At 45.7% G+C, this 115343-nt stretch carries 111 protein-coding genes (2 of these 111 cut by a window edge); 110 read left to right on the plus strand and 1 reads right to left on the minus strand.

Translation table 11 applies throughout. The features are described 5' to 3' along the window. The 7 genes from ylqF to ACE3K2_RS07060 form a co-directional block, all read left to right on the plus strand. On the plus strand, window positions 1-42 hold the end of the coding sequence (gene ylqF, locus ACE3K2_RS07030) for a ribosome biogenesis GTPase YlqF (protein WP_036670353.1). 822 nt of this gene lie to the left of the window's left edge; only the last 42 of its 864 coding nucleotides appear in the window; its start codon lies beyond the left edge, outside the window; it ends in the stop codon at window positions 40-42. Window positions 43-505: 463 nt separating this feature from the next. Then, entirely contained in the window at window positions 506-1207 is a 702-nt protein-coding gene (locus ACE3K2_RS07035; protein WP_421888497.1) for a ribonuclease HII, read from the plus strand. 30 nt (window positions 1208-1237) lie between these two features. Further along, window positions 1238-3304, plus strand: a complete 2067-nt coding sequence (locus ACE3K2_RS07040; protein WP_421888499.1) for a DNA ligase — start codon at window positions 1238-1240, stop codon at window positions 3302-3304. Then, window positions 3301-3612, plus strand: coding sequence for an EscU/YscU/HrcU family type III secretion system export apparatus switch protein (locus tag ACE3K2_RS07045; RefSeq protein WP_124114058.1), 312 nt, complete (start codon window positions 3301-3303; stop codon window positions 3610-3612). The genes ACE3K2_RS07040 and ACE3K2_RS07045 overlap by 4 nt, the downstream gene beginning before the upstream one ends. Continuing rightward, complete coding sequence (locus ACE3K2_RS07050) at window positions 3606-4004, plus strand: YraN family protein (protein ID WP_421888501.1); 399 nt, start codon at window positions 3606-3608, stop codon at window positions 4002-4004. Before ACE3K2_RS07045 ends, ACE3K2_RS07050 begins: the two co-directional genes overlap by 7 nt. 537 nt (window positions 4005-4541) lie before the next feature. After that, window positions 4542-5717, plus strand: coding sequence for a carboxypeptidase-like regulatory domain-containing protein (locus ACE3K2_RS07055; RefSeq protein ID WP_421888503.1), 1176 nt, complete (start codon window positions 4542-4544; stop codon window positions 5715-5717). A 297-nt stretch (window positions 5718-6014) separates the two neighbouring features. Then, window positions 6015-6566, plus strand: coding sequence for a nitroreductase family protein (locus ACE3K2_RS07060; RefSeq protein ID WP_421888505.1), 552 nt, complete (start codon window positions 6015-6017; stop codon window positions 6564-6566). A gap of 232 nt (window positions 6567-6798) precedes the next feature. On the opposite strand, the gene ACE3K2_RS07065 is transcribed toward ACE3K2_RS07060, so the two are convergent. Then, a complete protein-coding gene (locus tag ACE3K2_RS07065) occupies window positions 6799-8409 on the minus strand; it encodes a YifB family Mg chelatase-like AAA ATPase (protein ID WP_421888507.1) in 1611 nt (536 codons plus the stop codon). A 479-nt stretch (window positions 8410-8888) separates the two neighbouring features. On the opposite strand from ACE3K2_RS07065, the gene ACE3K2_RS07070 reads away from it, so the two are divergent. From ACE3K2_RS07070 to ACE3K2_RS07580, 103 genes are all read left to right on the plus strand, one after another. Next, entirely contained in the window at window positions 8889-9344 is a 456-nt protein-coding gene (locus tag ACE3K2_RS07070; protein ID WP_421888509.1) for a MarR family winged helix-turn-helix transcriptional regulator, read from the plus strand. A 242-nt stretch (window positions 9345-9586) separates the two neighbouring features. Further along, window positions 9587-10747, plus strand: coding sequence for an ADP-forming succinate--CoA ligase subunit beta (sucC, locus tag ACE3K2_RS07075; protein WP_062833782.1), 1161 nt, complete (start codon window positions 9587-9589; stop codon window positions 10745-10747). A 63-nt stretch (window positions 10748-10810) separates the two neighbouring features. Further along, complete coding sequence (gene sucD / locus ACE3K2_RS07080; protein WP_036609382.1) at window positions 10811-11740, plus strand: succinate--CoA ligase subunit alpha; 930 nt, start codon at window positions 10811-10813, stop codon at window positions 11738-11740. Between the two features lie 245 nt (window positions 11741-11985). Next, the gene (dprA, locus tag ACE3K2_RS07085; protein WP_421888512.1) at window positions 11986-13116 is read left to right on the plus strand and encodes a DNA-processing protein DprA; all 1131 of its coding nucleotides are present in this window, start codon (window positions 11986-11988) and stop codon (window positions 13114-13116) included. Between the two features lie 114 nt (window positions 13117-13230). Beyond that, entirely contained in the window at window positions 13231-15330 is a 2100-nt protein-coding gene (topA, locus tag ACE3K2_RS07090) for a type I DNA topoisomerase (protein ID WP_421888514.1), read from the plus strand. A gap of 51 nt (window positions 15331-15381) precedes the next feature. Then, a complete protein-coding gene (gene trmFO, locus ACE3K2_RS07095; RefSeq protein WP_370511405.1) occupies window positions 15382-16725 on the plus strand; it encodes an FADH(2)-oxidizing methylenetetrahydrofolate--tRNA-(uracil(54)-C(5))-methyltransferase TrmFO in 1344 nt (447 codons plus the stop codon). A gap of 26 nt (window positions 16726-16751) precedes the next feature. Continuing rightward, window positions 16752-17294: an ATP-dependent protease subunit HslV gene (gene hslV, locus ACE3K2_RS07100; RefSeq protein ID WP_339302990.1), complete on the plus strand. Its 543-nt coding sequence runs from the start codon at window positions 16752-16754 to the stop codon at window positions 17292-17294. 116 nt (window positions 17295-17410) lie between these two features. Further along, window positions 17411-18811, plus strand: a complete 1401-nt coding sequence (gene hslU / locus ACE3K2_RS07105) for an ATP-dependent protease ATPase subunit HslU (protein WP_421888516.1) — start codon at window positions 17411-17413, stop codon at window positions 18809-18811. Window positions 18812-19784: 973 nt separating this feature from the next. Beyond that, entirely contained in the window at window positions 19785-20192 is a 408-nt protein-coding gene (gene flgB / locus ACE3K2_RS07110; RefSeq protein WP_421888518.1) for a flagellar basal body rod protein FlgB, read from the plus strand. 6 nt (window positions 20193-20198) lie between these two features. Next, window positions 20199-20648, plus strand: a complete 450-nt coding sequence (flgC, locus tag ACE3K2_RS07115) for a flagellar basal body rod protein FlgC (RefSeq protein WP_253433759.1) — start codon at window positions 20199-20201, stop codon at window positions 20646-20648. 58 nt (window positions 20649-20706) lie between these two features. Next, complete coding sequence (gene fliE / locus ACE3K2_RS07120) at window positions 20707-21018, plus strand: flagellar hook-basal body complex protein FliE (protein ID WP_421888520.1); 312 nt, start codon at window positions 20707-20709, stop codon at window positions 21016-21018. 137 nt (window positions 21019-21155) lie between these two features. Next, entirely contained in the window at window positions 21156-22739 is a 1584-nt protein-coding gene (gene fliF, locus ACE3K2_RS07125; RefSeq protein WP_421888522.1) for a flagellar basal-body MS-ring/collar protein FliF, read from the plus strand. 11 nt (window positions 22740-22750) lie between these two features. After that, window positions 22751-23767 (plus strand): flagellar motor switch protein FliG, encoded by a 1017-nt coding sequence (gene fliG / locus ACE3K2_RS07130; RefSeq protein WP_047842476.1) that lies wholly within the window; start codon window positions 22751-22753, stop codon window positions 23765-23767. Further along, window positions 23760-24623, plus strand: a complete 864-nt coding sequence (locus ACE3K2_RS07135; RefSeq protein ID WP_421888525.1) for a FliH/SctL family protein — start codon at window positions 23760-23762, stop codon at window positions 24621-24623. Before fliG ends, ACE3K2_RS07135 begins: the two co-directional genes overlap by 8 nt. Then, on the plus strand, window positions 24610-25929 hold the full coding sequence (fliI, locus tag ACE3K2_RS07140) for a flagellar protein export ATPase FliI (RefSeq protein WP_036609365.1): 1320 nt from the start codon (window positions 24610-24612) through the stop codon (window positions 25927-25929). The genes ACE3K2_RS07135 and fliI overlap by 14 nt, the downstream gene beginning before the upstream one ends. 11 nt (window positions 25930-25940) lie before the next feature. Beyond that, window positions 25941-26393 (plus strand): flagellar export protein FliJ, encoded by a 453-nt coding sequence (gene fliJ, locus ACE3K2_RS07145; protein WP_421888527.1) that lies wholly within the window; start codon window positions 25941-25943, stop codon window positions 26391-26393. A gap of 43 nt (window positions 26394-26436) precedes the next feature. Then, window positions 26437-27378 (plus strand): MotE family protein, encoded by a 942-nt coding sequence (locus ACE3K2_RS07150; protein WP_421888529.1) that lies wholly within the window; start codon window positions 26437-26439, stop codon window positions 27376-27378. 40 nt (window positions 27379-27418) lie between these two features. Further along, entirely contained in the window at window positions 27419-28810 is a 1392-nt protein-coding gene (locus ACE3K2_RS07155; protein ID WP_421888531.1) for a flagellar hook-length control protein FliK, read from the plus strand. Between the two features lie 19 nt (window positions 28811-28829). Continuing rightward, complete coding sequence (locus ACE3K2_RS07160) at window positions 28830-29387, plus strand: flagellar hook capping FlgD N-terminal domain-containing protein (RefSeq protein WP_421888533.1); 558 nt, start codon at window positions 28830-28832, stop codon at window positions 29385-29387. A gap of 50 nt (window positions 29388-29437) precedes the next feature. Beyond that, window positions 29438-29767, plus strand: coding sequence for a TIGR02530 family flagellar biosynthesis protein (locus ACE3K2_RS07165; RefSeq protein WP_421891047.1), 330 nt, complete (start codon window positions 29438-29440; stop codon window positions 29765-29767). Between the two features lie 81 nt (window positions 29768-29848). Further along, on the plus strand, window positions 29849-30664 hold the full coding sequence (gene flgG, locus ACE3K2_RS07170; RefSeq protein ID WP_421888535.1) for a flagellar basal body rod protein FlgG: 816 nt from the start codon (window positions 29849-29851) through the stop codon (window positions 30662-30664). Between the two features lie 68 nt (window positions 30665-30732). Next, window positions 30733-30954, plus strand: coding sequence for a flagellar FlbD family protein (locus ACE3K2_RS07175; protein ID WP_017689179.1), 222 nt, complete (start codon window positions 30733-30735; stop codon window positions 30952-30954). Next, window positions 30954-31409: a flagellar basal body-associated FliL family protein gene (locus ACE3K2_RS07180; protein ID WP_421888537.1), complete on the plus strand. Its 456-nt coding sequence runs from the start codon at window positions 30954-30956 to the stop codon at window positions 31407-31409. The genes ACE3K2_RS07175 and ACE3K2_RS07180 overlap by 1 nt, the downstream gene beginning before the upstream one ends. 40 nt (window positions 31410-31449) lie before the next feature. Beyond that, window positions 31450-32448 (plus strand): flagellar motor switch protein FliM, encoded by a 999-nt coding sequence (fliM, locus tag ACE3K2_RS07185; protein WP_421888539.1) that lies wholly within the window; start codon window positions 31450-31452, stop codon window positions 32446-32448. Further along, entirely contained in the window at window positions 32438-33712 is a 1275-nt protein-coding gene (fliY, locus tag ACE3K2_RS07190; RefSeq protein ID WP_091031895.1) for a flagellar motor switch phosphatase FliY, read from the plus strand. Before fliM ends, fliY begins: the two co-directional genes overlap by 11 nt. A 28-nt stretch (window positions 33713-33740) precedes the next feature. Beyond that, on the plus strand, window positions 33741-34106 hold the full coding sequence (locus ACE3K2_RS07195; RefSeq protein WP_017689175.1) for a response regulator: 366 nt from the start codon (window positions 33741-33743) through the stop codon (window positions 34104-34106). Window positions 34107-34117: 11 nt separating this feature from the next. Then, the gene (locus tag ACE3K2_RS07200) at window positions 34118-34654 is read left to right on the plus strand and encodes a flagellar biosynthetic protein FliO (protein ID WP_421891050.1); all 537 of its coding nucleotides are present in this window, start codon (window positions 34118-34120) and stop codon (window positions 34652-34654) included. Next, complete coding sequence (fliP, locus tag ACE3K2_RS07205) at window positions 34651-35406, plus strand: flagellar type III secretion system pore protein FliP (RefSeq protein WP_133384323.1); 756 nt, start codon at window positions 34651-34653, stop codon at window positions 35404-35406. Before ACE3K2_RS07200 ends, fliP begins: the two co-directional genes overlap by 4 nt. A 25-nt stretch (window positions 35407-35431) precedes the next feature. Continuing rightward, window positions 35432-35701, plus strand: a complete 270-nt coding sequence (gene fliQ, locus ACE3K2_RS07210) for a flagellar biosynthesis protein FliQ (RefSeq protein WP_047842485.1) — start codon at window positions 35432-35434, stop codon at window positions 35699-35701. A gap of 10 nt (window positions 35702-35711) precedes the next feature. Then, window positions 35712-36500 carry a flagellar biosynthetic protein FliR gene (gene fliR, locus ACE3K2_RS07215; RefSeq protein WP_421888542.1) on the plus strand — a complete coding sequence of 263 codons (789 nt, stop codon included), beginning with the start codon at window positions 35712-35714 and terminating at the stop codon, window positions 36498-36500. 23 nt (window positions 36501-36523) lie between these two features. After that, on the plus strand, window positions 36524-37606 hold the full coding sequence (gene flhB / locus ACE3K2_RS07220; protein WP_421888544.1) for a flagellar biosynthesis protein FlhB: 1083 nt from the start codon (window positions 36524-36526) through the stop codon (window positions 37604-37606). A gap of 25 nt (window positions 37607-37631) precedes the next feature. Then, the gene (gene flhA, locus ACE3K2_RS07225) at window positions 37632-39665 is read left to right on the plus strand and encodes a flagellar biosynthesis protein FlhA (protein WP_133384326.1); all 2034 of its coding nucleotides are present in this window, start codon (window positions 37632-37634) and stop codon (window positions 39663-39665) included. Then, window positions 39662-41014, plus strand: a complete 1353-nt coding sequence (gene flhF, locus ACE3K2_RS07230) for a flagellar biosynthesis protein FlhF (protein WP_421888546.1) — start codon at window positions 39662-39664, stop codon at window positions 41012-41014. Before flhA ends, flhF begins: the two co-directional genes overlap by 4 nt. Beyond that, complete coding sequence (locus ACE3K2_RS07235; RefSeq protein WP_421888548.1) at window positions 41011-41898, plus strand: MinD/ParA family protein; 888 nt, start codon at window positions 41011-41013, stop codon at window positions 41896-41898. The genes flhF and ACE3K2_RS07235 overlap by 4 nt, the downstream gene beginning before the upstream one ends. A gap of 33 nt (window positions 41899-41931) precedes the next feature. Beyond that, window positions 41932-43377, plus strand: a complete 1446-nt coding sequence (locus tag ACE3K2_RS07240; protein ID WP_421888550.1) for a protein-glutamate methylesterase/protein-glutamine glutaminase — start codon at window positions 41932-41934, stop codon at window positions 43375-43377. 32 nt (window positions 43378-43409) lie between these two features. After that, window positions 43410-45482, plus strand: coding sequence for a chemotaxis protein CheW (locus ACE3K2_RS07245; protein ID WP_421888552.1), 2073 nt, complete (start codon window positions 43410-43412; stop codon window positions 45480-45482). A gap of 41 nt (window positions 45483-45523) precedes the next feature. Beyond that, window positions 45524-45985 (plus strand): chemotaxis protein CheW, encoded by a 462-nt coding sequence (locus tag ACE3K2_RS07250; RefSeq protein WP_145318865.1) that lies wholly within the window; start codon window positions 45524-45526, stop codon window positions 45983-45985. A 10-nt stretch (window positions 45986-45995) separates the two neighbouring features. After that, window positions 45996-46616 carry a chemotaxis protein CheC gene (locus ACE3K2_RS07255; RefSeq protein WP_338594906.1) on the plus strand — a complete coding sequence of 207 codons (621 nt, stop codon included), beginning with the start codon at window positions 45996-45998 and terminating at the stop codon, window positions 46614-46616. Beyond that, entirely contained in the window at window positions 46609-47106 is a 498-nt protein-coding gene (locus tag ACE3K2_RS07260) for a chemotaxis protein CheD (RefSeq protein ID WP_017689162.1), read from the plus strand. Before ACE3K2_RS07255 ends, ACE3K2_RS07260 begins: the two co-directional genes overlap by 8 nt. Window positions 47107-47110: 4 nt before the next feature. Then, window positions 47111-47554, plus strand: coding sequence for a hypothetical protein (locus ACE3K2_RS07265; RefSeq protein ID WP_421888555.1), 444 nt, complete (start codon window positions 47111-47113; stop codon window positions 47552-47554). A 15-nt stretch (window positions 47555-47569) separates the two neighbouring features. Further along, window positions 47570-48358, plus strand: coding sequence for a FliA/WhiG family RNA polymerase sigma factor (locus tag ACE3K2_RS07270; RefSeq protein WP_017689160.1), 789 nt, complete (start codon window positions 47570-47572; stop codon window positions 48356-48358). A gap of 62 nt (window positions 48359-48420) precedes the next feature. Continuing rightward, window positions 48421-49830 (plus strand): DUF342 domain-containing protein, encoded by a 1410-nt coding sequence (locus tag ACE3K2_RS07275; RefSeq protein ID WP_421888557.1) that lies wholly within the window; start codon window positions 48421-48423, stop codon window positions 49828-49830. Window positions 49831-49882: 52 nt separating this feature from the next. Then, window positions 49883-50197: a hypothetical protein gene (locus ACE3K2_RS07280; protein ID WP_421888559.1), complete on the plus strand. Its 315-nt coding sequence runs from the start codon at window positions 49883-49885 to the stop codon at window positions 50195-50197. 65 nt (window positions 50198-50262) lie between these two features. Further along, window positions 50263-50847, plus strand: coding sequence for a hypothetical protein (locus tag ACE3K2_RS07285; protein WP_421888561.1), 585 nt, complete (start codon window positions 50263-50265; stop codon window positions 50845-50847). A gap of 3 nt (window positions 50848-50850) precedes the next feature. After that, entirely contained in the window at window positions 50851-51477 is a 627-nt protein-coding gene (locus ACE3K2_RS07290; RefSeq protein WP_421888563.1) for a hypothetical protein, read from the plus strand. A gap of 295 nt (window positions 51478-51772) precedes the next feature. Further along, window positions 51773-52471 carry a 30S ribosomal protein S2 gene (gene rpsB / locus ACE3K2_RS07295; protein WP_017689155.1) on the plus strand — a complete coding sequence of 233 codons (699 nt, stop codon included), beginning with the start codon at window positions 51773-51775 and terminating at the stop codon, window positions 52469-52471. Between the two features lie 115 nt (window positions 52472-52586). Beyond that, window positions 52587-53237 (plus strand): translation elongation factor Ts, encoded by a 651-nt coding sequence (gene tsf / locus ACE3K2_RS07300; RefSeq protein ID WP_124114084.1) that lies wholly within the window; start codon window positions 52587-52589, stop codon window positions 53235-53237. 232 nt (window positions 53238-53469) lie between these two features. Beyond that, window positions 53470-54198 (plus strand): UMP kinase, encoded by a 729-nt coding sequence (gene pyrH / locus ACE3K2_RS07305; protein ID WP_017689153.1) that lies wholly within the window; start codon window positions 53470-53472, stop codon window positions 54196-54198. Further along, on the plus strand, window positions 54198-54752 hold the full coding sequence (gene frr / locus ACE3K2_RS07310; RefSeq protein WP_421888566.1) for a ribosome recycling factor: 555 nt from the start codon (window positions 54198-54200) through the stop codon (window positions 54750-54752). The genes pyrH and frr overlap by 1 nt, the downstream gene beginning before the upstream one ends. Before the next feature lie 89 nt (window positions 54753-54841). Beyond that, window positions 54842-55609, plus strand: a complete 768-nt coding sequence (locus ACE3K2_RS07315; RefSeq protein WP_017689151.1) for an isoprenyl transferase — start codon at window positions 54842-54844, stop codon at window positions 55607-55609. Between the two features lie 16 nt (window positions 55610-55625). Continuing rightward, window positions 55626-56420 (plus strand): phosphatidate cytidylyltransferase, encoded by a 795-nt coding sequence (locus ACE3K2_RS07320; RefSeq protein ID WP_421888568.1) that lies wholly within the window; start codon window positions 55626-55628, stop codon window positions 56418-56420. A 70-nt stretch (window positions 56421-56490) separates the two neighbouring features. Next, a complete protein-coding gene (locus tag ACE3K2_RS07325; protein ID WP_421888570.1) occupies window positions 56491-57630 on the plus strand; it encodes a 1-deoxy-D-xylulose-5-phosphate reductoisomerase in 1140 nt (379 codons plus the stop codon). A gap of 113 nt (window positions 57631-57743) precedes the next feature. Beyond that, entirely contained in the window at window positions 57744-59015 is a 1272-nt protein-coding gene (gene rseP, locus ACE3K2_RS07330) for an RIP metalloprotease RseP (protein ID WP_421888572.1), read from the plus strand. A 68-nt stretch (window positions 59016-59083) separates the two neighbouring features. After that, complete coding sequence (proS, locus tag ACE3K2_RS07335) at window positions 59084-60538, plus strand: proline--tRNA ligase (protein ID WP_339241630.1); 1455 nt, start codon at window positions 59084-59086, stop codon at window positions 60536-60538. Between the two features lie 382 nt (window positions 60539-60920). Beyond that, window positions 60921-65240 (plus strand): PolC-type DNA polymerase III, encoded by a 4320-nt coding sequence (locus ACE3K2_RS07340; RefSeq protein ID WP_421888574.1) that lies wholly within the window; start codon window positions 60921-60923, stop codon window positions 65238-65240. 257 nt (window positions 65241-65497) lie between these two features. Then, the gene (rimP, locus tag ACE3K2_RS07345; protein WP_091017262.1) at window positions 65498-65959 is read left to right on the plus strand and encodes a ribosome maturation factor RimP; all 462 of its coding nucleotides are present in this window, start codon (window positions 65498-65500) and stop codon (window positions 65957-65959) included. A 123-nt stretch (window positions 65960-66082) separates the two neighbouring features. Then, window positions 66083-67180 (plus strand): transcription termination factor NusA, encoded by a 1098-nt coding sequence (nusA, locus tag ACE3K2_RS07350; RefSeq protein ID WP_062833827.1) that lies wholly within the window; start codon window positions 66083-66085, stop codon window positions 67178-67180. A 25-nt stretch (window positions 67181-67205) separates the two neighbouring features. Next, on the plus strand, window positions 67206-67511 hold the full coding sequence (gene rnpM / locus ACE3K2_RS07355) for an RNase P modulator RnpM (RefSeq protein WP_249911082.1): 306 nt from the start codon (window positions 67206-67208) through the stop codon (window positions 67509-67511). Further along, on the plus strand, window positions 67504-67833 hold the full coding sequence (locus ACE3K2_RS07360; protein WP_017689142.1) for a L7Ae/L30e/S12e/Gadd45 family ribosomal protein: 330 nt from the start codon (window positions 67504-67506) through the stop codon (window positions 67831-67833). The genes rnpM and ACE3K2_RS07360 overlap by 8 nt, the downstream gene beginning before the upstream one ends. Further along, window positions 67826-70411 carry a translation initiation factor IF-2 gene (gene infB / locus ACE3K2_RS07365; RefSeq protein ID WP_421888577.1) on the plus strand — a complete coding sequence of 862 codons (2586 nt, stop codon included), beginning with the start codon at window positions 67826-67828 and terminating at the stop codon, window positions 70409-70411. Before ACE3K2_RS07360 ends, infB begins: the two co-directional genes overlap by 8 nt. A gap of 25 nt (window positions 70412-70436) precedes the next feature. Next, complete coding sequence (rbfA, locus tag ACE3K2_RS07370; protein ID WP_062833829.1) at window positions 70437-70796, plus strand: 30S ribosome-binding factor RbfA; 360 nt, start codon at window positions 70437-70439, stop codon at window positions 70794-70796. A 19-nt stretch (window positions 70797-70815) separates the two neighbouring features. Further along, complete coding sequence (locus tag ACE3K2_RS07375) at window positions 70816-71793, plus strand: DHH family phosphoesterase (RefSeq protein WP_421888579.1); 978 nt, start codon at window positions 70816-70818, stop codon at window positions 71791-71793. Further along, a complete protein-coding gene (truB, locus tag ACE3K2_RS07380) occupies window positions 71787-72710 on the plus strand; it encodes a tRNA pseudouridine(55) synthase TruB (RefSeq protein WP_421888581.1) in 924 nt (307 codons plus the stop codon). The genes ACE3K2_RS07375 and truB overlap by 7 nt, the downstream gene beginning before the upstream one ends. 70 nt (window positions 72711-72780) lie before the next feature. Then, window positions 72781-73719, plus strand: coding sequence for a bifunctional riboflavin kinase/FAD synthetase (locus ACE3K2_RS07385; protein WP_062835982.1), 939 nt, complete (start codon window positions 72781-72783; stop codon window positions 73717-73719). 159 nt (window positions 73720-73878) lie between these two features. Next, a complete protein-coding gene (gene rpsO, locus ACE3K2_RS07390) occupies window positions 73879-74148 on the plus strand; it encodes a 30S ribosomal protein S15 (RefSeq protein WP_056700672.1) in 270 nt (89 codons plus the stop codon). A gap of 259 nt (window positions 74149-74407) precedes the next feature. Then, a complete protein-coding gene (gene pnp / locus ACE3K2_RS07395; RefSeq protein ID WP_421888584.1) occupies window positions 74408-76510 on the plus strand; it encodes a polyribonucleotide nucleotidyltransferase in 2103 nt (700 codons plus the stop codon). A 175-nt stretch (window positions 76511-76685) separates the two neighbouring features. Next, window positions 76686-77681, plus strand: a complete 996-nt coding sequence (locus ACE3K2_RS07400; RefSeq protein ID WP_421888586.1) for a polysaccharide deacetylase family protein — start codon at window positions 76686-76688, stop codon at window positions 77679-77681. 99 nt (window positions 77682-77780) lie between these two features. Further along, window positions 77781-79064 carry a pitrilysin family protein gene (locus tag ACE3K2_RS07405; protein ID WP_340401526.1) on the plus strand — a complete coding sequence of 428 codons (1284 nt, stop codon included), beginning with the start codon at window positions 77781-77783 and terminating at the stop codon, window positions 79062-79064. Further along, the gene (gene dut / locus ACE3K2_RS07410; RefSeq protein WP_421888588.1) at window positions 79024-79470 is read left to right on the plus strand and encodes a dUTP diphosphatase; all 447 of its coding nucleotides are present in this window, start codon (window positions 79024-79026) and stop codon (window positions 79468-79470) included. Before ACE3K2_RS07405 ends, dut begins: the two co-directional genes overlap by 41 nt. Window positions 79471-79627: 157 nt before the next feature. Beyond that, window positions 79628-80527 (plus strand): dipicolinate synthase subunit DpsA, encoded by a 900-nt coding sequence (gene dpsA / locus ACE3K2_RS07415; protein ID WP_421888590.1) that lies wholly within the window; start codon window positions 79628-79630, stop codon window positions 80525-80527. Further along, window positions 80524-81120, plus strand: a complete 597-nt coding sequence (locus ACE3K2_RS07420; RefSeq protein WP_110893066.1) for a dipicolinate synthase subunit B — start codon at window positions 80524-80526, stop codon at window positions 81118-81120. The genes dpsA and ACE3K2_RS07420 overlap by 4 nt, the downstream gene beginning before the upstream one ends. 373 nt (window positions 81121-81493) lie before the next feature. Next, window positions 81494-82711 carry an aspartate kinase gene (dapG, locus tag ACE3K2_RS07425; RefSeq protein WP_253433880.1) on the plus strand — a complete coding sequence of 406 codons (1218 nt, stop codon included), beginning with the start codon at window positions 81494-81496 and terminating at the stop codon, window positions 82709-82711. 47 nt (window positions 82712-82758) lie between these two features. Continuing rightward, window positions 82759-83637, plus strand: a complete 879-nt coding sequence (dapA, locus tag ACE3K2_RS07430) for a 4-hydroxy-tetrahydrodipicolinate synthase (protein ID WP_421888592.1) — start codon at window positions 82759-82761, stop codon at window positions 83635-83637. A 477-nt stretch (window positions 83638-84114) separates the two neighbouring features. Next, window positions 84115-85794, plus strand: a complete 1680-nt coding sequence (locus ACE3K2_RS07435; RefSeq protein ID WP_062833839.1) for a ribonuclease J — start codon at window positions 84115-84117, stop codon at window positions 85792-85794. 220 nt (window positions 85795-86014) lie between these two features. Beyond that, window positions 86015-86788, plus strand: coding sequence for a ClpP family protease (locus ACE3K2_RS07440; protein ID WP_421888594.1), 774 nt, complete (start codon window positions 86015-86017; stop codon window positions 86786-86788). Further along, complete coding sequence (locus ACE3K2_RS07445) at window positions 86785-87015, plus strand: YlzJ-like family protein (RefSeq protein WP_339286440.1); 231 nt, start codon at window positions 86785-86787, stop codon at window positions 87013-87015. The genes ACE3K2_RS07440 and ACE3K2_RS07445 overlap by 4 nt, the downstream gene beginning before the upstream one ends. Window positions 87016-87105: 90 nt before the next feature. Beyond that, window positions 87106-89844 (plus strand): DNA translocase FtsK, encoded by a 2739-nt coding sequence (locus ACE3K2_RS07450; RefSeq protein ID WP_421888596.1) that lies wholly within the window; start codon window positions 87106-87108, stop codon window positions 89842-89844. Window positions 89845-90032: 188 nt separating this feature from the next. Beyond that, window positions 90033-90860, plus strand: a complete 828-nt coding sequence (gene sleB / locus ACE3K2_RS07455) for a spore cortex-lytic enzyme (protein WP_421888598.1) — start codon at window positions 90033-90035, stop codon at window positions 90858-90860. Between the two features lie 126 nt (window positions 90861-90986). Then, window positions 90987-92267: an EF-P 5-aminopentanol modification-associated protein YfmF gene (yfmF, locus tag ACE3K2_RS07460; protein WP_421888600.1), complete on the plus strand. Its 1281-nt coding sequence runs from the start codon at window positions 90987-90989 to the stop codon at window positions 92265-92267. Between the two features lie 3 nt (window positions 92268-92270). Then, window positions 92271-93551, plus strand: a complete 1281-nt coding sequence (yfmH, locus tag ACE3K2_RS07465; RefSeq protein ID WP_421888602.1) for an EF-P 5-aminopentanol modification-associated protein YfmH — start codon at window positions 92271-92273, stop codon at window positions 93549-93551. Window position 93552: 1 nt separating this feature from the next. Next, the gene (gene ymfI, locus ACE3K2_RS07470) at window positions 93553-94323 is read left to right on the plus strand and encodes an elongation factor P 5-aminopentanone reductase (RefSeq protein WP_026081137.1); all 771 of its coding nucleotides are present in this window, start codon (window positions 93553-93555) and stop codon (window positions 94321-94323) included. Window positions 94324-94487: 164 nt separating this feature from the next. Then, window positions 94488-94751 (plus strand): DUF3243 domain-containing protein, encoded by a 264-nt coding sequence (locus ACE3K2_RS07475; RefSeq protein WP_017689119.1) that lies wholly within the window; start codon window positions 94488-94490, stop codon window positions 94749-94751. Window positions 94752-94948: 197 nt separating this feature from the next. Next, the gene (locus ACE3K2_RS07480) at window positions 94949-95716 is read left to right on the plus strand and encodes a DUF3388 domain-containing protein (RefSeq protein ID WP_024630282.1); all 768 of its coding nucleotides are present in this window, start codon (window positions 94949-94951) and stop codon (window positions 95714-95716) included. 66 nt (window positions 95717-95782) lie between these two features. Beyond that, window positions 95783-96823, plus strand: a complete 1041-nt coding sequence (locus ACE3K2_RS07485) for a helix-turn-helix domain-containing protein (RefSeq protein WP_421888605.1) — start codon at window positions 95783-95785, stop codon at window positions 96821-96823. Between the two features lie 73 nt (window positions 96824-96896). Continuing rightward, window positions 96897-97061 (plus strand): hypothetical protein, encoded by a 165-nt coding sequence (locus tag ACE3K2_RS07490; protein ID WP_167350848.1) that lies wholly within the window; start codon window positions 96897-96899, stop codon window positions 97059-97061. 154 nt (window positions 97062-97215) lie between these two features. Next, window positions 97216-97707, plus strand: a complete 492-nt coding sequence (locus ACE3K2_RS07495; RefSeq protein ID WP_017689115.1) for a YajQ family cyclic di-GMP-binding protein — start codon at window positions 97216-97218, stop codon at window positions 97705-97707. 320 nt (window positions 97708-98027) lie between these two features. Then, complete coding sequence (gene pgsA, locus ACE3K2_RS07500) at window positions 98028-98615, plus strand: CDP-diacylglycerol--glycerol-3-phosphate 3-phosphatidyltransferase (protein WP_421888607.1); 588 nt, start codon at window positions 98028-98030, stop codon at window positions 98613-98615. 108 nt (window positions 98616-98723) lie between these two features. Continuing rightward, on the plus strand, window positions 98724-99980 hold the full coding sequence (locus tag ACE3K2_RS07505) for a competence/damage-inducible protein A (RefSeq protein WP_421888609.1): 1257 nt from the start codon (window positions 98724-98726) through the stop codon (window positions 99978-99980). Window positions 99981-100223: 243 nt separating this feature from the next. Further along, window positions 100224-101288 carry a recombinase RecA gene (gene recA, locus ACE3K2_RS07510; RefSeq protein WP_062833851.1) on the plus strand — a complete coding sequence of 355 codons (1065 nt, stop codon included), beginning with the start codon at window positions 100224-100226 and terminating at the stop codon, window positions 101286-101288. Between the two features lie 280 nt (window positions 101289-101568). Further along, the gene (locus tag ACE3K2_RS07515) at window positions 101569-102306 is read left to right on the plus strand and encodes a regulatory protein RecX (protein WP_421888611.1); all 738 of its coding nucleotides are present in this window, start codon (window positions 101569-101571) and stop codon (window positions 102304-102306) included. Window positions 102307-102616: 310 nt separating this feature from the next. Continuing rightward, window positions 102617-104158, plus strand: coding sequence for a ribonuclease Y (rny, locus tag ACE3K2_RS07520; protein ID WP_036670418.1), 1542 nt, complete (start codon window positions 102617-102619; stop codon window positions 104156-104158). Window positions 104159-104322: 164 nt separating this feature from the next. Next, on the plus strand, window positions 104323-105117 hold the full coding sequence (locus ACE3K2_RS07525) for a TIGR00282 family metallophosphoesterase (protein ID WP_421888613.1): 795 nt from the start codon (window positions 104323-104325) through the stop codon (window positions 105115-105117). Window positions 105118-105234: 117 nt separating this feature from the next. Then, window positions 105235-105495, plus strand: a complete 261-nt coding sequence (locus ACE3K2_RS07530; RefSeq protein ID WP_007430104.1) for a stage V sporulation protein S — start codon at window positions 105235-105237, stop codon at window positions 105493-105495. Between the two features lie 85 nt (window positions 105496-105580). Then, window positions 105581-106576, plus strand: coding sequence for a dipeptidase (locus ACE3K2_RS07535; RefSeq protein ID WP_421888618.1), 996 nt, complete (start codon window positions 105581-105583; stop codon window positions 106574-106576). A 194-nt stretch (window positions 106577-106770) separates the two neighbouring features. Beyond that, window positions 106771-107343, plus strand: a complete 573-nt coding sequence (gene pduL / locus ACE3K2_RS07540; protein ID WP_184180352.1) for a phosphate propanoyltransferase — start codon at window positions 106771-106773, stop codon at window positions 107341-107343. 312 nt (window positions 107344-107655) lie between these two features. Further along, entirely contained in the window at window positions 107656-109212 is a 1557-nt protein-coding gene (gene miaB, locus ACE3K2_RS07545) for a tRNA (N6-isopentenyl adenosine(37)-C2)-methylthiotransferase MiaB (protein ID WP_421888620.1), read from the plus strand. A gap of 300 nt (window positions 109213-109512) precedes the next feature. Then, the gene (locus tag ACE3K2_RS07550; protein ID WP_197997748.1) at window positions 109513-109926 is read left to right on the plus strand and encodes a RicAFT regulatory complex protein RicA family protein; all 414 of its coding nucleotides are present in this window, start codon (window positions 109513-109515) and stop codon (window positions 109924-109926) included. A 325-nt stretch (window positions 109927-110251) separates the two neighbouring features. Next, complete coding sequence (locus ACE3K2_RS07555; RefSeq protein ID WP_421888622.1) at window positions 110252-110656, plus strand: PaaI family thioesterase; 405 nt, start codon at window positions 110252-110254, stop codon at window positions 110654-110656. Window positions 110657-110734: 78 nt separating this feature from the next. Beyond that, on the plus strand, window positions 110735-111538 hold the full coding sequence (locus ACE3K2_RS07560) for an NUDIX hydrolase (RefSeq protein WP_062833857.1): 804 nt from the start codon (window positions 110735-110737) through the stop codon (window positions 111536-111538). Between the two features lie 67 nt (window positions 111539-111605). Beyond that, a complete protein-coding gene (locus ACE3K2_RS07565) occupies window positions 111606-112163 on the plus strand; it encodes a cysteine hydrolase family protein (protein ID WP_421888624.1) in 558 nt (185 codons plus the stop codon). Between the two features lie 198 nt (window positions 112164-112361). Then, the gene (locus ACE3K2_RS07570; protein WP_421888626.1) at window positions 112362-113816 is read left to right on the plus strand and encodes a nicotinate phosphoribosyltransferase; all 1455 of its coding nucleotides are present in this window, start codon (window positions 112362-112364) and stop codon (window positions 113814-113816) included. 332 nt (window positions 113817-114148) lie between these two features. After that, entirely contained in the window at window positions 114149-114802 is a 654-nt protein-coding gene (locus ACE3K2_RS07575) for a hypothetical protein (protein WP_421888628.1), read from the plus strand. A 110-nt stretch (window positions 114803-114912) separates the two neighbouring features. Continuing rightward, on the plus strand, window positions 114913-115343 hold the start of the coding sequence (locus ACE3K2_RS07580; RefSeq protein WP_421888630.1) for an oxidoreductase. The gene runs 589 nt beyond the window's last position; 431 of the gene's 1020 nt are visible here — the first part of the coding sequence; the start codon lies at window positions 114913-114915; the stop codon falls past the right edge of the window.

Here is a 115343-nt window from a genome sequence, read left to right on the forward strand (position 1 = left end):
GCGGGTAAAATGGGACGTTTCTCGATGGAAGCCCCCTATTAAAAAAAATGGACTTTACATGATGAAGATCATTATCTTTATCTGTTTATTTCATATATCCAAGTGCCGAAAGAAGCGGCCGTTACCGGATTACCGGGAACGGTCTTTTTTTGTGTATAAAACGGGGGATTGGAGTTGGATTCACGTTCAAAACGATTAAAAATGGAAGAGGATTGAAGAACAGTACGCTTAATGGAATTGACTGAACTATATATCAGGTGATTCTAAATCGTGCTATGATGAATGGTGGTGCAATTTAGATTAGACGAGGTCTGGTATATTCAATTTAAACCATCAAATACCGATAAATGAAGACATCACTATCTTTATTATTGTAAACCTCAAGGAAAAGTTTTGCTGGGTGAGACAGGTTGTACAGAACAAAGACAGAGAATCTACGTCTATATTATACAAAGTTGTAAGTGATACGCATGCTGAAAAAGCGTGGGTAGAGGAGATGAGCGTTATGGTTGAAAATAATGAAGAGATCGGGTTGAATCTACTGGATACCCCGATTGGACCAAAGAAGAAAAAAGAAGCCAGTGAACCGCGGGACCTGCTGCTCTATGAGCGGGAGTATTGGGAGAGTGGATTTGAACGTATTGCTGGTATTGATGAGGTAGGACGGGGCTGTTTGTTTGGGGATGTTGTCGCAGCTGCGGTTATTTTACCGAAGGATCTCGTCTTGGAAGGTGTGAATGACTCCAAGAAATTAACGGAGAAAAAACGTGATGCACTATATGACGTCATTATGGAAAAGGCCCTGGCGGTAGGTATCGGATACGCGGATGCAGAGACGATTGATCGGCTTAATATAAAACAGGCTGCGAGACTTGCGATGAAACGGGCTGTTGAAGCCTTGGGAGAAACTCCTGATTATATGCTGGTGGATGCTGAGAAGGTGGATGTAAATGTACCTCAACTGTCCATCATTAAAGGTGACGCTAATAGTCAATCGATCGCAGCGGCATCTATTATTGCCAAGGTAACGCGAGATCGGCTGTGTAAGGAAGAATGGGATACGTTATATCCGGAATATGGTTTGTCAATACATAAAGGATATGCAACAAAAGTTCATCGGGAGCAAATTATGGCATTGGGGGCAACCCCGATGCATCGGCGCAGTTTTCTGGGCAATCTGCTTGGAGAACAGCATTCGTTGTTTTAACACAGGTTTGAAGGAAGGAGGGGGAGAAATTTGAATATCGGTTCCATGATAAAGGGGTTAATGGGAGATAGTAAGCCCGGCAATGCCAAGCCGCTTGAATTAAAGGAAGGTCAGGTGGTTCGTGGCTCCGTCGTTAGTGTATCCGATGATGGGGGAGAAGCAGTTCTGCAGATTCAAGGTGTGCAGGTGCGCGCCAAGTTGGAGACTCCGCTCCGTCCGGGTGAGACCACGTTGCTTCAAGTGCAGCCTCCAGGTGAAAATGGCATAACGGTAATGAAACCAATGTCGGGAACACTTGCTGAGCTGCCACAAGCTTCGCTGAACAACCTGCTTAAGGATGTAGGACTGCCGGATACAAAAGGGAACCGGGAACTGTTACTTGCCATGCAGCGTAGCGGTTTGCCACTCACGAAGGATAATGTGGCTATGGTCCAGAATATGATGACTGCCAAACCTGCACAGGTCCCTGTGGAAGAATGGGTGCAGGCGACAGGAATTGCTTTTCAGCGTGGTCTTCCAGTTACGGCGGAAACAGTAAAAGGATTACACCAGACGGTGTTTGGCCCCCCTCTGCACCAGTTGTTAAGCGGGTTGGCTGATCAGTTGGAAACGATGTTGACTCAAACAACAGGTAAACCGGTACTGACAGGAGAACAATCTGCTACGTTGAAACCAGCAGTCATGGCTGCTGTACCTGTATCGCCAAATGCAGCTCAGATGGATGAAGGATTGACTGCATCAGGCAATGGTCGCCTGGTGGGCGGGACTGGAACCGGAGCACCAGCTTTGCCAACGCAGCAAGGACAAGCGGCGTTGGCGGGAGCCATATCCATGACGGATGATGGGGCAGAAGATGCAGGTACTATGGGGAAAGGAAACATGCAGGTTGGTGGAGGCGCAGGAAATGCTGAAGCTGCGACGAAGACAGTTGCCAGCAACGTTGAAACGGCTGGCAAAGGTGGTGCGAGTATTCCGTCAGGAACCGGAATACCTGGAGAGAGCCCGCGTGGTGCTGACGCGGGTGGTACAGGTGGGAGCCGCCCGGGTACACCAGGGGCGGCAGCTGAATCTGTGGCTGGCCGTGCAAATGCAAGCCAGCCTGAAGCAGGCGCGGCCGGTCGGGCTGACGGCCGCGCTGAAACGCCTGCTGCTGCAGGGACGCAGTCCGCAGCAGGCCAGGCGGCGCCAGCAGCGCCTACGGCAGCACAGCTGGCGCCCAAGCTGCTGGCGCTGCTGGACGCCCTGCGCAGCGCGTCCATTGCCGCACCGGCACAGCCTGGTGCGGCAGCACAGGCCGCCCCTGCATCGCAGGGCGGCCAGGCGGCTGCGGCTGCCGGAGGCGTGCCGCAGCCGTTGCCAGCCGGCGCTGATGCGCCGCCGGCTGGCGGTAGTGCCGCAGCACCTGCGGGAGCTGCGGCAGTGCACGCGCCTGTCACCCACGAGGGGGACCCGTGGGTGGGGCGCGTGCTGAAGCTGCTCGGTGCGGAGCACGAGCAGCAGGCCGTTCACGGCGCGGCAGCGCAGCCGCGCGTGGGGGATGCGGCGAGTCCGGCAAATGCGGACACGCTGAAGGGCTTGCTGCTGCAGCTTGCCAGCAGCGATGGTGCACCGGCGGCGCTTAAGGATGCCGCTGGACAGGCGGTGCAATATCTGACAGGTCAGCAGTTGTTGCTGACGACAGATCGCAGTGCTACCTTTGCACAGATGCACTGGTTTATTCCGATCACCGGACCGGACGGGGAAGAAACGGCGTCTGTTCAGATTCAGTCACGTCGTGGACCACGTGGAGAGCTGGATGCGTCCAACTGCCGTCTATGGTTTGATCTGGATATGAAAAGTCTTGGGCCAACTCTGGTAGATGTACATGTAGTGAATAACATTGTCAGTCTGCGTGTATTAAATGATCGTGAAGGAATGGGACCGCTCCTGGAAAGCGGAAGAGAGGTAATTCATCAGGCATTGGACAAGCTGGGTTATCAACTGCTTACCTTCAAGGCGGAACCATGGCCTGTAGGTCAGGAACCAGGTGCGGAACGAAAAACGAGGGCCTCGGACTATAGTCCTGAACGATACAAAGGGGTGGACTTGAAGGTATGAAAGACGAGTCGTCACAACCGGATCTGCTCTCCAAAAAGGCGGTTGCCCTAAAATATGTTCCTGGAGAGAGCGAAGCACCTGTTGTTGTAGCCAAGGGGCGCGGCAAAGTGGCAGAAGCCATTCTGGATAAAGCCAGAGAAAACGGTGTGGCTGTTCAGGAGGATGCAGCACTTGTGGAGGTGCTCTCTAAGTTGGATCTGGATGAACAGATTCCAGCTGAACTGTATCAACTGGTCGCGGAAGTGCTAACGTATGTCTACCGTGCAGATCGACTGGCCTCAGGACGAGAGGAAAATGAGTCATGGTAGAACGTAAATTGGGCCAGGGGAAGGATCTGAAGCTCACACGGCAGCAGAAGGGTCGATTAGGTGAAGAGGTTGCCTGTCAATGGTTGCGAGAGAATGATTATCGGATCATTAGACAGAACTGGCGTTGCCGTAGCGGGGAGATTGACATCATTGCTTCCTCCGAGGACCTGATCGTTTTTGTAGAAGTAAGGAGCAGAAGTGGAGCCGCTCAGTACGGTACACCTCAGGAATCGGTTGATATGCGTAAAATGCAGCAGGTGCGCTCCACCGCATCCGTTTATTTGCAAATGACGGGAGAGACGGAACGCCAGATCCGTTTTGATGTAATTGCTGTAATGCTTGATCAAGCGGGAGAGACTGTCTCTGTGAATCATATTGTTAATGCTTTTTAAGAATTACACGAAAAATCATTGCAGTGTTTAAAGATACGATAAGTATCGTTTTGATATGGAAACATAGGTTATTTCAAAGACAAGTTTAATTATGTCCTATCTTTACATTTGATTGAGTTTTGAAATTAGTCATTAAACTAAAGCCGTAGTTCCTCATCATACAGGGACTGCGGCTTTTTTTGATTTAACTATGAAATGATAAAACAGAGGAAACAAGCATCAATAATAAAATCATTGTATTTCAGAAATTTATAGATACAAAATGTATCATTTGTAATAAAATAAAAAAGTTGAAATTTAAAGAGAGGTTGGTGGGATGTATGAAAAAGCTTCAGAATACTTCGAACATCACAGGAAAACGAGCATGGGAGTGTCCTCGGATGGAAGTGTTGGATATCAGTGACACCATGAACGGTGGGCAAGGGATTTGGCAGTATGTTTGGGACGGAGAATTCTGGAAGCTTGAGCTTTTAGTTAGTTAAGAGAGGTTAAGAGAAACGTTAGATCCATAAATATATAGCGAGGTGTAGTGAGAAGATGCATACTAGTATCAAATGGATGATTCGACTAAGTGTACTACCTTTATGTTTCATTTTGTTCGGAATCATGTACCCTGGCGTTTCTTATGCAGCCGATCCGTCTACACAGGCAAAGGTATCAGGCAAAGTTACGGATCCTGAAGGATATCCGATCCAGGATGCAACAATTAAGTATTCCCTTAGATACCAAGGGGAAGAGACTAAAAAAAGCGTGAAGACAGATGGTACTGGAAGTTATTCCATCCTTGAGTATGTTCAGGATTATACGGAGATTAGTTTTATCATTGAAGCAGAGGGCTATGTGACAGACAGGCACCGTAATACCTACTACTTATCAGAAGGGGAACATATTCTGGTTAATTTCGAACTATATGAACCTTCCACGATTGTAGGGTCTGTAACCGATCATACAGGTAAGCCGGTTCCGGATGCTCTTGTCAAAGTAACGGGTGCCCTGGATCGTCCGGTGAAGACAGACCAGCAAGGCAGGTATACCGTTACGGGCATTGATTACGACTATAATCCAAACATTGCAATCTGGATCGATTCTGCCGATTATTTGCTGTATGAACAGGATCGTTTGAATGTTCAGCCTGGAAAAACCTTAATCGTAGATGTTGTTTTGACAGAAGCAGCACACGTCCGGGGGAAAGTTGTAGATGAGGCAGGCAATCCAGTCAGTGGAGCTAAAGTGAATGCCGGAGTCTCGGCAACTACGGATGCTCAAGGCAACTATTTTATTAAGCGTGTGCCAACAGGCGCCAGAATAATAACGGGGGAAGCATCAGGATACTTAAAATCCAGCCTGAACGTTACTCTCGTACAAGGAGATCATAATACGTTTAATATCGTACTTAAGAAAGATGCAGATGTTACACCTCCAGTAACCAAGTACAGATTAGTTCCGATCACAGATATCGTAAACGGGAAGACATATATCAAAGGATTTACATTCAGACTCCAGGCAACGGACGAAGTCAAAGGTTCGGGTGTAAAAACAACACAATATCGAATCAATGGGGGAGAATGGAAGAACTATGAAGGACCCGTCAAGTTTTATGCTCCCGAGGTCAAGGTGGTAGAGTACTTCAGTACAGATGTTGCAGGAAATCAGGAGAAGTACAACAAAATGGATTTTGTTAAAGGGACATTTGAAGGTGCTGGTGCATACTGATTCAATCATTAACGTGATCGTAATATCGTAATGATGCAAGATTACGAGTTCAAATGGACGGCTCCGACTTGATGATCGCCATTAGTGGATCAGGATTCGGCGTCGTTTTTATCATTCTCAGCGCATGTATTTTTGGTAGTTGTGGCGCCATCCCTTTGAATCTCCTGAGCAGAAGGGTGTATAATCAAGGATGTAATCTGGCGTTTTAATCTTTTAATTTGTTATAAACGAATTGTTCAAGACCGTAAGCCATTGTTACGGTTCCGAATCATAATTATAAAAAGGGAGGTACGGCCGATGAGTAAAGCTACGAAAACAACAAATGAAGTCAGAGAGGCGATTCAAAATCGTCGCACAGTGAAAAAATTTAAAAAAGAAGCTGTTCCTACACAGCAAATCATAGAGTTGCTGGACACCGCAGTCTGGGCTCCTAACCATAAACTGCGTGAACCTTGGAGATTTTTATTGTTTACCGGGAATGGGCGGAAGAAACTGGCTGAGGCTATTGACGCAGAAATGGGAGAAGACAATAAATTCTCAGCCAATATTATGCAAGTCCCAGCCGTTATGCTTGTTGTTTTGGAGGAAGATCCAAGACAGAATATTTGGGACGAAGACTTCGCTGCAGTAAGTGCGTTGGTTCAGAACTTTATGCTTGCAGCCTGGAGTGAAGATATTGGTACGTTCTGGGTGACCAAGCCATTTTTGTACGCTCCCAAATTCCGCAAACCGCTTGGAATAGAGGCGGGTGAGAAGATTATAGGCATGGTTTATATGGGATATCCTGATGTTATTCCTTCTGCCAAAGAACGTACACCTGCGAAGGACAAACTGACTCTTTTTGAATAATGGATGATTGTAATACGCAGCTTCACATGCCCTATCAGTTTCAAATAAATTGACGTACAAGTACCTTTCTTTACAAAAGAGAGGCCTTGTACGTTTTTTCGTCATGTGGACATATCCGTATATTAAAACCTGCACAATACATCCGTCTTGACCGCGCTCTTCAGTCTACAGGTTGATGATGACCCTGTCGTTATCTTTTGGTATGTAAACCTGTTCTTCCTTCATATGCTTCTCAAAATAAATTAAGATCCAACTGACGATACTGTATGGCTTCAGCCACGTGTGCTGTCACAATCTCACCCTCATGGTCCAGATCGGCAATGGTCTGTGCCATTTTGATAATTCGATCATGTGCACGCATGCTCAGGTTTAATGTTTGCAGCGTTTGCTCTAACAGTTGCTCTGCCTCTTGAGGGAGATGGATCGTTTTTCGTAAAAGCGTGCCCGAAAGCTGGCTATTCCAACGAACCGAACTTTGGGCATAACGTGTAGCCTGAATTTGATGCGCATGAATGACTTTTGCCTGCATTTCTTCAGAGGAAGGGGAAACAGCAGACTTGCGCCACTCGCCTGGTAGAGGAACCTCAACCTGAAGATCAATGCGGTCCAGCAATGGTCCTGAAATTTTGGCGCGGTACGCGGCAACACGTGCTGGACTACATATGCAGCGCTGCTCTTCCGAATGAGCGGATAAATAACCGCAGGGACAGGGATTCATGGAACATGCAAGCATGAACTGGGCCGGAAAGGTGAATGCAGCACGAGCCCGGCTAATTGTCACTGTGCGATCCTCTAACGGCTGTCTTAATACCTCCAGCACTTGGCGCTGGAATTCAGGTAATTCATCCAGAAACAATATGCCCCGGTGGGCAAGGCTCACTTCACCCGGTTTTGGGATACCGCCGCCTCCAATCAGACCGGAGGTGGATATCGTGTGGTGAGGGGAGCGAAAAGGTCTGTCTGCAATGAGGCCATGAGGCGCTTCTTTTAACTTGCCTGCGGCACTTAATACTTTGGTTACTTCTAACGCTTCATCTTCTGACAAAGGCGGAAGGATGGTAGGCAAACGTTTGATTAACATCGTTTTGCCCGTGCCTGGCGGTCCAACGAGCAGTATATTATGCATGCCTGCTGCAGCAATCATAAGCGCGCGTTTTACATGATGCTGCCCCAGAACATCACTATAGTCATCTGCCAATAATGGTGTTTGACTCGACTTTTTATCCGCCATCTTGTGAGTATTATCTGTTACAGGAGCAACGAGGTGAGCATAATTTTTCAACACGACTGGTCCTGCATTCGAATGATTTGGTATTCCCACTGAACTGGCGGATTGATCTGGGTTTTCCGGAGTTATATCCTGCAAATGACGAATGCCAAACACCTGGATACCTCGAATCAATGACGCTTCCTCCACGTTATCCAAAGGCAGGAGCATGGACGTAAAGCCTTGTCGTTTGGCCAGATCCACCATGGATAAAATGCCAGGCACGGACCTGACCGAGCCGTCCAATGCCAGTTCGCCAACCACGAGTGTCCGTTCCTGGGGAGGAAGGACAAGCTGGCCGCTTGTCATAAGTAAACCCATAGCAATGGCTAGATCAAAGGAAGATCCCTCCTTGCGCAAATCAGCGGGGGCCAGATTGATTGTGATCCGCTGTAACGGATACTGATATCCGCAGTTTTTAATCGCTGCCCGAACACGTTCAACGGCCTCCCGAATGGCTGAATCCGGTAAGCCGATGATGGATGTCTGTGGCAGACCATTGGATAAATCGGTTTCCACTTCGATCAGAACACCATCAATTCCGTACAAACACGCACTGTGCAATTTCCCGTACATGACAAAGAAACACCTCACTCGATTCTTGACTCCGCATAACACGGGCCAGTCTACGAATTAAGGTGCTTCCTCAGCTTCTACTAAGCATTTTATATAAAAGGAATCATGGAGTCAACCTGTCCATATCATTGCTGTAGTCATTATTCCTGATCCCTGAATTTTAATTCTGGAAGGAAATCATTAAATAGCCTTGGTGAAAATGGTCTACACATAAACTTTCATTATGATTATCAATTGGGCTCGAGAAAACATGAATCTATTCCATGGCCCTTATGTATTATTTTTAATGAATTATGAGAGTGCACTTGCTGGTCCTCGATATCTATTATATTTTACACAATCTAATTTAACATAATTAAATTGAATAGTAAAATCATTTGTGCTCAATTATTCTGTTTTTTTTCTAATTTGTGATAAGATAGATTTATAGTTCCTTTTTATAAGGAATAGAATGCACAATAGGCAGGTGAGAAAGACATATGCAGACTGACAGTTTGAAGCTGGATAACCAATTATGCTTTGCCATATATGCTTGTTCACGTGAGATTACGAAGATGTACCAGCCTTATTTAGAGGTACTTGGCGTAACATACTCCCAGTATTTGGTGTTGATGGTATTGTGGGAGCGTGAAGAATGTACGGTTAAAGAGATCGGGGAGGCGCTCTATCTCGATTCGGGAACATTGACACCACTTCTCAAACGGTTGCAGTCAGCAGGACTTATTAATCGCGAACGCTCGGCTCAGGATGAACGAAAAGTATTAATTACATTAACCGACTCCGGCCGTGAGTTGCGAAACAAGGCATTGTCCATACCTGCAGCCATTCAGGGAGACGCGTGTTTGAACAGTACAGAGTTTGAATCTTTGCTGGGTCAGTTCAAAGGGTTGCTGGAAAAAGTTCACGAAACCAACACTAACGCAGCCAAAAAATAAAGTGTAGTTTTATATCAGGAAACCTTAGCTTATAGCTAAGGTTTTTTCCATATATACCCAAGCATTCACAATATGGGATCATACCCATATCAAAATACTGTCTATTAACCATTAATTTTTTAAGGAAAGCGTTTTAAAAACGTGTTACAATGAATTGGGTTTAAGTGAAAATAGTCAACATTTGTCTTTTGTTAGTCTACCAACCCGCCTTGTTGCAGTCATGTTGATAGGAGGATTCGAGAATGAATATCCATGAATATCAAGGAAAAGAAGTACTGAAACAGTATGGAGTTACCGTTCCAAACGGAAAGGTTGCTTATACAGTCGATGAAGCGGTTGCGGCCGCAGAGGCACTGGGCAGTCCGGTGACTGTTGTTAAAGCGCAAATTCACGCAGGTGGCCGGGGTAAAGCCGGCGGCGTAAAAGTGGCGAAGAGTACGGATGAAGTTCGTGCCTATGCTTCCGAAATTCTGGGTAAAGTATTGGTAACACACCAGACTGGACCAGAAGGCAAAGAAGTGAAACGTCTTCTGATTGAAGAAGGATGCGATATCCGCAAAGAGTATTATGTGGGTGTTGTTGTGGACCGTGCCACAGGCCGTGTAGTAATGATGGCTTCCGAAGAAGGCGGTACCGAGATTGAAGAAGTAGCTGAAGCTACACCTGAGAAAATTTTCAAAGAAATTATTGACCCTGCTATTGGATTGCAAGTGTTCCAGGCTCGTAAACTGGCTTACAGTATTCAAATCCCGAATGAACTGGTGAACAAAGCCGTGAAGTTCATGCTTGCACTGTACACTGCATTTGTCGAAAAAGATTGCTCTATTGCCGAGATCAATCCTCTCGTTGTTACCGGAGATGGAAACGTTATCGCTCTAGATGCGAAATTGAACTTTGACTCCAACGCCCTGTTCCGTCACAAAGACATTTTGGAACTCCGTGATCTGGACGAAGAGGATGAAAAAGAAATCGAAGCTTCCAAATACGACCTCAGCTACATAGCACTTGATGGCAACATCGGCTGTATGGTCAATGGTGCGGGACTTGCGATGGCAACGATGGATATTATCAAATACTACGGTGGAGACCCCGCCAACTTCCTTGACGTTGGGGGCGGTGCTACAACGGAGAAGGTGACCGAGGCATTCAAGATTATCTTGTCCGATGCCAAAGTAGCTGGGATCTTTGTTAACATTTTCGGTGGCATCATGCGCTGTGATGTTATCGCCAATGGTGTTGTTGAAGCCGCGAAGCAGCTTGGCCTGACCAAACCGCTGGTTGTTCGTCTTGAAGGAACTAACGTGGAGCTTGGCAAACGTATTCTGGGTGAATCTGGCCTGAATATTGTTCCCGCTGATTCCATGGCCGATGGTGCACAGAAAATTGTTGCCCTCGTAAAATAAGTTCATTCCTTAGTACCGGAGCTGTCCGGGAATTGAAAAATAACCGTAAGGATGTGAAGCAACGTGAGTATTTTGATCGATAAAAATACAAAAGTCATTACGCAAGGCATTACGGGTTCAACGGGAATGTTCCACACGAAGGGCGCATTGGACTACGGAACCCAGATGGTAGGCGGAGTTACACCGGGTAAAGGCGGAACGAATGTGGATATCACGTTGGAAGACGGCACAGTAGCCAGTCTGCCGGTGTTCAACACGGTGCAGGAAGCGAAGGAAGCCACAGGCGCAACAGCGAGCGTCATTTACGTTCCTCCGGCATTTGCAGCAGATTCCATTATGGAAGCTGTTGACGCAGAGCTGGACCTCGTCATCTGTATTACAGAAGGTATTCCGGTTCTTGATATGATCAAGGTTGACCGCTTCATGGAAGGTAAAAATACTGTCCTGATCGGACCGAACTGTCCAGGTGTCATTACACCGGGCGAATGTAAAATCGGTATCATGCCTGGTTATATCCACATGGCAGGACATGTTGGCGTTGTTTCCCGTAGTGGAACACTTACCTATGAAGCCGTTCATCAACTGACGACGCGTGGTATTGGACAATCTTCTGCTGTAGGAATCGGGGGAGACCCTGTAAAAGGTTCTGAGTTCATTGATATCCTCAAACGATTCAATGAAGATCCACAGACTCATGCAGTCATCATGATTGGTGAGATTGGGGGTACAGCTGAAGAGGATGCCGCAGATTGGGTTCGTGAAAACATGACCAAACCGGTTGTTGGATTTATCGGTGGCGTAACAGCGCCTCCAGGCAAACGGATGGGCCATGCTGGCGCTATTATCTCTGGCGGTAAAGGTACAGCCAAAGAGAAAATTGCGAAGCTGGAATCTTGTGGTATCAAAGTAGCGCCAACACCTGCTGAGATGGGCTCCACTTTGGTGAGTGTACTTGAAGAGCGCGGTATTTTGAATTTGTGCACGACACATTAATTCTTTTTCGTTATAATAGAAGAAACGGCTCGGAAATGAACCATTTCTGCTAGACCGACTATTATGTATACGGAAAAGGTAAGCAACCTTTTGTCCTTGAACAGGGCGAAGGGTTGCTTTTTTGCGTTTTTTTACGGGGGAAAAGGGGAGAAGTTACTTCTCATCTTCGTAAACGCTTGCAATCCGTGACTACATAACACACAATATGAGGGAAGATTCTCTTCCCGCTCTGGGAGGTTTATGGTATGGAAGAACGATGGATCTTGTTTGGGTTGCATGAGATGGAAGGTGTAGGCAAGAAAACAATCTCGAAACTAGTTCAAGGACAACATCAATTGTCGGATCTCTTGAATTATGAGGAAGGTGACTGGACTGCGGCAGGTTTGCGCAAAGATCAGGCTGCCCGTCTGGCTAGTCGATTTAACCATAACTGGATTGAGTCTAAAAGAGAACACGTTTACAATCAGGGGATAGAGGTTATTACTTATCTGGATCAGAATTATCCCATATTAATGAAGGAAACCGTTCAGCCACCTTGGGTAATGTACGGTCGGGGAGATATTAGTTTGTTACACGCCCCTTCAATTGCGATGGTGGGTACTCGTATGCCGACCGTGTATGGACGCAAAGTTGGTGAGAAGCTGGCAGAACAATTATGCACTGCGGGACTGACGATTGTAAGTGGGCTTGCCCGCGGTATTGATAGTGTATGTCATGAATCCGTATTACGTGCCAAAGGAAAAACGATTGCCGTATTCGGAACAGGGATTGATCATATATACCCGCCCGAAAATACAAGCCTCGCCGAGCGAATCGCGGAGACGGGTCTGCTTTTGTCGGAATATCCTCCAGGTACGAGAGCACGCCAGGGGTTATTTCCGGAACGGAATCGAATCATTGCCGGCCTGACGCTGGGAACATTGGTTGTTGAGGCCGACATTCGCAGTGGTTCACTCATCACAGCAGATGCTGCGCTTGAATCAGGCAGGGACGTATTCGCAGTGCCTGGACCCATTACATCACCGAAGAGTCGGGGGGCACACAATCTAATCCGTCAAGGAGCCAAATTGGTCACTTGTGCAGCAGATATATTGGAAGAGTATCGTTTGGGCTTGCCAAATGCAGATCAACTTCCTTACAATAGAGGACGTTCGACCGAAACAACCGAGCCTTCTGGGCAAGGGATATTCGCTGAGGTTAAGCTCTCTCCAGATGAACAACGTGTGATTTATCTGTTGGAACAGGAGGAGCAATCACTGGATCAACTGGTTGAACAGCTAGGTTGGGATTTTGGACATTTGCATTCAGTTCTGTTATCTTTAATCATAAAAAAGCAGATTAGCCAATTACCAGGCACCAAATATGCGAGGGTCTGACGATGCTGCAACCTATGTAGCGTGTGGAAATATATAATTAGCTGAAGTTAAACTATGCATAAGCATACAGAAACAGTTACATGACAGTTTCATGACTGAGAGGAGGATGAACCTATGGCGGATGCACTCGTAATCGTGGAGTCGCCCTCAAAGGCGAAGACGATAGGCAAATATTTAGGCAGCAAGTTCATCGTGAAAGCTTCGATGGGACATGTTCGCGATTTGCCAAAGAGTCAGATCGGCGTTGAGGTGGAGAATGATTTTAATCCGAAATATATTACGATCCGCGGCAAAGGTTCAATTTTGAAAGAACTGAAGGATGCACGAAAGAAAGTGAAAAAAGTGTATCTCGCAGCTGACCCGGATCGCGAAGGCGAGGCTATTGCATGGCATTTGGCCCATGCTCTTGAATTGGACGAAACGGCAGATTGCCGGGTAGTATTTAATGAAATTACTAAACAGGCGGTCAAAGATGCGTTCAAAACGCCGCGGAAAATCAATATGGATCTGGTTAACGCGCAGCAGGCAAGACGTATTCTGGATCGGCTTGTTGGATATAAAATCAGTCCATTATTATGGAAAAAAGTTAAAAAAGGTTTGTCTGCCGGCCGGGTTCAGTCCGTAGCTGTGAAAATCATTCTAGATCGTGAAAATGAAATTGATGATTTTGAGCCGGAAGAATATTGGAGCATTACCGCCAAACTGACAGCAGATGGCAATCCGTTTGAAGCCAAGTTTCATAAATTGAACGGGGCCAAAACAGAGCTGGCTAGTGAAGCGGAAGTGCAAGCGATCTTGAAACAGATCGAAGGTGCAGACTTTACGATTAAGGAAGTGAAAGAGAAAGAACGGAGCCGTAACCCTTCCGCCCCTTTTACGACGAGTTCTTTGCAACAGGAAGCGGCTCGTAAATTGAATTTCAGAGCTTCCAAGACGATGTCGGTTGCCCAACAACTATATGAAGGTGTAGACCTTGGAAAAGAAGGCACAGTAGGTCTCATCACGTATATGCGTACGGACTCCACACGAATTGCGGCATCTGCACAAGAAGAAGCCAAAGAATATATCGTTGGGAAGTATGGGGAAGCATTTGCACCAGAAACACCACGAAATTATTCCAAAAAAGCAGCGAATGCTCAGGATGCGCATGAAGCGATACGCCCAACTTCCATTCTGCGTGATCCCGATTCAATCAAGTCATTCATGAGTCGCGATCAGTTCCGGTTGTATAAACTGGTGTGGGAACGTTTTGTAGCAAGTCAGATGTCTTCAGCTATCCTGGATACACTCTCTGTAGATATTGCTGCGGGGGACACGATTTTCCGTGCAGCAGGTTCTAAAGTGCGTTTCCAAGGTTTCATGAAGGTATATGTTGAAGGAAACGACGATGGCACAACCGATGAAGATCGTCTGCTGCCTCCGTTGAAAAGTGGAGATGTGCTTGAGAAACAGGAGATAGAGCCAAAACAGCATTTTACACAACCGCCACCGCGATATACGGAGGCAAGGTTGGTTAAGACGCTTGAGGAGTTGGGTATAGGGCGTCCGAGTACATATGCGCCAACGCTGGAGACCATTCAGAAGCGCGGATATGTTGCGATAGAGGAAAAGAAATTCATGCCGACCGAACTGGGTGAACTGGTCATTGAACAGATGGAAGAGTTCTTCCCGGAAATTCTGAATGTTGAATTTACCGCAAACATGGAAGGTGATCTGGACCATGTGGAAGAAGGTTCGGAGGATTGGGTCAAAGTACTCGCAGAATTCTACGAATCTTTTGAGAAACGGCTTGAGTTTGCGGAAGAAGAAATGAAAGAAATCGAGATTGAAGATGAAGTATCGGATGAGATCTGTGAGAAGTGCGGCAAACCGCTAGTTTATAAACTCGGACGTTTTGGCAAGTTTCTCGCGTGCTCTGGCTTCCCTGATTGCCGGAATACCAAACCGATTATCAAGGACATCGGCGTAACTTGTCCGAAATGTAAGGAAGGTCATGTTGTTGAGCGTCGTAGCAAAAAGGGACGCATTTTTTACGGTTGTGACAAGTATCCTGAATGTGATTTTGTCTCATGGGATAGACCTTCAGCCAAACCATGTCCAAGTTGCGGATCGTTAATGATTGAAAAGCGGAACAAAAAGGGAGCACGATTGCAGTGTACTTCATGTGATCATCAGGAGCCGGTGGATGAACCGGATGACGAATCAGCAGATTAGTATATATGTGAATCAATTATAGTGAATTATGAAATTGCTTTATGGGGGTAAATGATTTTGACGAATGAACAACAAGTAACCGTTATTGGTGCCGGGCTGGCAGGAACAGAAGCGGCCTGGCAGATTGCAAGTCGCGGCGTACGCGTAAAATTATACGAGATGAGACCTGTTGTGAAAACGCCAGCTCATCATACAGATAAATTTGCAGAGCTGGTATGTAGCAACTCGCTCCGTGCGAATGGATTGACAAATGCAGTGGGTGTGTTAAAAGAAGAAATGAGAATGCTCAATTCTCTTGTATTGTCAGCAGCAGACAAACATGCAGTTCCCGCAGGCGGGGCGCTTGCTGTGGACCGGGATGGATTTTCAGGTGAGATTACATCCACGTTGCACCAGCATCCGCTCATCGAAGTGGTGAATGAGGAACTAACGTCTCTGCCGGAAGATGGCATCGTTGTTGTTGCAACCGGGCCGCTGACATCACCCGCATTGTCTGAGCAAATCAAGGCACTAATGGGAGAAGAGTATTTCTACTTCTATGATGCAGCTGCTCCGATTATCGAAAAAGATTCCATTGATATGAACAAAGTATATCTGGCTTCCCGGTATGATAAGGGTGAAGCGGCATATCTGAACTGTCCGATGACAGAAGAAGAGTTTGATGTCTTCTATGAAGCTCTTATTACTGCTGAAGTCGCTCAATTGAAAGAGTTTGAGAAAGAAATCTACTTTGAAGGTTGTATGCCAATCGAAGTGATGATGAAACGCGGAAAACAGACGGCTCTGTTTGGTCCCATGAAACCGGTAGGTCTGGTTAACCCGCATACAGGAGAGCTGCCACATGCAGTTGTTCAGCTTAGACAGGACAATGCAGCGGGAACCCTGTATAACCTGGTGGGCTTCCAGACGCATCTGAAATGGGGAGAACAAAAACGTGTCTTTTCCCTTATCCCGGGACTTGAAAATGCTGAGTTTGTCCGTTATGGTGTAATGCACCGTAATACATTTATTAATTCTCCTAAACTTCTTCTTCCGACGTATCAGTTTAAAGAGCGTCCAAACCTGTTCTTTGCAGGTCAGATGACGGGTGTGGAAGGATATGTGGAATCTGCTGCATCTGGGCTTATTGCCGGCATGAATGCAGCCAAAGCAGCGCTTGGGCAGGAACTGGTGGTATTGCCGGTAGAAACAACACTTGGCAGTATGGCTCAGTATATTACAACTGCTGACTTCAAGCACTTCCAACCAATGAACGCAAACTTTGGTTTGTTGCCGAAGCTTGAAACAAAAATCCGTAACAAAAAAGAAAAAAATGAAGCTCTTGCACAGCGTGCACTGGATGGCATCACTAGTTTTGCTGCGGCAGAAGGTCTAACTGTTCCAGAACGCGTATAAATTATTCGTGGGAGGAGGCTGATATCATGGATATGTCATTTCATGCTACAACGATCTGTGCTGTTCGTCATAATGGTAAGGCAGCAATCGCCGGAGATGGTCAGGTGACCATGGGGCAAAGTGTTGTGATGAAAAATACAGCCAAGAAGGTAAGACGTTTGTACCGTGGACAGGTTGTGGCTGGCTTTGCTGGTTCTGTGGCGGATGCGATCACCTTGTTTGAGAAATTCGAAGGTAAACTGGAGGAGCACCATGGTAACTTACAACGTGCTGCTGTGGAGCTTGCCAAGGATTGGCGTCAGGATCGGATCTTGCGTAAGCTTGAGGCACTGTTGATTGTGATGGACACATCGGGTATGTTGCTCATTTCAGGCGGCGGAGAGATTATTGAACCGGATGATGACGTTATTGCTATCGGATCAGGTGGGAACTTTGCCTTATCTGCTGCGCGTGCGTTAAAACGTCATGCTGTGAATCTGGAGGCGAAAGACATTGCACGTGAATCACTTCAGATTGCCTCGGAGCTATGTGTATATACCAACAGTAATATTATTGTAGAAGAGTTATAAGCCAAAGAAATCTCCCGTAGTGGAGCATGATTCTGTAATCTGCTCCAGGACGTCTAGGGGATTCTTTGTCCTTGTTAGGTAAAATTAATTCAACATACTGGTAGGAGGGAAGCAATATGAATACTCAAGCGCTAACACCGAGACAGATTGTTGCAGAGCTTGACAAGTATATTGTAGGTCAAAAGAAAGCGAAAAAATCGGTAGCTGTAGCCCTTCGTAATCGTTATCGGCGTAGCCTTTTGCCTGAGCATACTCAGGACGACATTGTACCTAAAAATATCCTGATGATTGGACCTACCGGTGTGGGTAAAACGGAAATCGCCCGTCGCCTCGCTAAACTGGTAGGTGCACCATTTGTGAAAGTCGAAGCTACCAAGTTCACTGAAGTAGGTTATGTCGGTCGTGACGTTGAATCGATGGTGCGAGATCTGATTGAGACATCACTGCGGATGGTGAAGCTGGAGCGGACTGAAAAAGTGAAGGACAAAGCTGAAGAAGCTGCCAATGAACGAATTGTACATATTTTGGCGCCTTCACAGTCCAAGTCCAAGAATCAGCGCAATCCTTTCGAGATGATCTTTGGTAATAATGGGAACAATGCTCAGGAACAGGATGATCCGGAACCCGATACAGGAGTTGCGGAGCGTCGACGCAAGATCAAGTTTGATCTGTTATCTGGCAAGTTGGAGGATGACATCATTGAAATTGATGTCGAAGACACTGCACCTAACATGATGGATATGTTTGCTGGTCAAGGCAATGATCAGATGGGCATGAACATGCAGGAGATGTTTGGCAGCCTGTTGCCTCGTCGTACGAAAAAACGTAAGCTTGCTATTAAAGAAGCACGCAAAGTGTTGACCCAGGAAGAAGCAGGGAAATTGATTGACATGGATGATGTTACCCAGGAATCTATTCGCCGGGCGGAGCAGACAGGTATCATATTCATTGATGAAATTGACAAGGTTGCCAGTCAAGGACGCGGTAGCGGACCCGATGTATCCCGAGAAGGCGTTCAACGGGACATTCTGCCTATTGTCGAAGGTTCTACGGTGATGACGAAATATGGCCCTGTCAAAACGGACTATATTTTGTTTATGGCAGCAGGTGCATTCCACGTCGCCAAGCCCTCAGATCTGATTCCCGAGCTTCAAGGACGCTTCCCAATTCGTGTGGAACTAAGCAGTCTGACACTGGAGGAGTTTGTATCCATTCTGACTGAACCGCAAAATGCACTGACCAAGCAGTATGTTGATCTGCTGCGCACCGAGAATATTGAGATTGAGTTCTCGGATGAGGCCATTCGCGAGATTGCCAAATTGGCCGAATCCGTGAATCAAAATACAGAGAATATAGGTGCTCGTCGTTTGCATACGATTCTTGAAAAGCTTTTGGAGGATTTATCCTTTGAGGCACCTGAGCTTACACTGGAACGTATGGTGATTACTCCGGAGTATGTCCGGGAGAAATTGAATGATATTGCGATGGATCGTGATTTGAGTCAGTATATCCTGTAACATGGTTCTAAGAATGGAATTGTTAAAATGATGTTATAACTAAACGGTATGCACGAGAGTAGAGAACATGTGAGTCAACAAAGGTTAACAATCCTTTAGCGAAGCACAAGGACTCATACTGGAGGCATATCGTTTATTTTTGTTTCCATCTAATGGATTCCGATGATACAACCGATAAAAGATGTGTGGAGGGTAAACGAATCGACAAACCTAGGACTTGTGCCGCATGTAGAAGGAGTTAAAACCTATCGGAGTAGTAGTTGTGTCTTGTTTTAATATCCAGTGATTACCATTAAAAGAATTTTCCTTATTCCAAGTCTGGTTATCGGTTTAGTCGATAGATTGGTAAATCTTGCGTAAATGCGCAAAAAGATAAATTATAGAAAAGTGTTAAGTCACTAATTATTTTCTTGAAATTAAAATGTACAGACCCCACTCAATTGTTAAGAAAGTGTTGTGTGGAAAAGGCAAGTTTTCTTAATCCTTGAAAGGTAGCTTGTCAATTGATTAATATACAGCTTTGTATGCATACCTACCATATGGTCCATAAACCCTTAGTATAACGGCAAAAAATTCTAATATTATCAACGATGAAATATTCGGAAATATACATAATTACGGGCTTTATACACTCATGTTTAGACTCGGAAGTTTTTTTTATTTTTAAAAATGTTAAGAACAATAAAGGAGAGTATTAACAGAGTTTTGTTTTGGGCCTGAACATTTACGAAAAAATTCATAATTTGCAGAAAATACACAAAAAGCCCTGTCTTTCAGAAAAGATAGGGCTTTTTTCTTATTGTAATATATCCCAAACTCGAAGAAACTTATGTTATACGACAACATCAGAGTTAATTCTACTTAAGTCCTAGAAAACCGTGTAAAGACGAATGTTTTTGTCGAAAAAACATAAGTGTTTTCAAGGGAAAAGATTCAATCATTTTCCATAACTTCTAAAGAGAGGAGGGGGATTGTGAATCTTTTAAACGATATCAGCTTTAGAAGATTGCAAGGTGCACTCGATGCGTCCAATATCAGACAAGGAACGCTTGCTGACAACATCGCGAATGCCGATACCCCGTATTTCAAGCGCTCGGACGTTTCTTTTGAAGAAATGTTGCAAGGGCAAATGAATGGAGATATGCCTGTTCTTAAAGGTAAAGTAACTGATGCAAGGCATTTTGTCATAGGTCCTTCCTCTTCCATACCAACGCCAGTAGTTAATATGGACCAGTCAACGTCCATGAATAACAACCAGAATAATGTCGATATCGACAGAGAAATGAGTCTTCTGGCGGAGAATCAGTTGCGTTATAACGCTTATATTCAGCAAGTGAACGAACAAATCAAAATGATGCGTGTTGGCGTGGAAGGGAGATAACTTAAATTGAACATTAGTAATAGCTTTAGTATTAGTAGCTCAGCACTTACAGCCCAACGGTTGCGGATGGACGTTATATCTTCCAACATTGCCAACGCAGAGACAACGCGCGCGAGCGTATCCAATGGTGAAGCGGTTCCTTACAAACGTAAAATGGTCGTACTAGAGCCGAATAAAACATCATTCGGTACGATGCTTCAAAATCAGATGAGAGGTAGCGGCTCAGGAGACGGTGTCAGAGTAACCGAGATTCGCGAGGATCAGTCACCATTGAAGCCTGTGTATGACCCTACTCATCCAGATGCCAACGCAGAAGGATATGTATTTATGCCTAATGTGGATATCGCGAAAGAAATGGTCGACATGATCTCTGCCTCGCGTTCCTATGAAGCAAACGTAACAGCATTGAATTCAACCAAAGCGATGATCTCCAAAGCTTTGGAGATTGGAAGATAATTTGCTTTGAAATAAAAATAAGAAATATATAAACCAGGGATGAAGGGGAGGGACATTAATGATTCAGAACAACATGTTTAGCACACAGGGTATACAACCGCTACAGATGAAGAGCGCAACCGAAAGCAAGCCTTCTACACCAGCCGAAACCATTCAGAGCTTCGGTACATACTTACAGAATGCATTAGGGTCCGTCGCAGCACAGGAGACTCAATCGCATGAAATGTCCAATCAGTTTTTGGTCGGCAAAGCGAATGTGGATCAGGTGTTGATTGCTTCAGAACAGGCCTTGTTAAGCCTGCAACTCACAACTCAAGTCCGAAACAAAGTGGTCGAAGCATATCAGGAAGTTATGCGAACGCAATTATAAAATAACCTATTTGCGCTTCGATGATAGCGCTGATCATTACAACAAAGCAGCTGCGATGCTGCTCCTGATCGTCAACCTATGGACCGGCTGGGGTTGAGTAAGGACAGACTAAGCAAAGTTTCGGATGGGGTGACAGAGTGAATGAGAGAATCGCCCAGTACAGGGATAAGGCATCCCAGTATTGGAATAGTTTTAGCAAAAAGCAAAAAGTATTATTTATATCCACCTTCCTGTTTCTGATTTTGGCTGCAGTTGTGCTCACGATGCAATTGTCCAAGACCGAATATGAAGTTGCTTTTACAGATTTGAATGCAAGTGATTCAGCGGGCGTTATCAGTTATCTCGATTCATCCAGTATTCCATACAAATTAAGTTCAGATGGCAAGACCATATCCGTACCGAGTACAAGTGTTGCAATTGCAAAGGTGAATGTCGGATCACAAGGAATTATTCAGAATGGTTCATTAGGGTATAAGTCATTCGAGGAGTCATCATCCCCGATCGGGATGACGGATAAAGAGTTTGATGTAAAGTACAACAACGCTATAAACGGAGAAGTTGAACAGTTACTTCAGCGGATGCAAGGGATACAGGATGCTAAAGTACTCGTTAATATGCCGAAAGATAACATTTTTGCTGGTTTAGAAGAACAAGACAAAGCATCAGCATCGGTAGCTCTCCAGTTTAAACCGGGTTATCACCCAAATCAGGCAGCGGTAGATGGCTACTTTAACTTGGTTAAGACTGCAATTCCTAACCTGCCTATTGAGAACATCACAATTACGAACACGGATGAAGCAGAATTGATTCCAACTGCCCGAGGTGGCAGTGGCGGGTTGTCTTCCGAAGTTCAAGAAAACATGGCATTACAGAAAAAGTTTGAAAACGATGTCCGCAATAACGTAAAACAATTTCTTTCCCAGATTGTGGGCGAAGACAAAGTTAATGTTTTGGTAGCATCCAAGCTTAATTTTGACAAAGAAACACGTAAGGAAAATCTCGTCACACCTGTTGATGTAGAGAATATGAAAGGCATCGAGATTAGTGTGCAGGAGATTCAAAAGAGCTACACCGGGGCGAGCAACCCAACAGGTGGTGTTGCTGGCACAGGACAAGAGGAAGTTCCAGGTTACCCATCATCTGATGCAACAGGTAACTCCACCTCAGAAGAATCATCAAGCACTATTAACTACGATGTTAATCGAATTGCCAAGGATATTATCTCCAGTCCGTATACTGTAAAAGATTTAACCATTAACGTTGCAGTTGAACCACCGGATGGACAAACAGAATTGCAGGGACCGGTTCAAGATGCGATTGAAAACATTCTGGTTAACATTGTTCGCGCTTCATTGGCAGACTCGGGTACTGTAATAAGTGACGCTGATCTTACAAAAAAAGTTTCAGTCATGTCACAAGGGTTCCAGGCTGCATCGACAGCAAATACAGGCTTCCAGTTGTCCCCAACCATGATGTGGGGCGGAGGCGCACTCATAGCGGCATTGATCGCAGCGGTTGTTATTTTGTTAGTACGCCGTCGCCGCAAACAAAACGAAGTCGAGGAAGAAGAGATTCCTCTTCCAATAGCAACAGAGTTCCCGTCCATTACGCTGGACAGTGTAACGAACGAAAGTCAGGTGCGCAAACAATTGGAGAGTTTGGCCAAGAAAAAGCCAGACGAATTCGTCAATCTGCTGCGTACATGGCTGGCTGACGAATAGAGGTGAACGCATTGGCGAAGGCAAGCAGTCAAGGTTTGACTGGAAGACAAAAAGCAGCAATTTTGTTGATTACATTAGGTCCGGAAGTATCGGCTCAGATCTTCAAACATCTGCGTGATGAGGAGATTGAGCAACTTACGTTGGAGATTGCCAACGTTCGCAAGGTTGATTCTTCCGAAAAGGACATGATCATGGCCGAGTTTCACCAGATCTGTCTGGCGCAGGAATATATCTCTCAGGGCGGTATCAATTATGCGAGAGAAATCTTGGAGAAAGCTCTGGGCTCTTCAAAAGCACTTGAAGTCATTAACCGTTTGACAGCTACGCTGCAAGTCAGACCGTTTGACTTTGCACGCAAAGCGGATCCAAATCAGATCTTGAACTTTATTCAGAATGAAAGTCCGCAAACGATCGCACTGGTTCTGTCTTATCTTCAGTTCGAACAGGCTGCAGCGATTCTGTCATCCTTGCCACAAGAGAAGCAGGCAGATGTCGCTCGTCGGGTGGCGGTTATGGATAGTACTTCGCCAGAAGTTATCTCTCAAGTGGAACGGGTTCTGGAACAGAAGTTATCTTCTACTGTAACGCAGGATTACACCAATGCGGGTGGTATTGAATCGATCGTTCAGATTCTGAATGGAGTCGATCGTGGTACAGAGCGTACCATTTTGGACTCACTTGAGATTCAGGATCCAGAGCTTGCAGAAGAAATCAAAAAACGCATGTTTGTATTCGAAGATATCGTCAATGTGGATGATCGTTCAATCCAGCGTATTATTCGGGATATTGATAACGCAGATCTGCAACTTGCACTCAAGGTGGCAAGCGAAGAGGTTCGGGATGCTGTGTTCCGGAACATGTCGAAGCGGATGTCCGAAACATTCAAAGAAGAGATGGAATTCATGGGGCCTGTGCGATTGCGTGATGTTGAGGAAGCTCAGACACGCATTGTAGGAACGATACGCAGATTGGAAGAAGCCGGTGAGATCATTATCGCACGCGGTGGAGGAGATGATATCATTGTCTAATTTGATTAAATCTTTCCAGTATGTACCCGTAGATGACCACAAAAAACTTGAGAATCATCATCATTATGGTGGCGCTGAAGAGTCTGAAACGGAATTATACGGTGAACGTGCTGAAAGTTCTGAAGCAGAAACGCTTCAAGCACGCGTGGACGAAGAAACACAACGTCTTACCGCAGAGATGCTGGAAGATGCCAAGGAGTTTGCAGAAAAGCAAGTACGTGAAGCTTCGGAAGAGGCAGAGCGCATGCTTCAAGAGGCCCGTGAACAGATCGACAGCTGGTGGCAGGAACAACGACAACAGGATGAACATCTGACTGAAGCGCTTCGTTCACAAGGTTTCCAACAGGGTTTTGAAGAAGGCAAAGTACAAGCTGAACTGGATCTCCAGGTGCAGATCGATAAGATGATGATTGAAGCGCAGGAAGTGCTCAAGGAAGCTTATGTAGCTAAAGATCAGATCATTCAGGAAGCCGAACCGTTCCTTGTGGATCTCGCTTGCGGGATCGCTGAGAAAGTCATTGATAAGCAACTTACCATTGAACCTGATCATACATTGGAACTGATTCGTCAAAGTTTGTCACGTAAACGTGAGCAGGGGTTAATCACACTTTGTGTGGCACCTGATCAGTTTGCATTTGTACAGGCAGCTCGTGAAGAATTGTCTCTGTCCATCGACTCTCAGGCAGAATTGCAGATTTTGCCTGATTCAACCGTCAAAGATAAAGGATGTGTCATTCGTTCTTCGTTCGGAAGTGTAGATGCGAGAATTGATACACAGCTTGCTGAGATAAAAAAAGAACTGGTCCGCATAGCACTTGAGGATGAGGAGCGAAGAAATCAACATGAAGGTTCTTAGTTCACAGCGATATATGGAACATTTGCGGCAATTCGATCCTGTTCGTATTAACGGCAAAGTTACGCAGGTCATTGGTCTTATGGTGGAGTCAGAAGGGCCGGATGCAAGTATCGGCGACGTATGTTACATCTATCCTGGTAAGTCGGCCAAGCCTCTTCAAGCCGAAGTTGTTGGGTTTCGAGATAACAAAGTGTTGCTTATGCCACTGGGTGAACTTCAATCCATCGGCCCTGGTTGCGATGTAGTAGGTACGGGTAAACCACTCGGTGTTCAGGTGGGATCCGAATTGCTCGGTAAAGTATTGGACGGACTTGGACAACCGCTGGACGGCTCCCTCCTTCCATCAAGAATGCCGATGTACTCTACCTCCAATACTCCGGTTAATCCAATGGATCGTCCACGTGTACTTGAAACGATGGGTGTTGGTGTAAGAGCTATCGATGGATTGCTGACCGTAGGTAAGGGGCAGCGTGTAGGTATTTTTGCCGGTTCTGGTGTTGGTAAGAGTACATTGATGGGCATGATCGCTCGCAATACAGCAGCGGATGTCAATGTCATCGCACTTGTGGGTGAGCGTGGACGTGAGGTGCGCGACTTTATTGAACGGGATCTGGGGCCGGAAGGACTGGAACGCTCCGTAGTCATTGTTGCCACTTCAGATCAGCCTGCCTTGATTCGGATCAAGGGAGCAGTTATTGCGACGACGATTGCAGAGTATTTCCGGGATCGTGGAATGAACGTGATGCTCATGATGGATTCGGTAACTCGATATGCGATGGCACAAAGGGAAGTTGGTCTGGCCGTAGGTGAACCTCCGGCAATGAGAGGATATACACCATCGGTTTTTGCAAGTTTGCCCAAACTGCTTGAACGAGCGGGTACAGGACCTACGGGATCGATTACAGCCTTTTACACCGTTCTGGTCGATGGGGATGACATGAATGAACCGATCGCGGATGCAGTTAGAGGTATTCTGGATGGACACATTGTGTTAAATCGATCCATTGCGAATAAAGGTCATTTTCCAGCCATTGATGTGCTAGCCAGCATAAGTCGGGTTATGAAGGATATTGCTCCGGAAGAGCAGTTGGAAGCTGTTAATAATATGAAACGTTTGATGGCTGTGTACAAAGAATCAGAAGATTTGATCAATATTGGGGCTTACCAGCGGGGATCAAATGCAGCCATAGATGAATCGATAGACCAGATTGATAGTATATGGAACTTTACCAAGCAGAAAGTTGACGAGAAAGTCACTTTAAGTGAAGTACAGGAACGTTTGATTCTTGAATTTGCAAGGAGATGAATGGGTAAACGATGAAATTTCGATATCATTTCCAGAAAGTTGTTGACCTGAAGAGTAATGAAAAAACACAGGCAGAGTGGATGTTATCCACAGCGATCGGCAAACTTCAGACGGAGGAAGAACATCTGATACAACTTCTTAATGATAGAAGTAATCTGGTCGGCATTATCCAATCTGCTACGGAAAATACAGCGTCTGTGAACAGTCTGCAGGAAATGCAGCGTTATGTACATCACCTTGACGAGTGCATTTCACGCAAAAGCAGTGATGTTAAACATGCTCAGGTCAATGTGCAGCGGAATCAGACATTTCTCAACGGTAAGATGATTGACGAAAAAGTATGGCTTGGAGCGAGAGACAAGGCAAAAATCAAATTTCAGCAGGAGATGCTCCTCCGGGAACAGAACGATCTGGACGAGATGGCTACTGTACGCTTCGCTGCCAAAGCCGGACGCGCGAATTGATGTGAGCCGGAAGCGAAGTTGTCTCGTGAAGGAGGAATGAACGATGGCTGTTAAAGATGATAGCGACATGGAAAAAGAGTCGGGAGGCGGTTGGGAAAAATTTCTCATGATTTCAATCCCGATTGTATTCACCGTAGTATTGCTAGGTGTATTACTTACGCTATTTAATGTAGATATTCGTAATAATTTGTTTGAATTCGCCAACAAGATACCTGTAGTCAAGGAATGGGTACCTGATCCTGTACTGGATCCGGAGAAAGAGAAGCTGGAGAAGAGTGAGCAGCAGGTTGAAAGTGCTGAAGCCACAATCGAAAAGCTGAAGTCCCAGGTAACTGCCAAAGAAACAGAGCTCAAGGCAGCACAGGAAGCAACAACAACCGAAGCGAAGAAGGCCACGGAACTTCAGAAGAAGTTGGATGATGCGGAAAAAGCCGCTGAAACGGCTACAACAGCAACGCCGGAAACAGAATCCGATTATCAAAAGCAAATCAAAGATTTGGCTAAAATGTATGCCGACATGAGCCCAAGCAAAGCTGCACCGATCTTGCAAAATATGACGAATGAGGAAATGGTATTGTTGTTGAATGCCATGCAATCATCTGCTCGGACCAAGGTGCTTGAAAAGATGGACCCAAAAACCGCAGCCGATGTCACCATGATGATGAAGGATGCCAAACCGTCCGGGGATCTGGCACTGGATGCACTGCAATCCAGATTGAAGAAAGAAACCGCAGCAACTTCAACTGCATCCACAACCACAAGCAAAAACCTGGATAAAAACCAGCTTAGTCAAACGTTTGCTTCGATGTCTGCTTCAAGTGGTGCCAAGTTATTATTGGAAACATACAAGTTAAGTCCCGACAAAACATTGACCATTCTTAATTCCGTAGATGATGCAACACGCTCTCAATTGCTTGAGAACATGTCTTCAGAAGACTCGGTTGAAACTGCAAAAATTTTGAACAGATTAATGGGCAACAAGTAGATCTCATTACACAGATATAACGGAGAGGAGGTGAAAATAAATGTCGATTGTATATCAAATGGCATCCACGGCATCTGCCAAAGCAACGGCAACAGGTCAGACCACTGGAGCACAATTGAAAGGTTCAGTTGCAGGTGCTAGTGGTGAATTTCTCCAAACTCTTGCACAATCGTTATCGGGTGGAAACACAGAAGGTGATAGTTCAAGCACTACAGGAAGCCTAACAGCCAATCCGTTGGTCTTTTCCTTTGCTACAAGTGAAGAAGAAGGGGAAGCGACATCAATCACGGATGTACTGAATTCATTGTTCACGGACTTGGATTCGCTTGATGAAGCTTTGGAAAATGATCCAACTCTACTTGCAGGCTTGCAGACTCTGATTCAACAGTTGTATGCACAACTAAATGATGCTTCTGGTACGAACGCAGAAGGTTCCGACGAGTCTTCGGATGGAGCGAAAAGCGCGAGTATAGTACCTGCAATTGAACTGTCGCAGCATCCGGCAGCAGTAAGGTTTGTTCTGCAGGATGTGCTTACACAATTAGTAGCTGCGATGAATGAACCTGAGAGTACTGTTGCGAAGAACGCTCCTGAATTCAAACATCTGCTGCAATCCCTGCAGAGTCAGCTTCAAGAGGCTGGAGTGGATACGAGGAGTAACAAGGGATGGACTGAACTGAAATCCATACTGGATACATTGACCGCAGTTAAGGATCAGGCTGTACAAGTCGCTCCAACGACTTCACTTCAAGCGTCAAAACAAGATTCGGTCGTACCTCAAGTTCTTGTTGCGGCAGTGACGAACTCTGGAAGCCAAGTGAAAGATGAGGCTGAGACAACATCTGCTTCAAAAGCAGGTGGTGAAGTGGAACACTCCACCATTATTACTGCGGGAGAGCTGTCCTTGCGTTCATCAGGTACAACAGCAGGAAAACCGGCTGAACCTGTAATGCAAACCTCACAGTTTGCCAAAGAAATGACACAGTTTGTAGTCAACAAGCTGGATATTGTACAGCAAAAAGGATTTTCCGAGGCGACCATCTCACTTCGGCCTGAGCATCTAGGGAAGTTGGACGTTCAAATTACCTTACAGAATGGGCAATTGGTGGCACGGTTTATGACTGAACATACGATGGCCAAAGACATGCTGGAACAACAAATGACGCAGCTGCGTTCTTCACTTCAAGCCCAGGGAATTCAAGTGGAACGACTTGAGGTTACCCAGAACAGTTCAATCGGATCACAGATGTATCAGGACGGAGGCCGTCAACCGGGAAGTAACTCTCAGCAACAACGCCGTTCGCGTGAGCGTGAGGAACAGTCGGATGATGCTATAGCTACAGCAGGAATTCAGGAAGAATTGCGTAACTGGCGTAGCGAGCAAGTTGAAGGAAATGAATTACAGAGAGATACGTTTAGTGCAAAGGCTTAAACAGAAATGAGGTGAGCAAATGGCTAATGAAATTGTTTCAACAAATAATACTTGGCCGAACTATTCGGCAGCCAATAAAGCAACCACAAGTGCTGCAACAAAGGAATTAGGTAAAGATCAGTTTCTAAAAATTCTGATTACCCAACTGCAAAACCAAGACCCGATGCAGCCAATGGAGGATAAGGAATTTATCGCTCAAATGGCACAGTTCAGCTCAGTGGAACAACTGGTCAATATTTCTTCACAACTTAAAACATTAAACCAGTCACTTGGCGCTGTATCCGGCATGATTGGCATGGAGGTAAGTTGGCTTTCTTCTAATAAAGACGACAACGGAACTCTTCGTCAGGGTATTGTGGATTCCATCATTGTAAGAGATAGTGTTCAATACGCAAAAGTGGGCAACGACGAGATTAAGCTTGATGAGATCATTCAGGTGAATTATCCAAAACAGGCAGAAGAGAGTCAAACTCCGGTACAGAACGCTCAGGACGTAGCCCCTGTAACGAACGAGAGCAAGGAAGTAGAATCATCCACTGAAACGGGTGATAACGAAGATAGCGGGAAAACGGTATGAGTGATCGCATAACGGTTGGACAATTATACACAGGCACAATTACACCGAATATGCTTCAAAGACCCAAAACGGGAGAAGCCTCAGCTGCACCCGAAAAACCTTTTGCACAGGTGCTGGAAGATAATCTTCTGAAATTGAGCAATCATGCTGCCAAACGATTGGAACAGCGTGGTATTGAACTCAAAACCGAGCAAATGGAACAGATTGGTTCTGCGTTGGACAAAGCTGCTGCCAAAGGAGCCAAAGAGTCATTGATTTTAATGCAGGATATGGCTTTTATCGTCAATGTCAAAAATCGTACTGTGGTTACAGCTATGGATAGTGAAAGCATGAAGGACAATGTGTTCACTCAGATTGATAGTGCCGTAATCATTTCTTGACCGGCTGGCCCTTCTCGGGAGCCGGAATGCCGCTGACCGACTGATGCGGTAACCAAATGAAGACTGGGAGGATTTTTAATAATGTTGAAATCAATGTACTCAGGCGTTTCCGGGATGCGGGGTTTTCAAACCAAACTCGACGTAATTGGTAACAATATTGCGAACGTAAACACGGTTGGCTTCAAAGGTAGCCGGGTTATGTTCAAAGATATTATGAGCCAAACTACCGCGGGGGTAACTGCCCCTGGAGATGCATCTGGTGGTGTCAATGCGAAACAAATCGGTCTTGGTGTATCCGTAGGTTCAATTGATACGCTGCATCTGGCAGGTAGCCCAATGACTACAAACAACCCGACAGATATGCGGATTAATGGAGATGGGTTTTTCTTGGTGCGTTTGAGTGAAGATCAGGAAGTACCTTACCTGACTCGTGCGGGGGATTTTCATGTGGATGCTGCACGTAACCTTTTGACATCGGATGGATTGTTTGTTCTGGATAACGGTGGCGGAAATATTACCATTCCAGACGACGTCGTTTCTTTTACGATTGGTCAGGATGGAACGATTAATCAGACCATGGCAGACGGTACAATTGAAGCTGGAGCACAACTTGGTATTGGAAAAGTGGTCAATCCGGAAGGTTTAGAGAAGATCGGCGGTAACTTGTACCGTATGACAGCAAATGCTAATCCCGATGGTGAGCTTGAAATTTTGACAGCGAATGATGCCGAAAATGGAACTGGCGCTATCATCACAGGACAACTAGAGATGTCAAACGTGGATCTGACCGGTGAATTTACTGAGATGATCGTAGCTCAGCGTGGATTCCAGGCCAACTCCCGGATCATTACAACGTCGGATGAAATACTTCAGGAAGTTGTTAACCTGAAACGTTAATAGCTGATTCATGAATTTTTAAAACGTGGAGGAGCGTGCTCCTCCCACTCTGATCAAGGGGGCTTAGCATGATTTCGGTTACGCGGTTAAATGGTTCTCCCATGTGGTTAAATGCGCTGATGGTTGAAATTGTGGAAGAGACGCCGGATACGTATATTACTCTGGTAACTGGAAAGAGGCTCATTGTGCTTGAAAAAGCCGCTGACGTTATTTCCAAGATTAAAGATTACAACCGTGAAATCGGGGTTCAGGCAGCCACTATTAAAGTGCAGCAAACGGAGGAATCCTGATGAAAAAAATGATGCCCTGGCTTGCAACCATGTTGCTGGCAATAACACTCATTGTGGTGGTTGTGTTTGTATTTATGCAAGGACAGAACAAGAACGACACACATACGGCGGCAGCTGCTGAAGAAAAGAAAATGACTGCGGATGAGATTGTAGAGGTATCGTCAGAGCTTGCACAGATTAAAACGAATCTGGCCGATCCGGATCGTATTATTATGGTTAGTTTTTCTTTCAGCTTATCTGACAAAACAGCCAAAGAAGATTTTGAGAAAATTAAAAGTATTACGGTGAAGCCCATTATTATTCAGGCACTCGCAGACACCAAGGCTGAGGAACTGAGTACGGCCAAGGGTATGAAACAATTCAATGAAAAACTGACAGGTCTAATTAATGAGGCATTGCCTGAGCCGAAATTGAAAAGCACTAGTTTTTCAGACATTGTTATAGCACCAATGTAAATGAACAGAACACGCTGTAGACCTGTAAGGGGGTGAGAACATGGTGGATGTATTATCACAAAATGAGATTGACGCCCTATTAGCAGCCCTTTCTTCTGGTGAAATGGATGCAGAAGAATTGAAGAAGGAAGAAACTCAGAAGAAAATCAGATCGTACGATTTTAAGCGGGCAGTGCGTTTTTCCAAAGACCATATCAGAAGCTTGACTCGTATTCATGAAAACTTTGCACGCTTTCTCACCACTTATTTTTCAGCCCAACTGCGGACGTTCGTTCAAATCAATGTCGTTCAGGTCGAACAGTTGCCTTATGATGAGTTTATCCGTTCTATTCCTAAGATGACGATATTGAACATTTTTGAAGCGGAGCCACTACAGGGACGAATGGTGATGGAAGTCCATCCAAACGTGGGATATGCGATGTTGGATCGCCTGCTTGGTGGAACCGGAAGTGCTCCGACCAAGATTGCATCGATGACGGAGATTGAAACAACCATCATGGAGCGAATATTCAGCCGTGCATTTGAAAGTTTGCAGGAAGCATGGAAGACCGTGTTGGATATTTCCCCGAGGATGGAAGCGCTCGAGACCAATCCTCAATTTATGCAAATTGTATCTCCCAATGAAACGATTGCTCTGATCTCGCTCAGTACCAAAATTGGTGACACGACAGGCATGATCAATCTATGTATACCGCATGTCGTTCTTGAACCTATTATGTCACGGTTGTCAACTCATCAGTGGTTTGTTTCGGAGAAGAAAACGAGAGCCCCGGAAGAATTTGATGCTTTAAGAGAGCGTGTGAACAAAGCCAAGTTACCCATCGTTGCGGAATTGGGAGAATCCAGAATTTCAATTGCAGAATTTCTGGGTCTGTCCGTTGGTGATGTCATTACGTTGAACAAACCGGTTGATGAGGGACTTTCCATTAAAGTGGGTGACAAACTGAAATACATGGGCAGTCCGGGGACAATCAAGGACCGTGTGGCTGTGCAAATAGACAAGATTGTCACCGAAGGAGTTGAAGAATTTGACGAGTAAGGATTATTTATCCCAAGAAGAAATCGATGCTTTGCTCAGGCAATCGGAATCAATCAACAGCTCGGAACCCGCTGAAAAGACGGTTGATGATTTTTTGACCGAGCTGGAGCAGGATGCCTTGGGGGAGATTGGTAACATTACATTTGGTAGCGCGGCAACAGCCTTATCCACGCTATTGGGCCTCAAAGTAGATATTACAACACCTAAAGTTTCTATCATTAGTCGAACGCAGTTTGAAGAAGCTTTTCCTAAGCCGCATGTTGCCGTTCATGTGAATTATGTGGATGGATTTGAAGGCATTAACTCGCTTGTTATCAAGAAGAGAGATGCTCAAGTCATCGCTGATTTGATGCTGGGTGGCGAAGGAAATCCGGTCGATGAAGAACTGAATGAAATCCATATTAGTGCGGTACAGGAAGCAATGAACCAGATGATGGGTTCCTCTGCAACCTCAATGTCCACGATTTTTAATCGTTTTGTGAATATTTCTCCTCCGGGAATCGATATTCTCAATCTGGAGAGTGGAGAGGGTGTAAGTAATCTTCCAGCAGATGAGACGCTTATTCAAGTTTCGTTTCGCTTGTTAATCGGGGATCTGATCGATTCCAATCTGATGCAGTTGCTTCCAGTGCATTTTGCCAAAAACATGGTAGATATGTTGATTGGAGGCGCTCAGGAGTCAACTGCCAGCGCACCAGTGGCATCAACACCTGAACCTGCACCAGCAGCCGTACCCGCAACGCCACCACCAGTTGCGGAGCAACCGCCCGTTCAGCATCAGCAGCCCCCACAGGCTCCTCAACAGCCTGTTCAGGACTATAACGGATATGGACAGGCCCCAATGGGAATGCCGCAAGGAATGCCGCCACAGCAGCCGTATGGTATGCCACCGCAGCAACCTTATGGTGCACCTCAACATTACGGTGGGATGCCAAATAGGAATGTTAACGTACAACCAGTTCAATTCGCCAATTTGCAAAATGGGGCGTATGGCCAGGTAGACGAAAACAATTTGAATTTATTGATGGACATTCCCCTTAAAGTCACCGTAGAATTAGGAAGGACCCAGAAGCAAATTAAAGATATTTTGGAACTGTCACAGGGTTCGATTGTCGAACTGGATAAGTTAGCCGGGGAACCTGTCGATATTTTGGTGAATAACAAACTGATCGCCAAAGGAGAAGTTGTCGTTATTGACGAGAACTTTGGTGTTCGTGTTATAGATATCGTTAGCCAATGGGACCGAATTCAGAAATTACAATAAGCACAATTTAGGGAGGACTTGAATCAAGATGGCAAACCGAATTTTAGTCGTAGACGACGCTGCATTTATGAGAATGATGATCCGGGACATTTTGTCCAAAAATGGATATGAGGTTGTTGGTGAGGCCCAGGATGGTTCACAAGCAATTGAGAAATTTAAAGAGCTTCGTCCGGATCTGATCACAATGGATATTACGATGCCTGAGATGGATGGCATTGCAGCTTTGAAAGAAATCAAGAAGATTGATGCTAACGCTAAAGTGATTATGTGCTCTGCGATGGGTCAACAAGCGATGGTAATCGACGCTATTCAAGCAGGCGCTAAAGACTTTATTGTTAAACCGTTCCAGTCTGATCGGGTTATCGAAGCGATTAGCAAGACACTGGGCGTTTAAGAGACATGATGATGGCTCAGGGTGATTTTCCAGAAACAACTAGCGCGGGAGCCAATTATTATTTACAGCTTGTATGGGTGATTGTTGTCCTGGCCGTCATCCTGGTCCTTATTGTTTATCTGATCCGATTCTTAAACAAACGGAATCAGCAAATGTTTCGGCACGGCACAATTCGTACCCTTGGCGGGGTCGGACTGGGACAAAACAAGTCGCTGCAAATTATAGAAATTGGTGGGAGTGTATATCTGCTTGGTGTAGGTGAAGACATCCAGTTGATAGACAAGGTTTCGGATCAGGAAGAGGCACAAAGAATCATTGATTCCTTTGAACGAGATGCTGCTGCACAACAAGGGAATCTCTCACCTCTCATTGCCAAGCTCACAAAACGTTTCCGTAGAGAAGAACCACCGAGGGAAATGGAACTAGAGGACACAACTTCTTTTCACGAAATGTTTGAATCCAAACTTCGGCAGATGCCTAACCGTAAAGAGAAGATGGAAAAGCTCCTGGATAAAGACAATACTACAGATCGGTCGAGGGATTCATGAAGAAAAAGATTTGGTTAGCGTGTTGTTTATTAGGACTTATCAGTCTGGCATCTGTAACGGTTGCCTTTGCCGAACCCATTCCGAATATTGATATTCAGATTGGAAACGGTGATGGAGGGACACCAAGCACGAGTTCACTGTCCATCATTCTGTTAATTACGGTGCTTAGTATTGCTCCGGCAATGCTTGTACTGATGACCAGTTTTACTCGGATTGTGATTGTGCTAGGTTTTGTACGTACATCTTTGGGTACACAACAGATGCCACCCAATCAGGTGTTGGTTGGCTTGGCACTATTTCTGACACTTTTCATTATGTCGCCGACGTTGTCTTCCATAAATCAGGTAGCGCTTCAACCCTATCTCCAGGGAGAACTTACGCAAACCGAGGCACTTGAAAAAGCAGCGGACCCAATAAAGAAATTTATGTTTAGTCACACGAGAGAAAAAGATCTTCTGCTGTTTATGAAGTACAATCAGACTGAACAACCAAAGACCTACCAGGATATCCCAATTACTGTTATGGTGCCGGCATATGTAATCAGTGAGTTGAAGACAGCATTCCAGATGGGGTTTATGATTTTTATTCCGTTTCTGGTTATAGACATTGTTGTCGCGAGTACACTCATGGCGATGGGAATGATGATGCTTCCGCCGGTCATGATCTCATTACCTTTCAAAATACTGCTCTTTGTCCTTGTGGACGGGTGGTATCTGGTTGTCAAGTCACTGTTACTGAGTTTTAACACTTGATCCGGAAAGTTAAAGGAGGACGGTCATGACTTCGGAATTTATTATCGGTCTGGCCGGGAAAGCGGTATACACGTCATTGCTGGCCAGTGCACCCATGCTTATACTAGCTCTGGTTGTAGGACTTGCAATCAGTATTTTTCAAGCGACAACTCAAATTCAGGAACAAACATTAGCTTTTGTGCCAAAGATTGTTGCTGTACTTCTGGCGGTACTTTTGTTTGGACCTTGGATCTTAAATATCTTGGTCGATTTTACGTTCAATATTCTCGATAATCTATACAGATACATAGGGTAGGCTTTAGCAGATGGAGACATTATTGCAAAGTTTCCCTGTCGCTCTGCTTATGTTTTGTCGAATCACATCATTTTTTGTAACTGCGCCGGTTTTTTCGGCTCGAAATGTGCCTGCCTCAGTTAAAATTGGACTGTCTGCTTTTGTCACATTGACTGTATATATGATATATGGCATAAACCAGACAGTACCCACAGATCTGAGTTATATATTGCTCATCATCAGAGAGATTTTGATTGGTTTGCTTTTGGGATTTGTTGCGTATCTATTGATGACGGCAGTACAGACAGCAGGTGCTTTTATTGATATACAAATTGGTTTTGGTATTGCGAACGTATATGATCCGATGACAGGTGCTTCAGCACCGCTTACAGGTAACTTCAAATATGCATTTGCAGTACTTTTATTCCTCACCATGAATGGACATCATTATCTGCTGGATGCCCTCGTATACAGTTATCGCTGGATCCCGTTGTCAAATGTATTTTTCCTAAGGTTGGCCGATGGAAGTATTGCTGAATTTTTAATTCGGACGCTAGGTGAATCATTTATGCTTGCTTTTCAGATGGCTGCACCGATGGTAGTTGCTTTGTTTTTGACCGATGTAGGATTAGGATTTTTGGCAAAAACGGCTCCTCAATTTAATGTGTTTGCTGTCGGAATGCCGCTTAAAGTGCTCGTTGGACTTGCTATTTTGCTTTTGCTGGTTCCCAGCTTCGCCTTTGTATTTGGTCAATTGTTCGAAGTAATGTTCAGATCCATGGAAAAATTGCTTGGGACCATTGGGCAAAGGCCGGGATGAGTGAAACGGAGGACAAGATTCGAATGAAACTTCAACTCGACCTCCAGTTGTTTTCAGGGGAAAAGACGGAAAAAGCTACCCCGAAAAAGAGACAGGATACACGTAAAAAGGGACAGGTTGTCAAAAGCATGGAGATATCTGGTGCTTCAATTCTCCTGTTCACTTTTTTAATCATGATGGTTTTCAGTGATTTTTACAAGGAGCGTACGGTTCGACTCTTCACGGATATCTTCATCAATCGGTTGAGCATGGAAGTCACTGACGAAAATGTAATGTCGCTCATGATGCGATACGGTATAGAAGTGATGTTATTGCTTGCTCCTGTTCTGCTTGGTGTAGCATTAATTGCTTTGATCGTTAACTACATGCAGGTAGGTTTTTTACTTGTAGGTGAAGGTTTGAAGCCGAAACTGGAGAAGTTGAATCCGATCAAGGGATTTAAAAATATTTTTTCTCTTCGTTCTTTGGTCGAATTTGCTAAATCCATTTTGAAAATGACCATCATCGGCTATCTTGTGTATAGCACCATTACGAGTTATCAGTCCGATATTGCATCGCTCTCTCATTTTTCAATGGATGCCATTTTGCATTTTGCAGCTTCAATTACTTTAAGTCTTGGAGTCAAGATTGCGGTAGCTCTGTTGGTACTTGCGATATTTGATTACATGTACCAGAAGTATGATTATGAGAAGAATATCCGAATGTCTAAGCAAGACATCAAGGACGAGTACAAAAAAATGGAAGGTGATCCGCTGATCAAAGGTAAAATCCGGGAACGCCAACGTCGTATGGCTATGCAGCGTATGATGCAGGAAGTGCCAAATGCGGATGTAATCATCACAAACCCGACTCACTTTGCGGTTGCGTTAAAGTATGAAGGTACCGAGATGGAGGCACCGCAGATTATTGCCAAAGGTCAGGACTATGTCGCCTTGCGTATTAAGGAAATTGCCAAAGAAAACGGTGTTATTACGATGGAAAACAAGCCGTTAGCACGGGCGTTGTTCCAGAGAGCCGAGATTGGTGACGCCATACCGGCCGATTTGTTTCAAGCGGTAGCCGAAGTGCTGGCTTATGTATATAAACTAAAGGGCAGAACGAAATAAAAGGGGATCGGAGGCCGTACATTCATTGAAGATTAAAGATATTGCTGTCCTTGCGGGTATCATTGGCATTGTGTTGATGATGATTCTCCCGATCCCGACCTGGCTGTTGGACTTGTTGCTGGTCGTCAATATTTCAATTGCTCTGATGATACTCCTTGTTGCCATGAACAGCAAAGAAGCGTTGCAGTTTTCTATTTTTCCAGCTTTGCTGCTGATCACTACACTATTCCGATTGGCTCTGAACATTTCGACAACCAAGCTAATTCTTGGTGAAGGGGATGCCGGAGCTGTAGTTGCCACCTTTGGTAGTTGGATTGCCGGAGGGCAAATTGCGATTGGATTTATTGTGTTTTTGATCCTGGTTGTCGTTCAGTTTATCGTTATTACCAAGGGGTCTGAGCGCGTAGCTGAAGTTGCTGCACGATTCACCCTCGATGCGATGCCAGGTAAACAAATGAGTATTGATGCGGATCTGAATGCGGGGCTGATCAACGAGCAGCAAGCTCGTGAGCGTCGTTCCAAAATTGAACGTGAAGCCGATTTCTATGGAGCAATGGATGGAGCAAGTAAATTCGTAAAAGGTGACGCAATTGCAAGTATTATCATCCTCCTGATCAATCTCATTGGTGGATTTATTATCGGGATGACTGTGCATGGGATGGCTTTCGCAGATGCCATGTCAACGTACTCTGTATTGACTATTGGAGATGGATTGGTAAGCCAAATCCCTGCTCTGCTTATTTCCACAGCAGCAGGACTTATCGTTACCAGAGCGTCATCCGAAGGAAACTTGGCAGATGATATTACGGGGCAACTGTTTACATATCCAATACTTATTTATATCGTAGCTTTCGTTATTGCCATGCTCGGGTTCTTCACACCAATTCATGTTATTACTACGCTTCCGTTGGCAGGTGTGTTGGCATATGCCGCGTGGCGTATGCAGAATAATCTGAATATGAAACAAGTAGCGGAAGAACAGTTGGAAGAAGAACAGCAGATTGAAGAGGTTAGAAGTCCTGAAAGTGTAATTAACCTGCTTCAGGTGGACCCTATTGAGTTTGAATTTGGTTATGGTTTAATCCCGCTTGCTGATAATCAGCAGGGTGGAGACTTATTGGATCGGATCATTATGATTCGGAGGCAGTGTGCTCTTGAACTGGGGTTGGTCGTTCCGGTCATACGGATTCGAGATAACATTCAGCTCAGACCCAATGAGTATGTTATCAAAATCAAGGGTAACGTGGTAGGCGGGGGAGAACTGTTGTTGAATCACTACCTTGCTATGAGTCCAGGTTATGATGAGGAGTCTGTGACAGGTATAGAAACGACAGAGCCTGCTTTTGGACTTCCGGCACTATGGATTGATGAAGTTACCAAAGACAGAGCGGAACTTGCAGGATATACAGTCGTTGACCCACCTTCCGTTGTGGCTACACATCTGACGGAATTGATTAAGAAACATGCGCATGAGTTACTTGGAAGACAAGAGACGAAAGCACTTGTGGATAATCTCAGAGAGAACTATTCTGCCTTGGTGGATGAACTGATCCCTTCTCTACTTTCGATTGGTGATGTACAGAAGGTACTTGCCAAGTTGTTGCGTGAGAAAATATCTATTAGGGATATGGTTACTATCTTCGAGACACTGGCTGATTATGGTACGTATACAAAGGACCCTGATGTGCTGACTGAGTACGTCAGACAATCCCTTTCCCGTCAGATTACTCAGCAGTTCTCCCAGAAAGGGGAGACACTTCGAGTGATCACGGTTGGGCCTGGTCTTGAGAAGAAAATTGCTGAAAGTGTGCAACAATCCGATCAAGGCAGTTATCTCGCGCTAGACCCTGTATCTACACAAAGTGTGTATCAGAAGCTGAGTGAACAAGTGAACCGTTTGATTCAATCAGGTCAACAACCTGTTGTATTAACTTCTCCAACCATTCGGATGTATCTGCGTCAGGTTATTGAACGTACTATGCAGGACATTCCTGTGCTTTCCTACAGCGAGTTGGAGCCGAATGTTGAAATTCAAAGTATCGGGGTGGTGAACTTATGAGAGTAAAACAATACGTTGTTGAGACCATGCCCGAAGCTATGCTTCAAATTCGCAAAGACCTGGGAAGTGATGCCGTCATTCTGTCCACCAAAGAGATTAAGGTGGGCGGTGTGATGGGAATGTTTCGCAAAAAACGGATCGAAGTTGTAGCTGCAGTGGATAAGGAAGAAAACAAGCAAACGATAAAGCCAGTACAAAATCAATTCACACCTGTACCTCGTGCATTTGTACCTGAGGCTTATCGGCAAACAGCTCGTTCGTTTGTTGCGGCTTCTGATGAGTCGGCGACAATGAATACAGCTGATCAAAGTGTACAGGAACAATCTGCGACCGTGCCGTCTGTGTTTGAATCTCGTAATATCAGTTCAGACATAGACAGCGGCCCAGGTTCTTCAAGGACGGATCATAAACCGCGACCACAAGGGGCGGATTTTTCGGGTTCAACAACTGGTACAAAGCCAACAGCTTCAGACCTGGATCAGGATAAGTTGATGACTGAATTGCAGGATCTTAAACAGATGGTAACCAGGCTTTCAAAGCAAGGTACTTCTGCGGACCCTGTGCCAGAGGAACTGCATACGATCCGAGAACGTTTGACAGAACAAGATGTCTGGCCTGAAGTATGGGAGTCCTGGTTCGATTCAATTCAAGCAAAATCGTCTGAGGATGGATTGAAGGAACAGGATGTAGAACAAGTGGTGAAGCTTGAGGTCATGCACTTTTTGGAGCAACGTATCGAAGAGGGGATTCTTCCTACCACTCGAATCGTCTATGTAGCTGGACCAACAGGTGTAGGGAAAACTACGACAATTGCAAAATTGGCTGCTGAACAAATGTTCAAAAAACAGCGTAAAGTTGGATTCATTACATCAGATACGTATCGGATCTCGGCGGTAGAACAGCTTAGAACGTATGCATCTATACTGAATGTTCCACTTGAGGTGGTACAATCGCCCGGTGATACACAACGTGCCATTTCTCGATTAGAGCATTGTGACTTGATCTTTATGGATACAGCGGGTAGAAACTACAGAAATGAGTTACTTGTTTCGGAACTGCAAAGTTTGCTTGCTCCTGTAGAGAATAGCGAAACCTTTTTGGTCATGAGCATGACTTCCAAAAGTGCTGATATGGTTCAGATCACGGAACATTTCAGTAAATATGGTCTGGATAAGGTGATTTTCACCAAAATGGACGAGACTGGGAGCTGCGGTCCGCTATTCAACTTGTTACATCGTTTTCCACTCAAGCTCGCATATGTGGCAAATGGACAAAATGTTCCGGACGATTTGTTGAAGCCGGATGCAGATTCGTTGTCTAAACAGTTGCTGGGAGAATGGTCACAATGAAGGATCAGGCAGCTGCACTTCGAAGTATGGTCTCCACGCCATTGGAATTGGAGGGCATTGAGCGAGATAATCGATCCTCGAAAATCATTACTGTGGCCAGTGGTAAGGGAGGTGTTGGTAAATCCAATTTTACACTGAACTTTGCCTTGGCATTGCAGGCTTTGGGGAAAAAGGTACTTGTGTTTGATGCCGATATTGGAATGGCTAATATTGATGTTCTTATGGGTACGTCTTCTTCCTATAATCTTTACCACCTATTGTACCGACAAAAATCTATAAGGGAAATCATACAACTGGGTGCCAGTGGCTTGCCTTACATTGCTGGAGGATCGGGCATGAAAGAGTTGTTCTCATTGTCTGATCGTGATCTGGAGTTCTTCGCCAGTCAAGTGGAGGATATTGCCCAGGAAATGGATTATGTCATCTTTGACACTGGGGCAGGACTCTCCAGAGAGAATATGAAGTTCATCGGTGCTGCCGATGAATGCCTGATTATAACCACACCTGAACCGACTTCAATAACCGATGCTTATGCTTTAGTCAAAGTTATGCACGGCCAGGAAAATGCTACGCCCTTTCGGATGATCGTTAACCGGGTGGAAGACGAACGAGAAGCGGAACGCGTGGCAGAAAAAATAGCTGGAGTGGCAAGGCGGTTTTTGCAGACGGATATTCCGCTGCTTGGGTATATTTCAGAGGACGCCCAGGTGGTCAAGGCGGTTAAAAGGCAAATGCCCTATAGTCTAGCTTATCCTAATGCCAAAGCCTCCAAAGATATAGAGAAACTTGCTCTTCGTTATTTGGCTGTACCTGCAACTCCGGGATCCGGAACCTTGACAGGAATCAGGGGATTTATGAATAAGTGGCTTAAACGGACAACATGATTTCTGGAATAAAGGAAACAGGGGTGACACAACATGGCGGTGTATCAAGTATTGGTTGTCGATGATTCCGCTTTTATGCGTAAGATTGTTACGGATTTGATCCAAGCGGATCCGGAATTCAAGGTAACGGCAACGGCTTCAAATGGTAGAGAAGCTATTCAAAAATCACTAGAATTGAAACCCGATATTATAACAATGGATGTTGAGATGCCCGAAATGAATGGGTTGGACGCATTAAAATCAATTATGAAGGAATCCTTCGTTCCTGTGATTATGCTCTCTGGTATCAATGAACAAGGCATGAAAGAAACCATTATGGCGCTTGAAGCCGGGGCATTTGACTTTATTCGCAAACCATCTATTTCACATGACCAGGATATTGCTCAAGTCGGTAAAGCACTGGTTGAGCGCATGCGTGCTGCGATGAATGAGATCAAACGAAAAGCTGATCGTGATTTATCCTTGAAAAATAGAGACATCTCGCGAGGAACAGTCGCGCCTTCAGCTCAACAGGTACAGAAAGAAATGCCAGGTAGGGATCGAGTAGAGCCTGTGAAAAAAACGATTGAACCTGCCCAGACGAGTCCACGCTCTCTTCGAGAGCAGACTGAAACCTTTCAGGCCAAATCCAAGAAACCAATTGAGTCATTATCACCTCCTTCGAAACCAGGCCGGGTAGAGAGTAAACCTGAGCCTTTGCCGAAGGTAGAGCGTAAATCGGGGACAAATGCAGACAGAGCAGTGAGGTCAGCTAATCCAGTGCAGACTCCGAAGGAAGTTCGGTTACCTAATGCAGCTAAAGTAGCAGCTGACCAAATAGCAGCAGCATCTGCCTCTGCAAAAGCCAAGGATTTAATCAAGCCTAATCCTGTCCCCAAAGGTGCAGGGGGGCCGGAAGGAACATTCAACAAACTTGTGGCAATAGGTTGTTCTACGGGTGGACCGAGGGCACTCAAGACATTGCTCGAGCAGTTGCCTGCTGATTTGCCAGCACCTGTCATTATTGTGCAGCATATGCCGCCCAATTTCACACGTTCACTGGCTCAAAGATTGAATACGTTCAGTCCCCTCCATGTGGTTGAAGCTGAAGAGGGCATGGTCCTGAAAAAAGGGACTGCCTATATAGCGCCCGGCGGATTCCATGTGAAAGTTAACAAAACAGCAGACGGGAAGTTTGTCGTGAAGCTGACTGAAGATCAACCAGTGAATGGGCATAGACCTTCAGTGGATACGATGTTTGAGTCGCTTCTGCCGTTTACATCTTTACAAAGGCATCTTGTTTTGCTGACGGGGATGGGAAGTGATGGAGCACGTATGATGAAGAGATTATACGAAGCTGGAGTTACATCAACCTTTGCCGAGAATGAAGAAACATGTGTTGTATATGGTATGCCGCGTTCTGCTGTAGAGCTGCAATGCGTTCGTCATCTTCTGCCACTGCAGGAGATTGCATCTAAACTTGTTCAAGCAGTGAAATAACGGAGTGTAACTCACGGAGGAGGTGCCTCACAATGGACATGAACCAATATTTATCCATGTTTATTGATGAGTCTAATGATCATCTGCAATCGCTTAACGAAAACATGCTTCAACTTGAAGGCAATCCGGAAGATCTGGGCATAGTTCAGGTTATATTCCGCTCGGCTCATACCTTGAAGGGTATGGCAGCAACAATGGGCTTTGAAGATCTGGCATCACTGACACATAAAATGGAAAATGTGTTGGATCTGGTTCGTAATGAGAAGTTAAAAATGCAGGATTTCATTTTTGACACCATGTTTAAAAGTCTGGATGCTTTGGAAACCATGGTTCAGGATATTACCGAAGGTGGACAAGGTAAGGCAGATGTGTCGTCGATCGTTGCTTCACTTCAAGCCATTGAAAATGGTGAAATGACAAACGGAGGTGCACCTGCTGCGGAAACAAACAAGCCGGCTAACGCTTCAATTTCTTCGGCTGTGGAGCTGGATGAATTCCAATATTCGGTGCTGGATCAGTCGATCGCTGAAGGTCATCGTGTGTTCTACGTGGATGTGCTTGTTAGCGAACATAGCCAGTTAAAAGGTGTACGGGCTTATATGGTGTTTGATATGCTGGAACGTTCAGGTGAAGTCGTTAAGGCTTACCCATCCGTTCAGGATATTGAGCAGGAAAAGTTTGAGCGCAGTTTCTCGTTGTATTACATAACAACTAAAGAGGCGCACGAACTGGAAGAAGGCATCATGAGTATCTCTGAGATTGAAAGTGCAAAGCTCATTCAATTGGATCAGGAGACTCTTCAGCAGATGGCCAATCAGGTAGCAGCTACAGTTGAGGCGCCACTCGCGCCAGCAGTTGTAACTGAGGTTGTTTCGCTGGATAATAATTCTGCACCTCAAGAAGAAGCCAAGACGGCACCAGCTAAAACAGCTGCGCCGAAGCAAGCTGCTGCACCTTCACGTACCATTCGTGTGGATATTGAACGTCTCGATGTATTGATGAACCTGTTCAGTGAATTGTTGATTGACCGTTCACGACTGGAACAACTGGCCAGTGAGACAGGTAACAATGATTTATCCGATACAGTAGCCCATTTAAGCCGGGTTAGCACAGATTTGCAAAATATTGTACTGAAATTGCGGATGGTTCCGGTAGACACCGTATTTAATCGATTCCCACGCATGATCCGTGATCTGGCTAAGACACTTGATAAGAAAATTGATCTGGTTATTACAGGTGCTGAGACAGAATTGGATCGTACGGTAATTGATGAGATTGGTGATCCGCTTGTGCATCTACTGCGTAATGCAGTTGACCATGGTGTGGAATCCATTGCAGAGCGTGTAGCTGCCGGTAAACCAGAGATGGGCACAGTGAACCTGCGCGCCTTCCACAGTGGAAATCACGTGTTTATTGAGATTGAAGATGATGGTAAAGGTATCTATCGCGACAAGCTTTTGAAAACTGCGATCAAACGTGGTGTTGTAACCGAAGAACAAGGTGCCAAGATGAGTGACGATGAAGTGAATCAACTGTTGTTCGCACCTGGCTTTAGTACTGCTGATATTATCTCGGATATTTCTGGTCGGGGCGTTGGCTTGGATGTTGTAAAATCGAAGATCACTTCGCTTGGAGGTAATGTAACCATTCATTCAACTCCAGGCAAAGGTACAAACTTCTCTGTTCAGCTTCCGTTGACCCTGTCCATTATCGCTGCAATGCTTGTACGACTTGGTTCAGAGAAATATGCTGTTCCATTATCCTCCATTGTAGAGACGGCCATTGTACAACGTGAGCAAGTTCGTAATATTCACGGCAATAAAATGATCACGTTCCGTGAGTCACTGATTCCGTACTTGTCCTTGAGCGAAGTTTTCTCCGTACCGGATTTCAAAGATGCCGATGAGCAGGAAACAGAAATTGTCGTGATTCGTAAAGGCGACCGTCTTGCAGCTGTAGCTGTTGAAGAATTTATTGGACAGAGTGAGATTGTTCTCAAATCAATGGGAACTTATCTTCCTGCTATTGAAGGAATCTCTGGAGCAACCATTCTCGGAGATGGACAAGTAGCCCTGATTCTTGATCCTAATGCATTTATTAAATAAGTATAGAGCTAAGTCTTACATTTAATAGGGAGGTTTTTTACATGGAAGAAGAGTTGAAAGTCATCGTCTTTAAATTGGGTTCCGAAGAGTATGGTATTGAGGTAGACAAGGTTCAGACGATTGAGCGTATGATGCCAATTACCCGTGTTCCCAAGACACTTTCCTTTGTAAAAGGAGTTATTAATCTACGTGGTGTTGTTATTCCGGTCATTGATCTACGCGGTCGTTTCTCCCTTCCGGAATCGGAGTACACGGATCAGACTCGTATCGTTATCGTAGGTGTAGACGACATGCAAGTTGGCTTTATCGTAGATTCTGCAAATGACGTTATTGATATCAAAAGCAGTGCGATTGATAGCCCACCAGAAGTGGTTGGCGGCGTCAAAGCGAGATATCTGCGAGGTGTTGCTAAATTGGAGGATTCACGCTTGCTGATTATGCTTAACTTGAACGAAGTATTAAATAAAAGCGAGATAGTACAGCTGGAAAGTGTTGAGGGCTAGTACCGTGGAGATGTTCAACCGATTTGAGGTATTCCAGATGGATGTGCTCAAAGAGGTCGGTAACATTGGAGCAGGCAACGCCGCAACGGCGTTGTCTCAACTCCTCAACAGACCGATTGACATGGGTGTACCTAAAGTACAAATGCTCCCTTTTGAAGAAGTTGCCGAAAAAGTGGGCGGAGATGAACGCATCGTTGTTACCGTATTTCTTCGTGTTGAAGGGGAAGCACCGGGAAATCTTTTCTTTATGATGACACCAGAGGCTGCTAAAATGTTGTTGAATAGACTTGCCGGGTTTGATCTGAAAGAAGGACTCGCTTTTACAGATATGGAGCAATCAGCGCTTTCCGAGATTGGAAATATTTTGGCTGGATCCTATCTTTCTTCTTTGGCAGATTTCACGAAGTTGTCCATGTACCCAACCGTTCCTGGACTTGCCATCGACATGGCGGGTGCCATTCTAAGTTATGGCTTGTTGCAGTTTGGCGAGATGGGTGACGCTGCATTGTTGATTGACACATCTTTCTTTGAAGGTGAAGATCAAGTTGAGGGTCAGTTCTTCCTCATTCCGGATCCACCATCCTTTGCAAAGATATTTGAATCGCTAGGGGTGCCACTGAGCCATGATTGAGGACAAAAGCGTCGTTAAAGTCGGTATGGCGGATTTAAACATCGCTCATCTTCCTGGTGTAATCCGTACGACTGGCTTGGGTTCGTGTGTGGGATTAACAATGTATGACCCACATTTGAAGCTGGCTGGAATGGCGCATGTCATGCTTCCTACTTCAGAGATCGCCCGCGAAGGGAAACTGAACACTGCGAAATATGCGGATACGGCGTTGCCCGAGCTTTTGGAAAAGATGATAAAACTAGGCGCTTCTCACTCACGTATTGTGTCTAAAATGGCCGGAGGCTCTCAGATGTTTGCCTTTGCTGGCGCTGGAGATACAATGCGCATTGGACCACGGAATGCAGATTCTTGTCGAGAGTGGCTTCAAAAACTCAATATCCCTCTTCTTGCAGAAGATACGGGTGGGAATTATGGACGAACGATTGAGATGGATTGTGAAACTGGACTTTTGACTATTCGAAGTGTACAAATGGGTGTAAAGGAATTATAAGACTATGATAGGAAACTACCGCATTAATCTTGGAGCAGGCATCGTTGGGTTTATTCTTACTTTTTTTGTAGCATACAGCAGCAATGTGTTGATGACCAGTTTAATTCGCGGATTGATCGGATTCGTAGCCTGGTTTGTCCTTGCATACGGTTTACGCTGGGGATTGGGATTGCTGCTGAACCCTCAGGCCGAGGGAAATGGATATGTTTATGATTCACCAAGTGCTCAAGATCAAAGAGGTTCACAGGTGGACATTAAAATCGAAGATGATGGACAAGAGCTGAATGATTTGCTCAAGAGTGGACAGAACGCTTCATCTGGGGACGATGTTCCGCCATCTGAGACGAAAGCTCCAACGGGATTCGCCCCTTTGGATCCGCCTAAACTTGTCCGGACCAAGGATCCGGAGGAATTGGCGCAGGCCGTTCGTCACCTGACAGACAAATAAGGAGGGTGAAAGCAATTGAACGAGCGTAAAGCTTCACATTTGAACCATTCTGATCTGTGGGAAAAGTGGAAAGAACATGGTGATCTTGAAGCCAAGAAAACTTTGATTGAAAAGTATCTTCATATTGTAAACTATGTATCCGGTCGACTGGCTGTTGGTTTGCCCAAAAATGTTCCCAAGGATGACTTGGAGAGCAATGGCGTTATGGGGTTAATTGATGCATTGGAGAAATTCGATTATGAACGTGGTCTGCAATTTGAAACTTATGCATCATGGAGGGTCCGCGGAGCCATTCTTGATGGTCTGCGTCAAGGTGACTGGGTTCCGCGTTCTGTTCGAGAGAAGGCCAAGCGAATTGAAGACGCCTATCAACAACTGGAACAAAGTTATCTCAGATCCGTTAGTGATGAGGAAATGAGCGAGTATCTGGACGTGTCTACCAAAGATTTTCAACATATGCTTCAGGAAGTGGCAGTCATGTCACTTTGCTCGCTGGAGGACCCCATTCGTGAAGAAGAGTCTGAGACTCGTCTGTCTTTGATGGTGGATGAGAAAGCCAAAAATCCGGATTATAAAGTCAATGAGTTTTATTTAAAGGAAGCTTTGGTGCAAGGGCTTGACAAGTTGACGGTAAAAGAGAGAACGGTTGTTTCACTCTTGTATTACGAAGATCTTTCTCTTAGTGAAATTGCTGAGGTTATGTCTCTTTCTCCGTCTCGTATATCCCAGTTACATTCCAAGGCAATATTACGATTACGCGGGACGTTGGACAAACAGAAAGATTTGTTGATGCGTAAAGATTAATAGAGAGAAGTAATATCATTGGAGTTTGGGGAGTGGAAAGTCTAAAAGGGGGAAGAACTGGAGTGACACAGCGGACTGCTTTGGAGCAATGTTTAAACATTGTTTTATCGGACGACAAATGTACAGCCTACCTTGAATTTTCCAAAGAGGAAGAAGGCTTTGCCTGCACGATTGATGAACTTGAACAATTTGTGGTGAACAAGGGCATCAAACAAGGTGTATCGCGAGAGGCATTATTACTTTTTGTGAGTAACCCTGAAACCTATTTAAAAGATAAATACAAGATTGCCGAAGGTATCGCTCCTATTCAGGGAACAGATGGATTCATCAAGATTCTGGTTGGGATGGACGATACGAATGAACGACGACCGCTCGAATCGGAAGATGGAACCGTCGATTACAAAGAAGTGACCCGGTTAAACAATGTCCGTAGTGGTCAGATCATTGCAGAGCGAATCGCTCCTTGCGAGGGCATACCGGGCAGGGCAGTAACGGGTGAAGAAATTCCTTATCGTCCGGGAAAAGAAGCTCGGTTTAAAGTTGGGAAAAACGTTGTGATTAACCCGGATGGTTCTGCGATGTATGCTGCCCTGGATGGGCTGGTTACCAAAACCGATGGTAACAAACTCAATGTGTTTCCGGTCTATGAAGTCAATGGTGACGTTGATTACAATAACGGTAATATCGACTTTGTAGGCACGGTTGTTATACGAGGCAATGTACTTACCGGATTTAAAGTAAAAGCAGCAGGTGACATTCGTGTCGTCGGAGGTGTCGAAGGAGCGGAACTGGAAGCAGGCGGCTCAATCGAAATCACCGGTGGTATTATTGGTTATAACAAAGGACTGGTACAAGCAGGCCATAATGTTAAATGTAGCTTTATTCAAGAAGGCAATGTGGATGCTGGTGAAGATGTTCTGGTTTCCCAAAGTATTATGCATTCCAATATTCGTGCTGGCCATGGTGTCATCTGTGCAGGAACCAAAGGTCTTATCGTTGGTGGCTCGATCCAGGCTGGTCAGAACGTCTCAGCACGTATTGTGGGCAACAGCATGTCCACGGTCACTTCCATTGAAGTTGGTGTACTGCCAAAGCTGCGTAATGAACTGAATGATCTGCGCAAGGAAGCCAGAGAACAGATGGACTCCTTGGACAAAACGAAGAAAGCTTTGACATTGTTAGACCAGTTAGCTGCCGCTGGACAATTAAGTCCGGATAAAATGTCGATGCGGATCAAGCTGAATGCTACGCAGAAATCTGCTCTTCGTATAAGTGAAGAAACGAAAATGCGCATCTTTGAAATTGAAAAGGCACTTGAAGATACAAGTAAGGCTCGTGTTGATATTCTGAAGATGATTTATGGAGGCTCTAAAATAGTTATCGGCAGATACACGAAATTTATTAAAGATCCAGTGAGTCGAATTTCATTTTATTATCATGATGGCGATATTACGATGGTTCCTTACGTTTAAGTACAGCATTCAGGCACAGGAAGAAATCCATTCGAAACCGTGAGGTGAGCGTATGAGTTTCAAAGCAGTGGAGTTGCAGATTGCGGTACCACGAACAAGCGAAGCGGGACGTTATCAAAGTGAAGCCCAGCAGCGACCGATTACGGATCAGAATCTTCTGGCAGAGCAAACGTCGAAAGAAGCAAATGAAGCAAGACAACGAAGCGAAGCAATGGACGAAACTTCACAGACTTCGGTGCGTGATGGTCATACCAATGATGGGAATCAGCAGAGTGGTTCCGATGGACAGGAGACGGCTCAGGCTCAAGAAATTGTCAAACCTGCAGAGCACCCGTACAAAGGAAAACACATAGATCTGTCTTTATAATAGATGGTTGTTATGGACATGGAGTCTTGCGCACCGATGGTTGAATCAGAAGGAGAGAACCCAATTTGTCACCATGGATCATTATTGTCATACTAGGGGCCTGCGCCATCGCCTACGCTTATATTATGCCTCGGAAAAACAAGGCGCAAGAGCCCGGGCATCAACTGGTGCAGGAGATGGAATCTACGCTTGAACACTACATGACCGAGATCGAAAATGATAATGATGCTCTTATTCAACGTGTGGCTGAAATGAAGGGAGAAGCAACGGCAGCCGATCAACGTATGCAATTGCAACTCCAGGAATTACAGCAGCGCTTGGATCAGTTGGAACAGAGCAAAAAAATCGAACCTGTCGCATCACCTGTGCCACACCCAGGTAGTGCACCGGTGCAAGCTTCCGAAGGTTTGCAAGCTCAAGCGCTCGTTAAAAGTGTACAAGCAGAAGCGGCCCAGCAGGCGTTAGAAGCAGACATATTGACCAGCAAAGTTGAATCTTTGCCTGGGCGTGAATCGATTAAAGATCGATATGTAGAACTCTTTAATCTACATGCTGAGGGTAAGTCGATGGATGCCATATCCAAGCAGACAGGCATTCAGCGTGGAGAGGTACAGTTAATACTGCAATTGGCAGAACGGGAGGAAAGCTAAGTCATGGACAAGCGATCCTTATGGATTGGTCTGGGGAGCGGTATGATTATTGGTGCAGTTTTGCTTCAACTGGCAACAGTCGGACAAAATGCATTATCGGATAGTAATCTGGACCCCGAGCAGACTGCCAATATGACCAAAGAACAGCTTGAAACGGCCGCGAAAACCTTGGATATGAAGTTGGTTGGTTCTGAAGAGGAACTATACACAGAAGCAGAGTGGGTGACAAAGAAAAAACAGGAGAGCAGTGAGTTGCAGGGGAATACAGCAACACCGCCAGAGACAGCAACCTCTACGGAGATACCTGCAGAGCCTGAGAACCCACAAGAGCCTGCTGCAAGTGAAGTTGAAGGGCAGAAAGAGATAACTGAGCCGAAGACAACAGAACCTGTAACGCCGAGCAATCCAAAAGGCGCAACAGTATCATTCAAAGTACGTTCAGGCAATAGTCTGGCAATCGTTGCAGCAAATCTAAAAACCGCGGGAATCGTAGATGATGCTCAAGCATTCATCAAGGCTGGCAAAGCTGAGCGAATCAATACCAAAATCCAAGTGGGTACTTATGCGCTTGAAAAAGGCGAAAGTTTCAAATCCATTATCGCAAAAATTACGAAAGAACCGTCAAACTGAGCATGCTCGGACAGGGCGGTTTTTGCGTATTAAACGGTGCATTTCCGAAGCTTGATAATAATTAGTATTGAGTTACATATCAGGTTTAAAATGATTCGATACTAGCAAAAATTAAAAAGTAGATTTTAGCTTCAAAGGCTGTTGCATCAGACAGTCAGTTGTGATATATTAGATAACGGTGTTAAAACACACGCATGTGCTAATTTTGTTGAGGGTGCTTTCCTTATGGAGAGTCTTGGCGAAAAATGATGCCGGCGGAGGACACAATAAAAACCATATTAGGAGGTGTGTGAAGATGGCAGTAATCTCCATGAAGCAGCTTCTCGAAGCTGGGGTACACTTCGGTCACCAAACTCGTCGTTGGAACCCAAAAATGGATCGTTATATCTTCACTGAAAGAAACGGAATTTACATCATCGATTTGCAAAAAACGGTGAAAAAAGTCGAAGAGGCTTACAACTTCGTTAAAGGAATCGCAGGAGAGAATGGTAAAATTCTTTTCGTGGGTACTAAGAAACAAGCTCAAGATTCCGTTAAAGAAGAAGCTGAACGTGCTGGTCAATTCTACATTAACCAACGCTGGCTCGGCGGTACCCTGACTAACTTCCAAACTATTCAAAAACGTATTGATCGTTTGAAACAGTTGGAAGCTTGGGAAGAAGACGGTACATTCGCTGTATTGCCTAAAAAAGAAGTAATCTTGCTTCGCAAAGAAAAAGATCGTCTGGAGAAATTCTTGGGCGGTATTAAAAATATGAAAGGCCTGCCAAGCGCCCTGTTCATCATCGATCCACGCAAAGAGCGTATCGCTGTTGCGGAAGCTCGCAAATTGGGTATCCCAATTGTTGGTATCGTTGATACTAACTGCGATCCGGACGAGATCGATTATGTTATCCCAGGTAATGACGACGCGATCCGCGCTGTTAAATTGCTGACAGGTAAAATGGCTGATGCTGTAATCGAAGCTAACCAAGGCGAAGAAACTTCCGCTTAATAGATTCGAACATATGTTATAAACTAAATGAAAAGGGTGGTTGGCAGGTGGATAACCTCTCACTGCCCTTTTTTTAGAGTGTACGTACAATACTTAATTTTGGAGGGAATTTATAATGGCAGTTAATGCGAGTGCAGTAAAAGAACTTCGCGAAAGAACGGGCGCTGGTATGCTCGATTGCAAAAAAGCATTGGAAGAAGCAAACGGTGATGTAACGAAAGCAGCTGAATTGTTGCGTGAGAAAGGTCTTTCTGCAGCAGCAAGCAAAGCAGGCCGTGCAGCAACTGAAGGTGTTGTAGAATCTTACATCCACGCTGGTGGACGTATTGGTGTCTTGGTTGAAGTTAACTGTGAGACAGACTTCGTTGGTAAAACGGATCAATTTAAGGATTTTGTTAAAGATGTAGCTATGCAAATCGCTGCAGCTAATCCTAAATTCGTTACACGCGAAGAAGTTCCTGCAGATGAGCTGGAAAAAGAAAAAGAAATCCTGAAAGCTCAAGCTCTTAACGAAGGCAAACCAGAGAAAATCATTGAAAAAATGGTTGAAGGCCGTATCGGTAAATACTACGAAGAGTACTGCCTGATGGAACAAACTTTCGTTAAAGATCCAGACAAAACGATCTCCCAATTGCTGAATGAAAAAATCAGCCAAATTGGTGAAAACATCTCCATCCGTCGTTTCGTTCGTTACGAACTGGGTGAAGGTCTTGAGAAAAAAGTAGACAACTTCGTAGAAGAAGTAATGTCCCAAGTAAACAAATAAGACGGTTTCTTTAAACCGGCGAGCAGGATTGATTTTCGAAGATATAAGAATGATAAAACTTCGAAGCGTAAACTCCCTTATATCTCAGGAAAACAGTGCCTTACCGGTTAGACGTTTTTCCTAAAAGAGCGGAACACAACTGTGTTCCTTTCTTTTTAAGCAGGAGGCCATGCGCGAGAAGTTTTGTTGGTTGAACACTAAGTGTGTTCAATTCAAAGTGGAGGGTGAATAATTGGAACAGCCAGTATTTAAACGTGTTGTCTTAAAGGTCAGCGGAGAGTCTCTTTCCGGTCAAAACGGCTACGGTATTGATGCAGATACGATCTCGTCGATCGCCCAACAGGTAAAAGAGGTTGTTGCACTTGGTGTACAGGTTGCTATTGTATGTGGCGGCGGAAACATCTGGCGTGGAATTGCCGGTAGCGAAAATGGCATCGATCGTGCAACTGCCGATTATATGGGTATGCTGGCGACAGTAATGAACTCGCTGGCACTGCAGGATGCTTTGGAACAGATTGAAGTACCAACGCGTGTACAGACATCTATTGCAATGCAACAAATTGCAGAGCCTTATATTCGTCGTAGAGCTATTCGCCATCTGGAGAAAGGCCGGGTCGTTATTTTTGCAGCAGGTACAGGTAACCCGTTCTTTTCCACGGATACAACAGCAGCACTGCGCGCAGCGGAGATTGAAGCAGAAGTTATCTTGATGGCCAAAAATAAAGTTGATGGTGTATACTCAGCAGATCCGTTTAAGGATAGTACAGCTGTGAAATTTGATCAGTTGACTTACATGGATATTCTTAACAAAGACCTTGGTGTAATGGATTCAACGGCATCCTCGCTTTGTAAGGACAACAACATCCCGTTGATCGTATTTGCCATTACGGAACAAGGTAACATCAAGCGTGTTGTTCTGGGTGAACGTATCGGAACAATCGTTAAAGGGAGTGTAGATTAATGCCACAAGCGGTTAAACAACATGCCGAAGAGCGTATGGAAAAAGCAATTCAAGCATTGCGTCGTGACCTGGCTACTTTGCGTGCAGGCCGCGCTACTCCAGCTCTTCTGGACCGAGTTCAGGTAGAGTATTATGGAGCAATGACGCCATTGAATCAACTCGCTAATATCAGTACTCCGGATTCCCGTACACTGATGATTCAGCCTTGGGACAAATCTTCCATGAGTGACATCGAGCGTGCCATCATGAAATCGGATCTGGGTCTTACTCCAGCCAATGATGGTAACATGATCCGTTTGTCCATTCCGGCTTTGACGGAAGAACGTAGAGCGGAACTTGTTAAGCTGACGAAAAAGTTCGGTGAAGAAGGTAAAGTAGCGATTCGTAACATTCGCCGTGATGCGAATGATGATATCAAGAAAATGGAGAAGTCAGATATTTCCGAGGATGAATCCCGGAGACATCAGGATGATATCCAAAAATCGACCGACAAGTTTATTGCTGAAGTCGATAAGGTACTCGCTGCCAAAGAAAAAGAAATCATGGAAGTGTAAGACAAGCGCAGCCCCTCCAATACGGTGGGGTTTTGTCTCTTTTTCCAAGCTTCAGATGAAGAAACTTCAGGGATTTTGGAGGAACAGGAATGATCAAACGGGTTCGGTCGTGGTGGAATGGGGCTGACAAGCAGGAAACGCTGACTATATCCGAGGACAATATCCCGCAGCACGTCGCCATCATCATGGACGGCAATGGACGATGGGCCAAACGTTTGGGACTCCCGCGTATAGCCGGGCACCAAAATGGCATGAAGGCGGTCAAACGTGCGACCATCGCGGCGGATGAACTGGGCATCAAATATCTGACGATGTACGCTTTTTCGACAGAAAACTGGACGCGTCCAAAAGAAGAAGTGGATTTTCTGATGCGACTTCCGCAAGAATTTCTGGCCATAGAGCTGGATGAACTTATAGAAAAAAATGTGCGCATTCGCATGATGGGCCAAGAGGAACATTTACCTTCTCATACCATCAATGCCTTGCGGGAAGCCATTCGTCTTACGGAACATAATACAGGTCTCGTTTTGAACTTTGCAATGAACTATGGAAGTCGTCGTGAAATGACGGACTGTGTTAAACAGATCGCTCTGCAAGTGAAATCGGGGGAACTATCTGCAGAGGACATAACACCTGAACTCATTGATAGACATATGCTGACGGTTGATATGCCCGATCCAGATCTATTGATCCGGACGAGCGGAGAGCTGAGATTAAGCAACTTTATGCTTTGGCAGCTTGCATATAGTGAATTATGGTTTACGGATATATACTGGCCCGAATTTGGCAAAAAGCATTTGCTTGAAGCAGTAGCCGAATATCAGCGCAGAACAAGGCGTTACGGCGGTTTGAAATAGATGGAGGATGAAGCCGTTGAAACAGCGATTAACGACAGGAATCATAGCAGGTGTGTTGTTTTTAGGTTTTTGCATGCTGGGCGGACCCTGGTACCATGGTTTGGTATTGCTTATGGCTCTCATCGGTTATTATGAATTTGTTAAAATGACCGGGGTGATGCCTTTTTCAGGTGTGGCCCTGATTGGATATGCTGGTGTTTTTTCCATTGTTTTTCCTTGGGAAATGCTTTGGGAGGCAAGACCGCTATCCTTATTTCAGGTCATCTGGATTGTAATGCTTGTACTGATGACAGCTTCGGTTGTCACCAAAAATAAAGTTCCCGTAAATACAGTGGCTATGCTTTTCCTCGGCGTGTTGTATATAGGGATCGGTTTCTATTACATTGCAGAATCCAGACATCTGCATCATGGATTGTTCTGGACGTTCCTGTTGCTGGGCTCCATATGGGCCAGTGATGCAGGAGCTTATTTTGTAGGGAAGCTAATTGGTAGAAACAAACTGTGGCCTTCCATCAGTCCAAACAAAACCGTGGAAGGTGCACTGGGTGGCATCGTGATTGCCATTGTTACTTCTGTTATTTTTGCATTAGTATCAGATGGTTTGCTTTCCTGGCAGAGAGCAATTGTGATTGGAATTGCCTGTGCAGTCGTAGGTCAGATGGGTGACTTAATCCAGTCTGCATACAAACGAGTATATAATATCAAGGATTCAGGCAATCTTCTCCCAGGGCATGGAGGCATTCTTGATCGGTGCGACAGCTGGATTGTTGTATTTCCATTCGTACATATACTAATGCTACTGCCCTATTAAAGAAGAACATGAGTCTGACATAACGGTAATGTTCGCCGTAGGCATTGGATAATTAAAGATGAGGTGCAGCATGAAAAAAATTGCGATTCTCGGCTCAACCGGTTCCATCGGTACCCAGACACTGGATGTAGTTGACATGCATCCAGAACTCTTTCAAGTAGAGGGACTGGCTGCCGGAGGCAATACAGACCTACTGATCGAACAAACCAAACGTTACCGACCGAAGAAAGTATCGGTGGGGTCCAAAGCATTGGCGGAGAAGGTAGCTCCACATTTGCCGGCAGGAACGCAACTGTTTTATGGCACAGAAGGACTTGTAGAAGTTGCGGCAGGAACCGAGGCGCATACGGTTGTTACAGCGGTGGTGGGGAGCGTTGGATTGGAGTCAACGCTTGCTGCCATAGACGCAGGCAAACAGATCGGACTGGCCAACAAGGAGACGTTGGTTACAGCAGGGCATATTGTTACTACAAGAGCGGCTGCCAAAGGAGTCTCTTTACTTCCCATCGATAGCGAACATTCTGCGATATACCAATGTTTGAATGGTGAGAACAGAGAACGCCTGACAGGCATCACGCTCACCGCTTCAGGTGGATCATTTCGTGATCTTACCCGTGAACAGTTGAAGAGTGTAACGATAGAGGATGCGCTTAAACATCCAAATTGGTCAATGGGGTCCAAAATTACGATAGACTCGGCAACGATGGTTAACAAGGGACTTGAGGTCATTGAAGCACATTGGTTATTTGGTCTTCGATATGATCAGATTAATGTATTGCTTCACCCTGAGAGTGTTATTCATTCCTATGTGGAATTTGATGATACCAGCATCATCGCTCAACTGGGGAATCCGGATATGCGAGTTCCCATTCAGTATGCATTGACTTACCCTGACCGCTTGCCATCACCAGCACAGCGTCTGTCCCTTGCTCAAGCTGGAAAATTACATTTCCGTGAGATGGATATGGAACGGTTCCCATGTTTAAGAATGGCATATGACTGTGGTAAAATGGGAGGAACCGCAACAACGGCGTTTAATGCAGCCAACGAAGTTGCTGTAGCCCGTTTCTTGCGTAAAGAGATTTCATTCCTTAAAATAGAAGATATTATTGCTTCTGTGCTGGAAGCACACCACAATGTGGACGAGCCTGATCTGCAGGAGATCGCCCGTTGTGATCAGGAGAGCCGTAAACTTGCGTCCAGTCTTTAATCTCTTTTTTCATAACAATTTGGAAGAAGTGATTCTCTTGTACAGCATCAGAGAATAATGATAATCTATAGGGACAGACTGCGGTATGTGCCGTGAAGGAGGATGGATAGGGATTGGAAACCATACAAGTGGTATTTCTAACGGTGCTCATGTTCTTTGTCATCGTGACGGTTCATGAATGGGGGCATTATTATTTTGCCAAACGCGCCGGTATTCTTGTACGGGAATTTGCGATCGGTTTTGGTCCCAAATTGTTCTCATATAAAAGAAACGAGACCCAGTTTACATTGCGTTTGTTGCCTTTTGGTGGATATGCACGGATGGCAGGGGAAGATCCGGAACTGGTAGAGATCCAGGAAGGACAGACCATTGCGGTAAGATCTGCGGATGACCAGGTGAAGATGATTTATCTGGACCAGTTGGATAACCGTAAAAATGTAATACGTGGTGAAGTCATCTCCATTGATATGGAGAATGCCCTGAAACTGCAATTGGACGTAGATGGTGAAATTCAGGAGTACCGAATTCATCCCCAAGCAATGTTGGTAAGTCGGGGCAAACAAACCCAGATTGCACCGAAAGATCGTCAATTCGGCAGCAAAACGGTTGGACAGCGTGCATTGGCTATTTTTGCGGGACCGCTGATGAACTTTATCCTGGCTTTTGTGTTGTTTGCTGTATATGCACAAATGGCAGGAGTTCCGGTGGAGAATCCCCAAAATCTAGTAATTGGTGAAGTGCTTGAAGGTGGGGCAGCCGCTCAGGCCAACCTGCAAAAAGGCGATATTATCGAGACGATCAATGGTACCGTTATTGGTACAGACTCACAAAAAATGGTGTCGATGATTGCCGATTCCAAAGACAAGCCGATGGAATGGACGCTGCGCCGGGGTTCGGATACGTTTAATATAACAATCACGCCACGTGCTGTAGAAGGACAAGAGGGCGGTAAAGTGGGGATCGTACCTACGTTGCCAACCCGATCTGTTGGATTTGCGGAGACATTTAAAGTCTCAGGCGTGGCCATGGTTGATACAACCAAAGTAATATTTGAAGGTTTTAAACACCTGATCAATCAATTCAACATGGATGATATTGGTGGTCCAGTTCGTACGTTTGAAGTGACAGGGCAGATTGCTAAACAAGGCATTGAGCAGTTAACAAGATGGGCAGCAATTTTGAGTCTGTATCTTGGGATTTTCAACCTGCTACCAATACCTGCACTGGACGGCAGCCGTCTCGTATTTTTGGGAATTGAAGCGCTGCGCGGCAGACCTGTTGATCCCAATCGCGAAGGCATGGTGCATTTCATCGGATTTGCGATGTTGTTTGTGTTGATGCTGGCAGTAACTTACAATGATATATTACGTTTAATTAACGGATAATTACGGTTGGACTACGCTCTGAACATTTCATTCAGAGTGTAGTCGTTATGGGAGGACGCTGGAGTCTTATGTCAAAGGAAAATGATAAACAGTTCGTGACTGAAATCACACCACAAGGTGAGGATTTCTCACGCTGGTATATTGATGTTATCAAAAAAGCTGATCTTATGGACTATGCACCTGTACGCGGTTGTATTGTGTTCAAGCCAGACGGATTCGAAATCTGGGAACATATTAAGGATGAGTTGGATCGTCGCTTCCGGGAAACAGGCCATCGCAATGCGTATTTCCCGATGTTCATTCCGGAGAGCTTCTTTCAAAAGGAAAAAGAGCACGTGGAAGGTTTTAACCCTGAATTACCATGGGTTACGGAAGCTGGTGGAGAGAAGCTGGAAGAACGTCTAGCAATCCGTCCTACATCCGAAACGATTATTGGTCACATGTATTCCAAATGGATTCAGTCTTATCGGGATCTTCCGGTACTGATCAACCAGTGGGCTAACGTAGTTCGTTGGGAAAAAAGAACTTTGCCTTTCCTTCGCACAAGTGAGTTCCTGTGGCAGGAAGGTCATACTGCGCATGAGACCGAAGAAGAAGCACGTGAAGAAACGATGAAAATGCTTGAGATTTATCGTGAAGTAGTTGAGGAGTACTTGGCTATTCCTGTGATTGTGGGTCAGAAAACCAAATCCGAGAAGTTTGCGGGTGCTGTGGATACGTACTCAATTGAAGCCATGATGAAGGATGGACGTGCTGTACAAGCAGGTACATCTCATTACATGGGGACGAACTTTGCAAAAGCATTTGAAATCCAGTATCTTAGCCGGAACAATGTGCTGGAGCTGGCTTACACTACTTCATGGGGAGTAAGCACACGTTTGATCGGTGCATTAATTATGGTTCACGGAGATGACCGTGGTCTCGTACTTCCTCCTAAAGTCGCACCAACTCAAGTGGTCATGATTCCAATTGGACCTCCAAAAACGCGTGATGCTGTGGTTGGGCGTGCAGATGAGTTGTTCAGTGAGTTGAAAAAAGCTGGAGTCCGTGTGAAAATGGATGATCGCAGCGATGTTCGCCCAGGTTGGAAGTTCAATGAATACGAGATGCGCGGTGTTCCAATTCGTCTGGAGATTGGTCCACGTGATATGGAAAATGGCGTTTGTGTGCTCGTATCACGGATCACAGGTGAGAAGAAAGTGGTAGAACAAGCAAACCTGGTAGAAGAAATCCAATCTATGCTGACACAGATCCAGGTTGATATGTTAGAGCGTGCTCGCACGTTTATGTCGGATAACTTCTACTCCGTGGATACACTCGATGAGATGAAAGAACTGATGGAAAATAAACGCGGGTTTACACTGGCTGGATGGTGCGGTTCAGAAGCTTGCGAAGATAAAGTAAGAGAAGTCACAGGTGCAACAAGTCGGAACATTCCGTTCCAGCCTGCGGAAGAAAAGCATACGTGCCTGGCATGTGGTGAAAAGGCAGAACACACGGTTGTGTTTGCAAGAGCGTACTAGGTCAGGATCACTTGACTATATACATTGAACTAAACATTTACATGAGAACGTAGAGAACAGAAATAACCTGAAGAAGCGAAGCTAAAAGCTTTCTGAAAGAAAGCTACATCGGAAGCATACGCTGCTGCTTTATCCCCGGATTTTCCCCTTTCTAAAAGGGAATCAAAAAATCTGGGGATAACAGTGATCGGATGGTTGTTCTGTTATCGGAGTGGTGAGTGTAAATATCTTTTTGTTCAATGTATATAATGGCACGTACGGACTGTAAGAGTAATGAATGGGGAGCTTCTGTCGGATAAAATGAGTCGGTGCGAGTTCGGATCGGTGACATTTTTGAATGCAGGGGCTTTTCATGCTTTAAGGGGGTACAAGGAGGAACACGATGAGCGGATTCGAGGAGAAGAGAAAACGGTTTGAGTTGTTGATGAAACAGGCAGAGCTTCCGGCTGGTCTGTTGGAGCCCTATTTTTTGGATGGATGGATTGAACAAGTGGAGACCAATCGAAGTAATCGAGAATGGAATATTCTGATTGCGAAGGAGACGTTGGTACCTGCTCCAATCTATCGCACATTTTGTCTGCATATTCAAGAGAAGATGAATCATATCGCCAAAATTTCATTTGGCTTCAAATATACGGACAAGGTACAAAATGGTGATATCGTCAGTGAATATTGGAATCTGTTTCTGGAGTGGGTTACCCGTGAGATTCCGTCTGTAAATGGCTGGATGAACCGGACAACCTTTGAGTGTGAAGAAGATCTCCTACAACTGACCATGAGTGATGCAACGTCGATGGAATTGGCTCGTAAGAAACAGATTGATCAGGCTATTACGAAATTCTATGAAAAATACTTTCATCTACCTCTTCGCATCAAGATGCAAGTGGGCGAAGTAGGAAGTAATAAAGAGGCCATGGAACAGTTCCAGGCTCAAAAACGTGTTGAGGAACTTGAGGTCATCGAAAAGATGATGAGTGAAGTGGACACAGAAATCCCGGTGGATGAGGAACAGGGCGATCTGCGTTTGCAGATGGGTTATGATATCAAGGAGCCAGCAGTGCCCATACAGGAAATCCAGGATGAAGAGAAAAAGGTCACGCTTCAAGGTACGGTATTTGGTCTGGATCGTAAAGAACTGCGAAACGGAAATACCTTGTTTACCTTCTACCTGACCGACTTTACGGATTCCATGCAAATGAAGATGTTTGCCAAAACAAAAGAGGATGTTAAAATTCTCAGTTTGCTGGCTAACGGTAAATGGGTAAAAGTGCGTGGTCGTGTAGAGTATGATCGGTTTATGCAAATACCTGAACTCGCGATGATTCCATCGGATCTGATTGAAGTCAAAGCACCGCCATCTCGTAAAGATAATGCACCAGAGAAACGGGTGGAGTTCCATCTGCACTCTACGATGAGTACGATGGATGCTGTAACTTCCATTGACAAATATGTGAAAATGGCAGCGGAGTGGGGACATAAGGCGATTGCTGTCAGTGACCATGGTGGGGTACAAGTATATCCCGAAGCTTCCAAGGCAGCTAAGAAAAATGGGATTAAAATGATCTACGGCCTTGAGGCCAATGTCGTGAATGACTCCGTTGCGGTCGTAATGGCTCCGCAGCCTTTGGATCTGCAAACGGCGACATACATTGTGTTTGATATCGAGACCACAGGTCTGTCGGTAACGCAGAACAAAATCATTGAGATTGCTGCTGTGAAGATGCAAGATGGTAAAGAAATTGACCGGTTTGCAACGTTTGTAAATCCGCATGAACGCATTCCCTACAACATTCAGCAATTGACCAATATTAATGATGAAATGGTAAAAGATGCACCTGAACTTGAACCTGTTATCCGTGATTTTGTGCAGTTTGCGGGAGATGGTGTACTTGTTGCCCATAATGCACGTTTTGATATGGGCTTTATCCAGGCTTCCCTGAAGCAAATTGGAATGCCGGAGCTTCCTAATCCGGTTCTTGATACGTTGGAACTGGCACGATTGTTATTTCCAAAAAATAAGAACCACCGTCTGAATACGATGGCGGATAAATATAAGGTTGGACTTGAAAGTCATCACCGTGCCATTGATGATACGGTTGCACTCGCGGGTATACTGATCGGATTACTAAATGATGCTGCCCAGATGAAAGGTTTGACGAGGCTTGATCGCTTGAATGATTTTGTGGGTGTCGACTTGTCGAATACAAGACCTTTCCACTGTGGAATCTATGCACTGAATGATGTGGGTAAGAAAAATCTATATAAGCTGGTATCTCTCTCTCATACGGAACATTTCAAGCGGGTACCGTGCATTCCCAAATCAAAACTGATTAATTTGCGTGAAGGCCTTGTTGTTATCTCCGGTTGTGAAAAAGGTGAATTTTTCGAAGCGGTACTTAACAAATCGCTCGAAGAAGCCGAAGAGATCGCCGAGTTCTATGACATACTGGAGATCCAACCACTTACCATGTATATGCATTTGGTGGATAAAGGGTTGGTGGCCACACCCGAAGAAATTAAAACAGCAATCCGCAAAGTCATTGATATAGGTGCAAAACTTAACAAACCAGTCATCGCCACAGGTAATGTGCACTATTTGGAACCGCGTGACAAGTTGTATCGGGATATCACCATTCACGGTATTACAGGATTTAGTCCACTGAAAGATCAACGTAAACCGGATGCACATTTCAGAACGACAGAGGAAATGCTGGAAGAGTTCCAGTTCCTGGGTCAAGAGAAAGCATACGAGGTCGTTGTTACAAATACGTTGGAGTTGTCTGATCGCTTTGAGGAAATTAAGTTATTCCCGGACAAACTGTTTACTCCGATTCTGGAAGGAGCGGACGAAGAAATCCGTAATACCTGCTATAACACTGCCAAGTCCATCTATGGTGAGGAGTTACCAGAAGTAATCGTGGCACGACTAGAGAAAGAACTCATTCCAATTATTAAATACGGTTTTTCTGCCAACTATCTGATCTCGGAACGCTTGGTTAAAAAATCGAATCAGGATGGTTATCTCGTAGGTTCGCGGGGATCGGTAGGCTCCTCTGTTGTTGCTACATTCCTGGGTATATCCGAGGTTAATCCACTACCTGCTCACTATATTTGTGTGAATTCGGAATGCAAACACAGCGAGTGGTTCCTGGACGGAAGTGTTCGGAGTGGTTTTGACCTTCCAGAGAAAGAATGTCCGAATTGCGGTGGTACGCTTAAAGGAGAAGGTCAGGATATCCCGTTTGAGACCTTCCTTGGATTTAAAGGAGATAAAGTTCCCGATATTGACTTGAACTTCTCTGGCGATTATCAGCCTCATGCTCATAACTATACGAAAGTACTATTTAGTGAGAAGAGTGTTTTCCGTGCAGGAACCATTGGTACGGTTGCTGAGAAAACAGCATTTGGTTTTGCCAAGAAATATGAGGAAGAACATCACAAGAAATGGCGCGGAGCTGAATTGAATCGATTAGCCTCAGGGTGTACAGGGGTAAAACGGAGCACTGGACAGCACCCCGGCGGTATTGTCGTGGTACCTGATTATATTGAGGTCGAAGACGTTACACCTGTTCAGTTCCCGGCTGATGACGTTAATGCGGAGTGGAAAACAACACATTTTGATTATCATGCTTTTGAAGAAAACTTGCTGAAACTTGATATTCTGGGGCACGATGATCCGACGATGATGCGGATGTTGCAGGATCTGACAGGGGTCGACCCAACAACCATTCCAATGAATGATCCCAAAGTCATGAGCATGTTTAACTCAACCGAAGCTCTGGGTGTTACACCGGAACAGATTAGGTCACCAGTCGCGACGTTTGGCGTGCCGGAGATGGGAACGAAGTTTGTACGTCAGATGCTTGTTGAATCCCAACCGACGTCTTTTGCCGATTTACTGCAGATTTCCGGATTGTCCCATGGTACAGGGGTATGGCTCGGAAACGCTCAGGATCTGATTAAGAACGGCACGTGCAACATTAAGACAGTAATTGGTTGTCGGGATGATATCATGTTATTCCTGATCTATAAAACGGGAATGGACGCAAGTCTGGCATTTAAGATCACTGAGAGCGTTCGTAAGGGACGGGGTCTGCCACAGGAATGGATTGACGAGATGAAGAATTGTAAAGTGCCTCAATGGTACATTGATTCATGTCTCAAAATCCAGTACATGTTCCCGAAGGCTCACGCGGCCGCTTATGTTATTTCCGCAGTACGTACAGCGTTCTTCAAGCTATATCACCCGATTGAATATTACGCAACTTACTTTACAGTTCGGGCCGATGAGATTGATATTGAACTGATGTGTCAGGGGTATGACGCGATCTATCGGAAAATTACGGAGATTGAGCAATTAGGTTTCCAGGCACCTCCGAAAGAGAAAAACATGCTGCCTGTCCTGGAAATGGGTCTGGAAATGGCAGCACGCGGATTCTCGCTGAAATCCATTGACTTATATCGTTCGGAAGCGACAAAGTTCATCGTTGATGGAAAATCACTAATCCCTCCATTTTCGGCGTTGGCAGGAATCGGGGATAATGCTGCACGCAATATTGCTGCAGCTAGAGATCATGGTGAGTTTCTGTCGGTTGAGGACTTCCAGCAGAAGTCGAAAGCAAGTAAGACCATTGTTGAACTCCTGTCGAATATGGGATGTTTCCGCGGCTTGCCTGAGAGCAATCAGCTTTCCCTTTTCTAGGATTAAATTTGGATCTTAAAATAGTGATTGATGGGGGAAACGTAATTTTTCCTTCATTAGTAAGTAAACCGCCTGAATCATCGCTTACTTGTCACTATTACCAGACTATGTTATAATTTTTGAAGTGAACGAGATAGTACGAATTTCTAAAGAGTGGGGAAACCCACTCTTTAGTCTTTGGTATACAAGAATCTTGGGTATTGAATAATCTGCCAGTGCTTTTTTGCTGGTGTAACCTAAGTTGGAGGTTATTGGTTTTGAGCACAACAAACATTAAATCTACCGTGGAAGAAATGATCCAACCCTACTTGAACGAACAAGGCTTCGAGCTGGTTGACATCGAATACGTCAAAGAAGGCAGCAACTGGTTTTTACGGGTGTATGTCGACAAAGAGGGTGGCATCGACATCGACGATTGCGTCTTGATCAGCGAAAAGCTGAGCGCCAAGCTGGATGAGAACGATCCGATTCCAACCATCTATTTCCTTGAAGTTTCTTCTCCCGGTGCGGAGCGTCCACTGAAAAAACCTGAGGACGTTACCAAATCTGTAGGCAAAAATGTTTTTGTTACAACCTACGAGCCGGTGAACGGATTGAAGGAATTTGAAGGCAAGCTGCTTTCCTTTGATGACGGGGAACTCGTTATCGAAGCAGGCAAAAAACAGCATGCCATTTCTTATGATAAGGTTGCCAGTGCGCGCCTAGCTATTTTGTTTTAAGTGCCTTGTTCACTTTATTAATGAAAAAGACACATCTCACGATAACGGCAAGGTGCTCATGAGTTCAGAGCCTTTCGCCGTTTTACGTATGAGATGCCATGTTTGAAAGGGGGATCAACATTCATGAGTATGGATTTTATTGAAGCAATGAATGAATTGGAACGGGAAAAAGGGATCAGCAAGGATGTGCTGTTTGAAGCGATCGAGGCTGCACTAATTTCCAGCTACAAGCGGAATTTCAACACGGCCCAGAATGTGCGTGTTGACATGAACCGTAATACGGGAGTTATTCGGGTGTATGCTCGTAAATTGATCGTGGAAGAAGTCCTGGATTCACGTACCGAAATTTCATTGCCTGCTGCACGCGAAATCAACCCACACTTCCAGCTGGAAGATATTGCGGAGATTGAAGTTACGCCGCGTGATTTCGGACGTATCGCCGCACAGACTGCCAAACAGGTAGTGACCCAGCGGATTCGTGAAGCCGAACGCGGCCTGATCTACAACGCTTTCGTAGACAAGGAAGAAGATATCGTTACGGGAGTGGTGCAGCGTCAGGATTTGCGCAATATCTACATCGATCTGGGCAAAATCGAAGCGGCTTTACCGCTGACCGAATTGATGCCGAACGAGAAGTTTGTTCATGGTGACCGTATTAAGGCGTATATCACCAAGGTCGAGAATACGACCAAAGGGCCGCAAATCATTTTGTCCCGTACCCATCCGGGCCTTTTGAAACGTCTCTTTGAACTGGAAGTGCCTGAGATCTTTGACGGTGTAGTTGAAATTCGCTCCGTCGCTCGCGAAGCAGGGTTCCGCTCCAAGATTGCCGTACATTCCCGCAACGAGGAAGTTGATCCAGTTGGATCTTGTGTAGGTCCTAAGGGAATGCGCGTGCAGACCATTGTGGGTGAGCTGCGCGGTGAAAAAATCGACATCGTTCGTTTCTCCGATCAGGTAGACGAATATGTTGCTAATGCACTAAGTCCTTCCAAAGTCTTGGAAGTTCATGTATTTGAGGAAGAAAAGATGGCTCGGGTTATCGTTCCGGACTATCAACTGTCGCTCGCAATTGGTATCAAAGGCCAAAATGCCAGATTGGCAGCCAAATTAACCGGCTGGAAAATCGACATTAAGAGCGAGAGCCAGGCGGAACAGGAATTCGGCAGAGAAAAAGATTCTTCTTCTGAAATGCATCAGGATTCCGTCTCCGTCGACTAAAGTAAAGTACGGGGGGCGCTGACGTATGAAACCAAAAAAAGTGCCGCTGCGCAAATGTGTGGCATGCCAAGAAATGATGCCCAAAAAGCAGCTGATTCGCATCGTTAAAACGCCAGAGGATGAAGTGCTGATCGATTTGACTGGCAAAAAATCCGGACGTGGTGCCTATTTATGCGGCAAAGAGTCCTGTTTTAAGCTCGCACTCAAAAACCGGGCTTTGGATCGGGCGTTAAAAGGCAAAGTCTCACCTGAAATTTACGAGCAATTAGCAGCTGACTTCATCGCAGTTGAGGATGAATTCAAAGCAGCACAGGAGCGTGAAAATGACTAATATTAAAACGCTGTCTTATCTGGGACTCTCTATGCGTGCAGGCAAACTTGTAACAGGTGAAGAAATTGTACTTAAAGCGATCCGTTCTTCCGAAGCTAAAATGGTTATTGTTGCGGGTGACGCCTCAGCCAATACACAAAAGAAATTTCGCGATAAATGCGGAACTTATAAGGTTCCTCTGTTGATCGGATTTGACCGGGATAGTCTGGGTTCAAGTATCGGTAAAGACACGCGTGTTGTTCTTGCAGTAACGGATCGAGGGTTTGCAAAAATGATCTCCAAGCAAGTCGGTATAATGTCGGAGGTGGAGTATATTGAGTAAACAGGAAAACAAGGATAAATTGCGAGTTTATGAATATGCGAAGTCCCTTAATATGAGTAGTAAAGAAATTATAACCATTCTTAAAAAGCTGGAAATTCCCGTTAACAATCATATGAGTGTCATGGAGAATGGTTCAGTCGGTAAGGTGGAACAATTTTTTAAAGATATAAAATCCACTGCTGCTTCCAAACAAGGCAACGAAGCAAAACCAGTTGCTACTTCGGCAGTACGCAGTGACAAAACAGTGGACAGCAACAAGCCGGCCGGCGGAGTGAACACGCCGAATAGCAGTAACCCATCCGGTAGTCCCGTACAAACAAAAATACAACAGGAAAAGCAGGTAGGTATGAACAATAGACCAAATTCCAACAATAACAATGGCACCCAAAGACCCAGCGGCCAAGACAGCCGCAACAGAACGAACTCTTCCCAAGGCTCAAGCCAAGGAGGACAATCAACGAACCGTCCAAGACCGGCTCAAGGTGGACAAAGCAGTACTGCATCCCGTCCGCAAGGAACGGGGCAACGTCCGACTAACAGTGGTGGCGGTCAAGTAAGAACTTCAGGACCTAACAGCGGTGGTAATACAGGTACTGGCGGCAACCGTAGCGGTGGTCAAGGTCAGAGCCAAGGACAAGGCCAACGCAGAAGCGGCCCAGGTGGTACTACTGGCAACAACAACAATAGTGGCAACCGTTCAAACAGCGGTGGCGGTGGACGTCGTTATGATGACAATCGTGGTGGCAACTTCCGTGGTAACCGTGGTGGTAAGAACAACCGCAACAGAAATCAGCAACAGTACCAACAACGTGAGAAAATTGATAACACACCTAAGAAAATCATCGTTCGTGGTGATATGACCGTAGGTGAAACAGCGAAATTGCTCCATAAGGATGCTTCCGAAGTTATCAAAAAACTCATCGCGATGGGCGTTATGGCAACAATCAACCAAGAACTTGATATCGAAACAATTCTGCTGCTTGCTGGAGAGTTCGGTGTCGAAGTTGAAGTGAAGATTGTGCTCGAAGATGACCGTTTTGAAACGCTGGAAGAGAATGATGATCCTGCAGATTTGCAGTCTCGTCCTCCAGTAGTAACCATCATGGGACACGTTGACCATGGTAAAACGACATTGCTTGATGCTATTCGTTCTACGAATGTAACAGGCGGCGAAGCAGGCGGAATCACACAACACATTGGTGCATATCAAGTTGAAATCAACAATAAAAAAATTACGTTCCTGGATACTCCGGGCCATGAAGCGTTTACTGCAATGCGTGCACGTGGAGCACAGGTTACGGATATTACAATTATTGTTGTAGCTGCTGATGACGGTGTTATGCCACAAACGGTTGAGGCGATTAACCATGCCAAAGCTGCTGGGCTCCCAATTATCGTAGCTGTCAATAAAATCGACAAACCGGGTGCTGATCCGGATAAAGTAAAACAAGAATTAACTAACTATGAACTCGTTCCGGAAGAGTGGGGCGGAGATACCATCTTTGTTAACGTATCAGCGAAACAAAGAATGGGTCTGGAAGGTCTGCTTGAAATGATTCTGCTCGTTGCAGAAGTGAACGAATACAAAGCGAACCCGGACAAACGTGCCCGTGGTACAGTGATCGAAGCCGAGCTGGATAAAGGACGTGGCCCGGTTGCCCGTATCCTCGTACAGCACGGTACATTGAAAGTCGGAGATGCTTTCGTAGCAGGTAACTGCTTCGGTCGTGTCCGTGCGATGGTCAATGACAAAGGTCGCCGATTGAAAGAGGCTGGACCTTCAACACCTGTAGAAATCACAGGTCTGACTGAAGTTCCAGGTGCCGGAGATCCATTCATGGTGTTTGAAGATGAGCGCAAAGCGCGTTCCATCGCTGACAAACGTGCGATTACGCAACGTGAATCCGATCTGGGTACACATACTCGCGTAACGTTGGATGATCTGTTCCAACACATCAAAGATGGCGAGATCAAAGATCTGAACGTGATCATCAAAGGTGACGTACAAGGTTCGGTTGAAGCATTGAAAGGTTCCCTTGCGAAGATCGAAGTTGAAGGAGTACGCGTGAAAATCATTCATAGCGGCGCTGGTGCAATCACCGAGTCCGATATCATTTTGGCTGCAGCATCCAATGCCATCGTGATTGGTTTCAACGTACGTCCTGATAACCAGGCGAAAACAACTGCAGATCAAGAGCAAGTAGACGTTCGTCTGCATCGCGTGATCTACAGTGTTATCGAAGAAATTGAACAAGCGATGAAAGGAATGCTTGATCCGATCTACAAAGAAAAAGTTATCGGTCATGCTGAAGTTCGTAGCACGTTCTCCATCAGTAAAGTGGGTACCATCGCTGGTTGTATGGTTACCTCGGGTAAAATTACGCGTTCTGCGGAAGCACGCCTGATTCGTGATGGCATTGTCCTTTACGAAGGTAAGCTGGATTCCCTGAAACGTTATAAAGATGATGCCAAAGAAGTAGCCCAAGGCTACGAGTGTGGTATCACACTGGATAAATACAATGATCTCAAAGAGGGCGACGTTATCGAAGCCTTCATTATGGAGACAGTACAACGATAAGCAAGGAAGCATGAGGTGAACAACAATGGCTAAGATTCGTACAGGTAGAGTGGGCGAGCAGATCAAGAAAGAATTGAGTCTGCTCATCCAGTCTGAACTGAAAGATCCACGTATCGGCTTTATTACGGTAACGGGGGTCGAAGTGACAGGAGACTTGTCGCAAGCCAAAGTTTATCTGAGTGTCTTCGGTGAACAGGAACAAAAAGATAACTCGCTCAAAGCACTGGCAAAAGCAAATGGATTTTTGCGTTCCGAGCTGGGCAAACGTATCCGGTTTCGTCATGTTCCCGAGTTGATATTCAAGATTGACGAATCCATCGCTTATGGTAGCCGAATTGAGAAGCTGCTTGGCGATATTGGTTCCGACAAGAACGAATCCCAGTAACAGAATAGAGGAGACGGCAATGCACACTTATGAACAGGCGCTCCAGGCCGGAAAGCAATTTCTGCTGGAGCATGATGATTACCTGGTCGTGTCGCATGTACAGCCGGACGGTGACGCAGTCAGCTCGACGGTAACGGTGGGCTGGCTGCTGTCATGTCTGGGTAAGACATTCACGATGATTAATGAAGGCGAAATCCCCGGGCGCATGCAATTTCTGTGGGAGGCTGGCAACATTGTGAACATGACCGAACAACCACCGCAGCGAAAATATAAAGCTGTTATCTGTGTGGATTGTGCAGACTTTGCCAGAGTAGGTTTGACGCGTCATTATTTCGAAGAAGATGCTGTTATCCTGAATATCGATCATCACCCTACAAATGACGGTTATGGTACAGTCAACATCATTAAGTCAGATGCGGCTGCAACGGCTGAAATTTTGTTCGATTTTCTTAACCTGTTCCACATCACATGGGATAAAGATGTAGCGACGGCAGTGTATACAGGATTGCTTACGGATACAGGTGGGTTCCGCTATGCCAACACCAGTCCAAATGTAATGACAACGGCCTCCAGACTGCTTGAACATGGCGTGGATGGACCCTATCTCGCCCAGACCTTGTTGGAGCAGGTGACTCTTCCACAAGTTCGGATTTTGCATCAAGCACTATCAAGCCTGCAGATGACGGATGATGGCAAGATAGCCTGGGTTGTTATTACACCAGATGATATGGTAGCTTGCGGAGCAGCTAACGAAGATCTGGAAGGTGTAGTGAACTATCCGCGCAACATTCAAGGCGTGGAAGTTGGTATCTTTTTCAAAGTCATCAACGAGAATGCTGTTAAGGTTTCTCTGCGTTCGGCTGGCAAGATTGATGTTGCTGCATTAGCCCAGACCTTTGGCGGTGGTGGGCATGTACTCGCAGCCGGTTGTCGACTGGAAGGCAAACTGGACGATATTGTCGCAAAAGTATTGAAGCAGGTGAATTCACAATGGTAAAGCCATTTGAAGGTGTACTTCCGGTGTATAAACCGGCGGGATTTACTTCTCATGATGTTGTAGCCAAAATGCGTCGCATTCTCAAGATGAAACGCATCGGGCATACGGGCACACTGGACCCACAAGTTACAGGTGTTCTGCCGCTCTGTCTTGGGCGGGCGACACGTGTGGTGGAATACATGCAGGAACTTCCAAAGGAGTATCTGGCTACGCTAAGATTGGGACTGTCTACTGACACAGAGGACATGACAGGGGAAGTCATTGAGCGTGCTGATACAACAGTGGAAGTAACACAGGATCAGGTTCAACAGGTGCTTGAGCAGTTTTTGGGCACGATCTCTCAGGTACCGCCCATGTATTCTGCGGTAAAGGTAGACGGCAAACGTCTGTATGAGCTTGCTCGTGAAGGGAAAACGGTAGAGCGTAAAAGCCGTGAGGTCACAATCTATGAGCTCGAACTTACAGGGATTGAGACTCAGGGTGAGACGACCGATATATCCTTCCGGGCCTTATGTTCAAAAGGTACCTATATTCGGACATTGTGTGTAGACATCGGCCGACAACTCGGATATCCATCGACCATGGTTCGACTGGAGCGTACGATATCGGCAGGTATCTCTGCAGATCGTTGTCTTCGCATTGAAGAAGTGGAACAACTTATGGCTGATGGTACTTTGGCGGAGGCGCTGATTCCTGTTGACGAAGCTATTGCTTCGATTCCGGCTCATAAGGTTGGAGAAGAACAGGCCAAAGGAGCACTTCAAGGTCAGAAACTGTCTGCACGTCTTCTGGAACCGCCTGTAGAGCAACCTGGTTTGTTACGGTTGTATGCTCAGGATGGTACGTTTCTGGGGATATTTGAACGGGATGAATTAAAACCAACGGTGAGGGCAGTTAAAGTCTTTTTGCCGGAATAAAGAGGTCTCGGGCTTGGAGTTATGGTGATGCTCAAGCTTGGCCTATCTAGTGAAATGCAGGTGAATGATTGTGAAAACCGTAATGCTAACCTATCCGCAGACGTTACATTCGACTGAACTTAGCACACTTCCCCAAGTGCTTGCGATTGGTCAATTTGACGGACTGCATCTCGGACATGCAAGTGTCATTTTATCAGCTGTCCGCATTGCGCGGGAAACGGGCATGCAGGCAGCGGTCATGACCTTTCATCCACATCCGAAGGAAGTTATGCGCAAAGGGGATTACGAGGGTTATTTAACTCCCTTGAGAGATAAAGAAGACATCTTGGCAGGAATGGGCGTTGATGTACTCTATGTGGTGGAGTTCAATGAAGATTTCTCACGGTTGACGCCACAACAATTCGTACACGACCTGTTGATTCCTCTTCAGACACGAACAGCGGTGGTGGGTTTTGACTTCCGTTTTGGTCACAAGGGTGCAGGGGATGAACAACTTCTTCGTACTTTGGGAGAAGGAGAGATGACGGTGGAAACCGTTCCTCCTTTCTTGTTAAATGGTGAAAAAGTGAGCAGCTCTCTCATTCGTGGCCTGTTGAAGCGTGGGGAGATGGATGAAGCCAGTCAGTGGCTTGGCCGACCTTACAGCATCAGAGGAACCGTCATTCATGGGGAGAAGCGTGGACGAACGATTGGATTTCCTACAGCCAACCTTGAACTCACGGATCATTACGTTACCCCGTCGAAGGGTGTTTACGCTGTTCGTGTGCAGTATGGTGAACAAGAACTGCATGGCGTAATGAATCTCGGTGTGAAACCTACGTTTCACGAAAGCGGGATGAAACCTACGTTTGAAGTGCACCTGCTCGATTTTGATGGACACTTGTATGACCAGGAACTAAAGGTTGAGCTCGTTCACTATATTCGTGCAGAACGAAAGTTTGACTCCATTGATGCATTGATTAGCCAGATTCGTGAAGATGCATTAACTGCCGGCCGCCTGTTATCTTAAAGGCTCAGGATTAAATGCATGTTTACATTTACATTAACTAGGCAATTATGATATACTGTACTACGTTGTCGATTGAGATAACATTAACCTTGGCTTGGTTACTTGCTCTCACCGGCGGTGACGAGGCTAATGGCGATTATATTGAAGGAGGTGAACAGGATGGCATTGACTCAAGAACGTAAACAACAACTGATCGACGAGCACAAAACTCACGAGTCCGATACAGGATCTCCAGAGGTGCAAGTTGCTATCCTTACGGAAAACATCAGAAGTTTGACAGACCATTTGCGTACGCATAAGAAAGACCACCACTCACGTCGTGGACTTTTGAAAATGGTAGGTCAACGTCGTAAGCTTTTGGCTTACGTGAAAAACAAAGATGTTAAACGTTACAGCGCACTGATCGAAAAACTCGGATTGCGTCGTTAATTATCGTACATGTTTTCAAAACCAACCTGGCTGTTATCCGTCATTCTTTTGTCTAAAAGGACAAGCGGAACCTACAGCCGGGTTGTTTTGTAGATGAGCATGTTGCCATATATTTGTAGATGGGGCTCCGTGAGGAGCTTTTGTTGTGCAGGTTAGCATGTTGAAAGATCTATACATAGCTAATGAATGCAGGACAAGCAGGAAATACTGTAAATATGCAGAATCCATTGAATTAGGAACGAAAAAAAGGAGGGGTTTCATGGAACAGCGTGTTGAAATGCAGCTTGGTGGAAGAAAACTTACGCTTGAGACTGGGCGTTTGGCCAAGCAGGCTAATGCTGCCGTTAAGGTAACATACGGGGATACCGTTGTATTGTGTACCGTGACAGCATCAAGTGAGCCGAAAGATCTGGACTTTTTCCCATTAACGGTGAACTATGAAGAAAGATTGTACGCCGTAGGTAAAATCCCGGGTGGATTTATTAAACGAGAAGGCAGACCAAGTGAGAAAGCAATTCTTTCTAGCCGTCTGACAGACCGTCCAATTCGTCCTTTGTTCCCGGAAGGCTTCCGGAATGATGTACAAGTTCTGAATATCGTTATGAGTGTGGATCAGGATTGCGAACCACAAATCGCTGCAATGATTGGTACATCAGCAGCATTGAGTATTTCGGATGTTCCATTTAGCGGACCGATTGGTGGCGTAAAAGTTGGACGTATTGATGGCGAGTTCATCATTAACCCAACGATTGCACAGCTTGAAATCAGTGAACTTGAACTGGTGGTTGCAGGAACTAAGGATGCAATCATGATGGTTGAGGCTGAAGCAAACGAATTACCTGAAGAAGTGATGCTCGAAGCAATCATGTTTGGACATGACGAGATCAAAAATATTGTTGCGGTAATCGAACAACTCGTGCAAGTTGCTGGTAAGGAAAAAATGGCTGTTAAATTGCATGCCGTTAATGCTGAAGTCAACAGCAGTGTGCGTGATTTCGCAAGTGCTCGTCTGGTTGAAGCTGTTAAAATTGCCGAGAAGCATGCTCGTCAAGATGCAATCGATCTAGTGAATGACGAAACGGTTGCTCACTTTGAAGAGAAATATATTGAAAGTCCTGAATTGCTTAAAGACGTGAAGGAAGTCCTGCATGATATCGTTAAAGAAGAAGTGCGCCGTCTGATCACGCATGATAAAGTTCGTCCAGATGGACGTGGACTTGCTGAGATTCGTCCAATTGAATGTGATACTTCCCTGCTGCCACGTACGCACGGTTCAGGTTTGTTCACACGTGGTCAAACGCAAGCACTTAGCATCTGTACACTTGGTGCACTGGGTGATGTTCAGATTTTGGACGGAATTAGCCTTGAAGAAACGAAACGTTTCATGCATCACTATAATTTCCCACCATTCAGCGTAGGTGAAGCTCGTCCATTACGTGCTCCAGGCCGTCGCGAAATCGGACATGGTGCTCTGGGTGAGCGTGCGCTTTCCAAAGTCATCCCTTCCGAAACAGACTTCCCATACACAATTCGTCTCGTATCTGAAGTTCTGGAATCTAATGGTTCAACTTCCCAGGCAAGTATCTGTGCCAGCACACTAGCGATGATGGATGCAGGTGTACCAATCAAAGCTCCAGTTGCGGGTGTAGCTATGGGTCTGATCAAAGACGGAGATCATGTATCCATTCTGAGTGATATTCAAGGTATGGAAGATCACCTCGGTGACATGGACTTCAAAGTAGCCGGAACACCTGAAGGTGTAACTGCGATTCAAATGGACATTAAAATTGATGGGATTGATCGTCAAATTTTGTCTGAAGCATTGGCTCAAGCCAAAGAAGGTCGTTTGCACATCTTGAGCAAAATGACTGAAGTGATGAATACGCCACGTGAGCAGTTATCACAATATGCGCCTAAAATTACAACGATGCACATCAATCCGGACAAAATCCGTGATGTAATCGGTGCAGGTGGTAAAATTATCAATAAAATCATCGAAGAAACCGGTGTTAAAATTGATATTGAACAGGATGGACGTGTCTTTATCGCTTCTTCCAACCAGGAGATGAATGATAAAGCCAAAGCGATTATCGAAGGTATTGTACGCGAAGTATTGGTCGGCGAGATTTATGTCGGCAAAGTAAAACGCGTTGAGAAATTCGGTGCATTCGTTGAAGTACTTCCGAACAAAGAAGGTCTGGTACACATCTCACAACTGTCAACAGAACGTGTTGCCAAAGTGGAAGATGTTGTAGCTATCGGTGATTCCATTACGGTAAAAGTAACGGAAATTGACCCACAAGGTCGAATCAACTTGTCCCGTAAAGCGGTTTTGACTGCTGAAGCTCCGGCTCAATCCTAGGATACCGAAGCGACAGGTTATAAATGGATATATTGAATGAAGAGACAGAATGTGAATTTCTGGCTCTTTTTTTAACGTTTAAATATAAAAAGCAAGGATGAAACCATGGCTTAGTATTCATATTCTTGCCCTTGTCCTCATATGATGGGGACAAAGACGGCGGGAGGATGGAGCTGTGGGAAACCAATCCAAAAAGCTGGCGGCTGTTCTGGCGGGTGTGACTGCGGTCATATTGATCGGACAAGTTGGCAGTGTACGTACATACATTACGGAGATCCGTGATGGGCCAGGTACGCAAAATGCTTTTGACATGTTCAAGGAAGCAACGGGAGAAGATGCGCTGTTGTCAGCGATTCGGGATAAAGCGGCTGAAACAAAAATTGCTCCGGTGAATGCCAGAGTGGATCGGGTATGGAAAGCGATTCCTGGCTATAATGGCATCGAGATTGATGTGGAAGCGACATACCGTAAAGCGCTGAGTGGAACGTTGAATACCAAAATTGCTTATGTCTACCGTCAGGTTGAGCCTGAGATTCAGCTTAAAGATTTGGGAGCACATCCGATCTATCGGGGGAATGCAAACAAACCGATGGCTTCTTTTATGATTAATGTCGCCTGGGGGAACGAATATATTAAACCGATGCTGGATACGCTGGATGCCGAGAAAGTGAAGGCTACTTTTTTTCTGGATGGAAGTTGGTTAAGCAAAAACGTTGAACTGGCCAAGGAAATTCAAAAACGTGGGCATGAGCTGTCCAATCATGCATATTCTCACCCTAATATGAGTCGATTGAGCGCGGAACGGGCCAAGCTGGAAATTAGTAAAACCCAGGATCTGCTCCATAAAACACTGGGGGTAGAGAATCGCTGGTTTGCTCCGCCTTCGGGTGACTTTAATCAGAAGACCGTTGACATTGCTTCTTCCATGGGATTGCAGACCGTGTTATGGACAGTAGATACTGTGGATTGGCGTAAGCCAAGCTCGGATGCCGTTGTTGCCAAAATTGCGAAAAATACCGAGGCAGGTACGTTAATTCTAATGCACCCTACTGCTTCTTCTTCGGGCGCTTTAAAAGGTATGATTCAATCCATTCGGGCCAAAGGTCTCATGCTCGGAACGGTAAGTGAAACGTTGTCTTCGGAACGTGTAAATACGTCTGCGGTTGAGTGAACGTTGTTTTTTTGTTAATATCAAACAGTTGGAACCAAATGTCGATTTCAATTTCAAGGTTGAGATCAAGGCAATTATAGAGATGTAGGAGGGCCAACCATGAAAAAAATTCAGCTGGGCAATGGCCTCAGAGTTGTCATGGAACAGATACCGACCTGCCGTTCTGTGTCTTTCGGAATATGGGTCAAGACAGGTTCGCGCAATGAGCAACCTGCAAGTAACGGAGTATCACATTTTATTGAACACATGTTATTTAAGGGAACAGATCGTTATGATGCCAAGGCAATTGCGGAGCAGTTCGATGCGATCGGTGGTAACGTGAATGCGTTCACTTCCAAAGAATACACGTGTTATTATGCTAAAGTATTGGATGAGCATTTACCGATTGCCGTTGATGTGTTATCTGATATGTTTTTCCGGTCCAAAATGGATGATGGTGAATTGATCAAGGAGAAAAACGTCATTCTGGAAGAAATCTCGATGTATGAAGATACGCCTGATGATATGGTACATGATCTGATGGCCTTGGCCGCCTATGGTGAGCATCCGCTCGCATACCCTATTCTGGGTACGGAAGAACGTCTCAAAGCGATGGATTCAAGCCATCTGCGTGCATATATGAAGGAGCATTACACGATTGAGAACACGGTCATTAGTATCGCGGGTAATATTGACGACAGTGTAATTGAGCTGATGGAGAAGCATTTTGGTGCTTTTGATGTCAATGGAGTAACGGAAGCAGTCACGATGCCAGCCTTCCAGAGCGGACAGCTCTTCCACAAAAAGAAAACGGAACAGAATCATATCTGTATTTCGTTCCCGGGCTGTAAAATCGGAGATCCGCTTCAATTCGCTATGGTTGTTCTGAATAACGCCATTGGTGGAGGCATGAGCTCCAGACTGTTCCAGGAAATTCGTGAGAAACGGGGTCTTGCATACTCCGTGTATTCCTATCATAGCTCTCATGCGGACAGCGGACTGTTCACAATATACGCGGGTACAGCACCAAAACAGACAAAAGAAGTGCTCGACCTCACCAAAGAGGTTCTGCGCGACCTGGCTGTAAACGGCTTGTCTGAAGATGAACTCCGTAAAGGAAAAGAACAGCTGAAGGGAAGCCTGATTCTTAGCTTGGAAAGCACAGGCAGTCGTATGAACCGTCTGGGTAAAAACGAGCTGATGCTGGGCAGACACCATACGCTGGATGAAATGATCACCAAAATTGAGCAAGTTACCATGGATGATATTAACGCGGTACTTGATCTGATGTTTGCTGAGCCTTTTGCACTTGCTATGGTTGGCGCTTCAGATAAGACGATCGCAGGACTTAGAAGGGATGATTTTGTTGCATTACGTTCAAATACAGAAACTGCCGGGCAATGAAGATATTAAGCTGCCACAAAAAATGTCGGAGCTGGCATCCGGTTTTGATGTCGTAGCTGCACTTCAGGAAGATGTTGTGTTGCAGCCGGGTCAGCGTACGCTGATTCCAACCGGACTTGCGATGGCAATGCCAGCTGGCTTGGAAGCACAGATCCGTCCTCGGAGCGGACTGGCTTTCAAACATGGAATTACCTGCCTTAACACACCGGGTACCATTGATGCGGACTATCGCGGAGAAGTTAAAGTGCTGTTGATCAATCTGGGTCAGGAACCGTTCACGATTGTACGGGGGGAGCGCATCGCACAGATCGTCTTCCAGACCGTGCCTGTAGTTGAATTGACAGAAGTGAATGAGCTTTCGGAAACGGTACGTGGCGAAGGCGGATTCGGTCATACTGGTAAATAATCAGCGTAAATATACCTATTTCTTAGAGTCGTCCCTGACAGGGGCGGCTCTTTTTTATATTCGAGAAACGGATGGTTGAATGCAATTATTGTTTTCACCCCGCTGTGGGCCCCTGCATACGATAAGGCATACATGTGGTGAAAGGAGTGACGTCCCGATGCTGACCGGAGTCCGGATTGTAGTCCTGGGCGGAGATGCGCGGCAGCTTGAAGTCATTCAAAAGTGCGCTGAGCTGGATGCAACGGTAAGTGTGGTGGGTTTCGATAAAATAGAGCGTTCCATTCCAGGGATGGAGCACCAGGAACTGGAGGACGAAGTGTTTGCTTCCGCAGATGTACTGGTACTGCCTGTTGTCGGTTGCGATGACCAGGGAAAAGTAAGTACTTCATTCAGTGACACGCCGATCTATTTGAAAAAGGAACATATTGCAGCTTTACCGGAGCATTGTATTGTGTTCACAGGTATGGCAAAGCCGTTCTTGCGCGAACTTTGTCTTGAAAATGGGCTGCGACTTGTTGAAGTACTTGATCGTGATGATATTGCACTTTACAACTCTATTCCAACAGCTGAGGGAGCCATCGCCATAGCTATTCGGGAGACGGACTTCACAATCCATGGTTCGGAATGCATTGTGCTTGGCATTGGTCGAACAGGATTCACAATGGCCAAAACACTGCAGGGACTTGGAGCAAATGTACGGGTGGGAATCAGGCGGGAAGAGGATGCTGCCCGCGCTACAATAATGGGCTGGAAGCCTTTCATGACAACGGATTTGGCCGCTCAAACCGGGGAAGTTGACTTGCTTTTTAATACGATACCGACTATGATAATCACAGCACAAATCCTGTCCAGAATGCCGCAAAAGGCTGTCATTATCGACCTCGCATCCGCTCCTGGCGGCTGTGATTTCAGGTATGCCGACAAACGCGGTATCAAAGCGCTACTTGCGCCTGGCCTCCCCGGCATTGTTGCTCCCAAAACGGCTGGCGGCATTATTGCCGACGCGTTGATCCGTTTGCTTTTGGAAGAACAGAACGCACGGGAGGTTAAATCATGAACTGGCAGGGAAAAACGGTAGGTTATGCAATTACAGGTTCTCATTGTACGTTTGAAGAGGTTATGCCGGTTATTAGCCGCTTCGTGGCTGAAGGTGCCAACGTCATTCCGATTATTTCGAATTCGGTTCTGACGACCGATACACGCTTCGGTACGGCGCAAAATTGGCAAAAACAGTTGAAAGATATAACAGGGAATGATATCATTTCTACAATTGTTGAAGCGGAGCCATTAGGGCCTTCCAAGCTGCTTGATGTGCTGGTTATTGCTCCATGCACAGGGAATACAACAAGCAAGCTGGCTAATGCGATGACCGACAGTCCAGTGCTAATGGCAGCCAAAGCGCAGATGCGCAATCAGCGTCCGCTTGTGCTCGCGATTTCCACGAATGACGGTCTGGGCTTGAATGCTGCGAATATCGCCAAATTGCTCGTGGCCAAATACTTGTATTTTGTGCCATTTGGGCAGGACGATCCAGTGAAGAAACCAAACTCGTTAGTTGCCAAAATGGAATTGATTCCTGAGGCTTGCTGGAGTGCCCTTGAGGGCAAACAGTTGCAGCCGATGATTGTGGAGCGTGCTTCACAAGCTTAAAGGATCATTGATTTGGTGACAACGTTTATGCGCTTGGAGAAATGAAGGGGTTTGAGAGACAAAGAAAATCATGGGGGACGATATGCTGGATTGAACAGCTACTTATGTCCACGTTCCTGTCTATAAGGCATTCCTGCTTGCAGGAGTAAAGGTTAAGCAAGCGGGAGAGGTCTATTGTGAATGTATGCGTCATGATCTCGATAACAACCGCCACCTTTGATTTGTGATTGTCCGAGACAATTACAAAAACAAGGAGTGGCATGGAATGCCGTATAAATGCTGAAATTATCGCATCAGAACGCTCCCTAGAGTGATCCATTTGTTGATTTGACCCGTGTCCAGTCTTCTTGCGTACACAAATGGAGGAATAAAGATGCGTATCATGGTACAGAAATTCGGAGGCACCTCTCTCTCCACTGTTCAGGCGAGAGAGCATGTGCTCCGTCACGTTAAACGTGAACTTGAGGCAGGATTGAGTCTAGTCATTGTTGTGTCTGCAATGGGGCGCCGCGGCGAGCCATATGCGACCGATACGTTGCTGGACTGGGCTGCACAGAACGGAAACGCACTATCCGCACGCGAAAAGGATTTACTGCTGTGCTGTGGTGAAATCATATCTGCAACGACTTTGAGCAGTTTACTCGAACACGAAGGCATTCCAACTACAGTGCTGACCGGTGCACAAGCAGGTTTTGTGACGGACGACAATTTCGGGAATGCCCGGATATTGGATGTCCGTCCTGTTCGTGTGTTGGAGCAGCTTCAGCTCGGCCGTGTCGTTATTGTAACCGGATTCCAGGGTCAGACGGAGAATGGAGACTTCACAACATTGGGGCGTGGGGGAAGTGATACGTCTGCAACAGCTCTAGGTGCAGCATTACGTGCTGAGATGGTGGATATCTACACCGATGTGAACGGGATCCTCACTGCCGATCCGCGAATTGTTGAGGATGCGCGTCCGCTGACTGTTGTGAGTTATGCTGAGATCTGTAATATGGCCCACCACGGGGCCAAGGTAATTCATCCACGTGCGGTTGAGATTGCCATGCAATCCCAGATTCCAGTACGGGTAAGATCTACTTTTGCAGACACGGAAGGAACGCTGGTTACGCATCCGGAAGGATTTCGGGATGTGCAGACAGGCATTGTTGACCGTTATGTAACAGGTATCGCCTACGTGAGCAATGTAACGCAAATTACGGTGGATGTGCCTGGTGGTGCAGATCGATTACAACTAAAAGTGTTCAAAACCATGGCTGAGAATTCGATCAGCGTTGATTTTATTAATGTTACCCCCTCGGGAGTTGTCTATACGGTTTTTGACAGTGATTCCGAGAAAGCCATACAAGTATTGCAGGAGATAGGTCTCAAGCCACAAAGCCTGTCCGGTTGTGCCAAAGTGTCCGTCATTGGCGGAGGCATTAATGGTGTACCTGGAATTATGGCTCGAATCGTCGAGTCCTTGACACTGGCTGACATTCAGATCCTGCAATCGGCAGATTCGAATACAACGATCTGGGTACTCGTAAAAAAAGAAGATATGGTTCAGGCCCTGAGGGCACTTCACGCCTCATTCGAACTTCATTTGTAAATAACTGAAGTTAGAGGAGCCAAACCTGTTTTGAAGGAGGAATCGAATTGGACTTTGGAAGATTGATTACAGCAATGGTCACTCCGTTCAATGAACAAGGAGAGATTCATTGGGAGGAAACGGCACGTCTTATCGACTATCTGATTGTAGATCAAAAGTCGGAGACACTCGTGGTTTCCGGAACAACAGGGGAGTCTCCAACACTTAGTGATACTGAGAAAGTTCAATTATTCGAATTTGCAGTGAAACATGCGGCCGGCCGGTGCAAAATTATAGCCGGAACGGGAAGCAATAACACGGCACATTCCATCCATTTGACACAGGAAGCTGAACGTGCCGGAGTGGATGGCATATTGTTGGTTGTTCCTTATTACAACAAACCAAGCCAAGAAGGTTTGTTCAGACATTTTGAAGCGATTGCAGGCTCTACCAAGCTGCCAATTATGCTGTACAACGTGCCTGGTCGCACAGTAACCAGCCTGTCAGCAGCAACAACGCTTCGCCTTGCACAGATTCCTAATATCGTCGCTACGAAGGAATGTGCATCTATGGAGCAGGTTACGCTGATTGCAGCAAGTGCTCCGGAGCATTTCAGAGTTTATTCTGGTGATGATGCTTCAGGTTTACCAGCGATTGCGGTTGGAGCACATGGAATTGTGAGCGTGGCCAGTCATGTCGTAGGGGCAGAAATGAAGAAAATGATTGACGCCTTCTATGGTGGAGCACCTCTTCAGGCTGCTCAGATTCATCAGCAGCTGTTCCCTGTGTTTAAAGGCCTGTTTGAGTGTCCACAGCCTCTACCGAACCCGGTAGCGGTGAAATATGCGCTGACATTGCGTGGTTTGAACGTTGGCTCCGTACGATTACCTCTTATTCCGCCAACGGAAGAGGAGCAGGTTTATATTAAAGGTCTGCTTAATTTATAATCATTTTGGTTGTATATGGCACTATTTTATTAATCATGGGAATATCCTTCAGATCAGCAAAAGAACCGCTCCTCTAAGTAGAGGATGCGGTTCTTTTTTTTATGAGTAATGTGAGGTTTCTTTTCCACTGCGAAGGGGAAACCTACAGGTTAACGAGAGAGTGACTTGTTTTTTTTGTTTTTAATCATGTATAATGATGTCAAGTGACTGGGTGCGGTATTTTTTTGAAATTGAAAGCGACATCGTTTCGTGGTGTAGCTTTGCGGTGAAAAAGGAAGGAACGGCTAAGAGGAAATTTCAACTCCAACTTGTTGGTAAAAGGGAATAACTTCGAAGAACTTCTTCCAAATATCGTGAATAAAGGTGTTCTTTTGCATTCATCCCGATGGTTGGGTATGTGATGTATGGACTACTTTTCTTAACTTACAATAAATAATAAGGTACGACGTCCAACTACCATAGGAGGTTTAGATTCATTTGTCTAAGAAAAATAATAACGATAAACTGATGATTTTTGCTTTGGGCGGCGTAGGCGAGATTGGTAAAAATATGTACGTCATCCAATACGCCAACGACATTGTAGTCGTGGATGCTGGTCTGAAATTCCCTGAAGAAGATATGCTTGGTATTGATATTGTCATCCCTGACATTTCTTACCTGACTGAGAACCGTGACAAAGTAAGAGGAATTATCCTTACTCACGGACATGAGGATCACATTGGTGGTCTGCCATATGTTCTCAAACATCTGAATGTTCCTGTATACGGAACAAGACTTACGCTTGGACTTGTAGAAAACAAGTTGAAAGAAGCGAACTTGCTGGGTGAAACAAAACGTATTCTGATTGATGCGGATTCCGAGATTCAACTTGGAACTGCATTGAAAGCATCGTTCTTTGCTACTAACCATAGTATTCCGGATTCTGTTGGTGTATGTGTCGAAACACCGGAAGGTGCAGTTGTTCACACAGGTGACTTCAAATTCGACCACACTCCAGTCAATGGTCAATATGCAGATCTTCAGCGTATGGCACAGATCGGAACAAATGGCGTGCTAGCGCTGTTGTCCGATAGTACAAACGCTGAGAAACCTGGATTCACACCATCCGAGAAAAATGTGGGTATCGTTCTGGAAGATATCTTCCGTAAAGCAAGTCAACGTGTTGTTGTAGCAACATTTGCTTCCAACGTACACCGTATCCAACAGGTCATCAACGCAGCAGAAGTGACTGGACGTAAAGTTGCAGTTATCGGACGCAGCATGGTGAATGTGGTGGGTATTGCGTCAGAACTGGGTTACCTTGAGATTCCGGATGGCATGATCATTGAACCTGAAGAAGTAGGCAAAATGGCTGCTGATCGTGTCGTGATTCTCTGCACAGGAAGTCAAGGAGAGCCAATGTCAGCATTGACACGTATGGCTCGTTCCACACACCGTAAAGTGGACATCCTGCCAGGCGACACCGTTATTATCGCAGCAACACCGGTTCCAGGTAATGAAAAATATGTAGGCCGTACGATTGATGAACTGTTCCGTCTGGGCGCTAACGTGCATTACAGCGGTGCTAACAGTGGTGTTCACGTATCTGGTCACGGTAGCCAGGAAGAGCTGAAACTGATGCTCAACCTGATGAAACCAAAATTCTTCTTGCCAATTCACGGTGAATTCCGTATGCAGCGTCGTCACGCAGTTCTTGCTGAATCTGTAGGCGTAGAACCGGAAAACATTTTCATCACGGACATTGGTGAAGTGATTGAAATTCAAGGTGGAGCAGCACGTAGAGCAGGTAAAGTCACTGCAGGTAACGTGTTGATCGACGGCTTGGGTGTAGGCGATGTGGGTAACATTGTACTGCGTGACCGCAAATTGTTGTCACAAGATGGGATCCTTGTTGTTGTGGTAACACTGAGCAAACAGGATGGAAAAATTGTTTCCGGTCCTGACATCATCTCTCGCGGATTTGTGTATGTACGTGAATCGGAAGGACTTCTTGATGAGGCCAACCGAATCGTTAGCAGCACATTGCAGAAGTTGATGAGTGAGAACGTTAACGAGTGGGCTTCACTCAAAACGAATGTTAAAGATGCACTGGGACGCTTCCTGTATGAGCAAACTCGTCGTAGACCGATGATTTTGCCAATCATTATGGAAGTTTAAAATAGCTAAACAAAAACATATATTCAGGCACACAGTCGCCCCTTCTCTACGAGTAATATTGGACGGTTCCTCGTAGAGAAGGGGCTTTTTTTGCGTTTTTCAGGGAGATCTGCAATATGATCGATATGTGAAGCAATTTGGATGAACGGGTATAAGGCAGCTGGAAAAATCCCCATACTAAGGAATACATTAAATGTTTCTGGAGAAGGGGATTACTGAAATGAATGAACGTATGAATGGCAAGCAGGCATCAAGATCCAATCAACCGGAAGTTGAAGCGCCGGAGATTCCGATTCAGGAGGACAAGAACATCTCTCCCGTGACAGAGACTATTCAGCAATTTGGGCAGACACAGTCGCCGGCAGGTGAATCGAATATTTTCTGTATGACCATTATTGGACAGGTTGAAGGGCACTTGATTTTGCCACCACAAAATAAAACAACTAAGTATGAGCATATCATTCCACAGCTGGTGGCTGCAGAACAGAATCAGCGGATTGAAGGTATTCTGATCATTTTGAACACGGTAGGTGGAGATGTAGAGGCGGGTCTGGCCATTGCAGAGATGATTGCTTCTCTGAGCAAACCTACGGTTACTGTCGTCATAGGAGGCGGGCATAGCATTGGAGTGCCGATCGCTGTAGCCTCAACGTATTCTCTGATTGCCGGAAGTGCAACGATGACGATCCATCCCATTCGGATGAACGGCCTTGTTATTGGTGTACCTCAGACGTTTGAATATATGGAGAAAATGCAGGAGCGGGTTGTTCGGTTCGTGACTTCGCATTCAAATATTTCTGAAGAGATGTTCAAAGAACTGATGTTTAAGACTGGTGAGTTGAATCGGGACATTGGGACAGCTGTAGGAAGCGCAGATGCCGTGAAATATGGATTGATGGATGCGGTAGGCGGAATTGGGCAAGCCATTGCTCAGTTAAATCAACTCATAGGAGACAAGAGACAGACTCTGCAAGCGGGAGGTTATACCCAATGACGTTATATACGGTGATGCCCCCGGAACAACTCTGGTCGGGAATGTGGAAAGAAGGCGAAGATACAAGGGAGATCAAGATGAATGGTTTATTAATGCAGGTGAGACCTGTCAATGAGAATGAAGCTGTTATTGTACGTTTGCTGGATTGTCCACTTGAAGCCTATCTCAATCCTGCTAATATGCCCGGTTCAACCATTCCACTTTCAGGTAACTTGGGATCAGCATAACGCGACGAATTCAGACAAATTGAGCAGAAAAAGAACATATGTACGGATTATATTTGTATGGTATAATATTCTTCTGGGGGTGACCTGATTTTGGCCAGAAGAAAAAAGAGGAAAAAAAAGGGCGCTGGTTTTAGCGGCGTTTTAAAATATGAAATTTACGGGATTGTGCTTATTACCCTTGCTGTTATTGCATTATCGGGTGAAGCCACCGTTGGACGTTCGCTTTCCAAGATGTTCGGACTGATGCTTGGTAAGTTTTATTTTGCGATTCCACTTGTTGGTATTTATTATGGTCTCATGGTGATGATTCACCGGAAGTGGCCGAGTGGCTGGACCACACGCAAAACAGGACTGGTATTGCTGGTCTTTGCGTTAACCCTGATGAGTACCGTCTCTGCAATGCACCAGAAGCTCATTCCGGTTGGTGCGCTTGAGCCTGGCGCTGTGATTACACAGGTACATAATGATATGCAAACCGAGTTGTTAACTCCTGCTGCACCAGGGGAGAGAGACTCTATGCTTAACAAGGATATCAGCGGTGGTTATCTCGGAGCTGGGCAATTTGCTCTCTTCCTGTGGCTGTTTGGCAGCCTTGGCGCAAGACTCATCATGATTGTTATGTTTATCATCAGTTTTATGCTGATCACTAGTTTATCTTATGTGGATCTGATTCGAATATTCCGGACCAAGATTTGGGATGCCGGGAGTTCGATGTACAAGAAGCTGGAGTCGAGGCCCTCTGTGCGTTCTGCCTCAGCGTCTGATGGAAGGAAAAAAGGTAACGCACGTAAAGTGGTACCTGTTCCTGTTGAAGATGATGAAGATGAGTATGAGGATGAATTAGAGGAACAGCATCTGCCTAAACGAAAATCCCCAATATTCTTCCAACTATTCGGAAAATGGGGAGCTAATCGGGAACAGGCGACATCTGGACGTGAAATGGATGAGGTCGATTCGGTAGAAACAGAACAGATTGTATACCGTGCCGAACTAGATCACAACGTAGAGGCGTGGCAGGATGCAACCGAAGACGTAGCCAACAAATCAGCTTCGTCACGTGTTCCTGTTCAGGCTAAACCTAACTCAGCGCCGATCATTCGAGACTTTTTCGAGCACGTCAGAACAGAAGAGGCAAGCATTGAAGATGATCTGGACGATGCTTATCCTTTCCCTGATGATCTGGCTGATCCGAACGTAGTGCAACAGGGCGAGCATGCCATTAAGATAACGGATGAACTGGTAGAGACAGAGTGGTCTGCATCGGATGCGGGTACGGACGGGATGAATGTTGTGGATGAGATTCAGAGTGGAGAAGAAGTGCCTAATGATGCAACGCAGGGAACAGATACTCCAACTCCTGAAGGGCAGGACACACAACCGGTGAAACCACCACCGCCACCTCCTAAGCCGTACAAGCTGCCATCATTCCGTCTCCTTGCCAAGCCGCACAATGGGGGCAAGGCGGGTGACCAGAAGGATTATATGCAGACAGCACGCAAGCTGGAAGCTACACTGGAGAGTTTTGGTGTCCGCGCCAAGGTGCTTGAAGTGGTCAGGGGCCCTGCCGTTACAAGGTATGAAATTCAACCTGATATTGGTGTTAAAGTCAGCAGGATTGTCAGCCTAACTGATGATATCGCGTTGGCTTTGGCTGCAAAGGATATCCGAATGGAAGCGCCGATTCCCGGGAAGTCTGCTATAGGTATCGAGGTACCTAATGGCGAGGTATCGGTTGTAACGATGCGTGAAGTAATGGAGACAGCAACGTTCCAGGATGCAGAATCCAAAGTGACCATTGCATTTGGCCGAGATATCTCCGGACAGACAATCATTGGTAACTTGGCTCGTATGCCCCATTTGCTGGTCGCGGGTGCTACAGGTTCCGGTAAGTCGGTATGTATTAACGGAATTATTACCAGCATATTGTACAAAGCCAAGCCGGATGAAGTGAAGTTCCTGATGGTCGATCCGAAGATGGTTGAGTTGAACGTATATAACGGAATTCCACATCTGATGGCGCCTGTAGTAACTGATCCTAAACGAGCGTCACTTGCTCTCAAAAAGATTGTAGTCGAGATGGAGAAACGATATGAACTGTTCTCCAAATCAGGCACGCGTAACGTTGAGGGCTACAATAATCTGATGAAAGATAATCCTGCGGCTGTTCTGCCTTATATCGTTGTCATTGTGGATGAGCTCGCAGATCTCATGATGGTTGCAGCCGGAGATGTAGAGGATGCCATTGCGCGACTCGCTCAGATGGCTCGTGCAGCAGGAATCCATCTGATTATTGCCACACAACGTCCTTCTGTTGACGTTATTACCGGGGTAATCAAGGCTAACATTCCATCGCGGATAGCCTTCGGCGTATCCTCACAAGTGGATTCCCGAACGATTCTGGATATGGGGGGGGCGGAGAAGCTGTTGGGTCGTGGAGACATGTTGTTCATGCCTATGGGTGCATCCAAACCGGTTCGGGTACAAGGTGCATTTATGAGCGATGAAGAAGTCGAGAATATTGTAAACTACGTACGTGGTCAAGGTGAAGCGCAGTATGATGAGTCCATTGTACCTGAAGTGGATGATTCCATTCAGGCAGCAGATGAAGTACAGGATGAGTTATATGAGCAAGCTGTACAGATTATCTTGGAGGCAAAACAAGCTTCGGTCTCCCTGTTGCAACGTCGTATGCGGGTTGGTTACACACGTGCAGCGCGTTTAATTGACTCCATGGAAGCCCGGGGTGTAATCGGCCCTTACGAGGGGAGCAAACCACGGGAAGTGCTGGTTTCGCTTGAACAGTATCAACAGAATAAAATAAGCTCGTAGTGACTTGGAAGTCCGGGTCGTTTAACGCCTCAACCTTATTGGTTGAGGGCTTTTTGTTTGCTCAGCGGACTGAAGTTTTGCCATCTACTCCAAAGATCGGATGATTTGGTGCATAGGAAACAAGCAGGCTTGTCATAATAACCTTAGCGATTCTGTTAATCCCACAAGAGAAAGGTAGAGCACAGTCGATGCGAAAAATGAACCTATGGCTTTTCACTGCTATTTTGCTGATATCCGCATTGGGAATTCGTTATTTGCTTCCTGGGAATACAGCAACTGAAAGTTCAGCCGAGCGTACACCGCAGGTAGAAGAAAAGGCCTTGCCTACGTTTAGCAGCAATACAGTGAAATATGGAAGTTACGGTCAGGATGTATATGAGCTTCAGGGGCGTCTGAAGTACCTGGGATTTTACAATGGTAAAATCGACAGTAATTTTGGCAGCAGCACACTGAAATCCGTCAAATGGTTTCAATCCGAGTTTGGCATGAAGGCAGATGGTGTGGTTGGAGCTGAAACCAAGCTTAAGCTGTACAATGCGTCAACCAAATGGTCACCAACAGAACCGCCGCTACACAAGGAATCCTCAGGTGGAAAGGATAGTAGTAACAATACGGCAGATAAAGAGCAAGACAATATGGGATCTGCCAATGCACTGGGGCTCTCAGAGAATGAACTCAAGATTATGGCTAACGCTGTATATGGTGAAGCACGGGGTGAACCTTTTGAAGGTCAAGTCGCCGTAGCGGCAGTAATTCTGAATCGCGTAAAATCCCCAAGCTTTCCGAGTACGCCTTCAGGTGTAATTTTTCAACCAGGTGCATTTACGGCTGTAGCGGACGGACAGATCTATCTGGAACCAAACGCACAAGCCAAAAAGGCAGTTGAACAGGCCCTGAATGGCTGGGACCCATCCGGTGGTTGTCTCTATTATTTTAATCCAAAGACAGCAACATCCAAATGGATCTGGACCCGTCCACAGGTGAAAACAATCGGGCAGCATATTTTTTGTATGTGATGATGTTGGAAGCAACCAGAAGGCGTGACTTCGGTTGCTTCTTGCCTTTTGAATGGGTTAAAATGGTTGTTACGTTTAGCATAATACGATTGCATGACAAATGACGCCGTAAAGGGGTTTTGACATTTGAATACATCAGGATTCGAACGAGGTAGCAAGAGAGAGTTTCGTATACATGTGCTTCCGACCAAACGTTTCAAAACGTTCGCTATATCGTTATATGCAGGAGTTCCCTTACGAGAAGATACAGTAACCAAAGTAGCGCTGACACCTTTTGTTCTGCGACGCGGCACGGAATCCTATCCGGAAACAACGCAATTTCGTGAGCAACTGGAGCATCTGTATGGAGCCGGTTTTGGTTTTGACGTCTATAAACGCGGGGATTATCAGATTGTACAGTTCCGGATGGATACCATCAATGATTCCTTTGTCGGAGGGGATGAGCAGCTACTGGATCGTTCATTTGCCTTTCTTGGAGAGGTTCTTACAAGACCTGCACAGGAGAATGGACATTTCAGGACGTCTTATGTACAAGCAGAACGAGAGACGGTCCGCAAAAAGCTGGAGTCCATCGTGAATGATAAAATGCGCTATGCGGCTGAACGCAGTATTGAGGAAATGTGCAAGAACGAGCCGTACCGTCTTCACCCACTAGGTGAGCGAAAAGATCTGCCCGGAATTGATCCTGACACACTGACTGCGTCTTATCAAGAGTGGCTGCAACAGGCGAGTATGGATCTGTACGTGGTAGGGGATACGACACTGGAAGAGGTGGAGAAACTTGTTCAGCGTCATTTCAATGTAGATCGAACGTCGTCCTCCGATTACCAGACACAGGCCGCAGTACGAGGAGACAAGGAAGTAGAGACCGTTGTTGAGCGACTGAATGTGAGTCAGGGAAAACTCAATATGGGACTCCGTACATCTATCACTTATGGAGATCCTCAGTATGCAGCAGCACTAATGTACAACGGGATTCTCGGTGGTTATCCTCATTCCAAACTGTTTGTAAATGTTCGTGAAAAAGAAAGCCTGGCCTATTACGCGTCTTCGCGATATGACGGACATAAGGGCATTGCCACGATTCAATCCGGGATTGAAATCCCTAATTATGAGAAGGCCGTCACCATCATCAAGCAGCAGCTGGAAGAAATGAAAACTGGAACGATCAGTGATCTCGAAATGTCCCAAACCAAAGCGATGATTCGTAACTTGCTTAAGGAAATGCAGGATTCTGCCTTTGAGATGATCGCTTATGACTTCAATCGACAGTTGTCTGGCAAGGAGAGAACCGCTGAAGAACTGTTGACTCAGGTAGAACAGATCAGCAAGGAAGATGTTCGTGAGGCGGCAGAACAATTCCGTCTGGATACGATTTATTTCTTGCGGGACGAGAAGGAGGAATAGTCGGTGGAGAGCATTCAGTATGAGCATCTGCAGGAGACACTATATTACGAAGTTATGGATAACGGACTGCATGTCTATATTTTGCCTAAACCGGGATTCCAGAAAACGTATGCTACGTTTGCAACCAAGTATGGATCGGTGGATAATCATTTTCAGGTTAAAGGACAGGAAGCAGTAAAGGTTCCGGATGGGATTGCCCATTTTCTGGAGCACAAAATGTTTGAAGAACCAACAGGCGATATTTTTGCAACATTTGCGTCTCACGGTGCCTCAGCTAATGCGTTTACGAGCTTTGATCAGACGGTTTATTTGTTTTCAGCGACCGAACATGTGAATGAAAATATACAAACATTAGTCGACTTTGTGCAAAATCCTTACTTCACGGATCAAAATGTGGAAAAGGAAAAAGGCATTATCGGACAGGAAATTGACATGTATGCTGACAATCCGGATTGGCGTGTTTATTTTGGATTGATCGAAGCCATGTATCAAAAACATCCGGTGCATATCGATATTGCAGGAACGGTGGAATCCATCCGTACGATTACCAAAGAGATGTTGTATGAGTGCTATAACACCTTCTATCACCCGAGTAATATGCTCTTGTTCGTGGTAGGTGGTGTAGATCCACAGGAAGTCATTGATATGGTTCGTTCGAACCAGGAACGGAAGGATTATAAGCCACAGGGGAGTATTCAACGTTTCTTTGAACCTGAGCCTGAGCAGGTAGGAGAAGCCAGACGGGAATCAAAACTGGCTGTTTCACTGCCCAAATGTCTGTTTGGATTCAAGGAGACGGACGTTGGATTGACCGGAGAAAAATTGTTGCGTCGAGATATGACAACACAGCTGATGATGGATCTTTTATTTGGTTCAAGCACACGTTTATTCCAGAAGCTCTACGATGAAGATCTGATCTCGGACAGCTTTGGTCATGAGTATAACAGTTCGCCGCAATACGCGTTTTCAGCCATTGGTGGGGATACGAAAGACCCGGATCAACTGCTCACGCGTATACGTGAAGAAGTGGATGCCATTGTAGAAAAAGGGTTCGAATCCACGGATTTTGAACGTGCACGCAAAAAGAAAATAGGCGGATATTTGCGTATGCTTAATTCTCCGGAGAATATTGCGCATGAATTTACGCGTCAGCAATTCCGTGGTGGAGATTTTTTCAATATGCTCCCGCTCTATGAATCGATTACACTGGAAGATGTAAATCTCAGACTGAGAGAGCATATTCGCTGGGATCAACTGGCTGTATCGCTAGTCGTGAGTCCTTGATATGGAGAGGGGAACGGGACAATTGAAGGCAATTGGGGAAATGACTGTACTGGTAACCGGAGCAAGCGGTGGCATCGGAGCGGCTATCGCAGAGCGTTTTGCCAGAGTGGGCATGAATGTTGTTATACACTATATGAAATCGCATGAAGCAGCGAATGAAGCCGCCAGACGGTGTATGGAACAGGGTAGTGGAAAAATCATGACCGTGTCTGCGGATCTTCGCAGCCGGGAACAGATTGAGCGTATGCGTGAGAAGCTGGAGTCACACAATCTCATGCCAGATATCCTTGTGAACAACGCAGGTATCTCGCACTATGGGATGTTGTCTGATGTGACAGAGGAGATCTGGGATGAAGTGATGGCGATTAACCTCAAAGGCACGTTTATGTGTACACAGGAAATGATGCCTCACATGATCTCTCAAAGGTATGGCCGAATCATTAATGTATCGTCGATCTGGGGACTGTCCGGTGCTTCTTGTGAGGTGCTGTATTCGACAACCAAGGGTGGGGTAAATGCATTCACCAAGGCACTTGCGAAAGAACTCGCACCTTCCGGAGTAACCGTAAATGCCGTTGCTCCTGGCGCCGTTCAGACATCCATGCTGAACCATCTCGATCAGAGTGAACTGAAGATGCTGGAAGAGGAAATTCCGGCAGGGAGACTTGCACAACCTGATGAAATCTCATCACTGGTTTATTTTCTGGCCCTTCCTGAATCGGGGTATATCAATGGGCAGATTATCAGTCCAAATGGCGGTTGGTTAACGTAGTAAGCAAGAAAACTTGACTGGCTCTAAACGAAACAGGAGAAGGTTGCCGAGATGATGCAGCCGTATTCTCGATTATTTTAAAATGCTCGTATATAAAATGTCTCGAAAGCACATATTACAACTGTTGATTTTAAATCTCATGCGTCATCTAAGGAGGATTTATCATGTCAACAGAAAAAACAGTGCTCTCCAGTTTTGACACATGGAAGAAGTTCCTGGGCGACCGCGTACTGCAAGCAGAGAAGATGGGGATGAGTGAAGAAACCATCAACAAACTTGCGTATGAAATCGGCGATTTCCTTGATGAGAAAGTCGATCCGGCGAACCATTCCAACCGGGCATTGAAAGAGTTATGGGATGTCGGCGATGCAGATGAGCGTCGTACGATTGCGTGCCTGATGGTCAAATTGGCCAAACAAAACGCATAAGATTACAGATGAAGAGCTCCCGCAAGGGGGCTTTTCTCTAATGATTACAAACGGATTACAGAGCTGTTCTTGTAATTCATTTTCATTTTATATATCATTAACGTGACCCATTTTTAGAAGATGTCTCAGATTGTTGTCCAGTGGACACGTTCTGTTGCTGTCGAATAATGTGGAATAATGCATTACGGGGTGTTGAAATGGAATCTAAACAATGGTACATGGAATATAAAATACATAAGAACAGACCCGGTTTGTTAGGCGATATTGCCTCTATGCTGGGGATGCTTGAAGTGAATATATTGACCATTAACGGTGTGGAAGGCAAAACTCGAGGTATGCTGCTTGAATCGGATGATGATGAGAAAATCCGTTTGCTTGGTGAAATGCTTGGCAAAGTCAACAGCATCACCGTATCGGCTTTGCGTCAACCTAAATTGGTGGATATTTTGGCCGTGCGTCATGGCAGATACATTGACCGTGATTCGGATGATCGCAAAACATTTCGTTTCACACGAGATGAACTTGGGTTACTTGTGGACTTTTTGGGTGAAGTATTTAAGAGGGAAGGTAATCAGGTCATTGGTTTGCGCGGAATGCCACGTGTTGGCAAAACGGAATCCATTATTGCTGGCAGCGTATGTGCAATGAAGCGATGGACGTTTGTGTCCTCCACACTTCTTCGTCAGACGATAAGGAGTCAAATGTCCGAAGACGAATTGAACCCGAATAATGTGTTCATTATCGACGGTATTGTTAGCACGATACGCTCCAGTGAGCGGCATTACAACCTGTTGCAGGATATTATGACCATGCCTAGCACCAAAGTTATTGAACATCCGGATATTTTTGTACAGGAATCCGAATATGATTTTAATGATTTTGATATTATTATTGAACTTCGTAACAATCCGAATGAAGAAATTATTTATGATACGTTTACGGCTAGCTACACCGACGAATTGTAAGGAACCGTGCGGAATCATGAAATAGATTAGCAACAACTTAAGAGATAAACATAAGGAGGAGATGGCATGTCTGAACTGGGTCAGCAGTTAAGGGAGGCCCGGCTGCAAAAAGGGATGAGTCTTGACGATGTACAGGAAATGACAAAAATTCGCAAGAGGTATTTGGAGGCCATAGAAGCAGGAGACTATAAAGTGCTGCCGGGTAGCTTCTACGTGCGTGCTTTCATTAAAACCTATGCGGAGACCGTTGGACTGAACCCTGATGAGCTGCTGGAGGGACACAAAAAAGACGTACCCGCAGAAGAGGCGGAAGCAACGATGGAACCGGTGATACAGAAGCGTTCCAGCCGTCCGGTTGAGCGTAGTAATCGGTGGATGTCTGTCGCACTGATGTGGACATTCCCTGTTTTGATCGTAGTACTGTTGTATGTATACGTGGTGTATAACAAAGGTGATGAAGCAGATAATCAGGGGCTTGATCAGGTCAAAATTACAGACAGTCAACAACAGCCTGAAGATAAACCGGATCAACCTGCCGACAACGGACAGGCATCTAATCCGCCTGCGACAGACTCAGGAACTGAGGGTACTACCGGTGAGGGCGACGCTGGCGGCAACGGTGGCGGTACAGACACGGAAGGACAGACGGATGGTCAAACTGATGGCCAAACGGGAGAAAATCAGGAAGAGCCGACAGACAATTCACCATCTGCTGTAACGGTTGCAGAAGATGGGAAATCAGGCAATATTACAAACTTCAAAGTGAACGGAAGCGCAGGGAAACCTGTAACGGTTACGATCAAAGCCACAGGTCATAGCTGGCTGGAAGTGTATAAGGGCGAGAATTCCAGCGGAGAGAAGTTGGAGTATGGTAACACAGCCGACGGCGACAGCTATACCTTTGAGTTGGATAGTGCAGGCATGTATATTAAGTCCGGTTACGCTGCAGCGACCACAATCGAGGTTGGCGGGCAAGTTGTAACGGATGGCAAAGCGACCAATCGGATCCGTTTGAAGCTTGGTGAAGACAGTAGTAATACAACTTCTTCCACAGGTGTTGAAAATGGTTCAACGGACACTACAGGCGGTACCACTGGTAGCGAATAACCGGGTTAACTGCAGGAGACAATAAACGTGTCTTAACTTGCAGTTAACTTTTGGTGAAGTGAGGTGGATGGCTGTGACAGTCAGCTGGATCGTAACGGGTTTAGGGATCATTGTCAGCCTCCTGGGTTATTACCTGACTCCAAGTGCTTGGGGTTACGGAATATTGGGTTTTGGACTTGCACATGTGCTTTTGGGTGTGCTCGATATGTTCAGACAGCCCAACCGCAGCCGCTATTAGTTGGAAGCTGGACCAGCAAGCATTTTTGGCAACCACCTGAAGTGGAAGCCAAAAATGCTTTTTTCTTTGTGTAAAACAGCTTGAAATTAGACTTTTGCTTAAGGTATCCTCTATAATGTTACAGAACATACGATTAACTGAAAGGGTGACTGGTTTGAGTTCAGAAAATTCATTTGATATCGTGTCCAAAATGGACTTGCAAGAACTGACAAATGCCGTTACACAAACCGAGAAGGAAATTGGCACTCGTTATGACTTCAAGGGCAGCAAGAGCAGCCTGAAACTGGATAAGGATGCGTTAACGATCGTATCTGATGATGAGACCAAACTCAAGGCTGTCATTGACGTGTTGCAATCCAAAATGGCGAAGCGTGGTCTACCATTGAAAAACATTGATTACGCCAAAGTAGAGCCAGCGTCTTCTGGTACAGTCCGCCAGCGTTTGAATTTTAAACAGGGGATTGATCAGGACATCGCCAAGAAAATTAATATCCTGATTCGGGATTCGAAGATGAAGGTGAAGAGTCAGATTCAGGGAGACCAGCTCCGGGTAACTGGTAAGAGTAAAAATGATTTGCAAGCAGTCATGCAGCTGCTGAATGGTGCTAACCTGCCTCTGGATTTGCAATATACAAATTTCAAGTAATATGGCCTTTTTGTAGCAGAAGTGTTTTTTGACACGGTATTAGGCGTATATTATACTAAGTGTGCATTGCTGGCAGTCATACATCAAGTCCAGTCCTCATCGTTTGCTGACTTTGTGAAAAGCAGTACATCTTCTGGAAGTCACCGGAACGTTTAAAGCGGTCTTGCTTTTGAGCGGTTGACTTTATTTTTTGCGTTTCTACATAGTGGGATCATGTTAATATGGATTGACATTGAAACTGTACATTTCATGTTCCGGATGATGATAACGGGATTATGATGATTGTTTGGAGTAATGGAGGATATGAGGGAGGGCGTCTTGTGAATTTACCCAACCGGATTACGCTTGCACGAATTTGCTTAATCCCTTTTTTGATGGTGTTCCTGCTCGTGGATTTTCCATTTTATCCAGAGCCGTTGCAGCTTGGAAGCTTTTCGCTTCCATATAATCAACTGATTGCTGCTGTTATTTTTATCATCGCCGCAAGCACAGATGGAATTGACGGATACCTTGCGCGGAAAAATAACATGGTTACCAATCTGGGAAAACTGCTCGATCCACTCGCAGACAAGCTGTTGGTTACTGCAGTTTTGATCTCGCTTGTGGAGATGGGCAAGCTGGATTCCTGGATTGCAGTGGTTATTATTAGTCGTGAATTTGCAGTTACCGGCTTGCGCCAAATCGCATTGCTGGATGGTTCGGTTGTTGCCGCCAGTGCTTGGGGCAAGCTGAAGACGGTAGTGCAGATTGTGGCGATTGTGTTGTTGCTGTTGAACAATTTCCCGTTTTCATACACGGGTATTCACGTCGATATTATCGCGGTATGGGCAGCAGCGCTTATTACCATCTGGTCGGGTATCGATTACTTTGTCAAAAACAAAAATTTGCTTCATTTAACAAAAGCATAATGGTTTGTTACCAAAATGGGTAAGCATGAAGGAAGCATTGGGTCAGGGGCAATAGGAAATTATCCTATTGCCCTTTGATCACTCACCACGTGTACAGGAGGATGCTCAATGAAAGCAGAAATCATTGCAGTTGGCACAGAGCTGCTGCTTGGACAAATCGTCAATACCAATGCCAGATACCTATCCCGTGAATTGGCTGCGATGGGGATCGATGTATATTTCCAAACGGTGGTTGGGGATAACCTGAACCGACTTAGTGAAGCGATTCGCATTGCGCAGGGCCGTGCAGACGTTATTCTATTTTCCGGTGGCATTGGACCTACCCAAGATGATCTGACCAAGGATGCGCTAGCAGCTGTTCTTAACCGAGAACTGCATACAGATCGAATGGCTATGGACAAAATTGAGAGCTTTTTCAGAGATCGTAATGTGGACATGACAGAGAATAACCGACGTCAGGCGATCGTTATTGATGGTGGCACACCTCTGGCCAATGAAACGGGCCTTGCGGCAGGAAATGCGATCTCTGATAATGATAAACATTATGTTGTGATGCCTGGACCACCTAAAGAGCTGATTCCAATGTTTGAACAGGAAGTCAAGCCTTGGCTGTTCCAGCATGTACTCACAGAAGAAATGCCGATTTATTCCCGAATGCTCAAATTCGCAGGTATTGGTGAATCTGCTCTGGAAGATCGACTGTTGGATCTGATTGACGCGCAGACAGACCCTACGATTGCTCCTTACGCGAGCGAAGGCGAAGTTACGGTACGTGTCTCTACTAAGGCCGCAAGTGAGGGAGAGGCGAAGCTGAAGCTGGATGCGATGGAGGTTCAGATTCGGGAGCGTTTGACAGAACATCTCTACGCGAACGAGGATGTGCCTATAGAGTATACGATTGTAACTATGATGTCTGATATGGGGCTGACGCTTAGCGCTGCTGAGAGCTGTACAGGAGGGCTTGTCATGCAAAGTCTGACTTCTGTACCGGGAAGTGCCTCAATGCTCAAAGGTGGAATTGTGTGTTATTCCAATGAAATTAAAGAAAAGCTGCTGAATGTGCCTCATGATTATCTGGAAGGTGAAGATGCGCCTGGGGCGGTAAGTCCTGAGGTTGCAAAAGTGCTTGCTGAGCAGATCCGCATGATTGGTGACGCTGATTTTGGCTTGGCTGTTACTGGTGTAGCTGGACCGGGATATTCGGAACGCAAGCCACCCGGACTTGTCTTCATCGCTCTTGCTGAACGTGGAAAAGAGACGGAAATTCATGAACTGCGTATTAATGGTAATCGCGAGACGGTTCGCATTCGTTCAGCCAAAGCGATTCTCTATCGCTTATGGCAAAAACTTGTGGCGATGGATTGATTCGTTAATCGCTTTGATTGCATTTACAGTTCCAAGCAAGTATAATTAAGGAAGACGGAAGAACCGTAGAATTAGGCTTTACAGCCTTGTTTACGGTTCTTTTTTCTGTTTAATGGAAAGTTTCTTTGAGGAAGAGGCGCCTCGGCCTTCACAAAAAAAACGAATGTATGTTCGAAAAAAAGCTTGGCAAACGTGTTAAAACAAGGTATCATTATCTTATAAACAGTAAAGGGTGTGAGCTTATTGTCAGACCGTCGTGCCGCGCTTGATATGGCGCTCCGTCAAATAGAGAAGCAATTTGGTAAAGGATCCATCATGAAACTGGGTGAGTCCACTCATATGAATGTGGAAATTATTCCCAGCGGTTCCTTGGCTTTGGATATTGCATTAGGAACAGGCGGCTTGCCTAAAGGCCGTATTGTTGAAATATATGGACCTGAATCTTCAGGTAAAACAACTGTCGCATTGCATGCGATTGCGGAAGTACAACGTGTGGGTGGACAAGCCGCATTTATCGATGCCGAGCATGCTCTTGATCCTCAATATGCAAGCAAATTGGGCGTTAACATTGACGAATTGCTTCTATCTCAGCCAGATACGGGTGAGCAAGGGCTGGAAATTGCAGAAGCTCTTGTACGCAGTGGTGCAGTAGATATCGTCGTTATTGACTCTGTAGCTGCATTGGTTCCAAAAGCGGAGATTGAAGGCGAAATGGGGGATTCACACGTTGGTTTGCAAGCGCGTTTGATGTCTCAGGCGTTGCGTAAATTGTCTGGTGCAATCAGCAAATCCAAAACAATCGCAATCTTCATTAACCAGCTTCGTGAGAAAGTCGGCGTTATGTTTGGTAACCCGGAAACAACACCTGGTGGTCGTGCTCTGAAGTTTTATTCTACGGTACGTCTGGATGTGCGTCGTATTGAGAGTATCAAATCAGGCAATGACATGATTGGTAACCGTACTCGTATTAAAGTTGTGAAAAACAAAGTGGCACCTCCGTTTAAACAAGCGGAAGTGGATATCATGTATGGCGAAGGTATTTCAAGAGAAGGCAGTATCATTGACATTGGTACAGAGCTGGACATCGTTAATAAAAGTGGTGCGTGGTACTCCTACGAAGGCGAGCGTTTAGGACAAGGCCGTGAGAACGCAAAACAGTTCATGAAAGAGCATAAAGACATTGCTGAAATCATTGAACAAAAAATTCGGGTAGCTAGTAACCTGACTACCGCAGTTCCTGCGCCAACTAGTGAAGAGCAACAAAAAGAAGCAGAAGAAGAACAAGAATTGTTTGAAATCAACGAGTAATCTCTCAAATCCTCCCTTGTAGGGAGGGCCCTGAGGGTGTTTCCCACTGGACTCCGTAAACTTATCTGATTGAGCTTGGGTCAATCTGGATAATGGATTGTAGTGGGAGTGCTCTTGCTGTCCAACAGCCCCTGTCCCAGTGGACAGGGGCTGTTGGCACGCTAACTGTGGAGATAAAGGCCGGGCTGAGTTCCCGGCCTTTTGCATTCGTGTTCTCTGTTTTATGTGAAGATGTGTTTGGCGTAGTCAGAATGAGAATGTTATGAAAGGGGAGACCTGAATGGATCAACATGACGAGGATTTATATGAAGAAGCAGAACAGGATGGCCTATCCCAATTTCCGGACAACGAAGAACTTGTTATTACACGTGTAGAACGAACGAAGCACAGGCAAGCTCGTTATCGAATCACTTTTGGCATCCACTCCATTACGGTTCTTGAAGATGTGATGATTAAATACAGGATGACTCAAGGCAATACCTTTATGAAAAAGGATCTGGAAGAGATCATTGTAGCTGACGAAAGGCAGCGGACGTATGCACAATCTCTGCGCTTTTTGGAGCATAAGCCGCGTACGCGCCATGAATTAAGTCAGAAACTTCGTCAGAAGGAGTTTGCATCACCTTTAATTGAAGAGACGCTGGATCGACTTGAGCGGGAGAAGCTGGTGGATGACGACCTATTTGCGAAGGAATGGACAAGACAGCGTATGGAGGGCAAGCGGAAGGGAAAACTGTGGATAAGGCAAGAGCTGCGTCAAAAGGGCATTGCCAATGATCTCATTGCTGAAGCGCTGGAAGGTGTCAGTACGGATGCGGAATTTGAGACTGCCCTGAGCGCCGGACGCAAAAAATGGAATCAGGTCAAAGGGGACGTCAAAGAGAAGAAAAATAAAACGCTTCCCTTCCTAATGAGACGTGGTTTTTCAATGGATATGGTACGCCGGGTCGTGAATTGTTTAATTGAAGAAGATGAGGCTGGGGAGCCTGAAGATGACGAAGCGTTGTTATGGGATTAGCAGACTGGAGTCTCTATACTGCATTCTCTTGACAATTTCTTTCGTCAAATACTAAAATGGACATGAGTCTGTAAGAAATGGACAACCCTTTTTCCTTCCAAAAAAGCGGTTTCGGTTTCTTAAGATTTATACCATTCTTAATTATGGGTTCGCTGGAAACAGTGAATAGTACGTGGAAACATGTACATGTGAAATGAAAATCGGCGGGGGATCGCCGTGAGTATTCGTTATTCCCAAAAATATGTAAGGTTTGAAAACTGCAAATTGACCCAAGGAATGCCTTGGAGGAACCAACGAGGAGGTGAACAGTATGGAAATTGCAATCACGATCGCTCTCGTTGCAGCCGCGCTATTCATTGGGTTCGGAGTAGGATATTTTATTCGCAAATCTCTTGCAGAGGCTAAAATCTCTAGTGCGGAACAAGCTGCCGTACAAATCGTGGAGAACGCGAAGAAAGAGGCAGAAGCACTGAAGAAAGAAACGGTGCTGGAAGCGAAGGATGAAATCCATCGTATTCGCGCTGAAGCTGAAAAAGACACTCGTGAACGTCGGAATGAAATTCAACGACAAGAAAGACGATTGTTGCAAAAAGAAGAGTCGCTGGATAAAAAATTGGAATCACTCGAACGTAAAGAAGAGCAAGTGGCTAACAAAGAGAAACGAATTGATGAGACTCAGCAGCAGATCGAAATGATCTACAAAAACCAGGTGACAGAGTTGGAACGTATATCCAACCTCACCATGGAAGACGCACGCAGTATCATACTGTCCAACGTAGAACAGGAAGTTCGTCATGAGACGGCTCAAATGATCAAGGACATTGAACAACAAGCGAAGGAAGAAGCGGACAAAAAGTCCCGCGAGATTATTACACTCGCCATCCAACGTTGTGCGGCTGACCACGTAGCGGAAACAACGGTATCTGTTGTTACCCTGCCAAATGAAGAAATGAAAGGCCGGATTATCGGTCGTGAAGGACGTAACATCCGTGCGCTTGAAACCCTTACAGGGATTGACCTCATTATCGATGATACGCCAGAAGCTGTTATTCTGTCGGGCTTTGACCCGATTCGCCGTGAAATCGCCCGTACTGCCCTGGAGAAACTCGTGGCTGACGGCCGTATTCACCCGGCACGGATTGAAGAGATGGTTGAGAAATCCCGCAAAGAAGTGGATGAGCGCATCCGTGAATACGGTGAGCAAGCTACCTTTGAAGTGGGCGTGCATGGTCTGCATCCGGATCTGATCAAAATTTTGGGCCGGTTGAAGTTCCGTACAAGTTACGGTCAGAACGTCTTGAAACATTCGATGGAAGTCGCTTATCTGGCTGGATTGATGGCTGGCGAACTCGGAGAAGACGTAACTCTGGCAAGACGTGCAGGTCTATTGCATGACATCGGTAAAGCGCTGGATCACGAAGTGGAAGGATCACACGTCGAAATTGGCGTGGAACTGGCGAAGAAATACAAAGAACATCCGGTTGTAATCAACAGTATCGCGTCCCATCACGGAGATTGCGAAGCGACTTCGGTCATTGCCATGTTGGTTGGTGCAGCAGATGCACTTTCCGCAGCAAGACCAGGCGCACGCCGCGAAACGCTGGAAACGTATATCAAACGACTGGAGAAGCTGGAAGAAATCTCAGAATCTTTCGAAGGTGTCGAGAAATCGTACGCCATTCAGGCCGGACGCGAAGTTCGCGTTATGGTACAGCCTGAGAAGATCGATGATGCTGAAGCCTTCCGCTTAGCCCGTGACATCACGAAGATGATCGAGAATGAACTCGACTATCCGGGTCACATCAAAGTCACCGTCATCCGGGAAACCCGTGCGGTTGAATACGCAAAATAGAGCTTTACGGAAAAGTGGCCGCAGTAGTGGGCCACTTTTCCTGTTGATAGCCTGTTAAATGTACTTTTTGTACAAAATACACATCATGGAACAAGAGATAGAGTCCTGCAAAGGTTAATATTTGAAGCAAGAGGACTTTGCAGGAATTGAGGAGGCAGTAATCAATGAAAGTTTTGTTTATTGGTGACATTGTAGGCAACGTGGGACGTAAGGCATTAAAGGAAAATCTACCGTATCTGAAATCGAAGTATAAGCCACATGTGGTGATTGTGAATGGTGAAAATGCGGCAGCAGGTCGCGGCATTACCGGAGCAATCGCAAATGAGTTTTTCAATTGGGGTGTACATGGTATTACACTTGGTAATCATACTTGGGACAATAAGGATATTTTTGATTTTATAGATGATGAGCCCCGCATGATTCGTCCTGCGAACTTTCCACCAGGCACACCAGGACGAGGATACACGGTTGTCAAAGGTGAAGGGAAAGAGCTTGCCATTGTCAATCTGCAAGGAAGAACGTTCCTGCCTGCTCTGGATTGTCCATTCCGTGTAGCTGATGAAATTGTAGATGAGCTGCGCCAAGATTATAAATGTATTTTGGTGGATATGCATGCTGAAGCGACGTCGGAGAAGATTGCCATGGGATGGCATCTGGATGGACGTGCATCGCTTGTTGTAGGTACACATACGCATGTACAGAGTAACGATGATCGGATTTTGCCTGGAGGAACAGCTTACTTGACGGATGCAGGCATGGTAGGGCCTCGTGACGGCATATTGGGCATGGAGCGTGAGGCCGTGCTGCGTAAGTTCTACACCCAGCTACCTGTACGTTTTGTTGTGGACGATGGCAAATGGCACTTCCATGGTGTTTTTGTTGAAATTGATGAAGCCACAGGTGCGGCAACACGCATCGAAAAAATTCGTCTGACGGAGGACGAGTGGCGCATGGAATAGGGGTATTGTCCCATTTTGCAGGGAAACCCGTCTAAAAAGAAGGAATTTTTTTGCCTCCCGCGAATAACATCTAGTAAGTGGAAACAAACTTTCAACATTCCCAGGGAGGTACTTACCATGGATGTATTAAAAGTTTCAGCAAAGTCCAATCCTAATTCTGTAGCCGGCGCTCTTGCAGGGGTTCTTCGTGAACGTGGAAATGCTGAACTGCAGGCAATTGGAGCGGGAGCACTGAACCAAGCCATTAAAGCGGTAGCGATAGCCCGGGGATTTGTAGCACCAAGCGGAGTTGACCTGATTTGTATTCCAGCTTTTACAGACATTGTGATCGACGGCGAGGACCGAACGGCCATTAAGCTGATTGTGGAGCCCAGATAATACATGGAGTATGCATTGAACCTGTTTACGATGTAGACAGGTTTTTTTGCGTTTTTTTGCAATAAAATATGGAGGAGGGTTTAAGATGTCCATGTCGGATTGGCGTGTAGCTGATTTTCACTGTGATGCACTGAGCAAAATTTTGATGCAGCCTGCTCTTTCTTTTGAAGATGCTCCACAACTGGATGTGAATTTGCAACGCTTGAAAGAGGGGAGAGTTGGGTTGCAGGCGTTCGCCATCTATTTACCGGAAGTACTTGGCAGAGGCAAGTTTGAACATGTGATGGGGCAGTTGGAGATTTATCGTAGACGTGTAGAGAGAAGTCAGGAGCGGGCTGGCGGCACACAGACGTTGTTGTGGCGTGACCAGGTGGCTCAGGTGAGGCAAACAGAGGGGCCGTGGGGATTAATCACACTGGAGGGTGTGGATGGTCTGGAGGGAAACCTGTTCTATCTGGAGTTGTGTTATCAGATGGGCGTGCGAATCATTGGACTAACGTGGAATTATGCCAATTGGGCGGCGGACGGAGTCATGGAGAAGCGTGGGGCAGGTCTGACCGAGAAGGGGAAAGAACTGGTGCGTCAGTGTAATGAAATCGGAATGCTGTTAGATGTGTCACATTTGACGGAAAAAGGTTTCTGGGAACTGGCCGACTTGAGCAAGCGTCCTTTCATCGCATCCCACTCCAACAGCTATAGCGTATGTCCCCATGTGCGAAACCTGAAAGATGATCAGATTCAGGCCATCATTGCCCGAGAAGGGCGGATTGGACTGACGTTTGTACCCTGGTTTGTTAAACAGGAGGGGGAAGTGCGTATAGAAGACCTGCTGCCTCATATTGAGCAAATTTGTTCTTTGGGTGGGCAGCATCACTTGATGATGGGGTCTGATTTTGATGGAATCTCAACGTATATCCAGAGACTTGAACACTCAGGGCATTATCCGAGACTGACGGAAATCCTGCTCAAGCATTATGATGAACAACTAGTACGGGGCTGGTTGTGGGGGAATGCAATGAGTTATCTAGGGGAACACTTGCCAGAGAGTAATCCAATGATAAAGGGGGCTTCCGTAAAATAGTGAAGTGGCCTGTGGGACAGAATGGGTTGAATAAAGCTTGTTTTCCAAATAAAGGAGTGGAATGATGGTGAAATAAGTGTATTTCATGAATTTTCACCAGTTCGTTTTCATTTCACTCCAAAAAGGGGTATAATACCATTGGATTGTTAAGAGCCTGAGTACAGGCCATAGATAAACAAGGAGTGAAATTTACAATGAGTAAAACAGTACCTGTGGGCGTATCTGCCCGTCACATTCATGTATCCCAAGAGCACGTTGAAATTTTGTTTGGCAAAGGTTATGAACTGACTGAATTTAAACCTCTGTCCCAGCCTGGCCAATACGCTGCTAACGAAACTGTAGCGGTAATTGGTTCGAAAGGACAGTTTGATAAAGTGCGTATCCTTGGACCTGTTCGCCCTGAAACGCAACTGGAGATCTCCATGACAGATTCATTTGCGATTGGTGTTAAAGCACCTGTACGTGAATCTGGAAGCATTGAAGGTACACCAGGAATCACAATTAAAGGACCTGCTGGCGAAGTAACGATTGATAAAGGTGTTATCGTTGCTGCTCGTCACATTCACTTCCATACTTCGGATGCTGCCAAATGGGGTATCGAGGACAAACAAATGCTGAAAGTTCGCCTCGGCGGAGAACGCGGTCTTGTACTGGAAAATGTACTGGCTCGTGTATCCGATTCTTTTGCACTGGACATGCATATTGATACAGATGAAGCTAACGCTGCTGGCGCTCGTAATGGCGACACTGCTGAAATCATCGATTAATACCATGTAATAGCTTCAGCCGCCAATTATAGCGGTCTGAATAACGTTTAAACCTGAGCACAGCCAACAACGGCCGGTTAATTCCAGCCCTGATGGCAAGGCTCAGGTTTTTGTATTTTCTGATTGTTCTTCTGTGCATGGCATGTTTCGGATTAGACGAAGGGACATGCGGTTTGGATGTGGAACTACAGCCCAATTCATGCTATAATTTGCTGTAATGCTCTTTTAATGTTCCCGACAAGAAATTCACGTGGAACAGGGATGAATGAACGATTTTTTATTACTAGAGGCTGTAAGGAGTGACCGAAGGAAATGGCTAAAGACTCAAAAAAGGATTACTCCCAATATTTTGATTTCTCCGATGCCAAAGTAATTTCGCAAGATGAATTCAGCAAAAAGATAAGAATCCGGGGCCGTGAGATTAACATCAAATCGGAACCCAATCATCGTCAGGAGAAACAGCGGGGCAAGGAAGACGTCCAGGTGCTTTACGAAAATGCCGTTCCCGATGAACTGAAAAACATAGGGAAAGGCAAACACTATATTGTATATACGTATGGATGTCAGATGAACGAGCATGACTCGGAGACGATCAAAGGACTCCTTGAGTCTATGGGATATCAGGCTACAGAGAATCGCAAAGAAGCGGATATTATCCTGCTCAATACATGTGCCATACGAGAAAATGCGGAAGATAAAGTATTTGGTGAGCTTGGTCACCTGAAAACGTTAAAACTTGAACGTCCGGGATTGTTACTTGGCGTATGCGGGTGTATGTCCCAAGAGGAAGGCGTCGTCAACCGAATCATGCAGAAGCATGGCTTTGTGGATATGATCTTTGGTACACATAATGTGCATCGACTGCCACATCTCATCCAGGAAGCGCTGTTCAGCAAAGAAATGGTTGTTGAGGTGTGGTCCAAGGAAGGCGACATTATTGAGAACCTGCCGAAGAAACGTGAGGGTATGCGCGGCTGGGTGAACATTATGTATGGCTGCGACAAGTTCTGTACATATTGCATCGTTCCGTTTACGAGGGGCAAAGAACGCAGTCGTCGTCCAGAAGATGTCATTGCCGAAGTTAGGGACTTGGCACGGCAAGGCTTTAAGGAGATCACTTTGCTTGGTCAGAATGTGAATGCGTACGGCAAGGACTTCACCGACCTGAACTATAGCTTTGGTGATTTGATGGATGCCATTCGCCAAATTGATATTCCGCGAGTACGGTTTACAACCAGTCACCCACGTGACTTCGATGACCGCTTAATTGAAGTACTTGCCAAGGGCGGCAATCTGGTGGAGCACATTCATCTTCCCGTGCAGTCTGGCAGTTCGGAAGTACTCAAACGTATGAGCCGCAAGTATAGCCGGGAACACTATCTGAAACTGGCTGACAAAATTAAAAAGGCCATCCCGAATGTGGTATTAACAACGGATATTATTGTAGGTTTTCCGGGTGAAACCGAAGAACAGTTTGAAGATACACTTTCCCTTGTCCGTGAAGTAGGGTATGATTTTGCCTATACCTTTATTTATTCCCCACGGGAAGGTACACCGGCTGCGGTGATGGAAGACAACGTACCGATGGAAGTGAAGAAGGAACGTTTGAAGCGCTTGAACGAAACGATCAACGTATATAGCCATCGAAGCAATGAAGAACAGCGTGGCAAAGTCGTTGAAGTGCTCGTTGAAGGTGAGAGCAAACGGAATTCCGAAGTTTTGGCAGGACGTACGCGCAGCAACAAGCTGGTGCATTTTGAAGGACCCAAAGAATTGATCGGTACTTTCGTACAAGTGGAGATCACCGATCCGATGACTTTTTATATTCGGGGCAACCTGCTCTCCGAGCCGGTAGCTGCCAATCAGTAATACACACACTAATAAGATGAATAATTTTTGCACTTAGTGGGGTTGCGGCCGAGCGTAGCGAAGGTGACGGAATCGATTCTGTAGAAGCGAAGCGTTCGCCTTTGTCTCCGAATTTTAACCTTGAATATGTTCAATCCAAAAAATTTGGAGACAACAGCGATCAAAAGAACGATCCGACACCGCAGCGGTCACTCAGCAGTCAACTGAGCTTAGTGCAACATCCATTATTCATCTTATATCATCTCATAGAATGGAGCGATTTCAGTGGCGCAGGAAGAAGTGCAGTACAACCATTACGGAATGCCTACCTACGATACGCGCAATCTGGTCATACGCGACGACATTATGGGAAAAGCCAAAGAGTTGGCTGATATGCTCGGAACGAGTGAGGAAGTTAGACAGTTTCAACAGGCTGAAACCAAAATTCGTGATCATGAGCGCATCCAGCAGTTGATTGCAACGATTAAAAAGAAACAAAAAGAAATTGTTGCTTTTGAGAGCTTCAAAAATGTGGAGATGGTCAGCAAAATTGAACAGGAAATTGAAGATCTGCAAAGCGAACTGGACAGTATTCCATTGGTTACGGAATTCCAGCAGAGCCAGAGCGACATCAACTACTTGCTTCAACTCGTGATCTCTGTTATCCGGGATACGGTTTCCGAAAAAGTAAACGTGGAGGCTGGAACGGATTCACCTCCGACCAGTTGCGGTTAAATGACGGAAGGGTGCGGACGCTGTCCGCGCCTTTTTTGACGATTATAGAATTATAAGTTTTCAGCGTAGCTGAAGGATTCGATAATCGCAAGAAAAGCAACTGCTAAACCACGAATGTGGCATCATCGATAAGGCTTCGATCAGAAGCTTTTCTTACATTGCACAACCGTAAACCTGGAGTGGCTATCGCCAAGTACTCGGAATATAATTCCAAGCAAAGCTCCACGCTGTGGGGTTATTTTGTGTGGCGCAGCTATTTTTAATGATAAAGGCACATGACATCAAGAGAGCTTGATACGTACAGTGAATAAAGGAGAAATGAATAATGAGTATTTTGGACAAAATGGTGGAAGACGGAGACGGACGATTCTGGGGATTTCTCGGCTGTCGTTATATTAAAGGAGACGGAAAAGAAGTACAGATCGCGTTAACAGCAGGCGAACATCATACCAATTCCATGGGGATTATCCATGGGGGTGTATTAACTTCGCTGATGGACCAGGCGATGGGGATGGTTGCAACAGCAGCAATGGAAGTAGATGGCTGTGTGACAACAAACCTGAATGTACATTTTCTGGCACCGATGAAACAAGGGGAATTAACGGTGACTGCCACGGTACTTCATCGGGCTGGACGCAGTGTGACGACTCAATCGGAGGTTCGTGATGCATCGGGCACTTTGGGATGCATGGCTACGGCGACATTCCGTATAGCGCGCCCGAGAACGTAAAGCACGAATCCTGCAGTTGACAAAAGATATTATTATGTCATAATGAAATTATCAAAATGAAAATAGTCGGTGGTGCCCATGAGCGAAAACTACGAACACTTCAATGCAGAGAGCGACGAACAAGCAGCACGTGCCTATAGTTCCAAGAAATATCGTACACCCGATGGTGTGCCTGCGGATATCGTTATGTTCACCTTGACCAAGCGGGAGCGCAAGACGGTGACCAAGACACTACCCATTCGGGAACTGAAAGTGATGCTGATCAAGCGCAAAGGCTGGCCTTTTGCAGGCAGATGGGCATTACCCGGTGGTTTTTGTCAGGAGAATGAATCCATCTACGGTGCAGCAAAGCGTGAGTTAATGGAAGAGACAGGTGTAGACGGTGGACATTTGGAGTACTTGAATGTATACAGTCAGCCGGGCCGTGACCCGAGGGGCTGGATTATCTCTCACGCATTTTTCGCGCTTGTGGAAGAATGGATGTTGGATCAACGCCAGGCAGCAGATGATGCTGAGGATGTTGGATTGTTCACCATTCAGGAGGCGCTGCAAGAACTGGAGCTGGCCTTTGATCACAGAACAATTATCGAAGATGCTTATCGACGCATTCAACAGCAGATGTTGGAAACGACGATTGCTCGTCAGTTCCTGCCACGTGATTTTACATTAAGTGAATTATATCAGGTTATTCAAAGTGTTGTACCGGATTTTGAAGAACCAAACTTCATTCGCAAAATTACGTCTACCCGCAGCCGCAAAGGCATTGTGGAAGAAGTACGGGATGAAGAGGGGAACCTGGTGAGTTCCAACCAGTACTCGCAGCGTCCGGCGCAGTTATATCGTTTTACAGAACTTGTACCACGCCTTTCCATCTATACGTAATAAGGTGTGGAAGTGTCAATCTGATTGAATCAGGATCAACCAATTCTGGGCCAAGGGAGTGTTGACGATGAAAGCACTGATTGTCATTGATTTCACGAAGGATTTTGTGACAGGTTCTTTGCCTGTAGGTCAGCCGGCAGTAGAGATCGACGAGACGATTGCAGCTGTAACCGAGGCCTATTGTAAGAACAAACATGAGGTAATCATGGCTGTGGATCTGCACGAAGAGAATGATCCGTATCACCCGGAGACTGCACTTTTCCCACCTCATAACATCAGAAATACGGAGGGAAGACAGTTGTATGGTCGTCTTGCCCAAGTGATGGAAGAACGGAAAACAGATATACAGTGGATGGATAAGACGAGATATAGTGCATTCTGTGGGACCGATCTGGAACTCAGACTGCGTGCACGTGGTATTACGGATATTGCACTGATTGGGGTATGTACGGATATTTGCATATTGCATACCGCAGTGGATGCTTACAATAAAGGTTTTCATATTACGATATATGAAGATGCCGTTGCCAGCTTCAATCCGGCAGGGCATGAGTGGGCACTTGGACATTTTCGTTCCAGCCTGGGTGCTTCGGTGGTTAAGGCGAGTGAGACAGTCTTGGCTTAATTTACTCCATAGTCATGCTGGGTTGAACTCATGTTAGGAACCGGATGAATGTGGTGAATGGTGTATAGAGTTTTTTTGCGGGAGACTTGTTTGTTTAATACGGATAAACAGAATCATGAAGAATAAGTCTCCATATGTTAACCCGTGTCCTCAGATGAAATCTGGGGGCATGAGCGGAAGTCAGAGAGGATGAGACAAATGCAGACAACTAGCCTGGCTTTACATACGGATAAATATCAGATCAACATGATGTACGCCCATTGGGTGAATGGTACGCACAAGCGGAAGGCGGTATTTGAAGCCTATTTCCGTAAGCTTCCTTTTGGCAACGGATATGCGGTATTTGCCGGATTGGAAAGGATTGTGAACTATATCAGCCAGCTTCGGTTTACGATGGACGACATCAAATTTTTATCCAAACAAGAGGAAAATTACGATCCGGTCTTTCTGGAAGAATTGCTCCAGTTTTCATTTCAGGGGACGATTCATTCCATGAAGGAGGGTGCAATTGTTTTTCCTGACGAACCGCTCATTCGGGTAGAAGGCTCTATTATGGAGACACAATTGGTGGAGACGGCGATACTTAACTTCATGAATTATCAGACGTTGATTGCAACCAAGGCTTCGCGGATCAAACAGGTAGCACAGCAGGATACGTTGCTCGAATTCGGCACACGGCGTGCACAGGAAGCCGATGCTGCCATCTGGGGCGCACGTGCCTCGTATGTGGCAGGTTTCCATGCAACGTCCAATATGCTGGCCGGAGAGCGCTTTGGAATCCCAACAGCAGGTACACATGCCCATTCCTGGGTACAGAGCTTTATGAGCGAACAGGAGGCGTTTGACGTGTATGCCAAAGTGTTGCCTGATCAGGTTACACTGTTGGTTGATACCTTTGACACGTTGAACAGTGGAGTACCTCACGCCATCAAGACCGCCAAGAAGTTGGAGAGCCAAGGCAAAAAGATGAATGCGATTCGTCTGGACAGTGGTGACCTGGCGTACTTGTCCATTCAGGCACGTCAGATGTTGGATGAGGCTGGCCTGGATTATGTGAAAATTGTTGCATCCAATGATTTGGATGAAAATACGATTTTCAACCTGAAGGCTCAAGGAGCCCGGATTGATACATGGGGTGTGGGTACACAGTTGATTACCGCTTCTGACCAGCCATCTTTGGGTGGAGTGTACAAATTGGTGGAGCGTGAAGTGGACGGTGCCATGTTGCCTACGATCAAAATATCTGCCAATCCTGAAAAGGTGTCCACGCCAGGTAAAAAGGAAGTGTTCCGGATCATTGATCCGAAACATGGCAAAGCGATTGCAGATTATATCTGCTATCCAGATGAAGAGCAGCCTCTACAGGGCGGACCGCTCAAGCTGTTCAACCCGCTACACCCTTACCTGAAAAAGACGGTTACCCGCTACGAAGCGATCAATATGCTGGAGCCGATCTTTGTGAACGGACGCAAAGTGTATGAGTTGCCTAATCTGGATGAGATTCGTGCGTATCATAAGGAACAGATGAATCTGTTCTGGCCTGAATACCAACGGAAGCTCAATCCGGAGATCTACCGTGTGAACATCAGCCCTGCGGCATGGAATATGAAGCAGAAGCTCATTGCGGAGCATGTGAAATCCACAGAGGAATGATCTACACATCAGAATTACAGAGGGGCATAACCAGTGAGGCATACTGGCTTATGCCTTTTTGATGCTAATAAAAGGTCTACATTTTTCGTGTATGATCCCATTGAGATGGACCAGTGATGTAAGAAATCTCATGGACAGACTGCCAAGGTAGCAGGCTATACTGTTCATGTTGCGCAATTCTAGAAGATGTACTGAAAAACGTACGTATTGAAGACGTAATTAGAAGGGAAAAGCAGTCATTATTTCTCGGGAAAGCGCAGGAGACGCCAAATTCTGCAACTATTGATTCAATCCCACAGCTGTAGGGGATGAAAGTAAGAGGAGGTGCAGACATGGGATGGATATTAGGACTGGTCTGGATCGCTTTTATTGCCTATGCATTGTTGTTGGCACCGGGGCAGTCACCAGGAAGTGATCCGATATTCAAAGAACTGATCACAATGCAAAGCCAAGAGCCTTGGTTACTTACTGTGTTTTCGTGGTTAGGTATTTTCCCGGCAGTGTATGCTTGTATGCTGTTAAGAACATCTGTGAAAGGACGAGGTGGACGTGTACCGGCTTGGCCTTTTGTCTTGCTTTCTTTTGGATTAGGTGCTTTTGCGCTGCTTCCCTACTATGCATGGTCATCATCCGCATATGGTTCTTCGGGCTACGCAAGCTTGCATTTTGGTCGTCACCGGGACTCGGGAATTGGACGGGTAGCTGCCCACAAGTTGACGCATGTAGTTCTTCTGCTGTTGACGCTGGGGGCAGCATTCTATGCTATGACGCAGGGGGATCCGGATGTATATATGGACGCGTTCAGGCAATCTTCCTTTGTACATATCATGACCATTGATTTTGTACTACTGACCTTACTTTCGATGCTTGCGATATACAGGGATGCTAAAGCGAGTCGACGTTCATCAGCTTGGGCACTAGCAGGCATTATTCCCATTGTGGGTCCACTAATCTATCTGTTGACGTTAGAGAGAGACAGAGCTTGATCATTAACATGAGGAAGATTCCATAGGTAAAGGTGCCGTTAAGCCTGAATGCGAACAATTCATGTGTTTAATGGAAAAATATACAAAATTGGAAGAGGAAGTGGCTATCAATGAAAAATCAATTTAACGCATATGTTGTCCGTAAAGAAGAACAGGGCGGAGTGAAAGCTGCTATAGAGCAACTGAAGAAGGAAGATCTGCCAAACGGAGATGTAACGGTACAGGTGCAGTATTCCAGTGTCAATTATAAAGACGGACTCGCGACTCTTGAAAAGGGTGGTGTCGTTCGTGAATACCCGATGGTACCGGGAATTGATCTGGCCGGAACGGTAGAGGAGTCGGTGAGTGGACGTTTTGCACCAGGAGATCGGGTGATCAGTACAGGGTTCGAACCTGGCGTATCCCATTACGGGGGGTACAGCGAGTATGCTCGTCTGCGCAGTGAATGGCTGGTGCCTCTGCCACCGGGTCTTAGTGAGAAAGAAGCCATGGCAATTGGAACTGCAGGATTCACGGCTGCACTTTCAGTAGATGCGCTGTT

Source organism: Paenibacillus sp. (assembly GCF_048976745.1).
In the GTDB taxonomy this organism is placed as follows: domain Bacteria; phylum Bacillota; class Bacilli; order Paenibacillales; family Paenibacillaceae; genus Paenibacillus.

Bases quoted from the DNA above. Each gene is read 5' to 3' on its own strand.
- ACE3K2_RS07035 (WP_421888497.1), top strand. From the start codon at position 506: ATGGTTGAAAATAATGAAGAGATCGGGTTGAATCTACTGGATACCCCG.
- ACE3K2_RS07045 (WP_124114058.1), top strand. From the start codon at position 3,301: ATGAAAGACGAGTCGTCACAACCGGATCTGCTCTCCAAAAAGGCGGTT.
- ACE3K2_RS07050 (WP_421888501.1), top strand. From the start codon at position 3,606: ATGGTAGAACGTAAATTGGGCCAGGGGAAGGATCTGAAGCTCACACGG.
- ACE3K2_RS07055 (WP_421888503.1), top strand. From the start codon at position 4,542: ATGCATACTAGTATCAAATGGATGATTCGACTAAGTGTACTACCTTTA.
- ACE3K2_RS07060 (WP_421888505.1), top strand. From the start codon at position 6,015: ATGAGTAAAGCTACGAAAACAACAAATGAAGTCAGAGAGGCGATTCAA.
- ACE3K2_RS07065 (WP_421888507.1), bottom strand. From the start codon at position 8,409: ATGTACGGGAAATTGCACAGTGCGTGTTTGTACGGAATTGATGGTGTT.
- ACE3K2_RS07070 (WP_421888509.1), top strand. From the start codon at position 8,889: ATGCAGACTGACAGTTTGAAGCTGGATAACCAATTATGCTTTGCCATA.
- sucC (WP_062833782.1), top strand. From the start codon at position 9,587: ATGAATATCCATGAATATCAAGGAAAAGAAGTACTGAAACAGTATGGA.
- dprA (WP_421888512.1), top strand. From the start codon at position 11,986: ATGGAAGAACGATGGATCTTGTTTGGGTTGCATGAGATGGAAGGTGTA.
- topA (WP_421888514.1), top strand. From the start codon at position 13,231: ATGGCGGATGCACTCGTAATCGTGGAGTCGCCCTCAAAGGCGAAGACG.
- trmFO (WP_370511405.1), top strand. From the start codon at position 15,382: ATGATTTTGACGAATGAACAACAAGTAACCGTTATTGGTGCCGGGCTG.
- hslV (WP_339302990.1), top strand. From the start codon at position 16,752: ATGGATATGTCATTTCATGCTACAACGATCTGTGCTGTTCGTCATAAT.
- hslU (WP_421888516.1), top strand. From the start codon at position 17,411: ATGAATACTCAAGCGCTAACACCGAGACAGATTGTTGCAGAGCTTGAC.
- fliE (WP_421888520.1), top strand. From the start codon at position 20,707: ATGATTCAGAACAACATGTTTAGCACACAGGGTATACAACCGCTACAG.
- fliI (WP_036609365.1), top strand. From the start codon at position 24,610: ATGAAGGTTCTTAGTTCACAGCGATATATGGAACATTTGCGGCAATTC.
- fliJ (WP_421888527.1), top strand. From the start codon at position 25,941: ATGAAATTTCGATATCATTTCCAGAAAGTTGTTGACCTGAAGAGTAAT.
- ACE3K2_RS07150 (WP_421888529.1), top strand. From the start codon at position 26,437: ATGGCTGTTAAAGATGATAGCGACATGGAAAAAGAGTCGGGAGGCGGT.
- ACE3K2_RS07155 (WP_421888531.1), top strand. From the start codon at position 27,419: ATGTCGATTGTATATCAAATGGCATCCACGGCATCTGCCAAAGCAACG.
- ACE3K2_RS07160 (WP_421888533.1), top strand. From the start codon at position 28,830: ATGGCTAATGAAATTGTTTCAACAAATAATACTTGGCCGAACTATTCG.
- ACE3K2_RS07165 (WP_421891047.1), top strand. From the start codon at position 29,438: ATGCTTCAAAGACCCAAAACGGGAGAAGCCTCAGCTGCACCCGAAAAA.
- flgG (WP_421888535.1), top strand. From the start codon at position 29,849: ATGTTGAAATCAATGTACTCAGGCGTTTCCGGGATGCGGGGTTTTCAA.
- ACE3K2_RS07175 (WP_017689179.1), top strand. From the start codon at position 30,733: ATGATTTCGGTTACGCGGTTAAATGGTTCTCCCATGTGGTTAAATGCG.
- ACE3K2_RS07180 (WP_421888537.1), top strand. From the start codon at position 30,954: ATGAAAAAAATGATGCCCTGGCTTGCAACCATGTTGCTGGCAATAACA.
- fliM (WP_421888539.1), top strand. From the start codon at position 31,450: ATGGTGGATGTATTATCACAAAATGAGATTGACGCCCTATTAGCAGCC.
- ACE3K2_RS07195 (WP_017689175.1), top strand. From the start codon at position 33,741: ATGGCAAACCGAATTTTAGTCGTAGACGACGCTGCATTTATGAGAATG.
- ACE3K2_RS07200 (WP_421891050.1), top strand. From the start codon at position 34,118: ATGGCTCAGGGTGATTTTCCAGAAACAACTAGCGCGGGAGCCAATTAT.
- fliP (WP_133384323.1), top strand. From the start codon at position 34,651: ATGAAGAAAAAGATTTGGTTAGCGTGTTGTTTATTAGGACTTATCAGT.
- fliQ (WP_047842485.1), top strand. From the start codon at position 35,432: ATGACTTCGGAATTTATTATCGGTCTGGCCGGGAAAGCGGTATACACG.
- fliR (WP_421888542.1), top strand. From the start codon at position 35,712: ATGGAGACATTATTGCAAAGTTTCCCTGTCGCTCTGCTTATGTTTTGT.
- flhB (WP_421888544.1), top strand. From the start codon at position 36,524: ATGAAACTTCAACTCGACCTCCAGTTGTTTTCAGGGGAAAAGACGGAA.
- flhF (WP_421888546.1), top strand. From the start codon at position 39,662: ATGAGAGTAAAACAATACGTTGTTGAGACCATGCCCGAAGCTATGCTT.
- ACE3K2_RS07235 (WP_421888548.1), top strand. From the start codon at position 41,011: ATGAAGGATCAGGCAGCTGCACTTCGAAGTATGGTCTCCACGCCATTG.
- ACE3K2_RS07240 (WP_421888550.1), top strand. From the start codon at position 41,932: ATGGCGGTGTATCAAGTATTGGTTGTCGATGATTCCGCTTTTATGCGT.
- ACE3K2_RS07245 (WP_421888552.1), top strand. From the start codon at position 43,410: ATGGACATGAACCAATATTTATCCATGTTTATTGATGAGTCTAATGAT.
- ACE3K2_RS07250 (WP_145318865.1), top strand. From the start codon at position 45,524: ATGGAAGAAGAGTTGAAAGTCATCGTCTTTAAATTGGGTTCCGAAGAG.
- ACE3K2_RS07255 (WP_338594906.1), top strand. From the start codon at position 45,996: ATGTTCAACCGATTTGAGGTATTCCAGATGGATGTGCTCAAAGAGGTC.
- ACE3K2_RS07260 (WP_017689162.1), top strand. From the start codon at position 46,609: ATGATTGAGGACAAAAGCGTCGTTAAAGTCGGTATGGCGGATTTAAAC.
- ACE3K2_RS07265 (WP_421888555.1), top strand. From the start codon at position 47,111: ATGATAGGAAACTACCGCATTAATCTTGGAGCAGGCATCGTTGGGTTT.
- ACE3K2_RS07280 (WP_421888559.1), top strand. From the start codon at position 49,883: ATGAGTTTCAAAGCAGTGGAGTTGCAGATTGCGGTACCACGAACAAGC.
- ACE3K2_RS07290 (WP_421888563.1), top strand. From the start codon at position 50,851: ATGGACAAGCGATCCTTATGGATTGGTCTGGGGAGCGGTATGATTATT.
- rpsB (WP_017689155.1), top strand. From the start codon at position 51,773: ATGGCAGTAATCTCCATGAAGCAGCTTCTCGAAGCTGGGGTACACTTC.
- tsf (WP_124114084.1), top strand. From the start codon at position 52,587: ATGGCAGTTAATGCGAGTGCAGTAAAAGAACTTCGCGAAAGAACGGGC.
- frr (WP_421888566.1), top strand. From the start codon at position 54,198: ATGCCACAAGCGGTTAAACAACATGCCGAAGAGCGTATGGAAAAAGCA.
- ACE3K2_RS07315 (WP_017689151.1), top strand. From the start codon at position 54,842: ATGATCAAACGGGTTCGGTCGTGGTGGAATGGGGCTGACAAGCAGGAA.
- ACE3K2_RS07325 (WP_421888570.1), top strand. From the start codon at position 56,491: ATGAAAAAAATTGCGATTCTCGGCTCAACCGGTTCCATCGGTACCCAG.
- proS (WP_339241630.1), top strand. From the start codon at position 59,084: ATGTCAAAGGAAAATGATAAACAGTTCGTGACTGAAATCACACCACAA.
- ACE3K2_RS07340 (WP_421888574.1), top strand. From the start codon at position 60,921: ATGAGCGGATTCGAGGAGAAGAGAAAACGGTTTGAGTTGTTGATGAAA.
- nusA (WP_062833827.1), top strand. From the start codon at position 66,083: ATGAGTATGGATTTTATTGAAGCAATGAATGAATTGGAACGGGAAAAA.
- rnpM (WP_249911082.1), top strand. From the start codon at position 67,206: ATGAAACCAAAAAAAGTGCCGCTGCGCAAATGTGTGGCATGCCAAGAA.
- ACE3K2_RS07360 (WP_017689142.1), top strand. From the start codon at position 67,504: ATGACTAATATTAAAACGCTGTCTTATCTGGGACTCTCTATGCGTGCA.
- rbfA (WP_062833829.1), top strand. From the start codon at position 70,437: ATGGCTAAGATTCGTACAGGTAGAGTGGGCGAGCAGATCAAGAAAGAA.
- ACE3K2_RS07375 (WP_421888579.1), top strand. From the start codon at position 70,816: ATGCACACTTATGAACAGGCGCTCCAGGCCGGAAAGCAATTTCTGCTG.
- truB (WP_421888581.1), top strand. From the start codon at position 71,787: ATGGTAAAGCCATTTGAAGGTGTACTTCCGGTGTATAAACCGGCGGGA.
- rpsO (WP_056700672.1), top strand. From the start codon at position 73,879: ATGGCATTGACTCAAGAACGTAAACAACAACTGATCGACGAGCACAAA.
- pnp (WP_421888584.1), top strand. From the start codon at position 74,408: ATGGAACAGCGTGTTGAAATGCAGCTTGGTGGAAGAAAACTTACGCTT.
- ACE3K2_RS07405 (WP_340401526.1), top strand. From the start codon at position 77,781: ATGAAAAAAATTCAGCTGGGCAATGGCCTCAGAGTTGTCATGGAACAG.
- dpsA (WP_421888590.1), top strand. From the start codon at position 79,628: ATGCTGACCGGAGTCCGGATTGTAGTCCTGGGCGGAGATGCGCGGCAG.
- ACE3K2_RS07420 (WP_110893066.1), top strand. From the start codon at position 80,524: ATGAACTGGCAGGGAAAAACGGTAGGTTATGCAATTACAGGTTCTCAT.
- dapG (WP_253433880.1), top strand. From the start codon at position 81,494: ATGCGTATCATGGTACAGAAATTCGGAGGCACCTCTCTCTCCACTGTT.
- ACE3K2_RS07440 (WP_421888594.1), top strand. From the start codon at position 86,015: ATGAATGAACGTATGAATGGCAAGCAGGCATCAAGATCCAATCAACCG.
- ACE3K2_RS07445 (WP_339286440.1), top strand. From the start codon at position 86,785: ATGACGTTATATACGGTGATGCCCCCGGAACAACTCTGGTCGGGAATG.
- sleB (WP_421888598.1), top strand. From the start codon at position 90,033: ATGCGAAAAATGAACCTATGGCTTTTCACTGCTATTTTGCTGATATCC.
- ymfI (WP_026081137.1), top strand. From the start codon at position 93,553: ATGGAGAGGGGAACGGGACAATTGAAGGCAATTGGGGAAATGACTGTA.
- ACE3K2_RS07475 (WP_017689119.1), top strand. From the start codon at position 94,488: ATGTCAACAGAAAAAACAGTGCTCTCCAGTTTTGACACATGGAAGAAG.
- ACE3K2_RS07480 (WP_024630282.1), top strand. From the start codon at position 94,949: ATGGAATCTAAACAATGGTACATGGAATATAAAATACATAAGAACAGA.
- ACE3K2_RS07485 (WP_421888605.1), top strand. From the start codon at position 95,783: ATGTCTGAACTGGGTCAGCAGTTAAGGGAGGCCCGGCTGCAAAAAGGG.
- ACE3K2_RS07505 (WP_421888609.1), top strand. From the start codon at position 98,724: ATGAAAGCAGAAATCATTGCAGTTGGCACAGAGCTGCTGCTTGGACAA.
- ACE3K2_RS07515 (WP_421888611.1), top strand. From the start codon at position 101,569: ATGGATCAACATGACGAGGATTTATATGAAGAAGCAGAACAGGATGGC.
- rny (WP_036670418.1), top strand. From the start codon at position 102,617: ATGGAAATTGCAATCACGATCGCTCTCGTTGCAGCCGCGCTATTCATT.
- ACE3K2_RS07525 (WP_421888613.1), top strand. From the start codon at position 104,323: ATGAAAGTTTTGTTTATTGGTGACATTGTAGGCAACGTGGGACGTAAG.
- ACE3K2_RS07530 (WP_007430104.1), top strand. From the start codon at position 105,235: ATGGATGTATTAAAAGTTTCAGCAAAGTCCAATCCTAATTCTGTAGCC.
- ACE3K2_RS07535 (WP_421888618.1), top strand. From the start codon at position 105,581: ATGTCCATGTCGGATTGGCGTGTAGCTGATTTTCACTGTGATGCACTG.
- pduL (WP_184180352.1), top strand. From the start codon at position 106,771: ATGAGTAAAACAGTACCTGTGGGCGTATCTGCCCGTCACATTCATGTA.
- miaB (WP_421888620.1), top strand. From the start codon at position 107,656: ATGGCTAAAGACTCAAAAAAGGATTACTCCCAATATTTTGATTTCTCC.
- ACE3K2_RS07550 (WP_197997748.1), top strand. From the start codon at position 109,513: ATGCCTACCTACGATACGCGCAATCTGGTCATACGCGACGACATTATG.
- ACE3K2_RS07555 (WP_421888622.1), top strand. From the start codon at position 110,252: ATGAGTATTTTGGACAAAATGGTGGAAGACGGAGACGGACGATTCTGG.
- ACE3K2_RS07560 (WP_062833857.1), top strand. From the start codon at position 110,735: ATGAGCGAAAACTACGAACACTTCAATGCAGAGAGCGACGAACAAGCA.
- ACE3K2_RS07565 (WP_421888624.1), top strand. From the start codon at position 111,606: ATGAAAGCACTGATTGTCATTGATTTCACGAAGGATTTTGTGACAGGT.
- ACE3K2_RS07570 (WP_421888626.1), top strand. From the start codon at position 112,362: ATGCAGACAACTAGCCTGGCTTTACATACGGATAAATATCAGATCAAC.
- ACE3K2_RS07575 (WP_421888628.1), top strand. From the start codon at position 114,149: ATGGGATGGATATTAGGACTGGTCTGGATCGCTTTTATTGCCTATGCA.